The following is a 114,256-nucleotide window of genomic DNA, read 5'->3' as shown; positions in this document are numbered from 1 at the left end:
AGCAACGACCTGAGCGATTCGCTGACGGGTTGCCTCTGACATGTGACTATAATTCCCGTTTAGAAAGCGGGACAGGGTAGTTTTTGAGACGCCAGCAGCTTTTGCCACGTCAGAAATGGTTAATGACTTCATGCCGCTCGCTCCTTGAAGGTTAGTATTTATTCAGCTGTGAAATTCGCTCCAACAGGGCTGAATAGGAAAGGTGGGATAACGTTTCATCATTGTTATCCGCTGAGTTAAAACTTTTGTTCTCGAGGTTATTGAAGTCCTCGATGAGGTAGTAGGCGGACAGGTAGGCCGCTAATCGCTGCTTGGCTAGCTGCTCGATATCTCCGTGAGGGGCTTCCTTCTGTAGTGAATCAAGGAAATGAAACGCAAATTTTTCTGGATCAATGTGGGTCCGGTTGATTTGATTGTCAGTCATGATCGTCAACACTCCTTTAATTGTTATGGAAACCGATTTACATGGCACGGCCCCATTTTAAGGCTCAGGACCTTGCTTGGTCAAGCTGATACCACAAATTGGCTAAATTGGTGAGCATACAGTAGCCGGATTCATTTAGCTGGACTTATAATGGGAATAACGTAAAGGGGTGAAGTTTATGAAGCATGGGATCCAAAAGATCGGCGGCCGACTAGTTCATTTTGACCGGTGGCTTCAAACTCGGACTTTATTTCGGGCATTGCGTGCTGCTCTGGGGATTGCGTACCCGATTATTCTAATTGTCTCATATTTTGACCTAATTTATGCAACCTGTTTAACCCAAAATGGATTTTTAAATCAGATTTACCGGATCTCTGAATGGTTGCCCCTGTGGACAACGTGGCAAAACCTGTTTAACCTAGTTCAAATTACGGTTAACGGCCTCATTGCCGTGGTGATTGCCTTTACAACAGCTAACTTTATGGCACGTGAACACCGGCGCGATGACTTATTGGCCGGGATTTTAAGTGCCTTCGCCTTCTTAATTTTGAACTTTAATTTTGCGGGGGTCAAAAGTGACGCTCAAGGATCGGTCCGATCATCGCCAGTAAGCTACTTTGTCTACAGCAACCTCGGGGCGCAGGGGATCTTTTTAGCGATTGCCTGTGGCTTTACCGTTGGCTACATTGTCAGTCGATTTTCACGGGGGTCCCACACGCACATGGAAACGGAAACGGCCTCCCATCTCTTGCGACGGACGCATAATATTATTCGCCCGTTTGTCATCGTCATTATTCTCGCAACGGGAATTAGTTATGGGATTAGCCTGGTTTCACCCCAGGGATTAACGGCGGTTATCTATAACTGGGTGGCCCAACTCTTTTCTAACCCGGGCCATCAATTACTTAATATCTTGGGAACCTCAGCCTTAAATAACTTACTGTGGACGGTTGGAATTATTGGTCCGATTGCGATTAGCGGAAATAGTTCGATTGAATCCATTCAGAACTTGGAAGCAGCGTTACGCAAGGGATCCACCTGGAATTTACCCAATCCGATTTCCTTTCATACGCTATCGGATGCTTACGCCAACTTTGGCGGGGCCGGAATGACGTTAGGGCTGATCATTGCGATTCTGCTGGTCTCAACTAACCATAACTTTCGGTCGATTGGCAAACAGAGTCTGCTACCCGGAATTTTTAACTTGAACGAGCCCATTTTATTTGGGCTGCCTATTTTGTTTAACCCCATTTTGTTAATTCCGTTTATCCTGAGCCCGCTAGCCGGAATTTGTTTAGCCTGGGTTGGGATCAAACTGCAGCTGATGCCGCCGGTGGCTTACCCACTCCCCAAAACGACCCCTGGAATCCTCATTGGATTTATGGGAACGGATGGGAATTGGGTCGCCTTCCTGTTTAGTCTGCTGGACTTAATTATTTCCGTGCTAATTTACATTCCGTTTGTTAAACTGTGCAATCGAGCTGAAACGGACATTGATATTTACGAAGGGGTTCAAAATATGGTTGAACGGCAGAGAAAGGAGTAGGCCATTGAAGCGAATAAAACCGTGGTTGAGAAGTCTCATGATTGTGATTGCAACCCTCGTGGTGGTCATTCCGAGTGTCTTTTGGATGCGCAGCAACGTGGCTTCGCTTAAGGAAACACATAAGTCAGCGTTAGATCCCATTATTATGGTCCCTGGTTCAAGTGCTTCTCAGAACCGGTTTGATTCATTGATTACCGCTTTGAAGTCAACCCAGAGGACCACACCGAGCGTCCTAAAAGTTTACGTTCACTCCGATGGTCAACTTTCCTATACGGGGAGTATCCGGCAGGGGGATAATCATCCTTACATCGTGATTGCCTTTCAAAATAATAAGGACGGATATAGTAACGTCAATTTGCAGGCCAAGTGGCTGAGTACCGCCTTTGCCGCTCTGGTTGAAAGTTATCATTTCAATCATTTTGCGGCAATGGGCCACTCAAACGGCGGGTTGATCTGGACCTTATTTTTGGAACGCTACTTCCGGGATAATAAGGACGTTAATATTGACCGGTTAATGACCTTAGCAACTCCCTACAACATGGAGTCCACGAGTACCACGTATGAATCGCCGATGCTGAAGGAACTCATTAAATACAGGTCCGGCCTCCCTAAGTCACTGACCGTTTACTCGGTGGCGGGGACGGAAAACTACAGTGACGACGGAATTGTCCCCTATAATTCGGTGAACCAGGGCAAGTATATTTTTCAAAACCAGGTCAAACACTTTACTCAGATTACCGTTACTGGGGTTAATACCCAGCATTCGGATTTACCGCAAAATAAGCAAATCGTTAGTCTGCTGCGTCAGTACCTGCTCCAAGACGGAACTAAGGCAGATGCGGGTAAAGAACAGTCAAGTGACTCAACATCGAAGTAGACCACTAATAAAAACCGGCTTGAAATTTGACAAGGACCCTTGTCAAGTTTCAAGCCGGTTTTTTCAGAGTCGAACGAGGTTCAACTGAGATTAGGTTAGTGTTCTGCACGTTCCTTAGCACTTTCAGCGTTCATAGCTGCCGCGTCCTCACGGGACAGGAAGGCAATTCCATTTACGCCGAGGAGGGCTACGATTACGCAGACAATGGCAATTTCACCGGGGTTATAGGTCATTTGTTCCAATGCCCCGCCGATATAACCAATGACTTCACCGAATAAAGCTGCCCAAAAGGCAACCGTTAAATTTGCAGCAAGAGTTCTCATGCGTATCACCTCTCATTCCTAAATAGTTTAGCACGATTTAATTCCAAACGGTAGTGAAGATTGTTTAATATTTAGTCCCTTCGGTGCCAGACGGTAGTCATAATTTCACTCCCTAAAAACAGGATGAGGCTAACCGCTGAAACTAGTAGGCCCCAGTTAAGCCCCGGTGTTTGGTAACGGAGGACCACCTTATTTTTCCCCGTTGAAAGGGGCAGGGCCATCATACCGTTATAGAACTTTGCCTGTTGCTTGGTTGCTGGTTGAAATTTAGAGGTCAGGGCCGAAGAAATGTGAACGGGCTTACCGTTCACGGTTGCATGCCAACCGGCTAAATCGGGAATGCTAAGGTATAACCACTTGGCTTGTCGGGTGCCAGTCACGGTTCCGGTTAAGCCATTTTGCTGCCGGCTTGTTATAGTGAACGACCGTTGGCGTAACGCCCTTGCAGCCGTTTGAACTTGTTTCTCGTTTAGTGTGGCTAGGGCCAAGTCATGCTTAGCAGCTGACCGAATCGTGTATGAAATAGTCGTTGCCTGGTTCGGCTTTAGATGACCGAGATTTAAAAGGTACCCGCCATTGGCGCTGGCTACGGTGGAAGATCTTGGCGAGTCCGCATCTCGGTCAATGCTGGAATAGGCAACGTTCTTTGAACTTGCGTATCCGTACAGGGTGCCGCCAGTTGGTGATTTAACCGTTAGCGTGACTTGACCGCTGGTTTCTTTGCGATCTAGGACCGTCACCTTCCGGACAGCGTTTGGCTGGTCAAGGGCCGTCATGATTCGTCGGTAATTGGCGAAGATATTATCACTGAATAGTTTAGTCGTCACGAACCCCTTGGGAACGCTGTAACCCATGCCGGCATAAGTGGTAACGGGTTGGATGTCAGCTGGACTTGTGCCTTCGCCTGATAGCCGGTATTTGGTCCCGGTTAACAGGTCGGATAGACTAGTGGCCCCTTCGGAACTCACCCGACGTTCATTCAGATTAAAGAATCCCAAGTCCTTTAAGATGGCTTGATTTTGAGCTTCCAGGGTTGAGCTATAGGCACCGATTCCCGCATAGCCAAACGTAATCGGGTCATTATACGCCGAATAACGTTCTGTGAAGGCGGATTGGAGATTGGTGGGTAAAAAGTCGATTCGGTAGAGATCGGGCGACTTAGGTTTCACTTGGTCAACCGCTTGGCGCTCTGCTTGATAAGCTTTAGCGTAGGTGGATTGGTTGGTCCAAGAGATTCCGTTCATGGCAATGGAGAAGTTAACCCCTAACTCGCTAAACAGAATGAGCGCCATTAGGCTAGCACGGATTGCCGTGTGTTCGCTAATGAATAGCAGCATGACGTTTAAAACAAGCAGGCCAATGGCAATCCAGGTATATCGAGCGCTCGGTTGGGATAAGACGTAGTACGAAGAGAATCGATCGTGAATAAAATGGTTCATGAGACGGGGGTAAATCCGGGCGGAAACCATGCCGATGAGGAGCAGGCCGCCCCCCCACGCTAGGGCTAGAATTTTCTGGGGATCGTTAAGGGTATCCGCCGGGTGAGTCTGCCACGCTTGGTAGGCAATGATAATGCAGACGAACGTAAAGAAAAAGGCATTCCGAAACGGAAATCCTTCGGGCATTTGGAACATGTGCCAAATGGTATTGAGGACGGTAATCCATAGGCTGACAAATAAAATCCCTAGTAACCAGAGCGCCCGATTTTTAGCGGGTGCTGCAATTCGGGGGGAAACAAAGAAGACAATGACCAACAAAAACATGAGGGAGCCCATGTAGAGCGCTGGACCGTGGTAGAGGTGGGTTGTAAACTGTCCGCCACCAATACCAAACTGGGTAAAGATCTCCGGGCCAAAGTTGAGCGTGATGTTGTACGCGTCAAGGTTAAAGGTAGTTTTACCGGTCGCTAGCATTCCTAAACCGGTGGGAATCAAAAGAACGGCACTCAAGCCGACTGCTAATAGTCCGCCCCAGACAAACTGGCGAATGAGCGGCCAACCTTCTCGCCACACCTGCTTAAGGGGGCGGGGCTGGTCAGAATTGCTGATAAGCAGGTAGCCAAAGTAGATGATAGAAAATAGGCCGGTCATATAGCCTAAGTAATAGTTCGAAAAAATGGTAATCGTCAGGGCGATGGTAAAGAGCCCGAAACGCCGTTTTTCAATAATTCGGTAAAGCCCCAGCGTTACAATCGGCAGCCAAATGAGTGCATCCAGCCACATAACATTATAAAAATCTAGGGCCACAAAACCGCAGAGGGCAAACGCCGTGGAGAACAGGGGGATGGAAGATCGCCCCTTAGGAAACAGGTGGGTTAACAGAATGGCCATGGTTAAGCCAATGGTTGAAATTTTTAGAATAATAATCCAGACGATGGCAATGGGAACTTTGACGGCGGGAAAGAAGACCACCAGTAAGTTAAAGGGACTCATTAAGTAATAGGCCGCTAAGGGCAGTGTGCTGCCACCAACGGAAAGCGAAAACGAAAATAAATTGAACGAATGCGTTAAAAGATGGTGACGATAAGCTTGAAACAGCGGCACATATTGGCTTTGCAGGTCGCTGAATTGCAGACTGCGCGGGCCGAATGGTGCAACATGCATGTTAGCGAATACTAGTACCATAATTATAAACGGAATCCAAAATGCGGCTAACCAAGTTAAACCGTGCCGAGATAGCGAACGGGTCATTAAATTTTATCCTCCCAGGAACATGCTGAACATGTTATATTGAAAAACCTCTACGGTTATTTTACACCAGACCGGGGTTGGAATTGATGCAAACGATTGGGGTTTTCGCTAGAATGATAAAAACGGAAAATAAACTTTTTAATTTTAATGGCGGATAATTGAGTTGTTACAACGATTTTTAGGAAAGCGGCAAAGGGAGCACTTATAAAAACAATTGACTTTTAATTTGGGTTAAGGCTATCATTAAATCGCTTACAATAGTGAAACTGCCACTGGAACTTAAACATGGAGGAATGCGACATGAAAAAAGATCAAATTGTTTTGAATACCTTAGTTTACGCAGAACAACATCGTGCTGGGGTGTCACAAGCTGACATGCTGAGTGACGTCAACGATGCAGAAATTAAGACGGCTGAAGTCCGGCGCGAATTCTTTAGCGACTTTGAATCTGACTTAGATCAAACGGCTAAGGCAGCGCAACAATTTGGCATAACGTTATACTACAGTGTTCCGGAGTCGCTCTTCTTGAATGGGGGCCAAGTTAACCCCGATTTAATGACCTACTTTGACGAAGGAAAACGGTTGGGAATTAAAAAGATTAAGTTTAATACGGGTGATTTTGCTCACTACCAGGGCAACTTAGCCACGGATTTTGCTCCATTCCTTGAGACGGGAATTGAAATTAACGTGGAAAATGATCAAACCCAGTTAAGTGGCACGTTTGAACACCTCGTACCCTTCTTAACCGCAGCAAAGGAAGCCAACGTGGATATTAAGAACGTTTACGACCTGGGTAACTGGCGGTTCGTTAGTGAAGACGAATTAGAAGCGGCTAAACAGGTGGCACCTTTCGTTCGCTACATTCATGTGAAAGATGATTATGAGAATGATAGCGGAATGGCCGTTGTCCCACTGGGCGATGGGATCATCGACTGGAAGGCAGCCTTGAATTTACTTCCAACGGATGTTCCAGTTGCGCTCGAATACCCCGCTACAGATGAACAGATTGATGCTGGCATTAAGGATTTAGAAGAATTTACACCGGAAGTTTAAGATGATTCCCTGATATTTACCATTAAAAAAGAGCGTCCGCAGAGTATAACTGCTGCGGGCGCTCTTTTTGATGCTTACTGGCTGAATAATGGTGACCAAAATTAAAGTATAAGATTAGCTATAAAAAAGTTTCATTTGAATATCTTGATCATAGTTCCCGAATCCCCGACCAAAGATCGTACATCCACCCTTGTGGTTGGCATTTTCCTTAATGGCAAATCGAACCGAGACCGTAGGGGAGGTAGCATTTAAATCGGAGAGACAAATTTCGGAGAAGGGTTGTCCATCTAAATAGGAACCATGATTAGTTATCCGAAAGGTCTTAAGGACACCATATTGATTAACGTTATCTGGGACCCATTTGGGGGTGAATTTCCCCCGAATATCTGAAAAATCTCCCGTACTAGTCCAGGTTCCAATTTCTACATTATTAATGGAAGTGGTAATGTCACTGGGCCACACATTATTGGAAAATGGGAATTCGGACCCTAACTCAACCGAAAGATCTAGCATTTCTAATTGATCATCTGGTTTTAAATAGTTAGGAAAGTGATATTCAACAAAACCATCCGTCCACCAAATCATGTGAGCGTTCATACGGTTAGGATCCATAAAATAGGCGGGCGTATCAACTTTACCAATATAGTTGGTGGCCCCAGCCAGACCACATGAGGGGGTCACTGAATAATTAGTGTAGTGACCAACAGGAACCTCAGTGACATAGGTTTGAAACTGGGGATAAATTAAATTAGGAAAATGAACGTTAATTTGATCAACCTTTAGGACGGAAATTTTTTTATGGCCGTGGCGTTTGAACTGAATCAAACCAGCATCTGCTAGTTTATTTAAGTGCATTAATGTGATTGAGTTACTGAGATTTAAATGCTGGGCAATTTCTGAAGCGCTTAATTGGTGTTCTGAAATTAATTGAATGATCTGCAACCGAGTAGAGCTTGCTAGGGCTTTATAGACCTCAAGCGACTCCTTAGAGATATCGACTTCCAAGATTCTTCTCCTTTAAGTTTAATAAAAATATGAATTAACCGTTACAAAGACCGATATATTTCACTTTAACTATAGCTTAAATAGAAAACGTTTTCAATATTTTTAAGAAGATTCATAAAAAGGTATTGATATCGCTTACAAAAGTCGGTATGCTTATTTTGTTAAAATTTATACGTATAAAAATAAAAAGTAAGAAAAGGTGCAATATATGTCAATTTCTAGTTCCCAGTACATTAATCCATTAATCGTTCAACGGGCTGATCCCTACATCTATAAGCATACTGATGGCTACTATTACTTTACGGCATCGGTACCAGCTTATAATTTAATTGAAATTCGACGGGCTAAAACCCTTGCAGGATTAGCACATGCTGCTCCACAGACTATTTGGCGAAAACATGAAAGCGGTGACATGAGTCAGCTGATTTGGGCGCCGGAACTGCATTACATAGACGGGAAATGGTTTGTTTACTTTGCCGCCTCTAAAACAACGGAGTTTGACAGAAACGGGATGTTTCAGCACCGTATGTTTTGTATTGAGTGCGATGTGGCTGATCCAATGGCCAGCGAAGAAAATTGGGTCGAACATGGTCAAATTAAAACACCGATGGATAGTTTTTCACTGGATGCTACTTGTTTTGAAGCCCAAGGAATACTGTATTACGTTTGGGCTCAAAAGGATCCAGATATTAAGGGAAACTCAAATTTATACATTGCTGAAATGGAAAATCCATGGACGTTAAAAACCGATCCCGTTATGTTGTCAAAACCAGAATATGATTGGGAAACGCATATTTTTGCTGTTAACGAAGGGCCGGCTGTTATTCATCGGAATGGGCGTTACTTCTTAACGTATTCAGCAAGTGCGACTGATGAAAATTATTGTATTGGAATGCTGAGTGCCTCAGATAATTCAGATCTGTTGGATCCCGCTAACTGGACGAAGTATGATAAGCCCGTATTTCAAAGCGATCTAGCTACCCATCAATATGGGCCAGGACATAATTCGTTTACCGTTGCCGAGGATAATCAAACGGACATCTTAGTCTACCATTGCCGAAATTATACCGATATTAAGGGGGATCCGCTATATGATCCTAACCGGCATACGAAGATTCAACCGTTTACCTGGAATGCCGATGGCACACCTAACTTTGGTAAACCTGTTCCTTATAACTATCAATAATCAAGGAGTGAAAATCTATGGATACGAATGATCCAAGTACTAATCCTAAAGCTGCTACCATCGAGACCGATCCTAAAAAAATGCATCAAATCGATGAAGAAACTAATAAGAACAGAAAGGAAAGTAAACATTTTTGGGGCTTTCCGTTTACCGATTTTAGCTACTTCTTCATTTGGGCGGTCGTTAACGGATATCTAACCCTGTGGATGGAACAAGTCGGACATTTAAACGGTGCTGAATCTGGTGCGGTATTTTCAATGATGGCCGGAATATCTTTATTCTATCAACCGGTATTTGGGGTGATTTCAGACAAATTATTGTTTAAAAAGAATCTTATTTTACTGATTGCTGCAGCGGGAATTCTAATTGGGCCATACTTTCAATGGGTATTTTTACCCTTGATGAGGATTAATTCTTTTTTAGTTGCAATTGTTACTGGAGCATTTTTAAGCTTTGTTCTTAACGGAGGTGTATCTGTTATTGAACAATATGTTCAACGGGCTAGCTTAGCCAACAAATTTGAATATGCCCACGCACGTGTTGGGGGTTCTGTAGCAGGGGTTGTTGCAGCCCTAGTTGCTGGTCGGCTATTTATTTGGCAGCCAAACTCTATTTTTTGGGCCTGTACTGTTGCTGCGGTTATTCTGGTATTGCTGTTAGTCTTTAGTGATAAAATTGACACGGATAACGCATCAGCTGCAGGAGATACAAATGATTCACTTGATTGGCATACTGTAATATCAGTCTTTAAAATAAAAAATTTATGGGTGCTAGCTATATTTTATATGGGTGCATCAGCGCTATTCGATGTTTTTGACCAACAATTCATCATTTTTTTCAGAACTTTTTTCCATACAACGGCTCAAAGTACGCTTGTTTATAGTTATATGTCATCTGGACAAACTGCAATTGAATTCTTACTTATGTTTCCGATGCCCTGGATTATTAACCGAATTGGTTCTAAGAATGGGTTAATAGCCTACGGTATTGTCACTGCTATCCGAATTTTGGGATCTGCATTAGCACCAAACTGGATTTGGGTTGTGGGATTTCGTTTATTAGCTGGGCTTGAAATGCCCTTACTATTAACTTCCATTATGAAGTATATTGCGGGAGCGTTTGATATCCGACTATACGCCACAATTTATGCGTTAGCCTCTAATTTTGCTAAACAGATTTCCGTATTCGTCTTTTCATCTGTAGCTGGTCACTTATATGATACGATTGGCTATCAACATACGTATATTTACATGGGAATTTTCGTCCTCTTCATTACAATATTTGCGGCATTCTTTTTGAAAAAAGAAAACCCTGTACAAGCTGGTGAACGGGATACCGAGGGGCGACCACTATCTTAACTGATAATTAGCTGAACCGTTTCCAACAAAAAATGGCTTAGATCCTCTCGTGGGATCCAAGCCAATTTTATTAGCACTTTTTTACCAACTTGCTTTATGAACACCAGGGATTTGACCTTGGTGGGCAAGCTGCCGGAACTTAATCCGGGATAGTCCAAATTGACGCATATAAGCGTGTGGACGACCGTCAATTTTATCACGGTTGTGCGCGCGGACTGGGGATGCATTCCGGGGGAGCTTTGCTAAACCAGCGTAATCCTTATTAGCAATCAACTCGGCACGTTTGCCAGCATATCGCTGAATGGTTTCCTCAATTTTGCGTTCCTTGGCAATCTTTGATTTCTTGGCCATTAATGAGCCTCCTTTAAATTAGAGTGAAAAACGAAATTTATTATCTTTTGGGTTAACGAGTTTTAGTTTGTTGGGCCTGCCGTTTGAGGTCGTCTAAGACCTTTTTGGCCCGGTCCCGGGTTTTAGGGTTACTGCTCTTTAACCGCCGGTATGCACTTGCTTTATCCATTTTTTCCATTCGACAAGCCTCCTAAGTTATTGAAAATAGTAATTATTACAATTTAACATCATACTCGCTTAACTATGATTCGTCAAGCCAAAAGTACTAACTATTGGTAAGCCGAAACTTCACTGGATGACGGAATCAGTATAAGCAAAAGTCGCGAACGTATCAAATATAACGTTCGCGACTTTTTTATCCAAGTAATTTAACAGTTACTGCAGGTCTTCATCGGTTCCCTCAACCCGTTCACTTTGGGCGGTTTGGGGGAGAACTAGGTTTAATACGATTCCGAGGATGGTAGCAACCGCAAGGCCAGAGAACTGGTAGGTTCCCAGTTGGAGGTAGGCATTACCGATGCCGATAACTAAGACGCTAGAAGCGATCATGAGGTTGCGTTTGAGATCTAAATTAACGCGGCTTTCAATGAGCACCCGTAGTCCGTTGGCGGCAATGACCCCGAAAAGCAGGAAGGAGATTCCACCGATGACGGGGGTGGGGATGCTTTCGATGAGGGCACTTAACTTTCCCACGAAGGCGAAGAGAATGGCAAAGATGGCGGCACCCACTAGGACGTAGACGCTGTGAACCTTAGTGATGGCCATTACCCCGATGTTTTCACCGTAACTAGTGACGGGCGGGCCTCCAACCAGAGCGGCTGCGATGGAAGCTGCCCCATCCCCAGCTAAGGTCCGGTGGAGTCCAGGATCCTTGAAGAAGTTCCGGTGGGTCAGCCCATTTAAGACCAGAATATGGCCGATGTGTTCGGTCATGGTGACAAAGGCAATCGGAGCGAGCATTAACACCGCTCCCCAGTAAAACTTAGGCTGGTAGGTAACGAAAGGAATTTGAAAGTCCGGCAGGGAAAACCATGCGGCATGGAGTACCGGAGTAAAGTTGACGAGGCCGAAGAAGATGGCAATGATATAACCGCAAACAATCCCCAATAAAATTGGAATTAGGGCCCAAAAACCCTTGAGGTACATGTTAAAACCGATGGTTAAAAGGAGGGTTAGCATGGCGACAATGAAGTACCGGAGGTCATAGTTTCCCGCAGCGTTCAGGGTGGCGTCTTTGGCTGCGGTTCCGGCTAACGATAACCCAATCACCATGACGATGGGGCCCACCACAATTGGTGGTAATAGGTAATCAATCCAACTATCCCCAATGAGGGCGACTAGAATGGCAACAATTAAGTAGACGAGTCCAACTGCCAGAGTTCCCTGTGCAATCCCCGGGTACCCCGTTGTTTTCATCAGGGCCACCATGGGGACGATGAAGGAAAAACTGGATCCCATGTATGCGGGAATTTTTCCCTTCGTAATTAAAATGTGCAACAGGGTTCCTACACCGGAACTAAAGAGGGCAATCCCGGGATTTAACCCCACTAGAATGGGAACGAGGACCGTTGAGCCGAACATGGCGAAGAGGTGCTGAAGGGAGAGACCGACCCAGGCTAAGAACTTTGGGCGGTCATGAATGTCGTAGACCGCATCCGGATTGTGGTAGTCATCTTGAGATTTCATACTGTCACCTTTCTTTTTGACAAATGGGATGGAATAAAAAAACGACCCCTTGCCCGTAAAGGTAAGAGGTCGAAGTTAATGTCCAATCGTAGTCAAAACTAGCCGGTGTGTATGACGGCTGCATTATCATCGTACCTTGTTAGCCTCACGGGACTAAGTTAAAGGTCATATTTAGTTAAGCTCATTTTAAGTGGAAACGGTCGGGGTGTCAATGACTAAAATTCAACGTGGTACGAAATTTCATCGGTCCGGCTTTCACCAGCTGGCAGAACCACATCCCCAAAGCCCTCGTGGCGGGTGGCATCCGGTAGAGTTTGGGCTTCCAAGGCCACCCCTTCGTAAGGTTGGCCCTGACCATTAGACCGAATAAAATTCATTTTCTCCCGGGTGAAGGAGTTGGCGGTAAAGACAACTAACCCATTTCGGCTTGAGCCAACCGTCACTTTTCGGTGGCTTTGTGGATCACTTAACGTTGCAATTGCTTCGCCGGAATTGGTCTCGTTAATCTTCCAAATATCATCGAAGCCTTTTTCGTCGGTCTCGGCTAAGTCATCAATGACGTCGCCCAACCGTTTTTCACTTCTTAAATCGAACGGAGTTGCGCTTACGTCAATTAAGTCGCCGGTTGGGACCTTTTGAGCGTTAAAAGCTAAGTGCGAATCCGCATCTAACCTAAGAAGATGATCGTGAATGGTTGCCGCATGCCCCAAGTTAAAGTAGGTGTGTTGGGTCGGATTGAAAACGGTGGTTTGGTTTAAAGCCGTTCCCGTGTAATAAAGGTGGATGGTATTTGCTTCATCCAGGGTATACGTAATGGAGACGTCTAAGTCGCCCGGGTAACCGTCAACGGATGACTTCTGAACGTGGGTGAACGTAATGGCGGGTTGGCCATCATAGTCCGTAACGCTGCCCTCCCATACTACCGAGTTAAAACCGTTGGGACCGCCGTGAAGGGTGGTCGATCCCTCGTTGGTTGACAGAGGGTAACGCTGGCCATTGAGAAGCAACTCACCGTTGCCGATTCGTCCAGCGGTCCGGCCAATGGCCATATTAACGTAGAAGGGATTAGCCAGGTAATCCGCACTATTTGGGTAGTTTAAAACTAAGTTATCCGTTCCACCGTCCGGGGTCGGAACCAAAATCTCGTAGAGGGTGGCCCCAAGGTTAATGGCAGAAACGGTTAACCCATGTTGGTTTGTGAGTGAGTAACGATGAATGGATGCACCATTATAGGTATCAAAAGGTTCGACGTGTGCCGAAATAAGATTAGTTGTCATAGTGAACTCCTTTTTACATTTGAAATCGGTTTCAATAATTAGTTTAAAATATTTATCTGGATAAATCAATTAAAACCAAAAAATCAGAGCTTAATATAAATTCTATATTTAATCACGTTGGAAGCAATTACATTTAAATAAAAAAATCAAAAAAATTATACGACCCGTAAAACAAGTGGGGATAAGGATTTTAAGGGGCTTTATAAAACTATATTTATACGTACAAATTAAAAATAGTTTGATTTATTCGAATTAATAAGTTAAGATAAATTCCGTTAACAGATGTGAAAGCGCTTCATGATAAAAGACGCACAATTGAGGAGGTTGCAGAATGGCTAACGATAAAAAGATTTCAAGTCGTTTTATCTATTTCTTTGGTTCATTCGGTGGGATTCTATTTGGTTACGATATTGGTGTTATGACGGGAGCCCTCCCGTTCTTACAAACTGATTGGAACTTATCCGGTTCTGCGGGGCTGGTTGGGTGGATTACGTCAGGCGTTATGTTTGGTGCCATCTTTGGGGGTGCCATTGCGGGTTCACTGGGGGATCGGTACGGTCGCCGGAAAATGATTTTGATTTCAGCCCTTATTTTTGCACTTGGTTCATTATTATCAGCAATTGTTCCTAACAACGGCTCATACTTTTTAATTGCTGCCCGGATCTTCCTTGGGTTAGCCGTCGGAGCGGCTTCAGCGTTAGTTCCGGCATATATGTCTGAAATGGCTCCCGCTGATAAGCGGGGGATGTTATCCGGATTAAACCAGACGATGATTGTGTCTGGGATGTTAATTTCCTACATTATGGACTTTATTTTAAAAGATTTACCGGGAGCCTGGGCTTGGCGGGTCATGCTAGCCTTTGCCGCAGTTCCAGCTTTGATCCTCTACTTTGGGGTTCTGAAATTGCCTGAATCACCCCGTTATTTAGCCCAGAATGGTCAACTTGATGCCGCACGGCACGTGCTCTCCATGATTCGGCCGGCTAACGAAGTGAACGCTGAATTAAAGACGATTCAAGAGGTAACCAGTGAAGAAGAGACAGCCACCGAGAATACCTCGTGGGGGTCGCTGTTTAGCGGTAAATACCGGTACCTCGTAATTGCGGGGATTGGGGTTGCTGCGTTCCAACAGTTCCAAGGCGCCAACGCCATTTTCTACTACATTCCATTGATCGTTGAAAAAGCCACCGGTCAAGCAGCAAGTTCAGCACTGCTTTGGCCCATTGTCCAAGGTGTCATCTTAGTCCTTGGTTCGTTAGTTTTCTTGGCCATTGCCGATAAAATTAACCGTCGGACCCTCTTAACAATGGGGGGCACGGTTATGGCCCTGTCTTTCTTGCTTCCATCCATTATGAAGTGGATGATGCCGAACATGAACCCGATTTGGATCGTGGTCTTTCTATCCATCTACGTTGCCTTTTACTCCTTTACGTGGGCGCCCCTGACTTGGGTAATCGTGGGTGAAGTCTTCCCGTTAAATATTCGGGGGAAGGCAAGTGGATTGGCTTCATCCCTTAACTGGATTGGGTCATGGGCGGTTGGTCTATTATTCCCAATCATGACGGCAGTGATGTCACAGGAAGCCGTATTCGCCATCTTTGGTGGAATTTGTTTACTTGGGGTCCTCTTCATACGATTCTGCGTCCCAGAAACCCGGGGCCGGTCACTTGAAGAAATTGAAGACCAAGGCACCAATCGGAACGCCAAGAAGGAACCAACCATTAACTAGGCTAGTCAAGTTAGCCAATAATAAACGGAGGAAACGGTAATGAATTTAATTGAAACCTCGAACGCCATTAAGAGCGGGAACGTCTCCCTTGGAATTGAATTGGGGTCGACCCGGATTAAGGCAGTCTTAATTACGGATGACTTTAAGACGATCGCCTCGGGCAGTTACCTCTGGGAAAATAAGTTTGAAAACGGGGTTTGGACCTACCCGATTGATCAAGTTTGGGAGGGAATCCAGGCTAGTTACGCTCAAGTAGCGGCAGAAGTTCAAAGTACGTATCATGAACCCCTGCAAAAGATTAGTTCAATTGGGGTGAGTGCGATGATGCACGGGTACCTAGCCTTTAATAAGAACGATGAGCTGCTCGTGCCATTTCGGACTTGGCGCAATAATATGACGGAACAGGCGGCGGACGACCTAACGAAGCTGTTTGATTTTAACATTCCGCAACGCTATACCATCGCTCACCTCTATCAGGCCATCTTGAACGATGAACCGCACGTTAAGGAACTCGACTTTGTCACGACCTTAGCAGGGTACGTTCACTGGCAGCTTTCCGGACAAAAAGTTCTCGGTGTTGGGGATGCATCCGGGGTCTTCCCGATTGATCCTAAGACGGGGTCGTATTCTGAACAACGGATGACTGAGTTTAGCGATCTGCCAAAGGTGAAGGCCTATTCTTGGAAGATCGAGGATGTCTTACCTAGTGTTCAAACGGCCGGCACGGTGGCCGGTACGTTGACGGCTGAAGGGGCTAAGCTGCTAGATCCCGCTGGGAACCTTCAGGTGGGAAGCGTTATGGCTCCACCTGAAGGGGATGCCGGAACGGGTATGGTTGGTACCAATAGTGTTCGGAAACGGACCGGAAATATTTCGGTGGGGACCTCCGCTTTTTCGATGGTGGTTTTAGATCAACCGTTAAAGTCGGTTCACCGGGATATTGACATTGTGACCACTCCCGATGGTTCACCCGTTGCAATGGTTCACATTAATAATTGTTCATCGGATATTAACGCTTGGGTGAGCCTTTTTAAACAGTTTGCGGACCGGTTAGGATTGGATATTAGTCCGGACAAACTGTATGGCACGCTATTTTTAGAGGCGACGCGGTCGACGCCTGATGCCGGTGGACTAGTAAACTACAGCTACCTTTCCGGGGAGAATATTACCCGGATTGAAAAGGGCCGCCCGTTATTTGTTCGGACCCCTAACAGTAACTTCAATTTGCCCAACTTTATGCTCACCCAACTCTACGCCGCCTTCGCGCCGCTTCAAATTGGAATGACCATCTTAACTGATGAAGAACATATTCAAACCGATGTGATGGTCGCTCAGGGAGGATTATTTAAAACCCCTGTGGTGGGACAACAAGTCTTGGCCAATGCGTTAGATACGCCAATTACCATCATGAATAATGCTGGGGAAGGTGGTCCGTGGGGGATGGCTGTCTTAGCCGTTTACGCTAAGGTTGGCAATCAAACCGAGAGTTTGGAAGACTTCCTTGATAAAGAGGTCTTCGCCGATCCCGATAGCATGACCCTTAGCCCTGAACCAGCGGGAGTTGCGGGTTACCAGCAGTTTATCAACCGCTATCAAGCGGCCCTGCCTGTTGAGGCGGAAGCGGGTAAGACACTGGCAGATGAAGAAAGGGGTTAATTGAATGTTAGAAGATTTAAAACAGGAAGTTTATGAAGCCAACATGCAGCTGCCCAAGCTGGATTTGGTGACCTTTACTTGGGGCAATGTCTCAGGAATCGATCGTGAAAAAGGGTTGTTTGTTATTAAGCCCTCTGGCGTGGCCTACGAGGACATGCAGCCATCCGATATGGTGGTGGTGAACCTGAAGGGGGAGGTCGTGGAAGGCGACATGAATCCGTCATCCGATACGCCAACTCATACCTACCTCTATAACCACTTCAAAACGATTGGCGGAATTACCCACACCCATTCTCCGTGGGCGGTATCCTTTGCGGCGGCTAAGTTAGACATCCCGGCCGTTAGCACCACCCACGCCGATACGTTCTTTGGTGACGTCCCATGTGCCCCTGCACTAACGGATGAACAGATCAAGGAAGGCTATGAATTGAACACGGGCAAGGTGATTGTTGATGAGTTTGACAAACGGCACCTCGATCCCGATGCCGTTCCAGCCGTCTTAGTGAGCCAGCACGGGCCGTTTTCTTGGGGACCCACCCCAGACAAGTCCGTCTACAACGCTAAGGTGCTTGAAGTGTCCGCTGAGATTGCCTACCACGGACTGCAAATGACCCGGGACGAAATCCACGTGCCCCAATATTTGTTAGATAAGCATTACTACCGTAAGCACGGTAAAAACGCCTACTACGGCCAAGATAATGCGAAGTCGAAGGATCATGCAGCACACGAATAACTTTGTGTTTAACCCTTAAAAAAACTGAACTCAAAAAGGAGCGTTTATTATGTTATCTGTACCTGATTATGAATTTTGGTTTGTGACTGGAAGTCAATTTCTTTACGGTGATGACCAACTAAAAGAAGTTTCTAACGATGCTGAAGACATGGTCAATAAGCTGAATGCCAGCGGAAAGATGCCCTATAAAATTGTCTACAAGGGAGTTATGACTACGGCCGAAGGAATCACCCAGTTCATGAAGGACGCTAACTACAACGAAAAGGTTGCCGGCGTGATGACCTGGATGCACACCTTCTCACCAGCTAAGAACTGGATTCGTGGGACTAAGCTGCTGCAAAAACCACTGCTTCACTTGGCAACACAATACTTGAACAATATTCCCTACGACACCATTGATTTTGATTACATGAACTTAAACCAAAGCGCCCACGGTGACCGGGAATACGGCTACATTAACGCTCGCTTAGGCCTCAATAACAAGGTGGTTTACGGTTTCTGGGGGGATGACGATACCCAGACTGAAATTGCGAAGTGGGAAGACGTTGCTGTAGCTTACAACGAAAGCTACAAGATCAAGGTGGTTCGGTTCGGTGATACCATGAGAAACGTAGCGGTGACTGAAGGGGACAAGGTTGAAGCCCAAATTGACCTCGGCTGGACCGTTGATTACTGGCCAGTTGGTGACTTAGTGGATGTAATTAATAACGTTTCGGATGCTGACATTGACGCTCAATACCAGGAGCTAGAAGCAAAGTACGATATGGTTGAGGGTGATAACGACCACGATGCCTACGTGAAGGCCGTTCGTTACCAGCTTCGGGAATACATTGCCCTGAAGAAGTTCATGGATGATAAGGGCTACACCGCCTTCACCACTAACTTTGAGGACCTGCACGGAATGGATCAATTACCTGGGTTAGCCGCTCAACTCTTAATGCGCGATGGCTACGGGTTTGGGGCTGAAGGGGACTGGAAGACCGCTGCTTTGGGTCGATTGATGAAGATCATGGCCCACAACGAAAAGACTGCCTTTATGGAAGATTACACGCTAGACCTACGGAAGGGCCACGAAGCCATCCTGGGTTCTCACATGCTTGAAGTTGATCCATCAATCGCCAGCGATAAACCACGGGTTGAAGTTCATCCGTTGGATATTGGCGGCAAGGCCGACCCAGCCCGACTAGTCTTTACTGGATCTGAAGGCGAAGCCATTGATGTGACCGTGTCCGACTTCCGCGACGGCTTTAAGTTCATTAGCTACCCCGTGGACGCCCACAAACCAGAAGCTGAAACGCCAAACCTGCCCGTTGCTAAACAACTATGGACGCCTAAAGTTGGTTTGAAGGCTGGGGCAACCGCATGGATTCACGCCGGTGGTGGTCACCACACCGTCTTCTCATTTGCCTTAACCGAAGAACAAATTAATGATTTAGCGACAATGCTTGGTATTGAATCGATTGATATTGAATAATTGTTTAAAAGGTTAGGACGTCAAACGTTTTGACCACGTTAAATAGGACAGTGACCGGGTTCGATGATGTTTTAATCGGATTGGGGCATTGCCCTATTTAACTGTGTTCCGTTTTGATATTCTCGCCTTTTTTGCGTTAAGAAATCGGATAAGAATGCCTGCTAGGCCTAACTGTGCTAAGATATGACGTGAGAAACCGAGAACTGTTCGGAGCAAAGCAGGTAGAAAACATGACAACAAAGTACGAAACAATTAAAAAGGGATTAAAGGAGGATATTCTTGCTGGTAAGTACTCCATTAACCAAAAGCTGCCCACGGAGACGGAATTAATGAACCAGTACAAGGTCAGCCGGTACACCGTTCGTCGGGCGGTCGGCGACCTTGAAAACGAACACTTCATTTACCGGATTCAGGGTGGCGGCATGTTCGTGGATGACTGGGAACACCAGGAAGCGGCCCAGTCAACGGACAATAAAATGGTAGGGATTTTATCCACCCACGTTGCAAACTATATTTTTCCGAATATTATTAGTGGGGCGGACCGGGTCCTGTCCGATAATGGTTATATGATGACCCTAAGCAACACCCATAACGATCCGGAACGAGAACGCAGGTCGTTGTTAGCCCTGTTGGATAACCGGGTTTCCGGCTTGATCGTAGAACCCACCCAGAGTGCCCTGGCATCGAACAACCTTGACCTTTACCATAAGATCTATGAAATAGGGTTGCCGACCGTTTTTATCAACGCCATTTACCCCCAGTTAGAGGGGATGTTTCCCACGGTCACGGTGGATGATGCGTTAGGGGTTGCAAAACTAACGAATTACCTCATTGATAACGGCCACGAACGGATTCTGGGGGTCTTTCAGGTGGATGATTTACAGGGGGTTCACCGGATGGAGGGGTTCCTAAACACCTATCGGCAGCACCCGCAGATTTCATTAAACGCCGAAGCGATAATGTACCAGTCTTCCGATGATCTCAGTCAGGTTTTGAATAAAATTGAAACCCGGTTGGGGTCGGATCAGAAGCCCACGGCCATTATTTGCTATAACGATCAATTAGCCCTGCAAGTCATTGATTTGATTCGGTCACTTGATTTATCGGTGCCAAAGGATGTTTCAGTGGCGGGATTTGATAATTATCAGCTGGGTCAGTACATGGACCCCCGGCTCACTACCCTGATGCACGAAAAAGAAAAGATGGGGCATGATGCGGCCGACCTGTTAATGAAGGAAATCAAGCACGAAAAAGTGGCCTCCATCCAGTATGATCCGCAGCTTATCGTGCGAGGTTCAACCCGGAAAGTCTGATTAGTTGCTAATTTACCTCAGGAACCCGATAATTGACTGAAGAGTTTTGAACGAAAGGTCGGGACGAGGATGAAAGTGATGGCGACGTTAGGTAAGTTGGCGGTGCTCGTAGTGAGTGGCGCCGCGTTGTATCACTATGTTGGCGATTTATCGGTACCAACGACGCACGTTGCAAAGGTAACCCCCGCTAAGGGTGTCACTTACTCTAATACCCCCACGCTATTTATTCCGGGGTGGGGTGGCAACGCTTTTGCGTATAATAAAATGATTGGTAATTATCAACAGCAGCATTACGGTGAAAAGGTGTTAACGATTAAGGTCGGCTGGAGCGGCAAACTGAATTTCTCGGGAGATTGGGATCACCGTCCGGTTAACCCCATGATTCAGGTCCTGTTTATGCATAATTTAACCCTTGATTACTCCCAGCAGACGGAGTGGGTACGGCATATTCTGGAAGTTTTAAAGAGTCGCTACGGGGTCCAAACGTATAACATCGTGGCACATTCCTGGGGTGGGAGTGCGGCAGTCAATGCCCTCATCCTGCACGGGGATGCGAAAGCCCAACCCCGGTTGAATAAAATGGTGCTACTGGGCGCACCTGTGAATGAAGCCCTAGGGGAAAAGGATTCCATTGTCGGCCGGTTCCTACCCAGCAAGCGGGATGAAGCCTATAATGCTTTGGTTGCGGCAAAGGGGTCGCTAACTTCAAATCGAAACGCGCAGATTTATAATTTTTACGGCTCGATTAACCACCGGCAGTCAGACGGTCAAACGGCGTTTTCTCAGGCCCAGTCCCTGAGGGCTTTGGTTGCCCACACGGGAATTGGGTACCATGAAAAACAGATTAACGGCGTATCCCATTACCAATTGCATTCTTCCCCTAAGATGTGGGCGCTCATCGCTAAAACCTTATGGATGTCGGACTAGGGGGCAACCTACAAAACAAGCAGTTAATAAAAGAGGGAGACCCGAATTCGGGTCTCCCTCTTTTCATTTAGATTTAAGTTTTGGCAGACTCAATCTAGATTAGTGAATGGTTCCGTTGGCGAGTAATTCATCGATGAGTTTTAGTTCCCCATCATGGTTATTATCCGCCAGGGTCACCTGATTCGCAATTTCCTTGGTAGCCAAGGTACCATTTTGCATGGCCACCCCTAGACCGACCGATGCTAACATCTCCAGGTCATTGCCGTTATCCCCGAAAGCCATCATTTGATCGGGTATCAGATGCCAGTAGGCGGCCAACTGCTGAAGTCCGGTGGCCTTGTTGATCCCTTTGCTAACAATATCCATACTACCAAACCCACTTGGCATGGCGTGAATTTGGTTGGGAAATTGGGCGTTCAATTGGGTGGCTAGGTTAGCAACGTCAATTCCCGCCCATTCAGCGTTCACCTTGTAGAAGGAATCCGTCACCGAGCTTAAGTGGTCCACGGGGACAATGTTATTAAAGTAGTACTGTTCCGTTGTCCGGTCCACGGGCCGACTCGTTTTTTCAATGTAGGTCCCGTGGTACCCGGATAATCGAATGGTTGTGGGGGTAAATGCGGGATCGTTCCGCAAGGTTTCAACGACCTGATGAACCACGGTCCGGGGCAGGGGTTTAGCGAATATTGTTTGTTGGTTAACCATGACTTGGGCGCCGTTTTCAGCAATAAAGGCATCAACGGGTTCCCCCTCAAAGACCTTGAGCAGGTGCCCCATATGATTGCCACTGGCAATTACAAAGTGGTCGCCCCTTTTGTGAAGCTCATCGAGGACGGCCCGGAAGTGATTCTGGTTGTAGTGGTGCCGACTATCCATGAGGGTACCGTCAACGTCAGTTGCAATAAGTTGAATGGACATTTTTTCTCTCCTCTATCTGTCAATGCCCTTATGGTAGGGGAGTTAGCAAGAAAACACAAGCTATCAATTTATAAATGTGAAAAGAACGCTTGCTGTTAGAAACGTCTGGGCAAAAGTTAACGTTCCTTTTTCCTGGTGAGCACCCATCCCTCTGCTAAACCAACAAGGGTGATCAAGCTTAAGATTCCGAGGTACAACCGCTTTGAGGTAGCAGGACCAATGTAGTTTTTCCATATGGAGAACCGTAAGTAGGTTTCTTTAAACCCGTTCAACGGTTTAGGCTGTAACGGATATCGAGCTAGACCAACGCAAACGTCGAGGGGGCGTTTGGTCCGGTTCGTAATGGTTAATTGGTAGTGGCCTGCGGGTTGCGGGGTATCCAAATGGATTTTTTGGCCGGGAGCGTTTAGTCGCCATAGAGGTTTCCCCTGAGCATTTTTGAGGGTTACCCGCATTTTTTTTGAATTTGCGTTGCTATTACCCAATTTCACGAGGTTATAACGCACCGGTGCGTAGAACTGCTGGGTAATGGAATGGCCCGGTTTTAACTTGGTATAGTGGTGGCGGTAATACTGGCCCACGCTCTGGCTGACTACGAGACGCTGGTGCAAAATGGGTGTGGTAAAGGCCGGTCGATCCCAGACGTAACAGATTCCTGCGATGATGACGCAGCCAATTAGGGCAGCGGGTCGACTCCACTTAGGTAGGTGGGCGAGGCTGATAACGGGTTGAGGGCTTGTAAGACCCAGCGTCCCGCTTAATAACCAGATGGCCAGCAGGGGCAGGGTGTAACGCTCTTCCGTTTCCCAAATCACGATGTGGAAGAAACTGAGCCCAAAAAGAAAGAGGATAGCAATCATCACTATGGGCGAACTTACTTGGCGGCGCTTTAAAACGGCCCACCCAAAGAGAAGGGTGGCCATTAACAGCCCAACGTAGAGAACCTGGGTCCACTGACCGAGGTTCCATTCGATACTATCCTTGTGGGATAGATACCAGGACGGGGACTTATAGAAGGGCCCGTACAGCCTAAAAATATCAAAATCACCGGTGGCTAAGAAAAGGCGCGTTTTCCGGTAGAGGTGCTTAATAATGCCCTTGGGTCCCATTTTATGGATTCGGGACTTAAACTCCTTGGTTTCCACCGCCGTCTTTTTTGCCTTGGAGTGGTACTGGCCCATATACTTCGTGTCAAGGTCCGAATAATTTCCAAACATGTCGGGATTCCAACTCATATCAATCCAGTGGACGATGGGCATCACCTGGCTATCTTTGACTTCATAGTGGTTAGCCGATTTAATGACGCCGTCTCCGGCAAACCCAATGAGGGTAATCGCCGCTAGGGTTAAGACGACCCGGGTTTTAATCCGCCAGTTCGCGTGATTATGCCACTTTGTGAGGCATAGACCCAGAATAACGGCTACCAGTAAAATTAAGAAGTTCATTTTAACTAACGTGGCAAAGGTGATGACGACTCCAAGTAGGATGGTCCAACCAAGGCGTGCCCACCATGTTTTGGCCGTTGTCAGTTTCATCACAATAGCTAAACTTATCAGGGTGACCGGAAAGACCACCATGTCCGTGTAGATGTAGAGGGCGTAATAGTATAGGGGTGCCGATACCGTACAGAGGATAATAAAAATGACGCTGCCCGCCAAGCCCCTTAGTTTATTGACAATCCAAGCACTGCACGCCAATCCAACGTCCAACCATAAAAACTGTGCTAGGTAGATTGAGGCACCGTAGATGGGTAGCCCCACCGCACTGGTAAATCGGTTCCACCAGCTAAGTAAAATGGCAAAGTTAACGTTGTTGCTGTACATATAAAAATAAGAAATCCATTTTGTTTGACCGTGAAGCATATTTAAGGCTTGTTCGCGAACGTAATAGAGGTCGGCCCGTTCACTAACTTCGAAGTGGGTGGCAACCCAAATTTGACAAGCTAGCATGACGACGGAAACAATCCCTAAGATGACCCAGAGCTGTTTTTTGGTACGTTGGCTAAGCCACCACCAGACCCCCCGAATGAGAAGGATTAAGACGACGCCCCCAAATAACAGGGTTAATGGTGATAACCACTGTCTAATGGTCAAAAAGTTGATGGGTTTAAAAAGTGCTAATAATAAAATGCCCCCGGTAAAGCCGAGACCTAACCAAGCCAAACAGGTAACCAGTGCACGATTGACCTTTTCCATAATCCATACTTCCCCCAAATGTAAACTTAATATAATAAGTATAAATTGAATTTAGAAGGGGGACAAATGTGACGACTTGGTAAAAAAATGTAAGCGGAACCGGTAATGTTGAGGTGACTAAAAGTATCCCCATAAAAAAAGCTCCCGAAAATTACCGTTTGGTAGTTTTCGGGAGCCAGTTTAGTTGTTGTTCATTAGGTGGAGCTAAATTCATTTTTTTCGGGTAAGTCGCCATCCTAAGGCTAACCCGACGAGTGTGAATAACCCCAGTAAAAGGGTATATAGTTGCCGAGACACGGCAGTTCGTTTCATACTTTCCCAAGCTGAGAAACGTAAATAGGTTGTTTTAAAACCATTTAGCGGATGAGTAATCAGCGGGAATTTACCAATCCCAACGCTCACAAGGAGTGGTTTTTTTGACCGATTAGTTAACGTCAATTGGTAACTTCCGGCTGGCAGCGACTTTTTAAAGTGAATTTTTTGTCCCTGACCATTTCGCTGATAGAGGCGCTTATGGGCACCATTATAAACGGTGAATCGCATCTGCTTAGCACTCTCATCATTATTTCCCAACTTAATAACGTTAAAGGCTAACGGGACCTTAAACCGCTGGGTAATTGAATGACCGGGTTTGAGGGTGATGTCATAAGATTTATAGTAGTTACCCACGGTTTGACTGAGAACCCCGCGTTGGTACGGTAACTGGGTAGTAAAAACGGGTCGATCCCAGTCGTAGCACATGGCACTAATTAAGAGACAACCGATTAAAATTCCCGGGCGAAGCCAGCTGGGCTGTTCCAGATGGTCAGACAATGTAACCGGTCGAGTTAGTCCCATGGTTCCGCTGACAAGCCAAACGGCAAGGAGTGGTAAAGCGTAACGTTCTTCCGTTTCCCAAATGAAGATGTGGAAGATTCCCATCCCGATGAGAAATAAGACAGCCACGATTGCAATGGGGTGATTAACTTGGTGGCGCTTTAAGGCAGTAAGGCCAAATAGCAATGTGGCAAAGAGCATCACGAGATAGAGCACTTGACACCATTGAGCTAGTACCCAGTTAAGGGTGCCTTGCCGTGAGAGGTACCAAGTCGGCGCCTTTTGAAAGGGTCCGTAAAGTCTGAAAATATCAAAATCGCCGGTAGCTAAGAATAAACGAGTTTTTCGGTAAAGGTGTTTAATCACACCCTTTGATCCCATTTTATGAATTCGAGTTTTGAGTTGATTAGATTCAATGGCAACCTTCTGCTCTTTAGAGGGATAACGGGTTAAAAAGGCGGTATCCGCACGACTATAATTTCCGAATTGTTCAGGATTCCAACTCATATCAATCCAGTGAATGAGGGGCATAACTTGGTGTTCATCAAGTTGGTAGTGGTTGGCCGTTTTAATTGCACCATCAGCCCTGAATCCGATCCCCATGATTGCGACGAGGACAACAATTACTAACGTTTTCATTTGCCAGTTTGCGTGACTAGGCCATACCGTTAATGCCAATCCAATGATGATTGCAATTAATAGGATTAGAAAATTCATTTTAACAAGGGTAGCAAAGGTCACGATGAGCCCAAGTAAAATGGTCCAAAATAACCGAGGCTGCCATCGCTTAGCTGAGGTTAACTTCATTATAATGGCCAAGCTAATTAAAGTGGTTGGAAAAACAACTGTATCCGTGTAAATGTAAAGGGCGTAGTAATAAAGTGGAACCGAAACGAGGCATAAAAGCAGGAAGATAATGCTGCCAGCTAAGCCCCGGACTCGTTTTAGCATCCACGCTGCGCAGGCAAGCCCAACGTCTAACCAAAGAAACTGTGCTACATAAATCGAAGTCCCATAAATGGGCAGCCCAATCCAATGAGCTAGCCGGTTCCACCAACTGAGGAAGATTGCGGCGTTAACATTGTTACTGTATACGTAGAAGTAAGAGAGCCATTTGGTGTGGCCCTGAAATAAATTAATGGCTTGCTCCCGAACGTAATAGAGATCGGCCCGTTCGCTGACTTCAAAGTGGGTCGCAACCCAAAGCTGGCAAAGTAAAAGGAGTCCGGTGACGATGATCATGTTGATGCGAAGCTGCTTTGGCGACAAATGATTTAACCCTAACCATATGCCCCGGAGTAAGATAAATAAAATCACACTACAAAATAGTAGGGTGAGGGGGGATACCCACTGATGAATTGCCAAAAAATTAATTGGTTTAAACAGAGCAAGTATTCCAGCTATTCCCACCAAAATAAGACCGATTCCAAATAAAGCGGTCACTAAAAAAATACGACTAATTCTCCCCATTATGTCTCCCCTAGTACTAAAATAATAATTCTTTCTCAGTATAAGATAAAAATCTAAGCTCGACAATATTATTAATGAACTCTTTAAATGTAAGCGGAACCGTTTGTTTCTAAACTTTTTGTAAAAGAAGTTGACAAGGGTGGTGGATATCTGTAAGATGAGAGCCAATCATAACGGGTGACGAATGTTTGACCTTTTGATTAATCGATGGAGAAAAAAGTGATTAAATTGGGGTTTTAGGGTTTAACCTTTATGAATTATGGTGTACAATAATAGTTGTTGTTAGCAGAGAATTAAAATAGTGCTAATGACGAGTTGATCGCATAACGTTCCAAATTGGAGGGTTTAATAGATGATTAAAATGTTTTATCACACAAAGACAACGGCCGTTACTAAGGCAATGAAATGGTTAAAGAGTCATGGCGCCGCATTTGAAGGCCAAGACATTAAAAAGCAGCCTTTAGATCGTGAAACGATCCTGCACATGTTATCCCTTACGGAAGAGGGAACTGATGACTTGATCTCTAAACGTTCCAAAGCTTATAAGAATTTACCTGAATCAATCGATAACATGGGGTTGAACGAATTGGTCGACCTGTTGCAAACTAATCCGAATATCTTGAAGAATCCGATTATCGTAGATGACCACAAGCTCGCTACTGGGTTTGACCTTGAAACGATTCGTGAATTTGTTCCCGCCGAGTACCGGAAAAAGGAATTGGCCGGATTCTTCAAAATCTTGAATGGATCATCTAAGGAAGCTAACGCAATGTAATTAATCAGTGGCTGGAACACAAGACGTTTAGGCCATATTAAATAGGGGACGGTATCCAGATTCGATTGTAATCGAATTTGGGTACCGTCCCTTTAGTTATGGTCTGGCTTTAATCGGGTTCCATTTCTCGGTTTCCTATGGTTAATCAAGCTGCAGGAGTTGTGGCATCTAAGCGGAATTAGTCACCCATTGTTCAAAACACTTTCTTTTCTAATTGAAAATTTGACATAAAAAAACCTTAGCAGGATTGCTAAGGTTTTTTGGTTACTGCAAGTTTGCTGGACGAGAAGCCCCAACTAGGTTCCACCATGAAGCATGAATGTTTTCGGTGATAACCCCACGGTTCTGGGCATCGATCATTTTGTTGCTACCAACGTAGATCCCCGTATGAGAGATGTTACCTGCGTTAGAACCAAAGAAGACAAGGTCACCCTTCTTCAAGTTGTTGGTGCTAACGTGAGAGTAAGAATTGTATTGACTTTGAGCAGTCCGAGGAAGCTGCTTATTAATTGCCTGCTTGTAAACGTACTGGGTTAAACCAGAACAGTCAAATGAGTTTGCGCCTGCAGCTCCCCATGCATATGGTTTTCCAAGTTGAGCCTTAGCTTTATTGTAGACGGCTGCGTAGGAAGCGGCCTTAGCTACTGGCTTTGGTTTTGGTGTTAAGTAGCCGTGCCAGATCCAACCAGAAACATCGCCATGACCATTTGTGACATAGTAGTAAAGGGAGGTCGTGTTCGTATTGTGCTTAACGATGTAGGCCTTTTTAGTAACGATCCAAGTTGTGTGCGGGTAGTTCTTTAAGTTATGGGTCCGGCCACTAAAAGTAAAGTTGGTGTTACCTGACATGTTAAAGTTGTAGGTTGCTCCGCTGGCGCTTTTCCGAAGGTACTGAGTTTTATTAACGCTTGACGTACTTGTAATTCGGTCGTAAGCAACCGCTGGCTTTGGCTTAACCTTTAAGTAGCCGTGCCAGATCCAGCCGGAAACATCGCCGTGACCATTTGTAACATAGTAGTAAAGGGAAGTGGTATTTGTATTACCCTTAACGATGTAGGCTTTTTTAGTAACGACCCAAGTCGTGTTAGGGTAGTTCTTTAAATTATGGGTCCGACCACTAAACTTAAAGTTCGTATTGCTTGTCATATTAAAGTTATAAGTTGCGCCACTAGCACTTTTCCGGATGTAAGCAACTTTGTTAACACTCGAAGTACTTGTGATGCGGTTAGTATTGGTAGCGGCGTGGGCCTGGCTACCTAAGAAAGGTGTGAGGACTAGCGCAGTTGCAACAGCTAATCCAACTTTCAAACTGGTTTTCATATGTAATAGTCCTCTTTTCTCTATTTCTTAATATATTCATAATAACCTATTTAAATTACGGAAAAGAATCAGGGACTTTACATCATTATTACCCTTATGTTACAAAGCGCAAAAAAACAGCCGCTCGAGTTTTATTTGTTCGAGCGGCTGGCCACGGTTTTCAGTTCCCTGAAGTGGTGATTTAAATTTGAATTATTTCAACCAACTGTTGATGATTGACGAGTTAAGGGTAAGGTCCATATCAACGTCACCGTCAATTCCATTAACGGAGCCGGAATCATTATATTGCCATAGGTCTACCTGAGTGGTTGGGTGAATCGAATAGTTGGCAATCCAGTTACCATTAAAATCGCTAAAATCAATTTTGTTATCCCGGGCAAAGTTATCACCTGAGTAGTAAACAATTGGCTTATTCGTTAATTTTCGCATTTGTTTAGCCCAGGCTTTAACGAAATCACGTTCGTTGCCATCTGAAGTTGCCCGGGATTCATTATCCAGAACTAAGAACTTAGCGTTTTTATCTGAATTTTTATAGAAACTTTTGGCTTCGGTTTTAGCATCTTCAACGCTGGTAAATTCAGAATATTCGTATTGACCAAACGGTAAGTTATTGGCTTTGGCGCCCGTCGCATTTTGTGATGATTTTGTATCAAAATGGTAGTCGTCATCACCTGGATTTCCGGCTTGAACCCGGGTGATCACAAAGTCAAGGTCCTTTGCAGCCTTACTCCAGTCAATATCCCCCTGAAACTCCGATACGTCCGCAGACTTTTTGTAGGTGGCAGCTGAAGCAGATTGTGAGGTGGCGGAAAAACCAACGGCAGTCATGGATAACGCAGCAGCGATGCCTACGAATGTTTTACGGATTGATAAAGTCATATAGATAAAGTCCCCCTAGACAGTGTCATTTGTTTGATTTACGTTATAAATAGAAAGTCAATGTTTTGTATATTAACAGGGCCGTGTGTCAGCAAACTAACAGCCACATTACGGGTTGGTCACAATTAGTCTAACCAACTTGCGACTGTCTTGTTGTTAACGGCAGTGTCCATGTCGACATCCCCATCGATTCCCTTAACGGAACCGCTTTGGGAATACTGCCAAAGATCAGTCTTTTCAGGCTTGGATGAGTAGTTGGCAATCCATGATCCGCTAAATTGCGACGTGTCAATGTTGTTTTCCTTAGCAAAGTTCTCGCTTGAGTAGTAAACGAGCGGTTTGTTGGTTAACTTCTTCATTTGTTTAACCCAGGCTTTAACGTAGTCCGATTCACTTCCATCGGATGTGGCCCGGGTTTCGTTATCCAGAACTAAAAACTTAGCGCTTTTATCAGAGTGTTGATAGAAACTTTTAGCTTCATTTTGAGCGTCTTTAACGCTGGTAAACTGAGAGTATTCATATTGACCGAAACTTAAGTGGTTCGATTTGGCTCCCTGAGCGTTGGTTTTGGCCTTTGTATCGTAGTGGTAGCCGTCATCGCCTGGGTTACCCGCTTGGACCCGTGTAATAACGGCGTCTAAGTGTTTGGAAGCTTCCTTCCAGTTAATGTCTCCTTGGAATTCTGACACATCCGCAATGCGTTTCGTTGCGACATCAGCCTTTGCACTTGCAGCAACGTTCGTTTGAGGTGCTTTAGTTTGCGAGACAAGACTAACACTGGTTAAGGTAAAGGCAGCGGCAACGGTCGTTAATGTTGTACGGATTGATAATGTCATAAAAATAAAACTCCTCCTCGAAATAACTGATTTACTCTGTGAATCACAACGAGGGATAGTATGCCACCAGAACATCACAGATAAATAACGCGTGAATTACAGAAGCGTATCAATTCAGCTGGAATCTGTCACGTGTCTGTAAATGAGAGTGAAAGCGACTGGTAAGTTTGAAGTTTCAGCAAGCGACCAAAGTCGAATTTGATTTTAAGGTCATCAAAAATCCCGATCCCAAACGGTTTTAAACGTCTGGAATCGGGATTTTTAGTTGAGTTAGTGTTTGGCTTGCCAGACTTTAATGGCAAGTTGAGCCCGGGCTTTATCGGTGGCGGTCACCGGATTATAACCTCTCAGGCCCCGTTTAACATCGAAGTAATTGTAAATGTTCTTGTTGCCGCTTTGGTAATACATGAGATCTAATTTATTAGGGGAGTGGTTGAGGCCAATAATATGACCCATTTCATGGGCTAATGTTGACGCATACTCGTACATGACTCCCTGGGTTGCCACGGATTGATTAATATTTTTGACCGCCTTTTTGGCGTTCTTTTGTTCCGTACCTTGATGCTTGACGGCGTATGAGTAAAATTCCTGACTGTATTTGGGATCCGTCGTTGCAATCCCTCGGTTGGCCAAGTAGTTGGTGGTTTTAACGGCGACCTGATTTTGGTAGTAGCTGTTCACGTAGCTGGTCATTCCGGATTGAACGTCTTTGTGGCTTTTACTATAGTAGGAAAGTTGAACTTTTAGTGACTTGAGGGAGGGCGTCCACCAGGCATCTGAGTTCCCGTTTTTTTGGTTAGTGGCCGTAAAGGTTACCGTATGGTGGGATTTGGTACCGATATTGAATTCCTTTTTACCCAACCGGCTGTTCCAATAGTTAGCGGCTACCTTGAGACTAGATTTTAGCGTCTTGCTCGATGTTTTAGCGTAGATCCAAACCCGACCCTTTTTATCAAAGCCCCTTTGAGCGCCGTAGGCTAACTTGTACTTTGAAGCCAGTCCCTTAGCGTTGGCCCGGGTCTTTTTAGCGCTTGCCTTTAAGACGGCCTGAGTGGGTTTGACGGATTTAGATTTAGCCGCTGCCGTTGAAACCGGCAGGATAACTGAAACTAAAAGCATGGTTGTCGCTGATAAGGTAAACCAGCGATTGTTGTTATGAGCCATAACGATAACCTCCCTTGATTGCTACCTTTATTATAGGCTCCAGTTTTTTAATTTTGCAAGGTGGAAGAGGAACTGTTTGACGGACTTCTATGGATAGGAAGAAAATTATTGGTTGACGACAGTGAAAAGTCATGCGAACATACATTTGACACTAAATTAAGGGAGCGATAGACGTGCGGTTTTTACATACAGCCGATTGGCATATCGGTAAACAGCTTCACGGGTTCAGCCTGCTGGAGGAACAGCAGGATGCTTACCAACAATTACGACAAATTGCCCAGGAAGAAAACGTGGACGCAATGGTCATTGCTGGGGATCTATACGATCGTAAGGTTCCCAGCGAGGACGCCGTCAATTGTTTAAACGGCATGCTAGTCGATTTGAATCGACAACTGAAAATGCCCGTCTTAGCAATTAGCGGAAATCATGATAGTGCCACCCGGTTAAGTACGGGCCAGGAATGGTTTTCGGCGACCGATTTTTACCTGAATACAACCATAAAGCAGAGTTTAACACCCGTTGTTATGGGGAATACCCAGTTCTTTTTGCTGCCCTATTTTGAACCCCATCAAGTTCGCGAAACCTTTCATGATGAAAGCATTCGGACGGTCCAGGATGGAATGACAAGCATCTTAAGTGAAATGACCCAGCGGTTTGATGCGGACAAACGCCACGTTTTGGTGGCACACTTTTTTGCGGCGGGGAGTACTCACACGGATTCTGAAACCTTGGTTGAGGTGGGGGGATTGAACGCCATTCCGGTTGATCAGTTATCAGCGTTTGACTACGTTGCACTGGGGCATCTGCACCGAAAAGAGGCCCTGAATGAAGCAACGGTTAAATACAGTGGGTCTCCCCTGAAATTTTCGACTAGTGAGGCCGAAGACGTTAAGGGATGCTGGATTGTGGATACGGAAACCAATCCAGTGACGGTCACTTTTCGGGCGATAACGCCCCTGCACGATCTTGTCATTTTAAAGAATAGTTACGACCAACTAATGGATCCAAACCAAACGTTTAACGTCCGGCCAACGGATTACGTGGCCATTCAGCTAACGGATTCGGCACCAATCCCGAACGTCATGGAAGATTTGAAGCGCCGGTTTCCACAAATTATTGAGCTGACCCGGGTAAATCCCAGGCAGTTAACGACTCCAAGTCAGACCGTTGAGCAAATCAAACAGAACCCAACGGAGTTGTTGTCTGATTTTTACCACCAAGTCACGGGCGAAAAACTATCGGTTAATCAAAAGGACTGGGCGGCCAGTGCCCTCGTTAAAGCGGAAGGGGAACTTGGTAATGCGACCTATTAAATTAACCTTAGACTGGTTTGGACCCTATGAACACGCTGAGATTGATTTCACCAAACTGGCGGATGCGCCGCTATTTTTGATCAGCGGGAAGACGGGGAGTGGGAAGACAACCATTTTTGATGGTATGAGTTACGCCCTGTTTGACCAAACTTCCGGCCAGGAACGGGACGCGACGAGCATGCGATCAGATTTTGCATCCCCCGATGATTATACGCAGGTGGCGTTTGAGTTTGAACACCGGCACCGTCACTACCAAGTTATCCGTCAGCCCAAGCAGCTGCACACTAAACGGGGCGGCGGGGTGACCGAAAAGGGGGCGAGTGTTGAACTGACGGTCTTTGATGTGGAAGGGCACGAAGTCGATCAGGTCACCCGAAAAAAACAGGCGGATGACATGATTCTTGAGCTACTAAAGATGAATGCGAACCAGTTTTCACAGATCGTGTTATTGCCCCAGGGTAAATTCAGGCAGTTTTTAGTGGCGCCGAGTGATGATAAGGCGGCCATTTTGCGGCAGCTTTTTCATACGCAGCTTTACGTGGACTGGGCGGAACAATTGCGCACGGCCCAAAAACAGGCCAATCAAGCATTACGGGATCAACAGACGGCGATCCAACGAGATGTCAGTGACTTGATTTGGACGGAACCTAACCAGCAGGCGATTGACACCGGAACGGTTGGGAAAACCACCAGCGAACTGATAGAACTGGCTAACCAGCAGCAAACCGATTGGAAGGGCCAGCAGGCAACGCTCGATCAGAAAATTATTCAGGTCCAGCAACGAGTTAACCAACTGATTCAGCAGACCGAAAGGGAATTGCAGACGACCCGAATGTTTGATCAGCGGGATCAGCAAACGCGGCAATTAGCAGAATTGACCGATCAGGCCGATCAGATGAAAAAACGGCAGCGGTTAGTGGATCAGCTAGATTGGATTCAGCAACGGGCGCCAGAATACACCCAGTTAGTGCAGTTAACGGACGATATGGACCAGATGAAGCAGCAGTTACGACAGATGGATCAGACAAAACGGCAACTCGAACCCGAGTTGCTGCAACTGCGAAATCAGCGGCGTGAACTAACGGACCAGCAGCCGCAAATAGATCAGACAACGGCTAACCGGGTGAGATTAGAGTCACTGGTTGCGTCTTATCAGCGGGTTGATGAATTGAATCAGGAATTGAAAAGTCAGCGGCAACGCGTTGAAACGCTGACTAAAAACCTTAAAGCGTGCCAAGATGAGCAGCAAGCCGTTCAGAATCAATCGGTTAAGGTTCAAGCTCGGCTGGATCAAAGCGATCAACTGCACCACGATCAAACGGTAACTGTGACTCGCCAGCACCAGTTAGAACGGTTAATGGACCAGGCCATGCTGGTTCAGGAGCAGAAAAAAAACCAGCAGCAGCTAACGTTACTGGTTCAGCAAAAACAGGTCGAAGTCGATCAAGCAGATGAGCAATTCCAAGCGGCTAACCAAGCATTTGAAGCGATCAATCAGCGCTGGATTCAAAGTCAGATTGCCGTATTAAGCCAACAGTTAGCTCCAGGGACACCGTGTCCCGTATGCGGATCAACGGAACATCCTTACCCAGCGGTAACAACGGTTCAGTCCGTTACTGAGGCCGAAGTGAAAGTGGCCCGTCAAACTAGCGATCAGGCTAACCAGTTGTTGACAACGGCGAAGGCTCAGCTTCAAGATTACCAGGCGCAGTGCCAACAGATCCAAACCAAGTTAACCAGTGATCAGGACCAATTGGCGGACCAGTTAACGATGGTGACTTTGGAGTCGGTTGCCCCTGAACTTGTGATCAAGCGACTAACGGAGGAGCAAAATCAGGTTCAAGCAACGTTGAGTCACCTTACCCAACAGCTGGATCAGTTAGACCAAGATCGTCAGGTGAAACAGCAGTTGCAGGTGAAGGTTACTGAATTGACAACGACCATTAATCAGCTGCAAGAACAACTCCAAAAAGCCGAACAGTTGCAATCCGCCACTCAAGCGACCCTAACAACCGTCCAGGAAAAACTGCCAGCTGAGTTTCAAACTGCCGGTGATTTACAGGTGGAAATTCAACGGTTAAAGGCGGTAGTAGCTGGCCATGATGCCAAGTTAGAGTCTGTCACGGAGCAGGGAAATAAACTACAAATGCAATTAACCGAGCTGACATCCCAAATCAAACTAACGCAGAACCAGTTAACGGATAACCAGAAAAAGGCCGATGACTTAAGAAACCAACTGCATGCAGCCGTGGTTGCCACCTTTAACGTCACCGATGAGGCGGCCCACGATCAGTTCGTGACGGGATACGAACAGCTTGACCGGTTAGCCGAGCTGAGACAGGCGGTGACGGCCTACCAGCAGCACTGCACCGAAGTTCAGAATCGGTTAACGGAGCTGAACCAGCAGTTAACGGATCGGCAGCGGCCCGATGGGGAAGCCACTAAGCTGGCCCGGCAGGCAGCCGATACCGAACTGACCCAGTTGAGGGCGGAAGAGGGTGACCTTAAAATGCAGATCACCCAAAATGAACGGCGGTTGAATCGAATTGTAGCCGGGATGAATCGGCAGGAAGAGGAGCTGACGCACCAACGGGAGTTAGGCGAATTAGCGGATGTGATGAATGGGAATAGTGATTACAGTAAGCTTGGCTTAGAACGCTACGTTCTTCAAACCTACCTGCAACGAATTTTAGTGGCGGCCAACGATCAGCTGTTAAAGCTGACCAACGGCCGGTATCAGTTTGACTTAGATACTGGCGAAGCCTCATCCAAGAAACGGGCGGGGTTAGAAATTAACGTTTATGATGATAACGTTGGTGAAACCCGGAGCGTTCACACTTTATCCGGCGGCGAAAGTTTTATTGCGGCGCTGGCCTTGGCGTTAGCACTGGGTGAAGTCATTCAGGCTGAGACGGGATCGATTGACGTTGAAGCTCTGTTCATCGATGAGGGATTTGGTTCGCTTGACCAAGATGCGCTAAATACCGCCTTGCACTCCCTTGAAACGGTGGAGGGCCAGCACCGGATGATTGGAATTATTAGCCACGTCAGTGAACTGCAAGATCAGGTCCCTACCCAACTTCAGGTCATCTCGGATGGCGACGGCCGCAGCCGCGTGACGATTCAAACGGAATTTTAAGGGTGTTAATGACGCTTAAATGAGGCCTTGAGACATTTGGACCGCTTCGCTTAGAAAATATGACTCTTGCCGCATGGCCCGAAAGCTCTTCATCCTTAACAGGATGCTTTCGGACCTGTAGTTACGGGATAGGGTGAGGAATTCACTCGGTAGATCTTGAGGCTTAACGGGGTCATCGAAAAATGCTGATCTTGGGCATTATTCGATGACCTGGTTAAACGCAGAGATCTGAGCGATGGAACCCGACTAAAAGGGTGTGGAGATTCTCGCTTACTTTTGAGGATTAACGGAGCTCACAAAAAATACTGGGTTTTAGTATTATTTGTGAGCTTGGTTAACCGCAGAAAGTTGAGAAGCGGAGCCCGACTAAAGACAGACCACAACCAAATAGGGCAAAGGACCAAATCCGATCAAAATGCAATCGAACCTGGTCCTTTGCCCTATTTAGCATGATCTAAACGTCCTATGTCCCTGCCTTGCCTAGTTAATGCCTTAAACTTTCAAAGTCTTCGGACCACAGCAGCGCCATGGTTTTTTCACCGGTATGGACACCGACAACGGGACCAATAAAACTCGTTTCGAACGTCACTTGGGGAAATTCCTGCTTAAGCTCGGTAATCCAATCTGCGGATAGCTTAGGGTTATTGGCATCGATCACCACTGCCCTGACCGGGTAATCAACGTTCGCAATTTTTTCCGCAAACCCGCGTTTAATTTTAGCAAACGCTCGCTTCATGGTGTGTTCCTTATCAATGGCGATAATTTGGCCGGCTTCGTTGAAGGTTAGGATGGGTTTGATTCGGAGAAGGTTCCCCATGAAGCCGGAGGCGTTTGATAACCGGCCGGTCCGAACGAGGTGGGAAAGGTCGTCCACGACGAAGTATTCATCCATGGTAGCTTTTAACCGGTTCAAGGCCATCATAATGTCATCAGCAGAGCGACCATCCATGGCCATTCGAGCGGCCAACCGAACCATCATTCCTTCACCCATTGCGGCAATTTTGGAATCGAAGGGAATGACCTTAATATTAGTGATATTGGGAAGGTAGGCCTCTAAGTTCGGGAGAAAACTGGTGATACCGCTCGACAGGTGAATACTAATGACGGTATCGTATCCTTCGGCAGCGAGTTTGTCATATTCAGCCGTAATCTCGCCGATGGACACCTGAGCGGTACTAGGCAGTTCCCGTTCGGTTTTGAGCTTGTGGTAAAATTCCTCGGTCGTCATATCGACGCCTTCTTTATAGGGGCGGCCGTTAAAGATAATGGTGACGGGGACAACGTGAATGTTATATTTGGCGACTTCTTCGGGCGAAACATAACTCACGCTGTCCGTAACAATGGCAACGTTCAATCTTAGCAACTCCAGTGCAATTTATTATTAGTTATTGTTTGAGTGAGAGAAGAACAATTTCTCCTGTAACTCCTTATTTTATCAGTTTATGAACCGGGAACAAGTAATCACTTTTATTTCCCTGACAGGTTACGTGTTCTTCTTGTCGTAGGGGAGGAAAAGAACGTATAATGAGACCATTCAGTTAAATGGGGGATGACAGTATGCCACAAAAAAAAGGAGCTGCCCGGGAACGGAACTTTCGCTCCATTGCATTGGCACTTTTTATTGCCATTATTATTATTCAAACGATTGTTCCGTTTTTAGGCTACATCACGTTGGGACCAGTTAGTATTACGCTGCTTCAAATTACAACGGCCATTGCGGCAATTACGCTCGGGACCCGATCCGGAGTGATTGTTGGGACGGTATGGGGAGTGATTGAGTTCGTTCGGTCTTGGGCGGCTCCGACCACACCCTTCGCTGCATTAATGATGCATAATCCCTTTGCATCCATATTAGCCCGCTCGTTAGTTGGCCTATTTGCGGGGTTAACGTACGTGTACTTTGCTAAACGCATGAAACACAAGCAGTTCGGGATGGCTGCGGCCGGGTTCATGGCATCGTTTACGAACACCTTTTTTGTTCTGCTGTTTACCTGGCTCGGATTTATGCTCTTTCAGACGGGCTTCGGGGGAATTACCGGTGGGGCTTGGGTACCGTTCCTATTAGGGATTGCGGGAGCCAACGGAATTCCGGAACTTATTGCGTCCACGATTTTGACGCCGTTAATTGCAACACCGCTCGTGATTGCGCTAAAACGAAACGGTCATTTGGACTGATTTTGCCTAGAGTGTGAACATTTCATGATGAAACTATGATGATGTCGGCAAGACTTTTCTAAGATTTGCCAAATGGCCGTTTCAGTAGACCAATTCATTGTACAATGAGCAAAAGTCTTAAAGGAGGTCAATAGATGTTGACAAAATTGCAACAGCGGACCCGAAGAGATATTGTGATTGCAATGATTGATTTAGTGGAAAAACAGTCGTTTGAATCCATTACAATTACGGATATTTGTGAGGAATCCATGCTTCACCGGAGTACGTTTTACCGGTACTTTACCGATAAGTATGATTTACTTTACGGGGTATTCCAATACTTTGCGGATCAGTTGCTAGAAAAGGACGAACAAATATCAGTTGTTGATCAATTGGTAACGTTTGTGAGTTCTCACCGGACGTTCCTAATCCATGCCACCAGTAGTGATAAACACGAGACAGTCTATCATGAAATGATGCAGTTATGTTTGCGGGTAGTTGATGGCCGTCAATATAATCCGGCTTACCAAGAGGATGTGGTTGTTCAAACCATTCATTTGCAGCAAAATCAACCCGGTAAACTCATAATGGGGGCCGTGTGCGGTGCCATTGTGGGAACACTTGATCAGTGGCTAATGCAAGAAAACTTGGGGACGAAGGAATCGATGATTACCTATCTCACCCAACTCATTCAAAAAATGTAAACCGAACCGTTAGGAATCCAGATGTTTGTTCCTGACGGTCTTTTTGTGTATGCTAAGAAAAAAGGGGATGTTAGGATGCTTACGCCAGTACAGAAAAGCTTTGATGAGTTAACGACAATGGAGTTATTTGAGATTTATCGGGTGCGGACGGCCGTATTTGTGGTTGAACAAGATTGTGCTTACCAAGAGGTCGATCTGGATGACTTACGGGCCCAGCATCTTTTTTTCGTCAACGAAGCGGGAAAGATTATCGCCTACGCGCGCTTAATCCCTGAAAGAGATGGCCGGCAAATCCGCTTGGGTCGGGTTTTAGTCACCATTGGATCCCGCCATCACGGATATGCTGAAGCCTTAATCGAGGCCGCATTAGAAGTCGTTCGCTTGACCTATCCGAATGCTGAACAGGTCGTTGCTCAGGCCCAAGCCTACCTTAAAAAATTTTATCAAGGGTTTGGGTTTAAAGCTACGAGCGACGTTTACTTAGAAACGGGGATTCCACACGTTGACATGGTTAAATCATTAACATAGGGGATGGAGAAAGTGGCAACCATATTAACGCCAGAACTAATAACTCAGGCAAAACAGCTAACGGCTCAAAATCCCAAACTGGAGGGTTTCGTTGCGGGCGAAGGATCGCTGACACCCAAGTTTGTGTTAGTCAGCGAGGCCCCCGGCCGAACGGAAATTAAGTTAGGTCACCCCTTCCAGGGTCCGGCGGGGAAAGAATTAAATGAGTGGTGCCAACAGCTTGGCGTCAGCCGGGATGAAATTTACATTGCGGCTGCGGTCAAGAGTCGGCCGTTTAACGAAAAAAAGGGGTTTAAACGGGACCGCAAACCAACTCCCGCCGAAATCGAAGCTTTTGCTCCGTTCTTTGACTTTGAAATTGCTCACTTGGACTGTGACTTACTGGTTCCAATGGGGAACACAGGGCTGGAACGATTATTGGGCCGGGGGCAAAAAATTGGCGAAGTTCACGGTCAATTTTTACACCATGCGATTTTAGAGTGGGATGTGAAACACCAGCAGTGGCACTTTAGTGATAGGGAATATACGATTTTTCCAACGTATCATCCTTCGTATAGCAAACGGTTCAAGAAGATGCGCCCCGTAGTTGATGCCGACCTTAAAAAACTCCGAGCTTATCTGAGTGGGGAGCCCGACTAAAGATAGACTACAAACAAATGGGGATGTGACGTTAGTCCGCTTCGCTCAAAAGCCACAAATCTGCAACTTGGCACGAAGCCCCTCATCCAAAATACGGATGCCTTCGAGCTAGTAGTTACGTAACATTAGTCAACCCAAATCAAAATAGGGATCATCCCAAAACACGAACAAAGGACGTTCGTATTACGGGATGATCCCTATTTTGCCAGGCTTAAACGACTAATGTCATTAAATCCAGAGAGTGCTACTCCCTATTGTTAGCGTGCCGAATGAAGGTTTGAATAAGTTGGTTAGGTAAACCCTGAGCAACTAGGGCCCTTAGCGGCATATTCGTAAACAGTGGATTCTGTAAAATGGCGACCTTACCGTTCTGATCCACCGTAAATAACTGTTGCTCCGTAGTTGAACCGTGGTCAGAAAATGGCGTCACGACGTCCTTCATGAAGAGAGCCATCAACGTCGGGTCGCTAATGATTTCGTTAAGGTAGGTATTTTCGGAAATTTCGTGGGGTTCGTTTTCAAAGGTGAGGGTAATTCGCTGTTGAAGCCGGGTATCCCGGGATGACGCCCCAATCATTAATTCATAATCACCTGAGTCAGCCTCCCACATGTGTTTGCCAGTCCGGTACCAGCTGAAATCACGCCGGGTTAAGGTAAAGGTGACGGTCTTCGTTTCGCCAGCTTTCAGGGCCACCTTAGCAAAGTTGCGGAGTTCGGTGGCGGGAACTGGGCGATGAGTTGCGTGATTGGCAACGTAGAGTTGTGGGACCGCTTGGCCGGTTCTTTCTCCCGTATTGGTCACGTTAAACGTCACTTGAACCTTTTCGTCATCAATTTCGGTCTGCAAGTGAGTGTATTCAAAGGCGGTATAGCTAAGCCCGTAGCCGAACGGGTAGAGAACCCGCATTTCGTGACTGTTATAGAACCGGTACCCCATAAAGATGCCCTCAGAATAAATTTCGTGGTTCGGATCTTGATCAAACGTCATCGACATTGGGGTATCTGAAAGGAGGACGGGGAAGGTTTCGGCTAGGTGGCCCGATGGGTTGACGGCCCCGGTGAGAATATCCCAGGTCGCTTCACCCACAGCTTCCCCCGCAAGGTAGGTCTCCACAATGGCATTGACGTCATGGACCCACGGCATTTCAACCGGGGCACCGGTTTCTAAGACCACGGTGATGTGGTCATTGACGTCGGTTAAGTCACTCAGCAGTTCGCTTTGGTTATCGGGGAGTTGGAGACTCGTTTTGTCAAACCCCTCTGATTCCCAAGATTCGGGGTAGCCCAGAAAAACGACAACGTGATCAGCCTGTTTAGCGGCTTCAAGCGCGGCTGCCTCGAGGGTCGGCTCTGTGTCTAACTGATCAAGGTCGTAACCGGGCTGGTAGATGACGTGATCCGATAACTGGTTCGCCGCGTCGAGTGGCGTAACAAGATGCACGGGGTTCACGTGGGAACTACCCCCACCTTGAAACCGGGGTTTATCAGCTAACTGCCCAATAATTGCGGTCGTTCCCTTTGCGAGGTCTAATGGTAATTCGTTATGGGTGTTTCGTAACAAAACGATACTTTCATCCGCCATTTTACGGGCTGCCTCATGGTGTTTTGACTGGTCATAAGGTTCGGGATTAGCATCTGGTTGGCGCCGATCGATGATGGTAAGAAGCCGGCGAATGGCGTTGTCGAGTGCACCTTCGTCTAACTTCCCGGTTTTCACCGCGAGGACGATTTCATCAGTGGAAGGCTGCCCCTTTCCGGGCATTTCAAGGTCTAGTCCGGCCCGAATGGCCGCAGTATGATCCGCAACACCGCCCCAATCTGACATGGTCGCGCCTTGGTAGCCCCATTCGTCCCGTAAGACATCGGTGATCAGATGGTAATTTTGGGTGTTAAGGGTCCCATTAATTTTATTGTAGGAAATCATGAGGGTATCCGGGTTGGCGGTTTTGACAATAATTTCAAATGCCCGTAAATACAGCTCCCGGAGGGTTCGCTCGGAAACGTCAGAGGAGACGGTAAACCGCTGATTTTCCCGGTTATTAGCCGCAAAGTGTTTTACGGCCACCCCAACGTTTTGGCTTTGAACACCCTTAACGTACTCGGCACCTAAAACGCCCGTTAATAGGGGATCTTCGGAGAGGTACTCAAAGTTTCTGCCGCCAGCCGGAGTCCGTTTCATATTAACTCCGGGGCCTAAGACTAAGCTTACCCGTTCGGACCGGGCTTCTTCCCCGATTAAGGCGCCGAGTTGGAAAAATAGATCCCTGTTAAAGGAGTTCGCGGTGAGGGAAGCCGCTGGAAAACAAACGGCAGGAACGGAATCGTTAATATCAGAGATTCCCTTGCCAGGTTCGACCTTACGTAGTCCCGACGGCCCATCCGTCATCATCAACGGGTGAATTCCAAGACGGTCAATTTTGGCGGTGTACCAATTGTTCTTACCGGAAACGAGTGCCGCTTTTTCGGTCAACGTCAGTTCAGAAAGCGTTTTGTTGATGTCCATAGTTATACCCCTTTTGTTAGATTAGCTTCAGTATACAGCTGAAATTTCACGAAGTATAGCGCTACCATTTTTTATTATGGTGGTTGAAGAGTCACTTTTTCTGTAAACTAACTGTAGACGAGGTGAGCAAATGATTGGTCCAAACGATGGAAACGATTTTAGTAGTCAAGGAGTGGCGGACTATGACCGCTACTTTGGAACGCCGACCTATGATGATCACGTGCTTTTTGAACTTTTAACGGTTGGCGTTTTTCAGGTTGGCCTGAGTTGGCAGGCCGCGGCAAGTAAACTGCCGGTTTTGCGGCGGGATTTTAAGGGGATGGCGATTGAAGCCGTTGCTCAGATGGGGGAACCGGACGTGGAACGAATTGCTGCGGATCCGGATATGATTAGAAACCCCCGCAAAATCGCAGCGACGATCACGAACGCTCAGGCAATTTTAACCTTAAAATCGGAGTTTTCACATTTTTCCGATTACCTGTGGCAGTTTGTTGATGAGGTTCCCTTAACGATGCAAGTGGTGGATCGAACCGAGGTGGAAAATCAATGGCCCTTAGGTGCCCTGGTGGCTAAAGATATGAAACGTCGGGGATTCAAGTTTGTGGGGCCCGTGGTAACCACCATGTTTTTGAAGGCGGCGGGAATTTTTAAAGATGAGGTGCTTGACTGATCGATGAGTCGAGACCAAAATTTATAAAATTATTTATTAGATTCGAATGAGATAAAAATTAAAAAAGATGAGAATTTGGGTTGACAAGATTTAGTCGCTAGCATACACTTACACTAATTTGAAACGACAAACATGATCGGGTGAGTACCTAAGCGCAAACGTTCAAAGAGACCCCGCACTTGCTGAAAGCGGGGAACGAGAGCCTTAGTGAAGATGGCCTGAAAGACAATGGCGTTGCTGAATCCAGTGGATGAAGTAGCGATGACTGGCACTCATTATCGTGCACGCACTTACAGTCCTTCGGGATGAGAGTGTTAATGAGGGGTCAGTCGGAAGATTGACTTGAAGGTAGAATGGTACCGCGACAAAGCTCGCTTCTAACGTAACGTTAGGGGCGGGCTTTTTTATTTGATCGGGCCGTTTCAAAATTGAATTAAAGGGAGAGAGCAAGATGAAAAAACAAGTGAAAAAGTTATTACTCGGGGTATTGTTACTTCTGCCCATTCTAATTATTGCGGGCTGTGGGAAGGGGAGCTCAGCGGACCAAACCGTTAAGATCGGCATTATGAGTACCGATAAACCGATATGGGAACCCATTGTGAAGCAAGTTGCCAAAGAGGGGGTTACCCTGAAGTTAATCACTTTTACGGATTATAATCAGCCGAATGCGGCCCTGACGAATCATGAACTGGACCTAAATTCGTTTCAGCATACCTATTTCATGGATCAATGGAATAAGGCCCATCATACGGACATCGTTTCCATTGGGGCGACCTACCTGGCGCCATCCCGGCTCTACTCGGATAAAATTAAAGGAATTGACGATATTAAGAAGAATGATGAAATTGTGATTCCGAATGATGCCACCAATGAGGGCCGAGCTTTGAACCTCCTTCAATCGGCTAAGTTAATTACCCTCAAAAAGGGGGTCGCATTGCCTACTCCAAAAAATATAAAGACGAACCGGTTAAACCTGAAAATTACGCCGCTTGATGCAGCCCAGACTCCGCGTTCACTTAAGGACGTTGCGGCGGCCGTGGTTCCAAATGATATGGCAGCAAACGCCAATCTACCGCTCTCAAAGGTTATTTTTACCGAAAAAATCAACCGGAGTTCAAAGCCGTACGTTAATGTTATTGCGGCGAACGCTAAGGATAAGAATAAGGCAGCCTATAAAAAGGTCGTGAAGGCTTACCAGTCGGAGGCAAATAAGAAGAACATTCAAAAGTATTATCACGGAAACGCCATTCCGGCATGGGATCACAAGTTTTAGTGGAGAAATGGGTGAACGAAAATGAAATTAGACGCCATGATTAAGCTGCAACACGTTGACGTCACCTTTAACCAGCAGCATCGGACGGTGAAAGCCGTTCGGGATGTTTCGTTAACGGTTAACCGGGGGGATATTTACGGAATCGTAGGGTATTCCGGAGCCGGAAAAAGTACGTTGGTGCGGGTAATTAACCGACTGCAAGAACCCACGGCGGGGCAGGTTGAGGTAAACGGTCAAAACATGCTGGCATTAACGAACAAACAACTCCGGCACGCTAGAACGAAGATCGGGATGATCTTTCAGCACTTTAATTTAATGAACCAACGCACCATTGCCGATAACGTCGCTTATCCGCTGAAGGGATCCGGATTGGATAAGGCAGCCCGTGAAGCAAAGGTGGCCCACTTGTTGGAGTTAGTGGGGTTAGCGGATCAGGCCCAGGGTTATCCGGCCCAGCTTTCTGGGGGTCAAAAGCAACGGGTGGCCATTGCTCGGGCGTTAGCCAACGATCCGGAAGTCTTAATTAGCGACGAAGCCACTAGCGCATTAGATCCTAAGACGACTGGTGCCATTCTTGCGCTCCTAAAGGAGTTGAATGAACAATTGGGGGTGACCATCGTCCTAATTACCCACGAAATGGATGCGGTTAAGGAAATTTGCAACAAGGTGGCGGTAATGGAGGACGGTCAGATTATTGAACGGGGCAGCCTGCTCCAGATCTTTAGTCAGCCAAAACAACCGCTTACAAAGGACTTCATTAATACCTCTACGCAGGTGAACCAAGCGATAGAAAAGATTAGTCAGCAGGCGTTAACCCTCAGCGACACCCAGCGGTTAATCCATTTGGAATACGTGGGAACTGCTGCGGATGCCCCGCTGATTACGGAATTGTACAAACGGTACGGGGTGGTTTCGAATATTTTATACGGCAACGTTGAAATTTTGCAGGGGACGCCGTTAGGGAACTTAATCGTGGTAATGACAGGGGACCAGGCCAACTTAGATGACGCCTTGAACTACTGTCAGCAGCAACAAATTCACGTGAGTCCCGTTAAGCTTAAACAGGAGGTGGCGCAATGAATTGGTTTGCCCATTATTTTCCCAACGTTGTGACGATGAAAGCCGACTTTGTGACGGCGACCGGTGAAACCTTGTATATGGTTGCCATTACCGCTATTGTGGCGGGAGTTATCGGAATGGCAATGGGAATTACCTTGGTGGTGACGGCACCGGGGGGCATCTTGGCTAATCGGTTAGTGTATAACCTGCTTGATAAGCTGGTTAATCTGTTTCGCTCCATTCCGTTCGTAATTTTACTTGCGGTGATTGCACCGGTGACCAGGTTGATTGTAGGCACTGCGATTGGGACGACTGCAGCGATCGTCCCCTTAATCGTGGGGGCTGCGCCGTTCTATGCTCGGCAAGTTCAGAATGCCTTGGTGGAGGTGGACCGAGGAATTATTGAAGCCGCTCAAGCCGTCGGATCGGGACCGGTCGCGCTCGTTTTTCGGGTATATTTACGGGAAAGCTGTTCAGAATTGATCCGGGTTTCCGTTGTCACGTTAATTAGTATTATTGATTTAACGGCAATGGCTGGTGCCGTTGGTGGTGGTGGGTTAGGTAACCTGGCCATTATCATCGGTTACGATCGCTTTGAAACGGATGTGACTGTGATGGCGCTGATTATCATTTTAGCCTTAGTCTTTCTAGTTCAAATGATCGGCGATTGGTTAGCTCGGCGAACGAATCACGCGTAAAACGGGGTTAATGGTAAAATCATGTAAAAAGATCTAACATGAGTCCTCAGGTTAGCTAAAACCTGTTATAATGTTTAAGAACGAATTAGTTTACATGCTTAAACAGAGAAGGGAAGAAACATTTTGGCTGATCAAACACAATCAAGGACGTCCAAAAACCGGGTCATGCAAGGGATTTTTTGGGCGGCCATTGCCTCTACCATGTGGGGGATCTCAGGGACGGTCCTGCAAGTTATTTCTCAGGGAGAAAAAATACCTGCCGACTGGTACCTATCCGTACGGATGCTTGGTGCGGGAATCGTGGTTTTACTTATAAGTCTTTGTCTCTACGGCAAAAAAACGTTTAACGTTTTTCGATCGGGCCGTTCCATTGCGTGGCTGTTTGCGTACGCCATCTTTGGGTTGTCAGCCAATCTGCTGACGTTTTACTATGCCATTCAGTATGGTAACTCGGCGTCAGCCACTATTCTGCAGTATTTAAGCCCACTTTTTATTGTGTTAGGCGCCCTAGTTTTTAAGCACCAAAAACCATTACGAAGTGATATGATCGCCTTTGTGGTTGCCCTAGTGGGGGTGTTCCTTGCGATTACCAAGGGGAACATTTTTACGCTTAGTATTCCACTTCCCGCCCTCCTGTTTGGGATCGCATCTGGAATTACCTGTGCGTTCTACGTGGTTTTGCCCCGGCCCCTAGTGGAGGAGGGAAATAACCCCTCCATGGCCATCATGGGGTGGGGATCACTAATTGGTGGGATTGGGTTTAACTTGTATCACCCATTCTGGGTTGCCACCCCACCCATTACGCATACGTTGATTATTAGTATGAGTACGGTGATTATTATTGGGACCATTTTGCCGTTTTCACTCCTGCTTTACGCTTCCCAATTTGCACCTTCGGACGTGGTTAGCATTGTGGACGCCTTTCAACCCGTAGTGACGTTCATTCTCTCCATTATCTTTTTGGGGTTAAAGATGAGCTGGGTGGAGGTTTTAGGGTCAATCTTGGTTATTCTAGCCATATACCTTCTCCAACGCGGTCGCCGAGACGTTCAAGAACAAATGTTAGAGTAACGATTAATGTCAATCAAGAAGCTAAAGGGCAACGCCGGTCTTGGCGTTGCCCTTTTTGGGTGCTATTCTGGTATAAAAGGGGATGACGAAGATGACCGAATTTTATTTTGTCCGGCACGGCCAGACGCAGGCCAACGTTGCCGGGATAAAACAGGGCAACTTAGACGGCCCATTGATGCAGTTGACGGAACAGGGCAGGGGGCAGGCTCAGTAGCTGCATGATCAATTTGATATCAGGTTTGCTGATCAATTGGTCGTTAGCCCGTTAGGCCGAGCCAAACAAACGGCCGAAATTTTAAACTCGGGTCGGGGGGTTCCAATTGTGGAGGATAACCGACTACGTGAAATTTCATACGGGGATTGGGATGGTCGTCCCCACCAGGAAGCCGGGGGTGCCCACCCGGACCTCGTTGATTTGCACACGGGTGAGGTGCTACCAGAATATGCGGGAGTCGCCCACGGGGAAACAATTTTGCACGTGGCCCAACGAATGGGAAACTTTATGTCGGATTACGTGGTCAATGCGCCAAAGGATCGGATTATTGTGGTCACCCACGGTTTTTCGATTAAGGCGGCCATCCTAGCGGCAGTTGACGCCCCGGATTCCCGGCTATTACCAGCCCCGGGAAATGTCAGTGTGACTAAACTTGAAATTGTGGGTGAAACAGGGCACCGGTATCTGTGGTACTACAACCGGGGGCTTACTTACTGAGATTGATTGAAAGCGATGAAATCTAAGGACTCATCGCTAAGGAAGGAAAGAGGACTTATTTTACAGGGTCAAAAACATAGCCGCTACTTAACGTTAGGCTTAATTATGGTAGCAGCCAACATGCGGTTACCCATTACGATGATGCCGGGATTGTTACCGATGCTAAAACGATCGTTAGGGATGCCCAGTTCAATGGCGGGGTTGTTAACCACAATTCCACTCCTGACGTTTGCGGTGGTTTCACCGCTTCTAGCCCGGCTTGGGCGCCGCTACGGGAACGAATTCATTATTTATGTAACGCTAATCATCTTAGCCCTCGGGAGTTACCTGCGAATTATACCCTCGATGGCATGGCTGTTCTTTGGAACTCTTTTGGTGGGGATTGGAATTGATGGCGGTAACGTTTTGATTCCGGCCGTGATTAAGGATTGCTACCCGAACCGAATGTCCGTCAAGACCTCGGAGTATACGCTCACTATGGTACTAGTCGGGGCGGTGGGGACGGGCTTATCCGGAGTGCTAGCTACCCGCTGGTCCCTCCAGATTAGTTTGGCCTTATTGTCGGTGATCGGACTGATAAACTTAGTGGTTTGGCTGCCTAATTTACGGTTCAATCACCGGGATCTTACCTTAACCAGTCCGACAATGGAACGGCCGCAGCACCGGTCTGTTTGGGGGGTAAAGCTGGCGTGGGTGGTCACCGCGTTCTTCGGGCTGCAGGCCTTTGTCTACTACTCCTTACTAACGTGGCTCCCCACCATTTTTACTAGCCGGGGATTATCCACGGTGGCGGCCGCTAACCTAGTTACTCTGCTTCAATTAAGCGGATTGCCAATGACGTTTAGTACGCCGCTGGTGGCAGAACGTCAAAATGGTACCCCAATCATTTTAAGCATTATCGGAGTTGGTTTCATTGGTGGAACCCTGGGAATTTTACTACCGATCAACGCACTCTGGTGGTGGATTATTTGCTGTATTTTAATGGGGCTTGGGTCCGCCGCGGCCTTTAGTTTGGCCGTTGTCTTTTTTACGCAGAAGACAACGAACGGATTTGAAACGGCCGATTTATCGGGCATGGCACAGTCAGCGGGCTATTTGTTAGCTGCGGTCGGGCCCGTTTTATTTGGTTACGTTGGGGGCCTAATCGGCTGGAACGCCGTCTTGATTTTAGCCGCAATTTTTTCGGTGTTACTCGTTATTTCGGGAGTTGTAGTGGCCAAACGGCGGTCAATTTTTGGGTAAAATAAAGAACGATTCCCAACTTGAGTTGAGAATCGCTTTTTATTGGCAGCTGAATACTTAATGATTCAACTTTCGTTAATTAGCCTATTTCTTAAGATTTTCGTTGATGAAAGCTTCGATTTCGGCGTCGGTCTTGGCATCCATTTCTTGCATGTCTGCTTCAGTCTTGTCGGTATCATGACCATCATTTTCCATGAAGTAGTCCCAGAGGGCATCCCGAACGGGGGTGCTATCATCGGACCAGTCAAATACTTCACTCATCGTACGATCCATAAACATAGTTGGTTCAATATCTTCAGCCATAATAAAATCCCTCCAAGTAATTTAGTCAATTACAAAGCTGTAATCGTCTTCATCTATCATCATAGCCGTTTATATCAAATCTGTTAAGCAATTTGACTCGTAAAAGGAGCAAGCAAAAAATGAAAGCAAAATATGTGGTGCAACAGTACATTGGGGTGCCCGTCGAACCAGATTCTTCCGGCAACTATCAGATTAAGCGCGAACCCGGGGGTGATTTTAAACTCCATTCGTGGCGTACCGGTAGGCATACCCGGGGCAAATATCGGGGGATAGGCCAAGTCTTTATGACCGAAAACAACCTCATGGTTGCGGTGGTAGCAGCCAAGTCCGTGGCCTATAAAGATCGGCATGACTTTACCCCCATGCAGCGGTTTACCTCGGAGTTTGTGGCTCAGGAAGTTCTTGACGTTGCAATTAGGAAGTTGTTAGATAATTAACACTATTAACTAGTTGGACGCAAAAAAATTAAGAACTTTCAGTGTCTAGAATTGCCATCCCGAATAGGCCAATGTGGTTCGTGATTAAAAAATCTTCAAACCGGTGCATATTTTGGGCGTAGTTCAGTTCCTGAATCCAATGAAAGCCAACGATCCGTTTTTCCTCTTCTAACTTATGGATTTTGGGTGTAATAGCATCGTATAGAACCGCCGCATTTTTATCCGTAGAGTTAGCGGGCAATTGTGAGACAGGCCGGATATGCATAATCCCGTGGAACCAGTGGGCAATAATGTCACTCGAGGTATTGGTTAGTTCTGGGGTGGTATAAAATGTTACTCCCCATCCTGACTGGTTATAGAGGGCCACCAGTTGGGCTAACACACCCTGCCATAGGAGCTCTGCCCGTTTGGTGACGGGGCGCTTATAGATTCGTTCAATAATTGGGAGACTGGTCTCAACCTCCAGTTTATCCTCTACCGTTGGTTCCTCCTGGTTATAAATGTCACTTTCAATGGGCGGAAGTTCTTCAAACAGAAGAATGTATAACCCCAGCGCTAGGAGGCGCCGCTGAAAGTGCTGCAGGGTTAACTCCTTAGAGATAGAACCGAACGGCATGGCCGCCAGGAATTCCGCCGCTTCCGTCATATCCAGCCCTAAAGCGGCGTAGTAATGGTTAATTCCGAGGTCGGTCAAGTAGGAAATGCCCCGCATGGAATTTGTAATGATGTAGTCTAAAAATTTAGCCTGAGTTAGTGCCGTTTCAGGTGAAAGATCTAGCGTTTTGCTGATTAGTTTGGCGGACGCCGAAACATCGGTCAGGTAGACGGGTTCGCAGAACGTGGGCTCGTAAACGTGACCGTTTTTAGCTCGGAGTAGCCAAATCTGCATGAGATGGCGCCAACGTAAGTGGAGGCTATCTGAATGCTGTAAATCGGGTGATTCAATAAAGGGTTCAAGCAGCAGAGTAAGAAATTGATTTTCTGAGTCGCTAAATTCATCGTTAATTGACGTGTTCGTAAGGTGTAAAAATCGGAGGTAGAAAATCTGCAGGATCTGTTCAGTTCCCGTAAATTTGAACTTGGGAAACGAAAAATGAATCCCCACTTCTTTGAGGTCAGCAAAAAGTTGTCGGGTTTTACGGTACAGGGTTGCCTGACTAATATCGGCATCGGCTAGAAACTCATCTAAGGTGGTTTTAGGCGGCAGTAAAGTCGCAAGAACTAATTGGTAGGCGACACTATTGTAGTATGCCCAACGTCGGTAGAGATCGATCGGAACCGTCTTAATGAGTTTTTGCGGGTCAGCATTTGGCTGCTTGCTAATCTCCCTTAATTCATCCGTTAATTCAGTGTAGTAATTATAAACGGTGGCATAGGAAAAATGGACTTTCTCCCCGTATTCCTTCAAGTTGCCTTGATCTTCTTGCAGGTAAACTAATAGCTTGATTTTTTGTAATTTTTTCTTGCTGAGTAGTGCACTAACAAGTTCCATAGCACGCCAACTTTCATCAGATTTCAGGTTATTGAATAAAGTAGGCACCTTTATAGTCTGTGGATGCGCCCGTAGTATTCTTAATCAGTCCCTTTAAACGACTGTTTGTTAAGTAGGAGGTAGCCGGTTGGAAGATAGGCGTTACTCCCTGGTCGGCCATCAGCCGGTTGTTGGCCTGCAGCATTAATTGCCAGCGATCCTGATAGCTGAATGTCGTTTCAAGACTAATCTTTTGGTACTCTTGATTATACGTTTTATTTTCCCACTGACCATAATTATAGCTGTTATTAGACGTAAATACTTGTAACATTGCTGAAGGATCAGCATAATCGGCTCCCCAACCCAGGTAATAGAGATCGAACTTTCCCTGTTGCAAGGCGCGGGTTAGGGGTTTGACGGTCATCGGGACCAGCTTGATTTTTAATCCCGGTAGATTTTTTTGCAACCGTTGCGTGACGGCCTGAACCACCATTTGACTCGTGGGATCACGCCGGTAAAGCAGGTTGACGGTAATGGTTGATAGGTGGGTTTGCTCCCGGGCCTTTTGCCACTCACGCTGCGCCTGCTTTAAATTATAGGTAACGGGTTCTTCATTTTGCTGATCGGCAAAGTCCGTCCCGGTCTCGGTATTGTAGCTTAACCCGGCGGGAACGATTCCCTTAGATGGCAGGGAAGAATCTCCCAGGGCTTCGTTAATAATAGCCTGACGGTTTAAGGCGTGGGAAATGGCGAGACGGGTATTGCGATTGTTTAGGATGCGATTGGCGGTTGTATTTTGGTCGTGAAAATTATAGCCAATGTAATTAGTCTGGGAGTAAGGCCGAGCGTTATACGTACTGTGGATGGTTTCGGCGTGTTTGACCAGTCCGCTTAGTTTAACTTCGTCTACGTCACCACGTTTATAGGCGGCTAAAGCTTCGTTAGGGTGCCGGTAAACAATCGTTTTAACCTGGGTCAGATAGACGTTATCGCGATCCCAGTACGTTTTATTCCGGGTGGCTGTCCAACCAGTCTTCGTCCATTTCGTCAGTTGGAAGGGACCATTATAGACCTGGGTTGAAGCTGATGTGGCGTATTGGCTGCCCTGTTTTTCCGCAAACGCTTCGTCCTGGGGTGAAAACAGCGGGTAGGCTAATAAACTTTTAAGGTAGGTTACCCGGTGATCTAAAGTCACCTCTAAGTGGCGGTCATCCACCGCTTTGACCCCTAATTGATCGGGACTTTTTCGCCCGCTTCTCACAGCGCTTCCATTTTTTAAGATATCAAATAGGAAGGCGTATGATGAATGGTTGGCGGGATTAATGGTCTGCCGCCATGAGTAAACAAAATCGCTTGCGGTAAGGGGATCTCCGTTACTCCACTTGAGGTTGGGGCGGAGGGTAAACACGATCCGTTTGCCATTTTCAGTTTCTCGTGTTTTAATGGCTAAAGCGTTGGTCGCATGGCCATCACCGTCTAACCGGTAAAGGCCTTCGTAGAGGTCAGTTAGGCGACCAAACCCAGTAGCCTCTGAGACGTTAATGGTGCTTAGGGGTTGCGTGGTACTAAGATTTAAGACTTGGTGGGTACTCATGACGCCCTGACTGTTGCTCTTATGGACGGCAGGTGTGTGATTTGTACACCCAACAAGCAGAAGACAACAGGCAATGAGGACGAGTAGACCGGTATGGGGATGCTTCATATTAGTTCCTCCCAGGAAAACTGGTTATAGTCGTTAAGATATTAGGATGAGTGGAGGCAGATCAATGACCGTCACGTGGTCGAACCAACAAATTAAAGAATTTCGCAAAACCCTGCTGGATTGGTACGATGAAGAACGGCGCGACCTACCGTGGCGGCAAGATCATGATCCGTACCACGTGTGGATTTCCGAAATTATGCTCCAACAAACTCAGGTTAATACTGTTATTCCCTATTATACCCGCTTTATGAAACTTTTTCCTACTGTTTCCGACTTAGCGAACGCAGATGAGGCAGTTTTGTTAAAAGCGTGGGAGGGATTAGGGTATTATTCACGGGCTAAGAACTTAAAGCGGGCGGCCCAACAGATCATGGCGGATTACCAGGGTGTTTTTCCGGAGACCCCTGAGGCTTTAGAAGATTTGGCCGGAATCGGACCCTATACAGCGGGGGCAATTGCCAGTATTGCCTTTAACGTGCCGGTACCGGCCGTTGATGGGAATGCCTTTCGGGTGTTTTCCCGGTTAATGGAGATTGAGGCGGACATCGCTAAGCCCCAGACCCGTAAAATTTTTACGGATATTATTGCAAAGGTCATCGATCCTGATCGCCCCGGAGATTTCAACCAGGCCATTATGGACCTGGGATCTAGCTACATGACGGCAAAAAATCCCGATCCTGAACACTCCCCCGTGAAGGCGTTTGACCAAGCCTACTTAGACGGGAAAGAACTAGACTTCCCGGTTAAGTCGAAGAAGCCGAAACCAGTCGATGTCCCGTATGTCGGACTGATCATTAGGTCGGAACGGGGTTATCTGATGCAGCACCGGGGAACTACGGGAATGCTGGCCGGTTTTTGGACCTTCCCGCTGATCAAAATTGCGGATCTCGACCTTGGCGATGATGTCGTTATGGCGACCGAACTTGCCCAGCACGTCACGGAGTATTTGCACCGGGAAACGGGAATTACGGCGGAACTCACCCCAATGGGCGGCCGAGCCATTACCCAGGTGTACACCCATCAAAAATGGCAGGTGAATTTATTTGGCGCTGAGGTCTTAGCGCAGGACCTCTCCCATTTTCCGGGGGAGTGGGTGCCGCAATCGAACCTTGCCAAGTTGGCACTGCCAAAGGTCCAGATTAAAATGATGAACCGGTTGGGGATGGATCCCACAAAATAAAAACGGCAGCTAAGCCGATGACTGGTTCATCGGCTTAGCTGTCATTCTCATTCAGTATATTGGAGTGTCATGGGGACACCTGGAGCTAACGTTTTATGGACGGTACACTTAGTAACGACTTCATCGTAATAGGCGTGAAGCTGATCACCCGACCAATTGCAGTCCGCGGTGAGGGTAATTGTGATATCGATGACGTTTGAGCTGCCGTCAGGGTAACCCTTGGTTCGGCCGGAAACGTCGGCAGAAAAGTGGGCGAGGGTTAAGTCTTCGTGCAGACTGGCAACGTAGCGTGCGGTAATTGACATGCAGGCGCCGATAGAGCTCAATAGGTATTGAACTGGAGTTGGGCCGGCATCCGTGCCGCCCTTGCGAACGGGTTCGTCCGCTAAGTAAGTATGCTCACCGGCTTGGATTTGAACCTGGTCGCCAGCAGGGCGCAGTGCGGCTTTAACTTCAACAAGTGCCATAAAAGGACCTCCCATTTAATCGATTGGCTTTACTGTACTGAAATCGATTTCAGTTGTCAATTAAAGGAGTGCAGAGAATGAACCTTGAATATTTTCCGGGCGCCGCGGATCAACGGACGTTAATTCTATTTCACGGGACCAACGGAACGACTGAGGAAATGATTGATTTTGGTAAGCGGTTATCCCCAAAAAGTCCGCTCCTAGCAGTTGGAACAGATCACCAGACCTCGATGGGGACCCAATATTTTGCCCAAACTTGGACGGAGCAGCCGGATGCAACGGAAATTGAGAGGGCACTAAATGAACTCGTTGCGGAGTTGAAGTCAATAACTATTGCGCACCAAACGTTGGCAGAGGCCGTTGGTGTCGGGTACTCCAATGGAGCTTCCTTCCTACTAGGGGGAATTTACGCCCAGGTCCTGCCCTTTCACCGTCACCTGCTGTTCCATCCGTTGCCCGTTCCCACTTCGGCGGCTGAAACGCTTCTGACCGACCGAGTTTGGCTGTCGCACGGTCAAAGGGAACCCCATCCAACCATGGCACAATTTCATATGATGGTGAGCAGCCTGTGGGAGCGCAAGGCTGATGTAACAAGCCTAATTAGTGGGGGCAGCCATATGATTGCACCTGCTGAGGTCAACGCCGCTGTGCAATGGCTCTCAAACTGAGGTTCACAACAAGATTAAAAAAACTATTATTTAAAATTTATTATTTTATTAACCGAGCAAATCGCTTTCAGGGCTTGACATTGGCAATCGAATTCTCAAAAAAATTGGGATTTTCAGGAGTTCTTGATTGATATTCCAATTACTTACTGTTAAACTATGTTTAGTGTTTTGATAGTTCGGAAGGTTTAAGGGTGTCAAGTTCTCATAAGAAGTGATTCCTTTTTAATCCCAGCTTCAAATGCAAAATATATTATTGCGCTATGCGCACGGAGGTTTCACTTATGGAACAAGGTACTGTTAAATGGTTCAACGCTGACAAGGGTTACGGTTTTATCACTTTAGACAACGGCAGCGATGTTTTCGTTCACTTCTCAGCTATCAACGCTGACGGCTTCAAGACTCTTGAAGAAGGCCAAAAGGTTTCTCTTGATGTTGAAGACGGCGATCGTGGCCCACAAGCTGCTAACGTTTCAGTTGTTGAAGACTAATTATAACCTTTAACAAAACCCTCACAACTTAGTTGTGAGGGTTTTTTTCTGTAAAAAACTGGCCCCCTCACTATCTGACGTCATTGCGAGAAGTCCAAAAAGTGCGTAACCCGAAAACTTACAATTCTTCACCACGATGATGCGTGAATTTGTCATGTTTGGCAAGGTGCTTGCTTTGGTGGAGCGACTCAGACTGCTGATTAAAGTACTGCCATAACCCCGCAACTGTGAAAATTCCAATAATTGCAAAAACGTAACCCATTTCAAATTCCCCCATTCATCGGTTGTTAGTTCCATTATCTAATAGTTGGATATAAATTCAAGGAAAACGAAAAGAATTAAATGAATTTTTACCCCACAGGTGGGAATGTCGCGTTGACTTGTGGCAGGTGCTATTCTATAATTACTACTTGTACTTATTAACTTGTCGCAATAGCTCAGCTGGATAGAGCAACGGTCTTCTAAACCGTAGGTCGAGGGTTCGAATCTCTCTTGCGACACTAATTTGGGGTCTGGAACGCATTGTTCTGGACTCTATTTTGTATGATTGCAACTAGCCATTTACGATAAAATGGGCGTGCAATTGTTGAGCATCATAGGTGAAAGACACTTATGATTCAGTGAGATAAAGTCTAAAGCGGAAAGGAGTTTTTTTGATGAAAACGCTAGTGATTGTGGCCCATCCTGAGATTACCTCTTCTGCTACCCAATCCTTTTTGAGGGAGGGGGTCAAAGATCTGCCGGATGTCCTGTGGCACCGGGTGGATGAGTTAACCGAGGATGATGTCCAAAACGAACGCCAGTTATTAATGACTGCAGACCGAATTGTCTTTCAATTTCCGTTGTACTGGTACGCAGCCCCAGCTAGCTTGAAACATTGGGCCGATTTAGTTTTTAGTCAAAAACTATTTAAACGGGGCGATCAATATCCGCTGCAGGACAAAGAGGTAGCGGTAGTCGTCACCACCGGCAAACCCCTCAATCAATTTCAAGCGGGCGGGTCCGTTGGCTTTACCTTGGATGAACTGCTGTCCTCTATGCGTGCAATTACCCACGAAGCTCACGCCACTTGGCTGCAAACCTTCTCTGTTACTCAGTTTTCCTACATGAGCGAGGACCAAAAAATGACGTTATTGATCAATTATCAGCGCTACCTGACTCAGCCGGCGCCGGATAACTTTAGTCACCGAGAAAAGTGGTATGCCCAGCGGCTTCAACAGTACCTTAAGCTCGCGCCAGAATCTGAAAGTCGGGTCTTGGAAATGATTCAAACGGAAATTTTGGCCAATCACGATAAAATTCAAGAACTTCAGTCAACGTTGGCAATGATTAAAGAGGGCGAAGAAGAATGAATCAGCGGGAAAACTGGTTGCTGGAACAGATTAGCGGCTTAGAAAAGCAGGCAACGGACTTTAAGACGCGGGCCTATTTTCACCAACTAAAGGATCTGGTGGATGAGCAGTACCGGCGGATTGAACAGACGGAAGATGAAATCGATGGTCGGGCATGGAATCCATCTGAATGGTGAACTGAAGGCCAATTCAGCACACAACTGACAACCATAAAATATTCTATAAAAATTTGATGAAACAGAAAAAAACGGTCCTGTACTTGAGCCAAGCGTGCTCAAATTCAGGACCGTTTTTTTGGTAGGCTGTGCTTAGTCAGGCATCTGATCCATTGGGGCCCAGTGGTTAATGGGCCCAACTTTATGGCCAACGTCAATTGGATTGCCGATGGCGACGTTGACAAATTGTTTGGCGGTTCGAATGGCGGCTTCCACGGGACGGCCCTTAGCCAATTCGGCGGTGATGCAAGCTGAGAGGGAATCACCGGTACCGTTTAACCGTTCCGTTTGGTGGTAGGGGGCGGAAAGCCAAAAATCCTTGCCCGAAGCAAGCAACACGTAATCTCGGACTTCCGTTTGGGTTGGATCTGCGTGGTTCCCTTTGATGACTACATTTGGGACCCCGAGATTCTGTAATTTATGGGCCGCGTTTACCATATCTGCATCGGATTGAATGGGTAAGTCCGTCAGCTTTTGGGCTTCGTAAAAATTAGGGGTGATGACGGTGGCTAGTGGAAGTAACTTCGACTTTAAGGTTTCAAAGGCGCTGTCTTCCAGGAGCTGGGCGCCATGCTTGGTCATAATTACGGGGTCCACCACGAGCGGACCGAAGTCATACCGTTGAACGTTATCCACCACGGTTTCAATCAGCTGGGAATCGGCTAGCATTCCGGTTTTAGCAGCCCGGACCTTAAAATCGGCCGCAATGTCACTAAATTCCTGGTTAATAAAGTCGGTTGGCATTGCTTGGGCCGCATGGATTCCGTATGAATTTCCGGCGACGCAAGCTGTGATGACGGACATGCCGTAAACTCGGCGGGCAAAAAAAGTGTGAAGATCAGCCTGCATCCCAGCACTCCCGTCGCTATCGGATCCGGCAATGGTCATTGCCTGCGGAAAATCATTAATCATAAAAAAATCCCTCCGTTTCGTTCGGTTATTGTCACTAAGGATACCATTATTTTAGAAAATCGGGGGCCGTTTTCATTTTTTTACGTCAGGTGAGTTGAAATATGATAAAGTTATTTGAGAAAACTAAATATCGAATTGTTTTGGTCACCTTGAGGAGGAAAATGCAAGACATGTTAATTCAACAAGTTTTGATTGAAAACGCCACGGAACCGAGCGACATTCGCATTGAAGACGGTAAATTTACCGCAATTGCTGAACAATTAATACCTCAGCCAGGAGAGCAGGTGATTGATGGGCAAGGAAAGCTAGTTTTACCTCCCTTTGTCGATCCTCACGTGCACCTTGACTCAACTATGACTGCGGGTGACCCGGAATGGAATCAATCCGGAACCCTATTTGACGGTATTCGAATTTGGTCAGAGCGGAAAAAGACGCTATCACATGACGATGTGAAGGAACGGGCCAAGGCTGCGCTCCGGTTAATGGCCTCGCATGGGATTCAGTATGTTCGATCCCACGTAGACGTCACCGACCCTAACCTAACGGCCCTAAAAGCTTTGATTGAAGTGCGGGATGAGGTTAAGGATGATATTGAATTACAACTCGTTGCGTTTCCGCAGGAGGGGATTTTATCCTTTCCCCACGGCAAGGAGTTGATGGAAGAGGCCGCTAAGTTAGGGGTAGACGCCTTAGGAGCGATTCCGCACTTTGAGTTTACGCGGGAATATAGTGTCGAATCCCTAAACTTTGTGGTCGAACTCGCCCAGAAATATAACCTGCTCGTGGATGCTCACTGTGATGAAATCGATGATCCGGCTGCCCGGGGACTTGAAACGTTAGCCACTCGGGCTCTGGAATCTGGAATGCGTGATAAAGTGACGGCCAGTCATACCACGGCCATGGGATCGTACAATAATGCCTATGCCTATAAGTTAATGCGGTTGTTAAAGATGTCGGGAATTAATATGATTAGCAATCCGTTAATTAATACTCACTTAGGGGGCCGGTTCGATACCTATCCTAAACGTAGGGGACTTACCCGGGTGAAGGAATTGCATGAAAATGGCATTAACGTTGCCTTTGGTGAAGATGATATTAAGGACCCATGGTACCCCATGGGGGACGGCAACATGTTAGACGTTGTTTCCATGGGGCTGCACGTTGCTCAGGTAATGGGATTTGACGATATTATGGATTCCTACCAGTTCATTACCACTAACGGGGCCAAGTGCCTTCATATTCTTGATCATTACGGCATTGAAGTTGGCAAAACGGCTAGCCTTGTGATGATGAATGCCGATAATTTTTACCATGCCTTAACCGAACGGGCTGAGGTATTATATTCCATTCATGGCGGGAAATTGATTGAAAAGACAACACCGCGGGATGTAGAAATGAAAATTAATTTTTAACTGGATTAAAATAACGGAGCCACCATTTAATGAATGGACTCCGTTATTTTAATGCAGTTAAACAATGTGTTGGAGTTGTCTAAATATCTAAAATCAAAGAATTTCTGTTGCCTATTTAGTCTATAATTGGAACTAACATGAACTAAACGGAGGTGACAGCATCGTAACGACGACGTTAATCATGGAGGATTTATCGGCGGTTGGCGGAATTTCTATGGCCGCGGCCTTACCGATTTTAACGGCCTTTGGACACCAAACCTATCCGGTTCCCACCCAACTACTTTCTACTCAAACGGAAGGCTTTGGGGTCCCTGCCAAAGTTGCAACCACGCCTTGGTTAGACCAGACCATTCAGCAGTGGCAGACGATCACTGATTTTCGCATTAATACAGCACTGATTGGTTACGTTGGGGAGTTAGCGGCAATTGACCAGGTTGAACAATTTCTGAGCCGTTGGCAACCGAAGACCGTCCTAATTGATCCCGTGCTGGGCGATGAGGGGCGGCTTTATCCCGGCCTTGATGCTGCTTACGTGGACCGGCTAATCGGGTTACTGCCCATGGCAACGCTGATAACGCCAAACGTAACGGAGCTGGGGCTGCTGACAAATGACCGGCTGGCATCCTTAACCGATATTCAACGTGCCATTACCAAGCTCGAGCATCAGTATCACGGGGCGCAAGTGGTGGTGACAGGGATTCAAGTGGCGGATCAAATTGGCTGTGGTTGGTTAGTGAATGATCAGTTAGTGACACGGCTATCGCAACGTGTTTCGCAACACTTGAGTGGTGCTGGGGATACGTGGGCAGCTTTGTTATTAGGCTATTTCATTCAAACGGATTCCCTGGATGAGGCGATTTCTAAAGCAGCTGCTACTTTTCAACTCGCCGCTACCTGTTCGACTAACCAACGGTCTGGCATTAACTTAGTCCCAATTTTACGAGAAATAACGAAACGGGGGATTCACAGTGACAAATGAACAAATTAAGCGTGATATTAGCCAGGTCATGGATAACTACCTGGAACTCGTCGATTTTCCTACCGGAGGATTATTCGTAGTGGGATGCAGTACGAGCATGATTCAGGGCGAATGGATGAGTACCGGATCGAGTCTGGAAGTGGGGCAAGCTGTATTTGAAACGTTAAACGATTACGCCCAAGCCAACCACTTTGACTTAGCCATTCAGGGATGCGAACACATTAACCGGGCCTTGTTGATGGAAAAAAGGACGATGGATCGGCATCACTTTGACCAGGTTGAAGTGGTTCCCGCCATGCATGCGGGTGGGGCCACTCAAGTTGCGGCCTACCAAGAAATGTCGGAACCAGTGGAAGTGGAACACATTGTTGCGGACGGTGGAATTGACATTGGTGGAACGGAAATTGGGATGCACGTCCGATTTGTTCAGGTTCCCGTTCATTTGACGACCCATCAGATTGGTGCCGCTAACGTCGTCGCCTTGAAGACTCGACCGAAATTAATTGGAGGGGCTCGGGCACAGTATGACTTTACCGAAGCTAACTTAAGGTCATGACCCAGTCTACCAACCAAATTCATCAAATGGTTTTTGCGGCCACTTTGGTCGCCGTTAACGTTGTGATTAGTCGAATTTTTATCATTCCCGTCCCGATGACCCACGGCTACATTAATTTATGCGACGCCCTTATTTTAGTGGCCGCTATGTTGATGGGTTCCCGGTGGGGAGCTGCGATTGGCGGATTTAGCGGCCTGCTGCTTGATTTACTGGGTGGGTATGGTCAATACATGTTCTTTTCGCTGATCGTCCACGGCCTAGAGGGGTGGTGCGCCGGGTATGCGAAACAATCCCTGAGACGGACCTCGCGCACCTTGATCCTATTGGGTAGCGGACTGTTAATGGTGCTCGGCTACTTCGTGACGGATTGGCTATTGTACAGTTGGCCGGCCGGGGTAGCTGGGATTTTGCCCAATATGATCCAGGGACTGGTCGGGGTAGTTTTAGCCATGGGACTATTGCCACGGCTAGAGCGGCTGATTCATTAGTAGCGTTGAAAATAATGTTAGCCAAAAAAATAGATAGAATCAAAAAATCACGGCATGAGCCCAATNNATTGGGCTCATGCCGTGATTTAGCAGGGGTAATCGGTTGACTTACCGGCTGCAGATTTTAAACCGAATGGTGAAGGTTACTTATGAACCTTCTTTTTCTTTTTAACGGGCTTCTGAGCGGCCTGCTTAACCGGGGACTTATTGCCCTCCGGCTTTTTGGCTGCCTTCTTTGACGTTTTTTTGTGCGCTTCTCGAAGTTGATCCTTTAAGGCCTCAATTTCGTCATGGTGGGTGACTTTCCAACTCGAGTAGGATTCAAAGGTATCCGTATCGGTTGGCTTTAACCCCGTGTTTAACCAGAAACACGCTTCCGAAAGACTTGAAAAGTTGTGCATCCACAAAGTTTGCCCGTTGTCAGAATCAAAGGCAACGTATGAACGCGCCTGTTTCTTCAAGAACGTATGCTTACGGATCTTGAAGGCCTCGCGTTTTCGCGTTAACCGATAATCTGGCAAAATAAACTGACCGGCTTGAGCAAGCTTTGGGAAAGTCTTCTTGCGCTGTTCAACATTATCTTTCAGCAAGGCGTGTGCCTGCTCGACATTAATCAGTACCGCTTGTAGTTGTTGGCTCATCGACTGAACTCCTCCTTATGTAGATCAAAACAATTTCCGGTCAGTCCTTACATTAACGATACCATAAGTTAAAACAGTTTTACATTATTCTGATTATCAGAATTGACTAAAATTAGAATCAAACACTTTGAAATTGGGAAAACATGCTACACTAAAGATTATAAATTTAATGGTGAAAAGAGGAATTTAGATGGGTAAGAAGAAGGTGTATGCCGTTAAGGCGGGCCGACAGACGGGGATTTTTAAAACCTGGACTGAAACCGAGTCTCAGGTTAAGGGGTATCCAGGGGCCCAGTATAAAAGCTTTGCTACCTTAGCTGAGGCAAATGCCTACTTGGCTGGTTCAACGGCAAGCTCAGCTAGTCGGCCCAAGTCTTCAAAGGATAGTCGAATGACACCTCCAGCCGGCCCAGTTGACATTACCGTCTATACGGACGGTGGCTCACGGAACACCGGAAACGTGGCTAACGGGCACGTTAAGTCCACGGATAAAGCAGCGTGGGCCTACCGAATTGAACTGCCAGATCAGGTTATTTCTGACTCGGCCGGTGAGTTTGGTGCCACGAATAACCGGATGGAAATTATGGCGGTTGTTGAGGCCTTAAAAAAACTGACCGCGCTGGGAAAGAGTGATGCCGCTATCCAGTTAGTCATGGACTCCCGGTACGTCTTAAATGCCCTGACAAAGGGGTGGCTAGCAGGCTGGAAGAAACGGGGTTGGAAACGGTCAAGCGGACCGTTAATTAACGCCGAACTTTGGCAGGAGTTAGACGCTCAGCTCCTGCAGTTCCCACATCTAAGTTACCAGTGGACGAAGGGCCATGCTACAAATCGGGGTAACGTCTACGTGGATGAGTTATTAAACCAGACGATGGATCAAATGGGTGTCTCTAAACCTGTTCCGCCCAAGCCAACCGTTGAAGCACCTGCATCTTCACCGGCCAACCAAAAGTCGGTTGAGGATGTTAAAGCCGCGTTAAAAAAGATGGGGTTTTAAAATTAAGGGCCGCTTCGCTCAGAAAACTTGACTTTTGCAACGTGGTCCGAAAGCCCTTCAACCTTAACAGGATGCTTTCGGACTGGTAGTTACGGGACAGGGTGTGGAACCCGACTAAAGACAGACCACAACCAAAATAAAGTCCAGGACCAAATTCGATCAAAATACAATCGAACCTGATCCTGGACTTTATTTGGCATGGTCTAAACGTTTTATGTTCCGGCCCTTTTAATTTTTAAGCGAAGTCCCATGATCCTGGTTCTTAGCGTTCTTAAACCGTTTGCTGACTTCCTTACTCCAGAAACCACCGGAGAGTTCCGTTGGTTCGTTTACCATAATAAAGGCGTTTGGCGAAAGGTTCTTAATCTGTGACATGAGTTTCTTACTTGCGGATCGGGGGGCCAAAATGCTTAGAATTAACCGGGCCCCCGAGTGGCCGTAACCCCATGTTTCAGTTACCCCATAACCGGAGTTCCGGAGTGTTTCAGGGAGACCCCGATTCTTGTCGTAGTCCGGACTGTCCTGATTAATGGGAATCGTAACCTGAAAGTTCACGTAACCTAAGGCAATCCGGTCTTCAATCAGAATTCCAAGGTAGATTCCAAGGCCGAATCCTAAACAGTAAGCCGCGATGTTAACCGGGTTGCTAATGTTTTTCAGGGCGATGGCTAAGGCCATAACGTAAACTAACTCTTCAACGACCGCTAATACGGGCGCCCAAAATTTTTGACGGCGAACCACTAACATGGTCCGGAATGTATTCAGTGTGATGTAACACGTGTTCAGTAAAAAAATTGTTAGAGCGAGTGACATCATTAATCCCTCCAATTCCACAAAGTTTGCGTTTGTTTCTCGTACAAATTAATTCTAACACCGAATCACCAATGAGGGGATGAAGACACCTCGACCGATAAAAATAACTGATAGCGCTTCCTGGTTGGGGTATAATAAAACCAAGGTTAAACGTTAAGCATGACAGGAGGAAATTGTTCAATGGACAGTGAAACCAACAGCATAGATCAGCCACTCGTTTTTAAGCGGATTTTATTAACAGTTGACGTTGATGACCAGGATTCAACGGCTAAGGCCTTTCGCTTTGCGGTAACCCAGGCTAAGGTCAATCAGGCGAGCTTGGGAATTGTATCGGTGATGGAGAGTGACGATCTGAGTGTTTTTGATTCATTAACCCCCGCAAAGGTGGATGAAAAACGGGACGCCCTTCATGAGGTGGTTAATGATTATATTAATCATGCCCAAGCCGATGGCGTAGTGGACGTTAAAGGATACGTTGCGGAGGATGGCGACGTCGATGATATCATTGTCGAAGATGTCATCCCAAGGTTTAACCCGGATCTCATTGTTTGCGGAGCAGATTCAAATCCTGAGCGGCGGGGGCATAAGGCCGCCATTAGCGTTCAGTTGTCTAAAAAGGCGCCCGTGTCGGTAATCGTGGTAAGATAGGGAAAACTAACCAAAGGGGGGAGAGCCATGTCATTTAACGACATGCACGGCTTTTTATTCGATCTCCATGGGGTGATCGCTGATTCGTGGCGGTATCACCTAGATTCTTGGCATGAAATTGCCAATCAGTTAGAAATTCCTTGGACGTCACAGCTGGAAAGGACGTTACCCGGCATGAGTCGGTCAGATTCCTTAGAGGCAATATTAGCTTCGGTGGACCGCTCAGCCGAGTTTGACACGGCTAGACGCGCGGAGTTAACCGATGAAGAAAACCGGGTGTACCAACAACGGATCTTAGAGATGTCGCCGGCCAATATTCTACCGGGAATCGCTGATTTTTTGGCGAGTATTCGGGCCGCTGGGTACCGGATGGCATTGGCATCGGCGTCAACAAATGCGGCCGCGGAAATTGACCAGCTACAGCTGACCCGTTACTTTCCCACAATTATTAACGCCGGGAAACTCGCTCATAGTAAACCGCAGCCGGATATTTACTTAGCGGCGGCCCGGGAAATTGGGTTATCACCGGTTAACTGCTTTGGGGTGGAAGATACGGTCACGGGGTTAGAGGCGGTTAATGCTTCAGGGGCCACTCCCATCGCGATTGGTTACCAAGCCAACCACCAGCTCGCTAAGATTCAGTTTGAAAATTCGGCTGAACTCAGCTTGGCCGCCATAAAACAGCAGTATAACCAGTATTATTAGTCGTAAGATATGAATTAAACCAAAAGAAATAAGACGATNNATCGTCTTATTTCTTTTGGTTAGGACTCACTTTCATTCGTTTCCAGAAAGTCCTTCAACACTTGAGCTTGATTATCTTGTTCATCCTTAGCCCCAAATAACAGAATGACATCTTTGTGGACCAACTGATCCTTAACCAGCGTCACAAAGGCCGGGGTAGCTGGATTGGCCTTTAATTCGTCCAGATAGCGCTGCTTAAACTCCGGGTATTTTTCGGGATCGTGATTAAACCATTTGCGAAGTTCCGTCGTCGGGGCCACATCCTTTTCCCACTGGTTAAGGTGGGCAACCTCCTTGGAGATCCCGCGGGGCCAAACGCGGTCAACTAGAATCCGGTAGCCAGATAAATCTTCTGGCTTTGTGTAGATTCGTTCAACTTTAATGGTGGTCATTTCATCGCCTCCAAACTAAAAATCCGGTGCGCTAGACTTCTGATTATAATAGGTATTTAGCGTCAAATTCGGGATCTTGGGAGGTTAAAATTTTCGGTCCCGCTTTGGTGATCGCTAAGGTGTGTTCGTACTGGGAGGAAAGGCTGCCATCAGCGGTAACGTAGTATTCCCAGTCGTCCTTAGCATCGTAACGGGACTTCATTTTCCACGAACCTAAGTTAACCATGGGCTCGATGGTAATGGTCATCCCTTCACGTAGCCGCAATCCGCGACCGGCCTGACCGTATCCTGGAACGTTCGGCTGTTCGTGAATGGAAGGCTGAATACCGTGACCAATTAAGTCGCGGACGTCCCCCATGTGATTTTCGGATTCAATATAGCGCTGCATGGCGTTACCAATATCACCAATCCGGTTACCGACTTTAGCTTGATCAATCCCAAGGTAGAGGGCCGTTTTAGTGACGTCCATCAAATGGGTTGCTTCGTCACTTAGATCACCGACAGCGTAAGTCCAACAGGAGTCACTTTCAAAGCCGTCAAGGTTAACGCAAAGGTCAACCTTGAGGACGTCACCATTCTTTAATTTAAGGCCCTTACGGGGAATTCCATGGGCGATTTCATCGTTAATACTGATACACGTGGCAAATTTATAGCCGTCAAATCCCATTTCGGATGGGTAACCGCCCTTTGATTTAATGTAGTCCCGGGCGAATTCTTCGATCTCCCAGGTGTCTAAACCGGGTTTGATTAAATCACGCAAACCAAGGTGAACGCCCGCCAAGACGTGGCCTGAGTCACCCATCTTTTCAATTTCACGTGGTGATTTAATTGTAATCAAGTCGATTTCCTCCTATTTAATAATTCCACCTAAGCCTACACCACATTAGGCGAAAGCACAAAGAGTTTAGACAAACAAACCCGATGCGGCACAAGGAGTTTGGCCGAACCGGGTTTGTTGATGATTAGAGGGTGGTGATTTGTCCTGAATGAATGGCTTCTAAGATATGAGCTGCTTCATCGCGACGGGATTCAGTCATTACCCGCATCATTTCGTTGTTCTGTTTTTTAGCATCGTTAACTTGCTCGGTGAGAAAGTTAATTTGATCTTCTAAATAGGTGATCATGTTCATCTGGCCTGGCACCCCGTTTCGTTATTGTTGATAGCTTGATTATAACCTAAATGGGGTGGGACGTTAATTGTCATCGCGATTATTTCCGAACAGCAAAATCAAGCGGAGGAGTTGGAGAAACGTTGCTAACGCGGCTGCAACGTAGGTTAAAGCCGCCGCCGTTAAAACGTGACGAACCATTGGAACCTCTTCTGGCGTGAGTAAACCGCCGCTAGAAAGAATCGAAAGGGCCCGGTGTGAAGCATTAAATTCAACGGGCAGGGTCACCAGCTGAAAGAGCAGGGCTAACGAGAACAACAGGATCCCAATATGAATGAGGGTCTGATTCCAGCTCATTAATACCCCCGCAATAATAATTGGAAACGATAGGGTGGATCCGATGTTGGCGGCGGGCACTAACGCCGTTCGGAGCCGCATGGGCCAGTACCCCTTAGCGTCCTGAACGGCATGTCCGCATTCATGGGCAGCAACGCCAATCGCAGCTACGGAGGTAGAATTGGCGGTCGACTGCGATAGGTTGAGGGTTTTATCACTCCCGTTATAATTATCCGTTAACTCTCCGGGAATTGACGTAATCCGAACGTCAGTAATGCCAGACTGTTGAAGAATGTAGGCCGCCGCTTCCGTTCCAGTAAGTCGTCTTTCTGACGGAACCTGATCGTACCGGCGAAAGGTGGTATTCACATAAGCCGAGGCGGCCATGGAAATAAGCATTCCCGCAATCACGAGAACGTAGGTGGGGTCAAAAAAGAATCCCAAATTAAAGCCTCCCTTGTGTATTTTCCATCATTCTATCAAATTCATCCTAAAAGTCGAGTCATTTTAATTTACATTTTGGGGGCTTTCTTGCTATGGTGAAGGAACAATCGAGGAGGCTGATTAATGATGATGTATTCAAAGTGGTTTAGTGTCATTCTATTCATCTTTTACATAATTTTATTAATTGAAGTGATCCAAGACCATAATATGATTGCGATGTACATGATGGCCATCGGGATGCTGGCGGAAGCCGCCGTCTGTATGGTGCAAGCCTTTCGGAAAAAGTAACCGCATTGCATGTTTAGATGAGTCATGATACAATAACTCGAATAATGAATTCGACGTGTAGCCAGCACATATGATGCCGGCTTTTTTCATGCACAGAAAGAACGAGGTAATGCTTTGCTGAAGGTAAATAATGTTGAAATGCGTTTCTCCGATCGGACTTTGTATTCCGACGTTAACTTAACGTTTACTCCCGGAAACTGTTATGGCTTGATCGGGGCGAATGGGGCGGGAAAATCCACCTTCCTTAAGATTCTTGAGGGTCAGTTGAAACCCAGTACGGGAACGGTAACGTTAGACCCTAACGAACGGATGTCCAGTTTGAACCAGGATCACTTTGCGTTTGAAGACCAAGTAGTTTTGGATACGGTGATTCAGGGACACACGAAGTTATATGACATTATGACGGAAAAAAATGCCATCTACATGAAACCAGATTTTAGTGATGCAGATGGGTTGCGGGCCGCCGAACTGGAAGCCGAGTTTGCCGAACTTGATGGTTGGAACGCGGAAGCTGAAGCCAGTCAAATGCTCCAGAGCCTGGGAATCGACGAAAAGATGCAGCAGGAAAAGATGAGTGAACTTACCGAACCTCAAAAGGTGAAGGTCTTGCTGGGTCAGGCTTTGTTTGGCCATCCTGATCTCCTGCTTTTGGACGAACCAACCAACGGGTTAGACGTTCAGACGATTGACTGGTTGGAAAACTTTCTGGCGGACTACGAACAAACCGTCATTGTGGTTTCCCATGACCGACACTTTTTAAATCAGGTTTGTACGCATATTTGTGACGTGGACTACGGTAAAATTACGCTCTTCGTTGGTAACTATGACTTCTGGATGAAATCTAGTGAGTTAGCCGCTAAGTTAAAGGCGGATGCGAACGCCAAGAAGACCGATCAAATTAAAGAACTGCAGGAGTTTATTGCCCGGTTTAGTGCGAACGCGTCTAAATCCAAGCAGGCCACTTCTAGAAAGAAGCAGCTTGATAAGATTACGTTGGAAGATATCAAACCCTCATCCCGGCAGTACCCGTTCATTAAGTTTACTCCCGAACGGGAACTGGGTAACGACCTTGTCCGCGTCGATGGCGTTTCGAAAACGATTGACGGCGTGAAGATTTTGGACAATATTTCATTCACGCTCCGGCCCGGTGAAAAGACGGCGTTAATTAGTCGAAATGACTTGGCCACGACGGCGTTAATGGAAATTATTGCGGGCCGAATGGAACCCGATACCGGAACGGTGACGTGGGGCCAAACCACCAGCCAAACCTATCTGCCTAAGGATTTAACGGCTGAATTTACGCAGGACCTCCCCCTGATTGAGTGGTTGCGACAGTTTGCTTCAAAGGCGGAAAGCGACAACACCTTCCTCCGGGGCTTTCTCGGAAAGATGCTCTTCTCAGGCGATGACGTGAACAAACAGGTTGGCGTCATGTCCGGGGGCGAAAAGGTTCGGGGAATGCTCTCTAAGATGATGTTAAGTCGGGCGAACGTCCTTCTAATGGACGACCCTACCAACCACTTAGACCTGGAATCGATCACGGCATTAAATGATGCCCTGGTGTCATTTAATAGTTCCATTATCTTTACCTCCCATGACCGAGAGTTTATCCAAACGATTGCCGATCACATTGTTGAAGTAAGCGGGAACGGCATGGTTGAACGGGCGGATACCACTTACGAGGAATTTTTGGGTCATCCGCAGGTTCAAGAACAACTGAAAAAATTATATGCATAAGGACTCAACCAGGTAAAATAACGCCTGATTTTTCCGACTAATAACGGCATACCCCTTCTTCGAGTGAAATTCTCTCAAGGAGAGGGGATGCCGTTATTTGGCAGCAATTGTTTGAAACCGCTAACTATTTTCACCGCTTTCAGATAAAAAATGCCGTGATTCCGGCCTTTCATTGGTAAACTAAGGTATAATAAGCCTAATGAACCTTAGGAGGTGCTTTTTTTGAAAACGACACAGTCAACCTACCGAAATGCTCACGGTGAAACGTGTACCCGCTACGTTTTAACGAACGATAAGGGCACATCGATTATTATTTTGAGTTACGGGGCAACTTTTCAAAGCTTTATCGTTACCGAGGGGGACGAACAACATGATTTGTTAGTTTCCGAACCCAATCCCGATGTCTACACGGATAACGTCTGGAACCTGAGTAAGGCGGTCGGACCCGTTGCAGGACGGATATCGAACGCTGCCTTTACGATTGGTCAAACTCCCTATCAGTTAGAGGCGAATGAGGGCCAAAACCTCCTTCATGGCGGACCCCATGGGTTTGCGTTTGTGAACTGGGACGGAACCGTTGAGGAATCTACGGATCAGGTCTCCGTGACCTTAACCCACCGGTTTACGGAAGAAGATGATGGGTTTCCGGGGCCGTTAGAGGCAACCATTACATATGAACTAACGAATGATAACCGGGTTAACGTTAACCTAACGGGTCACAGTGACATGGACACGCTGTTTAATCCGACGATTCACGTGTACTGGAACGTGACGGATAGTGGCTATACCATTAATAACCAGTGGCTTAAAATTAACGGTGATCAGCGTGTTGTCACTAACGCCGAGAAGATCCCAACGGGTGAAATCGTTTCGGTGGCGGATACAGCGTATGATTTTCGGGAAGGGCCCGATATGAAGACCGCGTTGGATGCCCTCAGCGCTGAAACGGGCGGGATTGAGTTTGATGACGCCTACGAAGTATCCCCAAGCAGCCAGGTGCCAGTCGCCCAAGTAGGTGATAACGATGGCCACCGTCAAGTGTCGATTTATTCGGATCGAAACGGACTTGTTATTTTTACGGCCAACCCGCAATCAACCGCCCGGCAAAATTTACACGATTATGATGCACTGGCGACGGAAGCTCAAACCCTGCCGGATGCGATCAATCACGATGGCTTTGGTAATATTGTGTTACCTAAGAATGAAACGGTGACGCATACAATTAGTTACCAATACGAACGCTTATAATGGCGTAACGAGAGAATAGAGGAGTGACAAGGATTTATGACTTGGCAAGAAACTTATCAACTGTGGCAGGACCAAAAGGATATGATTCCCTACATTAAATCAGAGTTGAACCAAATGGAAAGCGATCCAGATGCTTTAAAGGAAGCTTTCTCTGAACCCATGACGTTTGGGACCGCTGGGATGCGGGGGTTAATGGGGCCTGGAATTGGTCGGATGAACGTATATACGATCCGGCAAGCCACTGAAGGGGTCGCGCGGTTCATGGATACCCTAAGTGCCGATGAGAAAAAACGGGGAGTCGCCATCAGCTTTGATTCCCGCTACCACTCTGAGGAATTTGCGCATGAAGCGGCTATGGTTTTAGGTGCCCATGGTATTCAGTCCTTCGTGTTTGATGATTTACGACCTACCCCTGAATTATCCTTTGCCGTACGGCACTTAAACACGTACGCGGGAATTATGATTACTGCTAGCCATAATCCTAAGCAATACAACGGGTTTAAGATCTATGGTCCGGATGGGGGCCAGATGCCGCCCGTTGAATCCGATAAAATTACGGAATACGTTCAGAGTGCCACTGACCTGTTTGCCATTCAAACGGTGGCCGAACCCCAACTCCGTGAGGACGGGATAATGCATATTATTGGGGAAGATGTTGATCTGCCCTACCTGCAAAACGTTGAATCCGTGACGATTAACCATGAGTTATTAGCCGAAGTGGCCCCAACGATGAAGTTGGTATATACGCCACTCCACGGAACAGGGAAGGTCATCGGAGAGCGGGCGCTTCGTGGGGCCGGGTTTAAGGACTTCACCATGGTTCCCGAACAAGCCATTGCGGACCCTGAATTTCCAACCGTTCCGTTCCCTAACCCTGAATTTCCGGAAGCCTTTGACTTAGCTATTCAGATGGGGAAACAGGAGGGAGCTGATCTCCTGGTGGCGACTGATCCGGATGCTGACCGTCTTGGCGCAGCCGTTCGATTACCAAACGGGGATTATCAACTCATGTCTGGTAATCAAATCGCTTCCGTTCTGTTAAATTACATCTTGACCGCCCGTCAGGAAGCCCATGATCTGCCCGCAAACGGCCGCGTGGTAAAATCAATTGTCTCAACGGATTTAGCAACTAAGATTGCCGCTAGTTTTGGAATTGAAACGGTGGACGTTTTAACCGGGTTTAAGTTTATTGCCGAACAGATTAAAAACTACGAGGAGACGGGGGATCACACCTTCCTCTTTGGATTTGAAGAAAGTTACGGCTACTTGATCAAACCATTTGTCCGCGATAAGGATGCCATTCAATCAACCGTCCTGCTAGCTGAGGTAGCTGCTTACTATGCAAAACGGGGGATGACCCTGTACGATGGGATTCAGGAACTTTACCAAAAGTACGGTTACTACGACGAAAAGACGATCTCACAGGATTTTCCGGGGTTAGACGGTAAGGTTAAAATGAGTGCGCTCATGACCTCGTTTAGGGATCACAAACCCACTGCATTCAACGGGGTAAAGGTCGTATCCACGGAAGACTTTGAAACCCAAGTGAAGACTAATGACGTCACTGGTGAAACCAGTAACATCGAGTTGCCACAGTCAAACGTCCTGAAGTTCTGGTTAGAAGATGGCAGTTGGATCTGTATCCGACCATCCGGAACGGAACCAAAGATCAAATTCTACGTTGGGACCCACGCCGCTGATGCTCAAACGGCTGCTGCTCAACTAGAAGGATACGAACAAGCACTAAAGGATTACGTCGAACAAGAAGAAAACTAAGTCGACTAAGTATAAAAGCTAAGCCACGCCGAGTTCGGTATGGCTTAGCTTTTTTTCAATTACGTGAATCCTCGTTATCAACCCGGTTGAAGTCGCACTCTATTTTACAAGTCAATCTTTCCCACCAACTTTAGGGAACGGCCTATAATGTAATCACTAATTGATAACTTAGCATATAGGGAATGGAGTGTGACATCGGATGGAAAAGGTTTTGATTCTAGGAGCATCAGGAACCATTGGGGGAGTCGTCCGCGAACGCTTATTGGAGGATACGGACGCTCAGTTAACGTTATTTTGTCGGCACGCATCGGGGATTCTTCACCAGGACCCTGACCGGGAAACGGCCTTTGACGGGGATGCCGAAAAGTTAGCTGACTTAGAGGCTGTCATGGCCGGTCAAGACGTTGTTTTCGTTGCTTTGCGGGGGCGGAACCTAGATCTCATGGCCCAAAATATTACGCAGTCCATGACGGATGCGGGCGTTAAACGGTTGGTCTTTATTACTTCAATGGGTATTTATAACGAAGTTCCCGCTCGTTACGGGGAGTCGAAGAATTTAGACCATAATCCTTCACTGCACGTCTACCGGAAGGCTGCCGACATCGTTGAGTCGTCAAACACCGATTATACGGTAATTCGTCCCGCCTGGTATGACTTTGGGGCAACGGTATATGAACTTACCAAGAAGGGGGAACAGCCCGGCGGTAACTGTGTTTCAGTTGATGCCGTGGGCCACTACGTTCTACAGTTAGTGAAGGACCCCGCACAGGATGTTCGGGCTAGCGTTGGGATTAACCGGCCCCAGTAATGGTTAGAAAGTTAACCGAAAATAAACCAAAGAAAACCACTGCTTCGAAATCGAGGCGGTGGTTTTCTTTGGTTCAAAATAAAATGAAAATCAAATTAGGTAAAATTTTTTTAGAAGGGTGGCTCAAGACTTAAAGAACGCTATGTCGGCACTCCAACCGGTTGCAGAAAAAATATTTTTACGAAAATTTTTACTGAATTTTACTTCGGCCCTTGCAATATGGTACGATAACCTTTAGTATATGTATCGTAAAGCGCTTACATTAATATTTTTATTATAAAAGTGGATCCCGAGAGGTCACTTGTGAAGGTATTTTATCGAAGGGAGAATTCATGATGGCAGCAAAAAAGAGTAAAAAGGTCACGATTAACGATCAACAATTTGCGAGTGCGGTTTTGGCGGGGAACCCCCAGAAGCCGGGTGAACAAAACAAGACGTACATTAAGCGTCAACTAACGCTTTACCTTGAAGCACTCTTGCTAGTTGATGATTTTAATGAACTTGAGGAAACTCAGTTTGACGTCGCAAAGGAAGATCAACGGAACCAAATCCTCGAGAAAATCGTTGAACGCCGTTATCACTAAAAAATTTATCTCGCGTTTTACTTTGAATGGCGAGATAATGGAAGTCTATGAATTGATTGAGAGGCTAAGAAGATGAAACAAATTAATCAGTATTTTTCGTACGCATTTGGTGCGTTTGGGCATGATGCCTTTTACGCCACATTGAGCACGTACTTTATGATGTTTGTGACAAGTCAACTATTCGATGGCGACAGCGCCGCCCAGAACGCTAAAATGATTGGGTACGTGACCACGATGATTGTGGTGATTCGGTTAGTTGAAATTATGTTTGATCCGCTGATCGGTGGGTTAGTGGATAACACCGAAACAAAATGGGGAAAGTTTAAGCCCTGGCTTTTCGTAGGGGCGTTAATTTCCGGCCTCATGCTTATGCTGATCTTTACGAATTTCGGGGGCCTTACGGTATCTAACCCGATGCTTTACTTGATTTTATTTGCAATTGCGTTTGTTATTTTAGATATTTTCTATTCATTTAAAGATATTTCGTTTTGGTCAATGCTGCCCGCACTGAGTTTGGACTCTAAGACTCGGACTAAGTTTGGGACCATTGCTCGGTTTGGTTCAACTTTAGGCGCCCAAGGGGTTGCCATTATCATTGTCCCATTAGTTGTGTACTTCTCGCACATCTTCTCTGGTACGACGGGGCAAACGCAGACGCGGACCGGTTGGTTCTGGTTTGCCGTTGTGATTGCCGTAGTCTCCTTCTTAGGGGCTTTGGCCACTTGCTTAGGAACCAAGGAACAAACCAACGCCATCCGGGAACAAACGGAGCACACACGTTTCCGAGACGTCTTCAAGGTAATCGGTGAAAACGACCAGTTAATGTGGTTAGCCTTCTCCTACTTTCTGTTTGCATTAAGCTACGTAGTGACCAACTCACTTCTGATTTACTACTTCCGTTACATTATGGGCAAACCAACTGAATTTAGTCTGGTTGGGGTTGAAACCGCCATTCTTGGTGTGATTTCCGTTGCCATCTTCCCGTTAGTTGAATCTTGGATTAAACGGCGGGCCATTTACATGGGCGGAATTGCTGTGATGCTGCTAGGTTACGTGACCTTCCTCTTTGCAGGAACAAATCTAACCATCGTCTTAATCGGGGTTGCACTTTTCTTTTTCCCATACCCAATGGTGTTCCTGGCGACCTTAATGACCATTACGGATTCCGTGGAATACGGCCAGTTAAAGAACGGGACCCGGAATGAATCCGTGACCTTATCCGTGCGGCCGTTAATTGATAAGTTAGCGGGTGCGTTTGCCAACGGAATCGTTGCCTTCGCTGCCATCGCGGCTGGGATGACGGGTTCGGCTAAGGCGTCCAGTATTTCAGCTAGCGGCATCTTACAGTTCAAGACCTACATGTTTTATGCCCCAATGATCTTGTTAGTCATCGCCGCCATTATCTTCGCTCGCCACGTCAAACTGAGTGAGGCGGAACACGCTAAGATCGTTGCCCAATTAGAGAATAATTTAGATAATCAAGACTAGTTAAAAGTGAGGGATACCACTATGGATTACGCAAGTTTAACGACTGAATTCAAGGAACATTTTGATGTTGAACCCGAACGAGTTTTCTTTTCACCCGGTCGAATTAACTTAATCGGTGAACACACGGATTATAACGGCGGTCACGTTTTCCCGTGTGCGATTAGCTTGGGAACCTACGGCGTCTATTCGGCTCGGACGGATGATAAGGTGCGGATGTATTCCGCCAACATTCCGGATAAGGGAATAGTTGAGTTCTCCATTAATGACCTTGATTACAATAAGGATCACGGTTGGGTTAACTATCCGGCTGGGATGATGTATGAACTGACTAAGCACGGTTATCGGTTTGACCACGGATTTGACCTGTTTGTTCACGGTAATTTACCTGACGGTGCTGGATTATCGTCATCAGCATCCATCGAATTATTAATGGGTGAAATTTTACGGGCGGTCTTTAACTTAGACGTTGACCAATTAACCCTTGTGAAGGCCGGCCAGGAAGTTGAAAATGACTACATCGGGCTGAACTCCGGGATTATGGATCAGTTCGCCGTTGGAATGGGGAAGGCCGACGAGGCGGTACTATTGGATACGAACTCCATGGACTACCACTACGTTCCCGTTGAATTAGGCGACTACGTGATCGTTATTATGAATACGAATAAACGGCGTGAACTCACGGATTCCAAGTACAATGAACGCCGCTCGGAATGTGAGGAAGCTTTAAAACGGCTGCAAGTGGGACTCGACATTAACTCGCTGGGTGATTTAACGGAGGATCTGTTTGATCAATATACCTACCTCATTAATGATGGGACCCTAATTGCCCGGGCCCGCCATGCCGTTTTTGAAAACCAACGGTGTATTAAGGCTGAACCGGCCTTACGCGACCATGATTTAAAGAGTTTTGGCAAACTAATTAATGCTTCCCATGAATCATTGCACTATGACTATGATGTCACAGGGGTCGAACTTGATACCCTAGCTGAAACCGCTTGGGCTCAACCAGGCGTTTTAGGCGCCCGGATGGTCGGTGCTGGGTTTGGGGGTTGCGCAATTGCGATCGTCAAGAAGGATGAAACCGAAAACTTTAAGCAGAACGTTGGTCAAACGTATCGCGACAAGATTGGGTACAACGCAGACTTCTACGTTGCTGAAATTGCTGATGGTCCCCGTGAACTTTCAGCTGACTAATATTTAGACAATGGATTGCCATATTGATGAGGAGGATTTTTGATGACTGTTTTGGTTTTAGGTGGAGCGGGATACATTGGCTCCCACGCTGTTGATCGGCTAATTGAAAAGGGTGAAGACGTTGCCGTAGTTGATAACTTGGTAACGGGTCACGCTAAGGCGATAAATGAGAACGCCCGGTTCTACGAAGGTGATATTCGGGACAAGGCTTTCATGGCCGACGTCTTTGACAGGGAAAATGTTGATGCTGTGATTCACTTTGCGGCCTTTTCGATTGTCCCAGAATCCATGAAGGACCCGTTGAAGTACTTTGACAACAATACGGGTGGGGTGATTGCCCTTCTTGAAGTGATGCGGGATCACAACGTCAATAAGATTGTCTTTTCTAGTACGGCAGCTACCTATGGCGAGCCAAAACAGATTCCCATCAAGGAAACGGATCCTCAAGACCCGACAAACCCTTACGGTCAGAGCAAGTTAGGGATGGAAAAAATTATGAAGTGGTGCGACATTGCGTACGGCATTAAGTTCGTTGCCTTACGCTACTTCAACGTTGCTGGTGCTAAGCCAGACGGCAGTATTGGCGAAGACCACCACCCCGAAACCCACTTAGTTCCGATCATTCTTCAAGTGGCAGCTGGTGAACGGGATCAACTCCAAATCTTTGGGGACGATTACCCGACGAAGGACGGCACCTGTGTTCGGGATTACGTCCACGTTGTTGATCTGGCGGATGCCCACATCTTGGCCATGGAATATCTGAATAACGGTGGCGAAAGTACGGCCTTTAACTTGGGTTCATCCACCGGTTTCTCAAACATGGAAATGCTGCAGGCCGCCCGCGACGTTACTGGTCAGGAAATTCCTGCCGAAATGGCACCCCGGCGGCCTGGTGATCCCAGTACTTTAATTGCGGCGTCCGATAAGGCCCGCGATGTTCTGGGCTGGGACCCCCAGTTTGATGACGTACATGAAATTATTAAAACGGCCTGGAATTGGAAGCAAAAGCATCCGAATGGCTATAACGATCGGTAGAAGGGAGCAATCAGCATGTTAACAAGTGTTGATGCATTTGTGAATGACATCGTTGAATCCGGTGCCAGCTATGACGATATGGACCGAATTTACGTTCAAAACAAAATCTTAGCTTTGGTCGGGGATGAAAACCCCGTTGAAGCTGCCGATCAGTCACGGTTGGCCGTTGTGGATGCGTTAATTGAAACCGCCATTAACAACGGTAAAATCGAAGATACGCAATCGGCTAAGGATATTTTAAACGCCCAGCTGATGGATTTGGTTACACCAATCCCATCGGTCGTTAACGAGCGGTTTTGGAGCCGGTATCAGGTAGCACCTGAGAAGGCCACGGATTGGTTCTACGATCTAAGCCAGAGGAACGACTACATTAAGACCCGGGCGATTGCTAAAAACGTCGTCTTTGATACAGCGACGGACTATGGGGACATCGAAATTACGATTAACCTGTCCAAGCCCGAAAAGGACCCTAAGGACATTGCGGCCGCCCGGAATCAGCCGCAGACCGGCTACCCAATGTGTGCCCTCTGTATGGAAAACGAGGGCTACCTTGGCCGGCCTAACTCCGCCGCCCGCTCGAGCCACCGGATTATTCGGTTTCAAATCGGTGGCGAAACGTGGGGGTTCCAGTATTCGCCGTACGCTTACTTCACGGAGCATGCGATCTTTTTAAACAAGATGCATACCCCCATGGTGATTAATACCCAAACGTTTAGCAACCTGCTGGAGATCGTCACGATGTTTCCGAGCTACTTCGTCGGCAGTAATGCCGACCTGCCGATTGTCGGTGGATCAGTGCTTACCCACGAACACTATCAGGGTGGGCGGCACCAGTTTCCGATGATGAAGGCCAAGATTGCTAAGCAGTTGAACCTGAACCTGCCGGACGTTCAAGCGGGGATTGTTAAGTGGCCAATGTCAACCATTCGGTTACGAAGTCAAAATCGATCCGCCCTCGTTAGTGCCGCCAGTGTTATTCATAACGCTTGGGTGTCCTACTCCGACGAGTCCGTGAATGTTCGGGCATTGACTAATGGAGAACGGCATCACACCACAACGCCCATTGCTTACCGGGACGGGAAGGATTACATTTTGGATATTGTCTTGCGGGATAACCAAACCTCGAAGGAATATCCGGACGGAATTTTTCATCCCCACCAGGATGTTCAGCACATTAAAAAGGAAAACATTGGGTTGATTGAAGTCATGGGGCGGGCAATTTTGCCAGCCCGGTTAAAGACGGAAATGGTCGAAGTTCAAAAGTACGTACTGGGGCAGCCCAACAACATGGCACCCATTCACCAAGAATGGGCCGACCAGTTGAAGGACCGACACCAGTTTACGGTCGAGAACGTTACGGAAATTCTGGATCAAGAAATTGGGGCCGTTTTTGCCCGGGTATTAGAGGATGCCGGCGTCTTTAAGCAGAATGCCGAGGGTCAACAAGCGTTTAGCCGGTTTATTAAGACCATTTAGCCGTTATATTAGGAAGGAAGTGTCAATATGTCAGCAACGTTAAAGGATATTGCCAAACGGGCACACGTCTCGCTAGCAACCGTTTCCCGGGTGCTAAACTATGACTATTCGTTATCCGTTGGTGATGAGACACGTCAGCGAATCTTTACGGCGGCTGAAGAACTGAATTACACCAAGACCAAGCGGCGGTCGGTGAACGCTAACCCAACGGGGAAACTGGCGGTGATTCAATGGTACAGTGAATCCCGGGAACTGGATGACCTTTACTATATGGCGATTCGAATGGGAATTGAAAAGCGGGCGCAACAGTTACATTACGATGTTTCGACAGCGTTTGAGGTGAGTTTAAACGATGTGACCGACGTCGATGGCATCATTGCCATCGGGAAGTTCAGCCGGTCTCAGGAACAAGCCTTCGCCCGGATTACACCCAACGTCATCTTTGTTGATCACGACCACTTTGCCCACGGATACGATTCCATATTAACGGACTTTCACTTTGCCGTTGATTCAGTCGTTGAAACGTTCTGGCAACAGCAGATTCATGACATTGGCCTGATTTACGGGAAGGAAGAAACCACGGATAACGAGTTAAACGTGGTGGATCCCCGTTGGATCGCATTTAAAGAAGCGATGGAAAAGCGGGGTGCCTACCGGAAGGATTGGACCTTTGCGGGGGACTATACTAACCAATCCGGTTATGAGGTCATGAAGAATGTGATTGCTAAATTAGGGGATAAACTTCCCCATGCGTTCTTTGTCGCCAATGATCCGATGGCGGCCGGGGCCTTGAGAGCCCTCGCTGAAGCTAAAATTTCGGTGCCGGATCGGGTGAGTGTCTTTAGCTATAACGATACTTCGATTGCCAGCTACGTCTTTCCGAGGCTGAGCTCCGTTAAAGTATCGACTGAGTTAATGGGTGAAACGGCAGTTAACTTAATGCATAACCGGTTAACGACCCACCGGACTATACCCCAACGAATTGAACTGGGAACGGAATTAGTGCTAAGGGACAGTACGCCAAAGTTAAATTAAAAGTTAGGTTTTAGTAGAGATAACGAAAGGATCCCCATTTGAGCTACGTAGCTCAAATGGGGATCCTTTCGTTATGTTAGGCTGATCAATTGATATCCTCCTGGGATGAAACAGCCGGAAAATTACCAGATGTGAACTCGCTTGTCGGGAGCTAAATACATCGGATCACCGGTTACAACGCCGAAAGTTGAGTAAAAATCATCCAGATTTTTCACTTGAACGTCGGCCCGCAGCTTAGCTGGTGCGTGAACGTCGATGTTTAAGAGTAGCTGTTCGATTTGCTTGGTGGCCTTGGTGCGCCAAATGGTGGCCCAGTTAATAAAGAAGGCGGCTAAGTCTACGTCTGGTTCACCTTTCGCGGCCTCTAGGGCACAGCTTAAGCCACCGGCATCAGCGATGTTTTCGGACACGGTGAGCTTTCCATTGACGTGGCCACCGGCAAACGGCAACCCATCAAATTCAGCGATCATCTTTTGGGCGAGGGCGTCAAAGTGGTCGAGATCTTCCGCGGTCCACCAGTTGTGTAGGTTCCCGTATTCATCAAACTTGGCCCCGTTATTATCAAAGGCGTGGGAAATTTCGTGGGCGATGACGGCGCCAATACCCCCGTAATTTTGGCTTGAAGATTGATCAAGACTGTAAAACGGGGCCTGAAGTATGGCGGCGGGGAAGACAATAATGTTGTGGAGGGGTTCGTAGTAAGCATTCACGGTGTCCGCACTCATTTCCCAGCGGGTCCGATCGGTGGGCTTATTCCACTTGCTAAAGTGGTATTCGGTCCATTGCCGGCTGAACTGATCGAGATTACTTAAGACGGTTCCGCCCTCCGATGCTGGGGTAACGTGAAGCTGACTGTACATTGGGTCTAATTTATCAGGGTAGCCAACCTGAATTTCCAGTTTTGAGAGCTTAGTAACCGCCTTTTCGCGGGTTTCCTTACTTAACCAGGTATTGGTTTTAAGTCGGTTTTGGTAAACGGCAATCATGGCTTTAACCATATTTTGAACGTCTACCTTAGCCTTTTCACCAAAGTATTTTTGGCCGTAATATAACCCGGTTACCTGAGAAAAGGCGGCCTTTGCTTGATAGTAGGCGGCCTTTTCGACGGAGCGAAGTTCCTTTTGACCGCTCAACGTTCGGCTATAGGTCCCCGCCGTTTGCCGGAATTCGTCGTTCATCAAATTGCTGTAGTTAAAGAGAACCTTAACCAGCATCCAAGCCTTGATCTGATCAAAACTAATGGTGGTTAAAAGTTGGTTAACACTCTGGTAGAAGACGGGTTCGGTAACGATGATGGTGTCGGGATCCCCGTCAACGAGGGTGTGGACCGCAGATTTAAGGTCTAGGGCGGGCACAAACTGGAGAAAGTCCGCAAACTGCTCGGGGTTATAGTTTTTGGCGTAGTCAGCTGATTCTTCGGCCGACTTAACGTTGGGTGCAATCGCGCGGTCGTATTCCTTGGCCAGAGCCGTGATTTTTTCGGCGTCTGCTTTGGTGTACCCCACTTGTTCAAGTAATCCTACAGCAGCGGTGGTAAAGGCGGACATTAAGGTTTCGGCCGCTCGGTTGCCTTCGTCGTAGTAAGTCTTATCAGGCATGAACAGGCTCGGAGCATTTGCGTACAAGGCGTACGTTTCAGTGTGCTTCATGTCTGCTTCAACGCTCAGACTCACAGGGAGCGGGAGGTCGCTTAGAATCCAGTCGCTCAGTTGGGCATTGAGATCAGCCAGACTATTTAACGCTGTAATCCGATCTAAAATTGGCTGCAATGGCTTGGTACCGTCAGCCTCCCGCTGGTTAAAATCACTGGTTAATTGATAAAATTTTGTGAATTCAGCCATTTCAGAACTATCTGGCTGGGCTTTGCCGTCCCTTAACTCATCAAAGTCATGCATGAGTGTTTTTTCAATCTCGTCCATTAGTTCAACAAAGCCGCCAGTCTGTGAGTGGTCAGCTGGAATCTCAGCCTGGCTTAACCAGGCGTCATTAACGGCATCGTAGAGGTCGTCTTTAATTTTTGCAGTCTCGACTGGATATTGTTTCATCAAAAAAGCCTCCCAAAGGATATAAGATAATTTCATTATACCGTCATTCACATTAAAACGCCCTTAACTCGACGGGTGAGTCATTATTTTCTCATTTTTTGAGAAGTCGTGCTAAGGTAGATTCGAGGACGATTAGTTTTGATCATTTTGATAATAGGGGGAATCAATTATGGATCAGAGTCAATCACAGAATCAAAGTCAGCAAAAGTCGCCCAATGTCAATGCTTGGTGGTTTAAGACTGCCATATTGTCTATTGCGTTATTAGTACAAGCGGCTCCTGCCGTGGCAGGAACATTACCGTTAATGAGAAAGACGTTCTCATCGCAGCCGCTGTCTGCCGTTGAAACGTTGTCGACGGTTCCCAACCTCGGGATCATGTTGTTTGTGATTTTAAGTAGTGGGGTTGCCAAGGTGATTGGTAACAAAAAGACCGTTATGTTAGGGTTAATCATCGCGCTAATCGGTGGGATGACACCAATCTTCACCGATAACTACACCTTAGTCCTCGTATCACGGTTTGCGTTAGGTGCAGGGATCGGGCTGTTTAATCCGTTAGTTTACACGTTTATTTCGTACTACTACTCAGGGGAAGAATTATCGAAGATGTACGGGTACGAAAATGCGGTAGCGAACTTCGGGTCGGCAGCGCTAACCTTCCTAGCGGGGTTCCTGTTAGCTTACGGTTGGCACATGGCTTACTGGATTTATTTGGTAGCGCTATTTTGTATTTTAGCCTTTGGACTGGTCGTTCCGAACACCAAGAAAAAGAGTACGACGAGTTCATCCACTAAAATTTCAACCAACAAAAGCGTCATTGGTTACGCCATCTACATTTTAATGATTTATGCAGCCTTTTACATTGTGATTGTCAAGCTGGCATCGGTCTTAATGCAGAAGAATTACGGGAATGGATCAACTGCTAGTTTGCTCATTAGCATTATGACCATCTTCGGGGTGATTGCGAGTGCCATGTACGGTAAAATTTATAAGGCGCTTGGCCGGTTTATCCTACCCGTCTGCTTACTGGTAATGGGAATTGCCATGGGCGTGATTGCCTGGTCAAGTAATATCTGGATTACGGGAATTGCGCTCTGTGTGATGGGGGGCTGCTTGATTCTTAATCCTTACCTGTTCCAGCAGGCCAACACCAAGGGCCCCGCTGGTGCCAACACCGTTTCAAGTTCGTTCCTCATTATGGGGATGAACTTAGGCTGCTTCCTATCTCCAATCGCCATTGACTTTGTGTCCGGGCTATTTGGAAATACCCAACCCGACTTTACGTTGGGAGTTGCAGCGGTAATTTTGCTAATTTTATCCGTTGTGAACGGCTTCTTGGACATGGGGCACCACTCAGATAAATCGCAATCTAATTAATCAAACATTTAACTGGTGACAACAAAAAGGCGGCATGGTTAGCTTCGATTACACTCTAATCGAAGCTAACTATGCCGCCCGTTTTGTCGGGTTGAACCGTTGGATGGTTTAAACCCGCCGTCGTTTTTATACTTATTCTACCGGTTCGGTTACTTTTGGTTCCGTGTGACAGGATTCTGTCCCGGTCAGGAGTGACTTCCATGCGGTCACTTGGTGCTCGTAGCGAGCAAAAAAATTGTTGATTTCCGTGATGGAAGGGCGATCGGGAATGCTATTCCATTGGTGGCACCGGGTAAGAAAGTCCCGGCGAATGGACTTTTCCGTTGAAAGGCCCTGTCGGGTGAGTACCAGTCCCTTGACGCGTCGGTCATCCGACTTAGTATTCTGGGTAACAAATTTATTCATCAGTAAGGTACGCAACTTCCGGGCAGCTGCCGAACGAGTGGTGTGGGTTTCATCCGCTAATTCACTTAAAGTAATATTAGCGTGTTCACGAATCCGCTTAAGAAGTAAATACTGTTCGAAACTAATCCCGTGGGCGGACGTAATCATCTGGGCATCGCCCTCCATTACCCGGAAAACTTCGCGATATTGCCATAGAAAAGATTCAAAGAACATTTCATCATCAACCATAATTTACCCCCATAACAAATTGTTAGACTCCGTGTGGTGCAGGATACTGCGGCGAAAAAGTTACCGTAATTGGTAATCCCCACTTTTTCTTAGCCACAAGGTTCAGTCTAACATGCTTTGAGGGGTGAAACATTAAATATCCGTAATTTACGGGGGCGTGACGGGCACAAGGAAACGAAATGAATTTTGGCCTAGTTGAACAGTTTTGAACAAAATTAGCTTGCGGACAATCTAAAATCCCACTGCATCGGCCATGCTGGTTTGAGTGTTAATTCGACAAGGTGGGTGATAGGGGAACGATTCCCTAAATGGTTCATCCTGTGAATAATTGTTAATTTTTTATTAACGGCAGCTTGCGATGCAAAAACAGCCATTCACCTGGAATTAGGCGGAATGGCTGTTGGTTTACTTATTCATGTAAATGTATAGGTGAGAGGCTGAAAAACCAGTATTAAACCGAATATGGTTGGAGTAAATGGTTTTGGTGGTTGTGGAGGAACTAGAATTCTTAGCATCCTTCATCACCGTTTCAAACTTCTTCATGACGGTCTTAGGTTTAGCATCTAAGGCGTTACCCAGTAGGGCGAAGGTCGTTCCAAACTCCGACTTGCCAGACTTGGTTTTAAGGGCTTCGTTCGGCGTAATGAGTGTGATCCCCATGAGTTTAGTTCCGTTAACGTTAAGCCGTACGGTAGCGTTCTTTTGGGTAATGGCATTGTGAATCCCCTGCTGAGGGGTTACGGGCAAAAGTTCGCCGTTCGCCTTTTTCTTAGCGTTATTAAAGGCCTGTTGCATGGTAGCAGCCGCCTGCTTTTGTTCCTGAGCGGCCTGAGCTGCGGCTGCAGGATCGGTCTTAGCTAGGGCCTGAAGTTTAGCCTTCGTCTTGGCACCGTTCTTTTGGGCGTCCATAAGCTGATTCCGGGTCTTTTCCGGCATCTTCATGGCAATGACAGCGTTGTTATACTTATTGGCAATGGTTTTGTAGTTTCCCAGGGCCTTCGCCTTTTTGACGGTGACCGTCTTTTCCGCGGAGTTAGCGGTAATTTTAACCGTCTGGTCCTTTGTCGTGGCAGGAACCTGGAAGAAGAAGGTGCCTCCTGATACCGTTACTTTATGCGACTGACCGTTATCAACGGTGTAACGAATGGTTTTGGCTTTAGTTGTTCCCTTGACCATCGCATTCATTTCTTCGGGTGCATAACTTGTCTTAGTGGTGCTAATTTTGGTGCTGCTGCAGCCGGCAAGTAGGAGGGTTAGACTCGCTAATCCAAATAGGTAGCCAATGGCTTTTTTCATGGTTTTTCCTCCAATAGTTGATGGTAAGAGACAAATAAAAAAAGAGACCGCACCATACTGGCCCAGTCCCACGTAAGTTGAAGTAAGTGGCTTACTTCTTGTTTTTGAGCCAACGTTGTAACTCAGCGGTGGCATCGCGACGCTTACGATCGTTTTTGGCGTTGATCTTACGACGACCTTGTACGCCATTTGGATGTGCTTTTCTCATAATTAAACCCTCGCTTATTCCAAAAATAACAATTCGCTCTTCATTTTACGATGATTTACTATAAAAATCAAGGGTCAGCTGAGAAGAGAACTAAAAGTTCGGTTAAAATTTAATTGAAAGGAGTGGATTTAAGGCTGACGTGGTAGGCTATTAGTAGAAAAGAAATGGGTGATAAAGGATGAAAAAAAGAAACGCCGTTCATCGATTAGTCTGGTGGCAAAGTCTGGGACTTTTACTGCTTGGTCTGCTGGTTATTTGGGGAACGGCCCACGATGCTAGACTTTACCGGGAACCCGTCATGAAGGTGCAGACGGCCACAACGATAGGCGTCCGACACGAAAAAGATGACTTTGACAATCGGGATCAACAGGTTACCCAACGATTAACGGGAGTGATCCTGAATGGAGCAGACCGGGGTCAGACCGTTACGGTTAGCAATACATATTCAATGTCGCAGGCGTTGGACCGCGATTATCGGCCAGGCAGCCAGCTTTTTTTGACGCTGCACCGTCAGGACGGAAAGTTACATGCTACCGTCAAGGATAGCAAACGGGACGTTAGTTTAGCTTTCTTAGTCTGGTTAACATTTGTCCTTCTGATCTTGCTCATGCGGTTTAGCGGGTTAATGGCGTTCTTGAGCGTTGTGATTAATGCGCTCCTTTTTATTGCGGCTATTCGGCTAAATGGTAGTACGCAGGGAGCGGGCGTCCTATGGATCTTTGGCAGCCTTGCCGTTATTTTTGCCGGGGTGGCCCTGTGGATCGTCATTGGCTTGAACCGGCAAATGCTCATGACCTGGGTTGCGACCCTAGGGGGAACGGTGTTATCGGTTGTCGTGGCGTTAGTCGTATTCAAACTGACGAAGGAACGCGGGATGTACTACGAGTCGATGCAGTACGTGACGCAGCTGCCCCGACCGTTATTCTTAGCGGAAACCATGGTGGGGTCGTTAGGGGCCGTGATGGATGAATCAACGGATATCATTTCATCCCTGTACGGATTAAAACGGGAACGGCCGGACCTTTCCGCGCGCCAGATTTTTCTCTCGGGCCGGAACATTGGAAAATCGATCATGGGTCCCTTAATTAACGTGCTCTTCTTTATCTTTGTTGCGGACACGTTTGCCATGGCCCTTTTGTACTTAAAAAACGGGAACTCCTGGCAGTATACGTACCAAATGAATATGTCATTAGGGGTTATCCAGAGTCTCATTAGCGGGATCGGCATTGTTTTAGCCGTTCCGATCGCAAGCTGGTTAGCCAGCCGGTTCATAAAGGAGCGTGATTAAGATGACTACAACGATGGCCCTTGGAATAGTGTTGTTCGTTTTAATGATGTTAGTGGGCGGCCGAGCGGGGGTTCGGGCCTTTATCGGACTGCTGCTTAATTTCGGGGTACTCTTTTTTGCGATTGTTCTGGTGGCTTTTCACTTTCCCCCTCTTACGGTAACCTTGGTGACGGCAGTCATTGTATTGGCGTTAACCATCTTTTTGAGTGCGGACGATGATTTATCCAGTACGGTGGCCTTTCTGGCGTCGCTGGCTGTCCTGGCAATTTTGGTGCTCCTCATCATTCCGGTCGAACAATGGGCCCAGGTTCAGGGGTTCGGACCGGAAGACAGTGAGGACTTAGAGGGGATGTCACTCTTAATTGGAATTCCCTTCATCAAGGTCGCCATGGCAACGGCCATTTTAAGTACCCTAGGAGCAATTGCAGAGGCGGCCATGGCAATTTCCAGCGGGTTAAACGAAATCCTGGAACAGCACCCTAAGGTAAGCGAACAGGGCCTGATGAGGGAGGGGATGGCCATTGGCCGCCAAATTATGGGGACCACGTTTAATACCCTGTTTTTTGGCTTCTTTGGCGGATTTTTAGCCCTGTTTGTCTGGTTCTCAAGCGTTCACTACACATTTGGTGAAATTTTAAACGATAAAATTTTTGTGGCGCAGGTGTTAATGGTTCTATTTGCCATGGTTAGCGTTATCTTAGTGGTCCCAGCGACGACCTGGATTATGGCTCGGTTCGTTCGTTACCGGCGCAGACATGATCTGCCCGTTTCGGGTGATTTGACGCAGGCCGATCATGAACGGCTGCAGCAAGAAGCACTGGCCAACCGGAAAAAATAATGGGGCGGCAGATTGGAAGACAAGACGTTTAGGCCATGCTAAATAGGGACGATAACCAGGTTCGATTTTTTGATCGAATTGGGTTATCGTCCCTATTGGTTGGGTTCTACCGCTCAGATCCCTGCGGTTAACCAAGCTCCCCAATAATACTAAACCCCAGTATTTTTGGGGAGCTCCGTTAATCCTCAAAAGTAAGCGAGAAGTGCCACACCCTTTTAGTTTAGCTTTGCTTGACAGTCTGGGCACAGGCCGTAGACTTCCACGTGGCTACCGGAAATTTCATAACCTGTTTCTCTGGCAGCCTCCTCTTCAAGGTCCCGTTCAATTTCGGGAAAGCGCGGGGAAAACACATCGGTGATCTTCCCGCAATTTTCGCAAATCACGTGGTAGTGGGGGCGGCCAAAGTAATCGTAATGCACGCCATTGTCGCTTGGCAGTTCAATGACAATTCCCAGGTCAACAAATAGGTTAAGGGTATTGTATAGAGTGGCGACACTGAGGTTCAGTCCGGCCCGTTGAAAGTCAGTCGCTATCATTTCAACGGACGGGTGATTGTGGTGGGTCATCAAGTAGTTCAAAATCACCCGCCGCTGAGCGGTAACTCGAACATGGTTGTCTTGCAGAATTTTGGTTGCAGCCTGCATATCAGGATCGCTCATCTAAAAACCTTCCCTTCTCATTTTTCCTCTATTAAACCATGAATTTAGAACTTTTCCAAATAACCAGACACATTTGCTGGAAACTAATGGTTTACAGATTCGAATCGATTGAGTAAAATAGAGTCGTTATAACTTTAGAATCATTATAAATAAGGAACGAGAGAAGAGGAAACCAGGTGCCAAAGAAAAAGAAAACGTTAGCCCAACGAATTAATATTATGCGGGCTGCCGTAATGGGTGCTAACGACGGGATTGTTTCGGTTGCGGGAATTGTAGTCGGGGTTGCAGCAGCGTCAACGAGCAGTTTTGCCATTTTACTTTCTGGGTTTGCTGGAATGATTGCAGGAACCGTATCCATGGCAATGGGAGAATATGTGTCCGTGAACGCCGAGAAGGATGCCCAAAGAAACGCTGTTAATAAGCAGCAATTGGCGCTTGATAATCAGTATGACGATGAGTTTAAGTTTGTGCAGCAAAAGTACGAAAATACGGGGATTAACCCCCAGCTAGCTCGACAAGCAACGTCAGAAATGATGGCCAAGGATCCGCTAACAACCACGGTTCGGGAACGGTTTGGCTTTAACGTTAACGAGTACACGAACCCGTACGACGCTGCCATTGCTTCCATGGTATCGTTTCCGTTAGGGTCCTGCCTACCGATGATGGCCGTCTGGCTGTTCCCGAGCGCCATTAAAATTCCGGCGACGTTTATGGCCGTACTAATTGCCTTGGCAATTACGGGGTACGCTGCGGCAGCCCTAGGTCACTCTAACCGGTGGAAGGGCATGTGGCGTAACATTGTGGCGGGGATTTTAACGATGGCGGTGACCTTCTTAATTGGTCATTTGATTGGGGGCTAATGATATGATATCGGATGTTAAAAAAGTTGAGGTTAAGGAAAAACGGCACTCCACCATGCAGGAACGGTTAAATACTATCCGGGCCGGGGTTTTGGGGTCAAACGATGGCATCCTGACCGTGGTAGGAGTCTTAGTGAGTGTTGCGGCAGCCACTACGGACAACTTCACCATCTTTATTGCGGGTCTATCTGACCTATTAGCCTGTGCGTTTTCAATGGCTTGTGGCGAATACGCCTCCGTTAGCACCCAAAAGGATACGGAAGAATCGGCGGTGCGAAATGAAGCCATGCTGCTGAAGACCGATTTTGAGGGGGAACTTCAGTCCGTGCAGGAGTACTACATGGCGCGGGGCGTCTCAGAAAAAACGGCGTTAGCCATTGCAAAAGACTTACTGAGTAAAAAGCCGTTAGAAACGGTCGTGAACGTTAAGGATGATATTCAACTCGGCCAGTACATGAATCCCTGGGCCGCCGCCTTTTCATCCCTGTTTTCTGCGGCTGCCGGCGGAGCATTTCCACTGTTAGCAATGACACTTTCTCCGGTCCAGTTTCAGTGGCCGGCAACCATTTTAGCGGTCATTGTTTCAGTAGCGATTACCGGGTTTTTAAGTGCAAAGTTAGGGGACGGTCTCGTTAAGACGGCCGTCATTCGAAACATTATTGTTGGAATTCTGACCATGATCATTCACTATGCGGTGGGAGTTCTGATGTAACCATAAAAAGCCATTTAGTCAGGTTCAACTTAAGGTTGACCGGAACTAAATGGCTTTTTGGTTATGATTATGGTAGTTTTTTTAAAGTGAAGCGATCATTATCCTTGATGAATCCACAGGCTAGCAGCAGCCGCTGGCCCAGTAAAGTTGTCTGGTTGGCGTCAGCGGTTAGGTTAATGAGGCCCAGCTGGTGAAAGGCGAGGTCGATTACCCGGGTAATAATTTCTTGGTGCTGATCGATTTCAGATTCGTTAAATAGCATAAACCGAAGTTCGGCACTGGTTTTGGTAATTGCCATGAGTGAAACCATCCCGACGAAAAAGTTATCGGACCGGGTTTTAATTCCCCAGGTGAGCTCCTTTTCGGTCATGATGTCATGCATGGTTTGGTTAACGAAATTTGCCGTCTGCTGGATGGTTGGTTCGGTCAGCCCGCTTGCTGCGTAATGGTTTAAGCCGAGTCGTGCTTGATGCACCTTCATGAGGTCAAATTCGGTCAGCCAGTCTAGGGTATAGTGTGGGGTAAGTATGGGATGATACTGTTCAAAAAGTACCATTGAAGCACGTCCTTTCGTCAAGTGGGAGTGATTTTCCCTTAGTATAACGAATTTAACGGGGTTATGGGAATATTGACACTGAAAGTGAAAAAATCATGCTATAATGAAAGCGTTAACCCAGAAGGTTTGGAGGACGGAAAGTATGCTAGAAAAATTCTACATTGGTACCTATACCCATAAGACAAGTCAGGGGGTTTACTCAGTCGAGCTAAATCCCGAAGCGGGCCGGTTACAAAATACCCAGTTCGTTGCGGCAGCAGGTAGTCCAACCTACTTAGCGCAATCCAAGGATAATATTCTTTACGCCGTGGATAAGGAAACGACAGATCACGAAACTACCGGCGGCCTCTTAGTCTATGATTTGAACCGGACTCCGGCCGTTAAGGTTCAATCAACCCTAGACAAAGGTTCTTCGCCCGCGTACGTGGGGGTGGATAATGATCGGGACCTCGTCTTTACCGCTAACTACCATACGGGAGCCGTGAGTGTCTATCAAATTGCTGCGGATGGCACCCTTCAGTTAGCCCACCGGGTATTTGATGAAGGAGAGGTAGGACCAAAACCTGAGCAGCAAGACGGCCCCCACCCCCATTACGCTGATTTAACCCCGGAACGCCGGCTGGTGGTTTGTGACCTAGGGTTAGATCTCGTGTACATTTACGATGTTTTAAATGAGGGCCAGCTCACGGAGGTTAGTCGGTTACAGATGCCCGCTGGATTTGGGCCCCGGCATATTTCGTTTGATCCCGTCAAAAACGTCGCGTACTTGGTTGGCGAATTGAGCAGTAACGTCGCCACCTTAAACTACGATCAAGTGGCGGGAGTTCTGAGCATTCGGCAAATTACCCATACCATTCCGAGTGACTGGCCAACCCATAACGGGGCTGCCGCAATTCGGTTAACTCGTGACGGAGAATTTCTGTATGTCTCTAACCGGGGTCATAATTCAATTGCAGTTTTTAAAACACACCGGCACGGGGAACTCGAGTTGGTTCAGCTAATTAGTACGGAGGGGGACTTCCCCCGGGACTTCAACTTTAACGGGGACCAAACTTATTTAATTGCTGCCAATCAGAATACGGATAACCTAACGCTTTACAAACGGGATCCTGAAACAGGAAAACTGACCATGCTTCAGAAGGACTATGAGGTTCCAGAAGGGGTTAGCGTCTTAAGATCGGATGCCGATGATTAAACGAGACGAGAAAAATAATAAAATGCATCACTAAATAACGATCACCATCCGGTTAGGGTTCTAACGGGGTGGTGATCGTTATTTAGTGGGACTTAGACTGATCTAATAACCTGGAAAAAATGATTAACTGATGCTCAATCATTAATTTTTTGACGGTCCCCAGACCCGGAAACTTGTGACTGTCCTGGTAGGCTAACAGGGTCTGCAAGGGTTTAGTTTGATTAATGGTCGCTTGCTTGGCATCCCACTGGGATAACTTTGCGAGGGCCTCAAAAAACTTTTGCTTGGGGTTTGTGAAGGTGGCGTTACTGTCCGATACGAAATGGTGGATGCGCGTACCACCATCAGGGTGGGCGTAGACGATGTGGAGGGCGATGGCCCGGGAGGCATGGCCCCGTTCAAAGTAGTGGTGCCCCATGATACTGTAATCGCTAAAACCAGTGTACCCCATCATCTCGGCGAACGTTAAGTCATCGGAAAAGAATTCATCCGCTAACTCAGCGTAATCCGACGTGTGGTCACGGAGCGGAAAATGATCGACTAACCGAATTTTAGGTTGTTGGATGCTTCGCCGAATTCGGGCCTCCGGGGGAATAATGATCTGATCTGCGAGCGCAAGGTAGTTATGTTCCTGGGCGACCCGGAGCGCCCTTGCTGAATCGACTAGCATCATAGTGGACTGACGCGGCGAATGGCGAAGCAGATCGGGGACGAACTGAGGCGTAAGGATGGCCGTTGGAATGACCTGCGACTGGTCCATTAGTGGGGTTAGGGGGAACCGTTTTTTGGTGGTAAAGAGGTAGCGGCTAACCTGGGGATTCACAATGATGGCAATCGGGTGATCCCGCTTAATAAAGGCCCGTACCGTTTTCAGTAGGCCGCTCGAGTCCTTAACGGGTTCCAGAATGGGAATTAGGTGGGGAGATAGGTCCCCACTTTCTACCGCTTCCCTCAGAGCGATTAAGTCGTACTGGCGTCCCCGAAAATAAGGGTAGTAATTAAGCACCGGCATCACGTGCTTTCTTGAGGGCCAGTTTGAGCTGGAAAACGTCTTCGTTTAGGGCGTCAATCTCCTCTTGCAGTGCCGTTACTGCGCTGGATTGCATATCATCAATAAATCGGTCGTAGAGGTTTGCTTCGGGATCGTAAATTTGGTAGTGCTGGTTTCGGCGCTTGAGGGCTTTATAGAGCTTTTCGGTGGAAAACTGGTCGATTCCGGTCGCCATCCGTTTCGCCTTATTCACCTCACGACCCATTGAAGCAATAAAGGCCGAGATTAACTCGTCTTCCGGAACTTGCAGGTCCCTTCGCCGGGCCGTTTTTTCAATGGTCAGGTAACCGGGAGCTAACGGTGGGTACTCGGCGTCAGCGGCTAACTCAGCGTCGTAGGGACGGTAGGTCAGGACACCAACGTTAGCGGGAATTTCATCCTGCACCTCCTGGTATAGTTCAGGGGTCAGGACGAAGTAGTTAAAGTGGCCAACAAAGGAGAGTTTTGCGGTGGAGTGAAAATCATTCTTGGTGACCTTCAGTTCGTAACAGCGCCACTCAATGTTGCCAGGCGCTAATTCTTTATAGCTGAGGGTATCAACAATTCCTTGATCATCGGGCATACTGACTTCCTCAACGGCGTAGGCGTCATTATCCAAACAGTATTGGTAAAGGGTACTTTCAAGATCAAGCGTGAGTTTCGTTTTCATTAGGATTTGGGTCCTCCGTAAATGATGGTTGCCAGAAATCAGTGACGACTCGGGTCAACTGATCCGGGCGGTACAGGTTCTGGTAGTGGCGCCAATGCTGGGGAAAAAGGGTGGTGTACCGGGATTGGGTAAACCGCTGGTCCATGAGTAACACGATTCCATGATCATGGACGCCCCGAATTAAGCGGCCGGCAGCCTGAAAAACGTTGTTTAGACCGGGAAGCTGGTAAGCGTAAGCAAAACCATTCCCGTTTTGCTTATCGAAGTAGTCTTTGAGCAAGTCGGTTTCCGGATTCATTCCCGGGAGTCCGACACTAACAATCCCCACCCCGATTAATCGGTCTGCCTTCAGGTCAATTCCCTCGGAAAAGCTGCCCCCAAGAACCGCAAACCCCACTAAGGTTTGCTCGGGTTCGGCCTTAAACTCATTGAGAAACCGTTCCCGGTCTGCCTCGGTCATGGTGGCTTGTTGAGTCAGCATAGAAACATCCGGAAAGGCATCGTGAAAAGCCTCACTCACCGTCAATAAATAAGTGTAGGACGGTAAAAAAATCAGGTAGTTTCCTAGTTTGCCGTCGGTGAGCGATTTAATGGCCCGAATAATGCGGCCTTGATTGGCGTCACGCTGTTTATAGGTGGTTTGAATGTAGTTGGTGATGTACAATGCCTGATGGGCTGGGGGAAAGGGTGAGGGTAATTGGTAGCTAAGGGCCTCCTTAGTTCCGCCTAACACCGTTTCATAGTAGTCAACGGGTGATAGAGTGGCAGAAAAAAGAACGGCCCCATGGCCTAATTTAAGCGACTCTGACAGGTACTGGCTTGGATCAAGGCAGACTTGCTTAATGATGACGTTATGATCACTTAATGTGAGGTGCATCCGGTACGTCTCATTGTAGTAGTCACTAATTTTGACGTAGGTGTTGGCGGCAAAAAAATAGGTTAAAACCGCCTGTGTAAAGTCATCGTTCGGCTGATCGGGTAGCCACTCAGAAACCGTATCGGTAAATCGACCGAGGGCGTGATCAAAATCTGGGGGCTGGGTTTCACCCGTCCATTCAGTGCGGTGCTCCCGCTTTAAGGGCGCCGCTACTTGATCAAACGCCTTCTTGAGTTTTGTCATTGCCGTCTTCAGTTTGCGACTAGCGGTAGCTGATTTTTTTGCGAGGGTGATGAGGTCGACTAACGGGGCCTTGTCGATGGCTGCGGAGTACATATCACGCGACCGACTGACTAAGTTATGGGCTTCATCGATTAAGAAAAAGTTCCGGTCATCCGGTTCAGAAAAAAAGCGTTCTAGGTGGACCCGGGGATCAAAGAGGTAGTTATAATCACAAATAATCACGTCGCATAGCAGACTAGCGTCGAGAGAAAACTCAAAGGGGTCCAGCATGTGTTTGCGCGCGAAGTGCTCGATCACGGGCCGGGTTAACTGGTACTGGTTACGCAGCATATCCTGCAACCCGTCTTGCAACCGGTCGTAGTACCCAATCATGTACGGATTCTCCTCAGGCAAAAGATCCACTTCTTCCGGAAAGGTAATTTTATCCTTAGCGGTGAGGGTGATACTCTTGATCTTTAACCCCCGGCTTACCATAAGGTCAACGGCATCTTCCGCAACTTGGCGTGTACTCTGCTTAGCTGTGAGGTAAAAGAGCCGGTCGATTTCCCCCTCCCCAATGGCCTTAATCGTGGGAAAGAGGGTGGAAATTGTTTTTCCAGTTCCCGTTGGGGCCTCAACAAACAGGCGCTTCCGGGTAAGGATGGTTTTATAGACGGCCGCTGCAAGTTCGTGCTGCCCCGGTCGGTAGTGACCGAACGGAAACTGCAAGGCTTGAATCGACGGGGTCCGGTCGGCAATGATTTCCGCCCGGAACTTTAACCAGCCCTCAAAGATGCCGATAACCTGGTTGAAGAAGCTTTCGGCTTCGGTTTGGGTAATGGTCTGGTGGGTCGTTGTCGTTTCATTCGTATTCGTTTGGTAGTAGGTCAGTGCAAGGGTGACCTGAGTCATTCCCTCGGCGGCCATCAATAGGTAAGCGTAGACCTTTGCCTGAGCCCAATAGAGGGTTAAAGTGGCCGGCGCAATTTGGTCAAACGGCACATCGGAGGTTTTGATTTCTTCAATTTCGGAATTATTGCCCGCAAGAGTGACACCATCGGCCCGGCCGTTGATGAGGTACTCAACGCCGTTTAGGGTGACCGCTTCTTCTAGGTAGTATTCTTTTTGGTAGGCATCGGATCGATTTCGTTGCAGCATTCGGTGGATTTGTGCGCCCCGCTGTGCTGTGTTTTGGCTACCCGTGTGGCTATTTAAATCTCCCGACCGCAACGTTAATTCAACCAGCTCGCGGACCCCAATCTTAGTCATCAAATTCCCTCCATTTCAAAACAATATTATAGCTTATCTGACGAAAAAGCAAACGTGTGTTCGAAATTAGAGTGCGACCCCAATCGGTTGATCCTGAGGATGAACGTCAATTTGACACTATGCCTGGTTCTTGGGCATAGTGTCAAATTGTGGTTGACCGCAGGGATCAGATTGGGGTCGCACGTTTCCGAAGCTATTGACGGTAAGCTGGAAAGCAAGGGCTCGCAGAAAAGTGATGATCGACAATGTCGGATGAATTCCGTATAATGGGCTGGCTAAACGTGGAAGAAGAGATTGTTGATCGTGATTAAACGCGTAGTGCCGTACAACCTAATGTGTCTCGGGGGAGGATAAAAAATAATGATAGCAAAGTCGAACAAGGATAGGGTAATCTCAGGGGTTTGTGGTGGTTTAGCAACGGTCTGGGGGATTTCATCAACTTTAGTGCGGATCAACTTTTTGGTGGCCGGCTGGTTTGGTCTTTACCTTATTTTATGGTGTGTTATGCCACGAGATCAGTATTTAAATTAACAGATGGCCCATTAAACTGTTAAACAGGGACCAGCGAATTCGCCGGTCCCTGTTTAACATAATGTTACTAATCAATTTTGATTTACATAACTTGCCACGTTGGGCGCATCAAAATTTCGTTGATGCTGGTTCCAGCTGGTGAATCAATGGCGTACGCAACGGCGTCAGCCACGTCCTCGGCAGGAATTCCCTTGGCCTCGCTCTTTTGGGTGGCCTGTCGGGTTTTATCGTCTGAGATGGTTTGGTAGAGGTTGGTATTAACGACACCGGGTGAAATCATGGTGGTCTGGATATTGAAGGCTGCTTCTTCCTGACGTAGGCCGTCCATAATGGCTTGGACTGCAAACTTGGTGCCCGCATAAACGGCGGTTCCTTCGTGAACGATGTGACCAGCGACGGAATCGGTTGTGATGATTTGACCCGACCGCTGTTTTTCCATGGTTGGCAAGACCGAGGCGATCCCGTTTAGGACTCCCTTAATATTCGTGTCCACCATGTCGTTCCATTCGTTAGTCTTAAACTCATCTAACCGGGAAACGGGCATGATGCCGGCATTATTAAAGATCACATCGATCCGGCCAAATTGGCTCAGTGCCAGTGCTGCAAGGGCTTCAACGTCCTTACGAACCCGTACATCAGTGACGCGGGTCACGATTTCTGCTGGGATGAGTTGTTGGGCTAAGTCTTCCAGTTTGTCTTCAGAGCGTGCGCCAATCACTAGTCGGGCCCCTTCTTGAGCCAATTTACGTACGGTGGCTTCGCCAATGCCACTGGATGCACCGGTAACGATAACGACTTTATCTTTAATGGTCATGTTGTGTTTCCCCCTTAACTTTTTTAAATCTAGTTTTAAGTTAGCGTTTTTTAACAGGGGGGTCAAGGATGGGGACTTTTGTGGTACATTAAATAAAAATATTAGTGGAGATGACTCACTTTGTCGGAAGTTCAAGTTCAAAAATTAGTTCAGGTGGCGGCTCAATTTGGGGTTCAACTCAAGGTAGCAGGGACCCGGATTATTAAGATTAATCATCAGGATGCGGAATTAGATGCGGCAACTTACATGCCCGATCAAATGATTGAGTTAATCATGAAAATCGTAGGGGTACAGATGCAGGCTGCCTATATCAGGGCGTGAAACTTTTAGCAGTTTAATCCCCTAACGGTACCGACACTAACCCATAAAATAAATAGGATGATGACTCAGTCCGATCGTACAATCGAACGTGGTCATCATCCTATTTGGCGTGGTTGTAATGGGTTATGTTTCGGCCTGGGACTGAGTTAGTCATCTTCCCACCGATCAAAATCAGTGGTATGACCCCCTAAGTAGGCCATGGCTTCTTCTGCTAGGGCCTGGGAACGATCACGAATATTATCATCCGTTAATGGCTGGCTATCAACGCCATTTCTTTCGTCATTCATATTGCGTACGTTACCGGCCGCAATTTCGAGGTACTTGGTTCGACGGCCGACCCCGTCATCTTCAAAAAGGGTATCCAATCCCGTAAGATCATTCTTACCCGCATCGTATACACGCTGGGCCAAGCCGGGAGTCCGACCGAACTTGCGCCCGGCATAATCCATTAAGAAATCATTCATATCCACGATTACTTTATCGCGCTCTTGTCGTTCGTTTTTACTCACGTTAATCACCTCAACCTTATTTTAGCGCAATCCCCGGGAATGACCTAGTGGTGCATCTTGAACTCAAGGTAGAGGTCGTTATATTCGCCAACCTTATCCGGTGAGAGGTCCTGATAGACCTCCAGGTGGGAGAGCGTTTTTTGGTCGGGGTAGAACTGGCGGTCATCCCGGATGGACTTAGGCAGTAAGGCCTTAGCCTTTTGGTTGGGGGTGGCATAACCAATGTATTCCGCGTTTTGGGCAGCGTTCTTAGGTTCCATCATAAAGTTGAGGAAGGCGTAGATCGCATCATAGTGCTTTGCCGTTTTAGGAATGACCAGGTTATCAAACCACAAATTACTGCCCTCTTCCGGTACCACGTAATGAAGGTGATCGTTCTTGGCGAGCATTTCAGAGGCTTCACCAGACCAATCAACGGCTAGGGGGGCTTCATCGTCAACCATGTACATTTTAATTTCATCCGCAACGATGGCTTTCACGTTCGGGGATAGTCGATCCAGCTTGTTCTTGGCTGCTTCCAACTTTGCGGAGTTAGTGGTGTTAACGGATTGACCCTGGGAGATTAATGAAAATCCCATGACGTCCCTGGCGGAATCGATTAGCATAATATCGTCGCGGTACTTCGATTGCCAAAGTTGGTTCCAGTGGGTGACACTGCCGGGCTTGATTTTCTGATCATTGTAAATAATACCTAGCGTTCCCCAAAAGTAGGGGATGGAGTACGTATTATGCCGATCAAACGATTGGTTGAGAAAGCGGGGGTCAAAGTTAGCCATCCCGTGCAGCCGGGACTGATCTAACGGAACTAACAGGTGACTGGCCTTCATCTTTTCAATCATGTATTCGGAGGGTACCGTTAGGTCATAGTTGGTGCCCCCCTGCTTAATTTTCGTAAACATGGCTTCGTTGCTATCGAAGGTTTCGACGTTGACGTGGTATCCCGTTTGCTTTTCAAACTTGGTGATAAGCGTGGGATCAATGTAGTCCCCCCAGTTGTAAAGGTTGAGGACTTTAGCCCCGGACTCGCCCGAGCTCGCTTGGAGTCGGTTGCCAGAAAAGGCAAGGAGACCGCACGTCACTAATATGGCAATGATCGTCATCGTTAATTTTTTCATTTAAACCGCCCCCGATTTTTGGTGCTTTTGGAGCCGATGCTGATTGGCCTGCTGGATGAAGTAGTAACCCACAATCAGACCCAGGGCAAAAATAAACATTAACCCGGATAAGGCGTTAATCTCTAGGCTGATTCCCTGCCGGGCCCGACTATAAATTTCAACGGAAAGGGTTGAAAATCCATTCCCCGTTACGAAGAAGGTGACGGCAAAGTCATCTAACGAGTAGGTTAAGGCCATAAAGAATCCGGCAAAAATCCCCGGTGAAATAAAGGGCAGAATAACCCGGGAAAGCATCTGCCAATTAGTGGCCCCTAAATCCTCTGCTGCATCGAGCATGGTACCGCTCATTTCGGATAGGCGGGGTAAAACCATGAGAACGACGATCGGAATTTCAAACGCAATGTGGCTGAGTAAAACGGTCCAAAATCCTAACCCAATGTGAAACCGGGTGAAGAAAATCAGAAAACTCGCTCCGATAATCACGTCGGGAGAAACCATCAAAATATTGTTGAGGGATAAAATCGTTCCCCGCGTGAGCTTATTTGTCGTTTTGTCAATCTGCAGGGCGCCGAGGGTCCCAATTAAGGTTGAAATCAGGGCGGATAATAGGGCAATCAGCATGGTGTTAATGACAATGACAATCATCCGTCGATCGTCAAAGAGTTCCTGGTAGTGCTGCAACGTAAATCCGTGAAAATGATCCATGGAATTTCCCTGACTAAAGGAGTACACAATTAAAAATAAAATGGGCGCATACAAAACGGCAAAAACCAGAACGAGGTAGAGGTGGGACCAGGAAAAACGGTGTTTTTTCATGATGGACGATCTCCCTTCGTTGGTTTGTCGGAATTGGTAAAAATCATAATAATGACCATTGCAATAATGAGGACGACCCCAATTGTCGACCCCATCCCCCAATTCATGGTGGTCAGGAAGTGTTCCTCAATCGCGGTTCCTAAGGTAATGATCTTATTTCCACCGATGAGCCGGGTCAGCATAAAGAGTGACAGGGAGGGAATAAAGACCGCTTGAATCCCGGATTTTACGCCGGGTAGGGTAAGCGGCCAAATGACCCGCCAAAACGTTTGCCAGTTTGTTGCACCAAGGTCCCGACTGGCGTTGACGTATGATGGGCTGAGGTCAAGAATGGCGTTATAGATGGGAAGAATCATGAACGGAATTTGGATGTAGGTGGCCACGAAGAGAAAGCTCGATTTAGTGAAGAGCAGCTGTCTAGGGCCAATGCCAATCAGGGTTAAGAACTGGTTGGCAATGCCGGCCTGACTAAAGATGCCGATAAAGGCGTAGGCCTTGAGCAAAATATTGATCCAGGTGGGCAGAATGATGAGGAGCAACCAGAGATCCCGGTGCTTGAGGTGGCTCATAATGTAGGCCGCTGGATAGCTGATTAATAGGGTGAAAAAGGTGACTAATAGGGCGTACCAAACGGAATTAACCGTCATTTGCAGGTACGTTCCAGAATGGAAGTAAGTGGCATAGTTGTTTAACGTAAAGTGAGAATCAATGTTAAAAAATGACTGGTAAATAATTAGCGCAACGGGTGCAATGACAAACAGGCCGATCCACAGCCAGTATGGAATTCCGTAGAGCCAATTCGTGTGACGATGCGGCATGACAAATCCCCCCTAATCTTCGTAAGCATCTAGCCGGGCCTCAAATTCAGCCTCCTTTTCACCGTAGCGCATGACGTGAATATCATCGGGGTCAAAGGTTAACCCCACCCGTTCGCCATCCTTAGGTGAATGGATGGAATGAATTAACCATTCATGGTGATCGTCATCGTAACCAACGATTTCATAGTAATCCCCGCGGAATAGCTGAGTTTCAATGGTCACCACCAGTTTGCCATTTTCTGGGGTGGTGATTGTTAGGTCTTCAGGCCGCAAGACCACTTCAACGGGCTCGTTTGGTTTCATTCCGGCATCGGAACAGGTGAACTTTTGGCCACCGAATTCGACTTCGTAGTCCTTAATCATATGTCCCGGCAAGATGTTGCTTTCCCCAATGAAATCCGCCACAAAATGGTTCACGGGTTCATCATAGATATCAACCGGCGACCCACTCTGCAAAATCTCTCCGTTATTCATCACGAAGATGTCGTCACTCATCGCTAAGGCCTCTTCTTGATCGTGAGTCACAAATAGAAAGGTAATCCCTAACCGTTGTTGCAGGTTGCGAAGCTCAACTTGCATGGCGCGCCGTAACTTAGCGTCAAGGGCAGACAGGGGCTCGTCTAAGAGTAGGACCCGGGGTTTCATTACAATAGCCCTGGCAATGGCAACCCGCTGTTGCTGGCCCCCGGATAATTCAGCAATCCCCCGGTTTGTATACCCCTCAAGTTGGACTAGGGTGAGGGCGGCTTGCACCCGCTGCTTAATTTCGGCTTTATCGAGTTTATGGATGGCAAGTCCAAAGGCCACGTTATCAAAGACTGACATGTGCGGAAATAGGGCGTAATCCTGAAAAACTGTATTGACCTTACGCTTATTCGCGGGAACGTCATTTATCTTTTGCCCGTCAAACCGGATTTCCCCGGTGGTGGCGTCCGTAAAACCCGCAATAGTACGTAAAATGGTGGTTTTTCCACAACCAGAGGGGCCCAGCAGAGTATAAAACTTGCCCTCTTCGAGCTCTAAATTAATGTGCTTTAAAATGGTGGTCTCCCCGTAACTCTTTGAGACATTTTTAAGTTCTACAATTGTTTTCGCCAATGGCTCTCTCCTCCGTGACTGGTTATAAATAGGATGCAGTTGCAACCAGAATAAATTGACTGGTGGTCTTTGATTGGTTTTTAATTTGGTGCTGCCGGTCAGCGTAAAAATAAAGGCTGTCCCCGACGGCAGCGTCATAAGTATTGGGTCCGAGTCTCAGTTGAATCTTACCCTTCGTCACTAAAATAAAGGTTTCGGATGCTGATGGTTCAAACGTTTTAAAGGCGCCGTCTGCGGCTAAGGTAATGTGGACGGGTTCCATACTATTATCATTGGATTCCTTCACCAACCATTTTTCTATGTAGCCCTTAGTTGAATTTTTAAATTCTGCTTGTTCATCGGGGTGAAAAACCACCTTTGGTTCAGCTGTTTGGTTGGCAAAAAAATCGGCGGGGCGTTCACCCAAAACGTTTAATAGGGTTAGAAAGGTCTCCATGGACGGGGATGATTGATTATGTTCAAGTTGGGAAATGTATCCCTTAGTTAAGTCAGTTCGTTCACCTAACTCTTCCTGCGTTAAGTTTTTCTGTAGCCGCAAGTTGCGGAGTTGCTGTCCCAAATCCAAAATAAAGGTCTCCAATCCGAGGTTATGCAAAACTAAACTTTAAGTTTACCTCAGACTACATTATAGCGCGCTCAATTGGGGGTGCAAAGCAAAAAACTCGGCAATTATCCGGTGCCGGTCAAGTTTGATACAGTATCGAGAAGTTGACTAATAATTTAACGGGATGAACAGAGAAACTTTCGGTATCCCCGTCGAATTATTTTGGAATTTTAACGTTGGCAGCCCTTGCATATTCATTGCGAAGCGTCAAAATTCTTGTCATACTATGGGTAATCAAACTAAGGAGGGATTTTATATGACTTTAGATAAACGGATTGATGGCGCAAAGGACCAACTTAGTGGCAAAGCCAAGGAAGTCGAGGGTAAGGTGACGAATGATAAAGCCCGCGAAGGCCAAGGCAAAGCGGAAAAATCCAAGGGTAAACTCAAAGAAAAGTTAGAGGATGCAAAGGATCGGGTCGAAGAAACCCTAGACGATGTTAAAGACAAGGTTCGAAATGATAAATAATTAACCAAAAAAGATCCCCGTCCAAACCAATTGGTTTGAACGGGGATCTTTTTTGGTTAACCACCGTGCCGGCTAGCCCGATGGTTGCTTGTTCCGCGATTTTTAATCACCTTTCGTTTGAACGCCGGGGCGGTAGAGTCGGCAACAAACTTAAAGTGACGCAGTCGGCCGCCAAAGGGCTGTCCCGAGGCTCGTATTCGTAGCCAGGTCCGCATGGCGGAGGCCATTGTCTTAGCGGCCTGCGTTAAATCAGTTCGATGCTCGGCTTCCGCGGCCTGTTGGAGATCGGTGTCTAATCGATGAATCAAATTATTATGGTAATCAACTAATTCCTGAGTTAGTGGGGCACTCCGATAGCTGTTAAATAAGCTCTCAACTTTTTTTAGGGCGCCTTCGGCATCACTAGGTTGATAAAACCGCTCGTTTGAACTCATGAGCTCACTTCCTGACTAAGTTTTCGTTCCCCATCATAGCCAAGATTGGGCGAAAATGCAATTTAGTTCGGTCAAAGAAATTGGCGGGCCGTTTGGCTAAGAAAATCAAAGCTTTATGGGGTCGTCCCCATTTAACGAGGCGTAGTTGCCTGATAACCCATAATTGTTATTTTGACTTAGACTCCACGGCTTGCGATTGAACTTGGGCTTCCACAACTGCTGGCTTTGCCCGCCGGTTAAGGAGAATGTTGAGCAGTAAAGCTGAAAAGCTACCGATAACAACACCGTTATCTAAAATGATTTGGACTGAAGTGGGGAGATCCTGAAAGACTTGGGGGTAAACCGTAACGCCCATCCCTAAACCAATGGAGATCGCTGCCACTAATAAGTTATTGTTATTTTGAAAGTCAACGTCTTGAAGCATCCGAATGCCTTGAACCCCGACCATTCCGAACAGAACAATCATGGCGCCCCCAAGGACGGGAGTTGGAACGGCGGTGGCTAAAGCTCCCACCTTAGGGAGTAACCCTAAGAGCATGAGGAAAACAGCTGAATAGTAAACGGGCTGCCGAGTTTTGACCCCGGATAGTTGAACAATTCCTACGTTTTCAGAGAAGGTGGAGTAGGGGAACGTATTGAAAATTCCGCCGAGAATGACGGCCAATCCTTCAGCCCGATACCCGCGCTTAAGGTCGTCACTGTTGACTTCCTTGCCGGTAATGTTGCCGAGGGCGAAGAAGACGCCCGTTGATTCAATCATGGTAGTGAGGGAAACTAAAATCATCGTTACGATTGAAGACCACTCAAATTTCGGGGTGGCAAACCGAAATGGTTGGGGGAGCTGAAGCCAGGAAGCCTGACCAACGGATTTTAAGGATACCATTCCCATGGCTTCGGCAAGCAGGGTACCTGCCAGAATCCCCACAAGGATCGAAATGGACTTCAGAAACCCTTTTGCATATGCATTTAAGAGCAAGATGACAACCATTGTAAAAAATCCAACCAGCAGGGCGCTGGGAGCACCAAATGATTTAGAGGCTAAATCACCGCCGCCAAGATCTTGGAATCCCACGGGAACTAAGGAAAATCCAATGATCGTAATTAATGACCCCGTGACCACAGGTGGGAAAAATGACTTTAACTTTGCAAACCATCCGCTAATTAGAAAAACAAAGATTCCTGCGGCAATGATGGACCCGTACATGACCCCAAGTCCGTATTGGGCCCCGATAGTTTTTAGGGGTCCAACGGCTTGAACGGCACAGCCTAGTACAACGGGGAGCGCAATCCCGGTTAGCGGGGTCCGCTTCAGTTGAAGTAAGGTGGCGATTCCACACATAAAGATGTCGGCACATATTAAGGCCGCCATTTGTGCGGCTGAAAAATGCAGGGCGCCCCCAATCATAAGGGGAACGATGACATCTCCGGCATACATTGCTAGGAGGTGTTGAAAACCGAGAATGGCGGCTTTACCGTTAGACAAATGGGATTCAGATTTTGGGGTTGATTGCAAGATAAGCTCCTCCTATTTGGTTGGGTGTGATAAGGCCAATCAATGGATACAAAAAAGGACCCCAGCAAATGGAGTCCTACAAAAGTTCGTAGATTTAAGAACAGTCTGCCAACGAACTCGTTGGCAAAAAGAGTTCGAGGCTCAATTTGCTTATAGTCCAGAATTTACGGTTCTGGGTAGAAACTCGTCATCCATATCATGACATTATATAGGCAATGAAAAATATATTAGTGTTTTGATGTGTTCTTACTTTAGCATGCCACTTGTGAAAAAACAACCCCCGTTTTCATAAACGGGAAAATATAAAACACTGGCTAACCCCCTTAAAATTGCGTATACTTTTAATACTGTAATCAAATTGAGAGGGGGTCTGCTAAATGAGCTACCGTGATTTGTTTTTTGACTTAGATGATACAATTTTAGACTTTGATATGGCGGAGGCCAATGCGTTAATTCGAATTTTTGCTGAAGAACATTTACCGTTAACGGGGGATAATTACCGGACATATCAACAGCTGAATCAAATTCTCTGGCAAAAATATCAGGATAACCTAATTAGTAGTGAAGTGGTCTTTAACGAGGGGATTACAAAGGTGTTTGCCAGCTTGGGGCTGCCCCACCCAGAAGAGGATAAAGAAAAGTTTCGGACGTACTTGGATGGGGGCCACGACTTAATTCCGCACGCCAAAGAAACGTTGGAGGTCCTTAAACCCGATCACCGGTTGTTTGCCGTGACGAACGGAAACCCAACGACTCAGCGCCAGCGCCTAACGGATTCTGGCTTAACGAATCTGTTTGACGGCATCTTTATTTCGGGTGAATTGGGCGAGCAAAAACCGAACCCCGCTTTTTATGAGGCTGTCAGAATGTCAGTTTCGGATTATAATGGATCAGAAGCCCTGTATATTGGTGATTCTTTATCCGCTGATATTGTGGGTGCAATTCGAATCGGTAGTGACTCGGCGTGGTTCAATCCCCGTCACTTGCCTAATCGAACGGTTATTACACCGACCTATATTTTTTCGGACGTCCGGGATCTGTTGACCATTACGGGAAACTACGGGGCGGCCGATTAGCTGTCGGTGACTAGGAGGAATACTGCGTGAAAACAATACTTGCTATTCATACGGGCGGAACGATTTCAATGTCAAAGAATTCGGACGGGGAAATTGTGCCAAACGCTGAAAATCCAATTGCTAATCAGACCACGGCTTTGCGTGGCGGGATTAACTTAGTGACGGACGAACTTTTCAATCTGCCATCGCCACACGTGACACCAGATGTCATGTTACAGATTAAGGACCGGATTGTTCGGGCCGTTGATGAAGGAATCGACGGTGTCGTTGTGACACACGGAACGGATACGTTAGAAGAAACAGCGTATTTCTTGGACTTAACGCTGCCAAACCGAATTCCGGTAGTCGTTACCGGGGCAATGCGTTCTTCCAATGAGGTTGGGTCAGACGGGCTTTATAACTTCCAAAACGCCATTAGTGTGGCGGCGGACGATGCCTCAAGGGACCGGGGCGTCCTCGTTGTCATGAACGATGAAATTCATACCGCCCGTTACGTCACAAAGACGCATACAACCAACGTCGCAACGTTTAGGACCCCGACGTTTGGACCGATTGGAATTGTGGTAAAACATGAACCCCATTACTTCCAAGAATTAATTGGGTCCACCGTCTGTGATATTGACCACGTGATTGACCACGTCTATCTATTGAAGGCCTACGCTGGAATGACGGGCGACCTATTTGAAATGCTTGATAATGATGCCACCCAGGGACTAGTCATTGAAGGCTTGGGAGCGGGGAACGTTCCACCTGCAACGTTAACGGCGATTCAACGGTTACTCGATCGAAACATTCCAATTGTGTTGGTATCGCGTTGCCCTAACGGCGTTGCCCAGGATATCTACGACTATGAAGGTGGCGGAATTCAGCTGAAGGAAATGGGCTTAACACTCTGCCAAGGACTAAACGGGCAAAAGGCTCGAATTAAGTTATTGGTTGGTTTAAGTGGTGGACTTCGAGGCGACGACCTCGTTCAATACATGAGTAATGCCATCTCATAATTCAAAATCTAAGACGATTCTCTGGTTCGGCTGGCTGTCGGACGTGGGAATCGTTTTTACGTTTGCCCCGGTTGATTCACTTATGCGGACTAAGGAATACTAGGCCGTTAACGTCACTGATACAACGACCGTTTATTCGCAGTTTTGTCTGCAGCAATAGTCGATTTTCGGGGAGCTTTTATGGTATGATGGCCCCACAACAAAGGGATTGAGGTGAAGAACATGGATGAAATTAGTGAGGATCTAAATCACGCTTATAACGATCAATTACTGATTGATGTCTTTCCTAAAAATCAGAGTATCGTATATACGGGGCGGGTATTGGCTTTAGACTATACCGGGGTCGTTTTACGAACTTATGATGACTATGGATTAACGGATGGGGCGGTCTACCTTAGCCTAGATGTCATTGATTGGATTGACTTCGACAGTGATGATTTGGACCGAATGAATTTTCGGATACGGGTAGCAAAAAGTGATTTAGTGGAACCGGTCCAAATTGAGATTCCCTTTGATTCAATGAGCGGTTTAATGACTCAAATCACTAGTTGGTCCATGGCAAATCAACAGGTCATTATGCTGATGCAAAATGATGATCCGGCTTACTACGAAGGAATTGTAACGGACGTTATGCTGGATGAAGCGATCTTACAAACCGTTAATAAGTTTGACTTTTTAAACCAGCCCAGTCTGGTCATTCCGTTTGACTCGATTTCAGTCATTGAATTTTCCGGTAAGGAACTCACGATGGAATCAACGGCCAACGATACCATTGCTAAAAAGGACCACGTTGACAAGCTGGTGTTTGAATCCCGATCTGGAATTGCGGATTCCCTGGCGGATCACGTGGATAGTGAACAACTCTTAATGATTACGCCCCAACAACATACGGATATGTCATACGTGGGGACCGTGGCTGCTTTAAATCAGGAAGCGGTTTTGTTGAAACTGGTGGATATGGTGGGGCAATTTGGCGGGTACGTTCTAATTGCCCGACGGAATATTGCGTCCGTTACAACAGCGTCTGATTACCTAACCAGTATGCAAGTTTACGTTATGATAAATGAGGTATTGGGCACGGCGTCCCAGCCCGTGTTGAACGATGAACGGCTCTTTGATTCAACGGACGACCTGTTTTTGGAATTAATTAGCCAGGCGGTTCACTTTAACCGGTTAGTCCGAATTCGGATGCACGATGGTCAAAACGAACTCATTTATCCGTTATCTCTGCAAAATGATCAGTTAGACTATGCGGTTGTTGACGGTTCAGAAATTTTGTCGATGCGGAATAAACCGGTTTCGATTCGTGAGATTGATGAATTAGCGTTTGATTATTTGGACGTTTATTTAGTCACTAAGGAAAATCAAAGCAACGGGCTGTAAGCGAGGGTTAACGATCAGATGAACAAAATTCAAATTATTCAAGGCGATATTACGGCGGGACGAGTCGATGCCATAGTTAATGCGGCTAACACGACCCTGTTAGGTGGTGGAGGTGTTGACGGCGCCATTCACCGTGCGGCCGGTCCAGAGCTGTTTCGGGCTTGTCTGAAATTTAACGGCTGTCCGACCGGCGAAGCTCGGATAACACCCGGATTTCAGTTGCCGGCCAACTACGTGATTCATACGCCGGGGCCAATTTGGCGGGGTGGCCAATTTCAAGAGGCCCCGTTATTAGCAGCGTGTTACCGAAATAGTTTGAGGCTTGCAGATCAGTCGCAATGTCAAACCGTGGATTTTCCGTCCATCAGTACGGGGGTCTACGCTTTTCCGTTGGAACAAGCCGCTCAGATTGCCTTGCAAACACTTGAAACTGAATTACAAATGACCCTGTTTGTCCACCGGGTGAGGATCGTCGGCTATGATGCCCACACGACTGAAGTGTATCAAACGTGCCTCAACAGGATGATTTCATCGGACAGGTAGCCACGATAGGGGGCGTCCCCGACTGAAAATAAGACACAAAAAATAGGGATGAGGATCACATTCGATCTTCGTCCCTATTTGACGTGGTTTAACTTGTTCCAATCCCCAGCTAACGTAAACTTACTTACTTACTTAAGACCCGTTCCAGGGCGGCTAACTCATCAGGAGTTGGTTTAGCTTCCCCTGATTTAATGGTATGGTATTTTTCAACTGATAACCGAGAATCGAATGCCATTTGGGCATCGGTTTTATCGTGTTTCTTTTGGTAGGCAATGATTTGTTCTGCAATATCGGTTAAACCTTCACTCATAAATATTCCCTCCGCGTACATTAGTAAACTCTATACCTCTATTATAGCGAAGTTCGTTAAAAGTGACATGAATTATTCCTTTTGACGTTAAGCGTTTGGGGTAAAACAGCTTTCTGTAACAGTTTGTTAAACATTTATTACCCGACTGTCACGATTTTGATATATTTTTTCGGTAAAGTAGGAAGCATACAAAACGGACGGATTTTATCAACGAGGTGACTGAATGAATTTAAAGGCGACGATATTAGCATTAATTGCCGCAGTGGTTTTTGCGGGAGTTCCGTTAGCAACGGTGGATGCTCACGCCCCAAGCCAGCCAGGCCAAACCCAAACTCCCCACACGGAGCAGGTGGCCCCAACTGGTTCACACTCAGAACCATCAAACGGATCCCGTGTTTAATGCACGGCTTGTTTGTGGGGGTTCATCATTAACTCCAAGGTAGTAAAAGAGGACGGTCCGCCAGGTCAATCGACTTGGTGGACCGTCCTTTTATGACTGAACTAGGGGCCATTGTTCATGATCTAAGGCCATCTGCCAAAAATCTAGTTCGTATAAACTGCTTATTTTAAAGGCCTGAAGCATATGCTGGTACGTGAGTTGATCGGCTTGATCTGCTAATCGGTTTACCAACTGGAGCTGGCTGGTCATGCTGCTGGTATAGTCCTCACTGGTATAGTCATCAATCCACTGCTGATAAAGGGGATTCGGGGATCCCGTGCTTTTAAGAGTTTGGCCAACTTCGGCGTAAAGCCAATAGCACGGAAGCAGGCAAGCAACGGCACCTGAAACACCATCTAACAGGAGGGCGCGGTACATATGCGAGGTGTAATTGTAGGCGGTAGGGGCAACCGGAGTTTGTTCAACTTCTTTGGCAGTGATCCCTAGTTGACTAAAGTAGGTTTTACGGGTCGCAATCTCACCTTCCCTGAGTCCCTCGGCACCCTTTGAAAGCAGTTGGGCAACCTCGGGAACCCGGGCCTGATGGGCAGCTTGCTCGTGGATGTTGGCGAACTGTTCAAGGTAGTAGCGGTCCTGGAGAAGGTAAAAACGAAAGGTTTCAATGGGAAGGGTTCCCGCCTGGAGCTGCTTGATAAAGGGATGATCCTTAGATGCTTGCCAGATCGCTTCGGTAGCTTTATGGGCTTGAACTGTAAACAACATGGTGATTTCTCCAATCATATATATTACGGAACGGGTAGAAAAAGAATTCCTTGGAGGAGAATGAATAGACTCACGGCGGTAACGTAATCACAGCGAGAAATTGAAATAGTGATTACGTGACTCCGGGGAGTATCCTCAACGTATCCGTGTGAGGTCATGGCCTCGGCGGTATTTTCCGACCATTTTAAAGCGGCCAGAATAGCTTTAAAGTAGAGGACGGGGGACCAAAAGTGGAGGGTAACGCCACGCATTTGGGCGGCCGACCGAATGGTGGCGACCTCGCGGCGAATCCGTGGCAGCATGTTAACCGCCGCTAAAATGCCGTACACAAATTTGGTTGGTAAATGGGCATTTTGCTCCAGGGACTGTGCTAACTGGTAAGGTGTCGTAGTTAATGAGAAGGCGCCCCCTAAAAAAACGTAGGCGTACATCCGTGAGAAAATAACGCCGGCAAAGTGGTTAGTGGCGGTTCCTTGGTAAAGCAGTGACCAAACTAAGGCCGCAGCAAAAAGTCCCGGAATGGTTAGAAAATAGAACAGTGTTTGCCAGCGAATCCGATGAATCAGTAAGTATATTAACCCCAAAAGGGTGAGGATGACGTTCATCGTAATGGATTGGGTAAATGAGATTTCTAAGGCTAGGACCATTATTAAGGTTAACTTCACCGTTGGGTTCATCCTAATGCCTCCTGATAGCTGAATTGGCCGTCCCTTAGTTGAAGGTGGTAATTGAAGAGTCCATCAAGCCCGTTTAATTGGTGACTGATAACGATGAGGGTCTGACCGAGTTCGGTCATTGCCGATTTAAGCAGTTGGGCCACCACTTGAAGGGACTGATAGTCTAATCCTTTAAAGGGTTCATCGAGTAATAAAACCGGAGCCCCCATAATTAGCATGCAGACTAGCTGAACCTTCTTTTTTTGACCCTCACTTAAACTATACAAAACTTGATTGCGGTGCTCGGTCAAGTTTAAATCGGCTAGCATACTGTCGATTCGGTGCTGAGTATAAAAATTGGTTTGACTGTGTTTGATCGAGAGCGCTAACTCTTCGTTAACGGTGACGTTAACAAACTGGGTTTCAGCATCTTGAAACATAAGGTTAACGGTGGTGGCATATCGGGACCGGCGGATTTTTTGAATGTTTTTTTGTTGGTAGGTGATGAGCCCCGTATAGTTAGTTAGTCGGGTGAGTGCCGAAAAAAAGGTGGATTTTCCCGTCCCGTTGGCTCCCGTAATTAAGGTTGCGCGGTGGGCCATTAGGGCAAAGGTGCTAGGTCCAAGCAGCAGCCGGCCGTTTTGAACGAGTTTTAAATCTTGAACGGACATCATTTCTGGTTGTTGTTGAGGCAATGAAAACTGCTGGCTTAGGGGCCTAGTAAAGGGTTGAAATAGCTGGTACCGTTCATCCCGATCCAATTCCTTAATCTGGCGAGAAGCAGAATCTAATGCAAACACGTTATCAGCGATGGTCTCGTACTCCGTTAGGTCATGATCAGCTAAAATGACGGTTTTTCCTTGGTTGACCAGCCGTTTTAGATTGAGGAGCAAGCTATGTCGAGCCTCGGGATCAACGCTGGCAAACGGTTCATCTAACAGAATAACCTGGCTGTTCATGGCCACAATAATGGCTAGCGCCACCTTTTGTTTCTCCCCCCCGGAAAGTTGCGTTAGGGTTCGGTGCTTCAGCTGGGAAATCCCAATAAATGCGAGGGCTTTATCTAGCCGATCATTAATTTCATTTGCGGGAACCTGTAAATTTTCTAGTGCAAAGACTAATTCATGCTCAACGGTGTCCATCGCAAATTGTTGGTTTGGATCTTGAAATAAAAGGGTGACTAGTGAGGATCGCTGACTGGCCGCAATATCAGAAACGGCATGTTCACCAAGTGTAATGGTTCCCGATAATTGGTGGCCGCTAAACTCAGGGTATAATCCGGCAATACTTTTCAGCAGTGTAGATTTACCAGTTCCCGATGGCCCTGATAGTAAGGAAAAGCGGTGATCCGGGAAGGTCACGTTAACGTGGTTTAACGTGGGGCGGGGAGCATGGTCATATTGAAAGGTAAAATCATGAACGGTCACATTAACCAAGTTAACCATCCTTTCTCATCAGTTAATTTTGGGGTGTTGCTCCGGTTCCCAGGACGTGGGCCCGGTCGAGAAGGTTAACGATTGCCTTTGTTAGTACGCCGCCAAAGAAAAAGTTAGATAAAAATCGGACGGCTAGCAGACCTAACAATAGGGGCAGATGGTAGGATCCATAACCATTTTTGATCATGTCCCAGCCAAAGGTGACAAGGGTAACGGTTACGGCACTTAATAATAGCGTGCCCCAGTTATACCGTTTGTAACCAGTTAGGGTGAACCCCAGTTCTGAGCCAACCCCTTGAATGGCGCCCGCAATTAAATCACTGGCGCCCCACTGACTGCCGAGTAGCATTTCAACGGCGGCCCCAATAAATTCACCAAGAAAGGCGGCGACAGGGATTCTTAACAGGTATCCCGCTACGGGACCCGCCATGCACCACACCCCAATGAGAATTTCATTGGCAAATGGGGCGAGCCCCATGGGGGTTAAGATTGCCGTTAAGACATCATACAGGGGACTAATTACCCAAAAAATAACCCCGAAGAATAAACTAATGAGTGCTAATAAAATGATGGAACGAAGATGCCATGAACTTGAATGTGACATGGTAAAGCCTCCAAAAAAATTTTTTCGAAACGGCTAGTGTACGCCCCGCTAAATGCACGAAAAAAGACCCCACTTATCCAGTGGGGTCCTGTCCATAGCAGGTTATGATGTGATCGCATCTCCCTTCGCTGGTATTAACCAGATCAGGTTCAATGGGTTTGATCTCAGCCAAATGGCACCCCAGATAATTTCGATACCCAT

The 114,256-nt window shown here is 47.0% G+C and carries 115 protein-coding genes, 1 tRNA gene, 1 pseudogene and 2 riboswitches (1 of these 119 running past the window's edge); of the genes and pseudogenes, 64 read left to right on the top strand and 53 right to left on the bottom strand.

Annotated features, from left to right (window positions below):
- Positions 1 to 132, bottom strand: partial view of a LacI family DNA-binding transcriptional regulator gene (locus DCM90_RS04385; RefSeq protein WP_109250124.1) — the beginning only. It extends 852 nt beyond the left edge of the window; the window shows 132 of its 984 coding nt (coding positions 1-132); it begins with the start codon at positions 130 to 132; its stop codon lies off the left edge, out of view.
- A gap of 19 nt (positions 133 to 151) precedes the next feature.
- Positions 152 to 424 carry a hypothetical protein gene (locus DCM90_RS04380; RefSeq protein WP_109250123.1) on the bottom strand — a complete coding sequence of 91 codons (273 nt, stop codon included), beginning with the start codon at positions 422 to 424 and terminating at the stop codon, positions 152 to 154.
- A 178-nt stretch (positions 425 to 602) separates the two neighbouring features.
- On the opposite strand from DCM90_RS04380, the gene DCM90_RS04375 reads away from it, so the two are divergent.
- Both DCM90_RS04375 and DCM90_RS04370 read left to right on the top strand, forming a co-directional pair.
- A complete protein-coding gene (locus DCM90_RS04375) occupies positions 603 to 1,970 on the top strand; it encodes a PTS transporter subunit EIIC (protein WP_109250122.1) in 1,368 nt (455 codons plus the stop codon).
- Between the two features lie 37 nt (positions 1,971 to 2,007).
- Positions 2,008 to 2,847 carry an alpha/beta hydrolase gene (locus DCM90_RS04370; protein WP_109250121.1) on the top strand — a complete coding sequence of 280 codons (840 nt, stop codon included), beginning with the start codon at positions 2,008 to 2,010 and terminating at the stop codon, positions 2,845 to 2,847.
- Positions 2,848 to 2,942: 95 nt separating this feature from the next.
- Here the strand turns inward: DCM90_RS04370 and DCM90_RS04365 are convergent, their stop codons facing one another.
- Both DCM90_RS04365 and DCM90_RS04360 read right to left on the bottom strand, forming a co-directional pair.
- On the bottom strand, positions 2,943 to 3,170 hold the full coding sequence (locus DCM90_RS04365) for a YjzD family protein (protein WP_109250120.1): 228 nt from the start codon (positions 3,168 to 3,170) through the stop codon (positions 2,943 to 2,945).
- Between the two features lie 71 nt (positions 3,171 to 3,241).
- On the bottom strand, positions 3,242 to 5,860 hold the full coding sequence (locus tag DCM90_RS04360) for a YfhO family protein (RefSeq protein ID WP_109250119.1): 2,619 nt from the start codon (positions 5,858 to 5,860) through the stop codon (positions 3,242 to 3,244).
- Positions 5,861 to 6,160: 300 nt separating this feature from the next.
- On the opposite strand from DCM90_RS04360, the gene DCM90_RS04355 reads away from it, so the two are divergent.
- Positions 6,161 to 6,913, top strand: a complete 753-nt coding sequence (locus DCM90_RS04355; RefSeq protein ID WP_109250118.1) for a sugar phosphate isomerase/epimerase family protein — start codon at positions 6,161 to 6,163, stop codon at positions 6,911 to 6,913.
- A gap of 114 nt (positions 6,914 to 7,027) precedes the next feature.
- Here DCM90_RS04355 and DCM90_RS04350 read toward each other — a convergent pair whose 3' ends face one another.
- The gene (locus DCM90_RS04350; RefSeq protein WP_109250117.1) at positions 7,028 to 7,918 is read right to left on the bottom strand and encodes an ArsR/SmtB family transcription factor; all 891 of its coding nucleotides are present in this window, start codon (positions 7,916 to 7,918) and stop codon (positions 7,028 to 7,030) included.
- 208 nt (positions 7,919 to 8,126) lie between these two features.
- Between DCM90_RS04350 and DCM90_RS04345 the strand changes: the two genes are divergently transcribed.
- Both DCM90_RS04345 and DCM90_RS04340 read left to right on the top strand, forming a co-directional pair.
- On the top strand, positions 8,127 to 9,104 hold the full coding sequence (locus DCM90_RS04345) for a glycoside hydrolase family 43 protein (protein ID WP_109250116.1): 978 nt from the start codon (positions 8,127 to 8,129) through the stop codon (positions 9,102 to 9,104).
- 80 nt (positions 9,105 to 9,184) lie between these two features.
- Positions 9,185 to 10,462: an oligosaccharide MFS transporter gene (locus tag DCM90_RS04340; protein WP_109250533.1), complete on the top strand. Its 1,278-nt coding sequence runs from the start codon at positions 9,185 to 9,187 to the stop codon at positions 10,460 to 10,462.
- A gap of 81 nt (positions 10,463 to 10,543) precedes the next feature.
- On the opposite strand, the gene rpsN is transcribed toward DCM90_RS04340, so the two are convergent.
- From rpsN to DCM90_RS04325, 4 genes are all read right to left on the bottom strand, one after another.
- The gene (rpsN, locus tag DCM90_RS04335; protein WP_109250115.1) at positions 10,544 to 10,813 is read right to left on the bottom strand and encodes a 30S ribosomal protein S14; all 270 of its coding nucleotides are present in this window, start codon (positions 10,811 to 10,813) and stop codon (positions 10,544 to 10,546) included.
- Positions 10,814 to 10,865: 52 nt separating this feature from the next.
- On the bottom strand, positions 10,866 to 10,991 hold the full coding sequence (locus tag DCM90_RS09975) for a putative metal homeostasis protein (RefSeq protein ID WP_165815205.1): 126 nt from the start codon (positions 10,989 to 10,991) through the stop codon (positions 10,866 to 10,868).
- A gap of 197 nt (positions 10,992 to 11,188) precedes the next feature.
- Entirely contained in the window at positions 11,189 to 12,499 is a 1,311-nt protein-coding gene (locus tag DCM90_RS04330) for a uracil-xanthine permease family protein (RefSeq protein WP_109250114.1), read from the bottom strand.
- A gap of 215 nt (positions 12,500 to 12,714) precedes the next feature.
- Positions 12,715 to 13,776: an aldose epimerase family protein gene (locus tag DCM90_RS04325; protein ID WP_109250113.1), complete on the bottom strand. Its 1,062-nt coding sequence runs from the start codon at positions 13,774 to 13,776 to the stop codon at positions 12,715 to 12,717.
- Between the two features lie 331 nt (positions 13,777 to 14,107).
- Here DCM90_RS04325 and DCM90_RS04320 point away from each other — a divergent pair, with 331 nt between their 5' ends.
- From DCM90_RS04320 to DCM90_RS04295, 6 genes are all read left to right on the top strand, one after another.
- Positions 14,108 to 15,505 (top strand): sugar porter family MFS transporter, encoded by a 1,398-nt coding sequence (locus DCM90_RS04320; protein WP_109250112.1) that lies wholly within the window; start codon positions 14,108 to 14,110, stop codon positions 15,503 to 15,505.
- A gap of 39 nt (positions 15,506 to 15,544) precedes the next feature.
- A complete protein-coding gene (locus DCM90_RS04315; RefSeq protein ID WP_109250111.1) occupies positions 15,545 to 17,161 on the top strand; it encodes a xylulokinase in 1,617 nt (538 codons plus the stop codon).
- Between the two features lie 4 nt (positions 17,162 to 17,165).
- Complete coding sequence (locus tag DCM90_RS04310) at positions 17,166 to 17,894, top strand: L-ribulose-5-phosphate 4-epimerase (protein ID WP_109250110.1); 729 nt, start codon at positions 17,166 to 17,168, stop codon at positions 17,892 to 17,894.
- A 49-nt stretch (positions 17,895 to 17,943) separates the two neighbouring features.
- Positions 17,944 to 19,368 (top strand): L-arabinose isomerase, encoded by a 1,425-nt coding sequence (gene araA / locus DCM90_RS04305; RefSeq protein ID WP_109250109.1) that lies wholly within the window; start codon positions 17,944 to 17,946, stop codon positions 19,366 to 19,368.
- A gap of 230 nt (positions 19,369 to 19,598) precedes the next feature.
- Positions 19,599 to 20,681, top strand: a complete 1,083-nt coding sequence (locus tag DCM90_RS04300; protein ID WP_109250108.1) for a GntR family transcriptional regulator — start codon at positions 19,599 to 19,601, stop codon at positions 20,679 to 20,681.
- A gap of 78 nt (positions 20,682 to 20,759) precedes the next feature.
- Positions 20,760 to 21,608 (top strand): alpha/beta fold hydrolase, encoded by an 849-nt coding sequence (locus DCM90_RS04295; protein ID WP_165815204.1) that lies wholly within the window; start codon positions 20,760 to 20,762, stop codon positions 21,606 to 21,608.
- A gap of 99 nt (positions 21,609 to 21,707) precedes the next feature.
- Here the strand turns inward: DCM90_RS04295 and DCM90_RS04290 are convergent, their stop codons facing one another.
- The 3 genes from DCM90_RS04290 to DCM90_RS04280 all read right to left on the bottom strand — a co-directional run bounded on the left by DCM90_RS04290 (position 21,708) and on the right by DCM90_RS04280 (position 27,007).
- Complete coding sequence (locus DCM90_RS04290) at positions 21,708 to 22,526, bottom strand: Cof-type HAD-IIB family hydrolase (RefSeq protein ID WP_109250106.1); 819 nt, start codon at positions 22,524 to 22,526, stop codon at positions 21,708 to 21,710.
- Positions 22,527 to 22,642: 116 nt separating this feature from the next.
- Positions 22,643 to 24,721 carry a glycosyltransferase-like membrane protein gene (locus DCM90_RS04285; protein WP_109250105.1) on the bottom strand — a complete coding sequence of 693 codons (2,079 nt, stop codon included), beginning with the start codon at positions 24,719 to 24,721 and terminating at the stop codon, positions 22,643 to 22,645.
- Between the two features lie 210 nt (positions 24,722 to 24,931).
- Positions 24,932 to 27,007: a glycosyltransferase-like membrane protein gene (locus DCM90_RS04280; RefSeq protein WP_109250104.1), complete on the bottom strand. Its 2,076-nt coding sequence runs from the start codon at positions 27,005 to 27,007 to the stop codon at positions 24,932 to 24,934.
- Between the two features lie 352 nt (positions 27,008 to 27,359).
- On the opposite strand from DCM90_RS04280, the gene DCM90_RS04275 reads away from it, so the two are divergent.
- Entirely contained in the window at positions 27,360 to 27,782 is a 423-nt protein-coding gene (locus DCM90_RS04275; RefSeq protein WP_109250103.1) for a Spx/MgsR family RNA polymerase-binding regulatory protein, read from the top strand.
- A 264-nt stretch (positions 27,783 to 28,046) separates the two neighbouring features.
- Here the strand turns inward: DCM90_RS04275 and DCM90_RS10085 are convergent, their stop codons facing one another.
- From DCM90_RS10085 to DCM90_RS04255, 4 genes are all read right to left on the bottom strand, one after another.
- Complete coding sequence (locus DCM90_RS10085; protein WP_225365965.1) at positions 28,047 to 29,102, bottom strand: C40 family peptidase; 1,056 nt, start codon at positions 29,100 to 29,102, stop codon at positions 28,047 to 28,049.
- Between the two features lie 192 nt (positions 29,103 to 29,294).
- Positions 29,295 to 29,981: a GH25 family lysozyme gene (locus DCM90_RS04265; RefSeq protein ID WP_109250102.1), complete on the bottom strand. Its 687-nt coding sequence runs from the start codon at positions 29,979 to 29,981 to the stop codon at positions 29,295 to 29,297.
- Between the two features lie 125 nt (positions 29,982 to 30,106).
- On the bottom strand, positions 30,107 to 30,817 hold the full coding sequence (locus DCM90_RS04260) for a GH25 family lysozyme (protein WP_165815203.1): 711 nt from the start codon (positions 30,815 to 30,817) through the stop codon (positions 30,107 to 30,109).
- A gap of 270 nt (positions 30,818 to 31,087) precedes the next feature.
- The gene (locus DCM90_RS04255) at positions 31,088 to 31,981 is read right to left on the bottom strand and encodes a matrixin family metalloprotease (protein WP_109250100.1); all 894 of its coding nucleotides are present in this window, start codon (positions 31,979 to 31,981) and stop codon (positions 31,088 to 31,090) included.
- A gap of 173 nt (positions 31,982 to 32,154) precedes the next feature.
- Between DCM90_RS04255 and DCM90_RS04250 the strand changes: the two genes are divergently transcribed.
- Both DCM90_RS04250 and DCM90_RS04245 read left to right on the top strand, forming a co-directional pair.
- Complete coding sequence (locus tag DCM90_RS04250; protein WP_109250099.1) at positions 32,155 to 33,294, top strand: exonuclease SbcCD subunit D; 1,140 nt, start codon at positions 32,155 to 32,157, stop codon at positions 33,292 to 33,294.
- A complete protein-coding gene (locus DCM90_RS04245) occupies positions 33,281 to 36,433 on the top strand; it encodes an AAA family ATPase (protein WP_109250098.1) in 3,153 nt (1,050 codons plus the stop codon). The genes DCM90_RS04250 and DCM90_RS04245 overlap by 14 nt, the downstream gene beginning before the upstream one ends.
- Before the next feature lie 484 nt (positions 36,434 to 36,917).
- Here DCM90_RS04245 and DCM90_RS04240 read toward each other — a convergent pair whose 3' ends face one another.
- Complete coding sequence (locus tag DCM90_RS04240; RefSeq protein ID WP_109250097.1) at positions 36,918 to 37,787, bottom strand: DegV family protein; 870 nt, start codon at positions 37,785 to 37,787, stop codon at positions 36,918 to 36,920.
- A gap of 203 nt (positions 37,788 to 37,990) precedes the next feature.
- On the opposite strand from DCM90_RS04240, the gene DCM90_RS04235 reads away from it, so the two are divergent.
- The 4 genes from DCM90_RS04235 (at position 37,991) to DCM90_RS04220 (ending at position 40,458) form a co-directional block, all read left to right on the top strand.
- Positions 37,991 to 38,608: an ECF transporter S component gene (locus DCM90_RS04235; RefSeq protein WP_165815202.1), complete on the top strand. Its 618-nt coding sequence runs from the start codon at positions 37,991 to 37,993 to the stop codon at positions 38,606 to 38,608.
- A gap of 134 nt (positions 38,609 to 38,742) precedes the next feature.
- Positions 38,743 to 39,291: a TetR/AcrR family transcriptional regulator gene (locus DCM90_RS04230; protein WP_109250095.1), complete on the top strand. Its 549-nt coding sequence runs from the start codon at positions 38,743 to 38,745 to the stop codon at positions 39,289 to 39,291.
- Positions 39,292 to 39,366: 75 nt separating this feature from the next.
- A complete protein-coding gene (locus tag DCM90_RS04225) occupies positions 39,367 to 39,819 on the top strand; it encodes a GNAT family N-acetyltransferase (RefSeq protein WP_109250094.1) in 453 nt (150 codons plus the stop codon).
- Positions 39,820 to 39,822: 3 nt separating this feature from the next.
- Positions 39,823 to 40,458 (top strand): uracil-DNA glycosylase, encoded by a 636-nt coding sequence (locus DCM90_RS04220; RefSeq protein ID WP_109250093.1) that lies wholly within the window; start codon positions 39,823 to 39,825, stop codon positions 40,456 to 40,458.
- 244 nt (positions 40,459 to 40,702) lie between these two features.
- Here the strand turns inward: DCM90_RS04220 and DCM90_RS04215 are convergent, their stop codons facing one another.
- Positions 40,703 to 42,961 carry a beta-glucosidase gene (locus tag DCM90_RS04215; RefSeq protein WP_109250092.1) on the bottom strand — a complete coding sequence of 753 codons (2,259 nt, stop codon included), beginning with the start codon at positions 42,959 to 42,961 and terminating at the stop codon, positions 40,703 to 40,705.
- A gap of 130 nt (positions 42,962 to 43,091) precedes the next feature.
- Here DCM90_RS04215 and DCM90_RS04210 point away from each other — a divergent pair, with 130 nt between their 5' ends.
- On the top strand, positions 43,092 to 43,631 hold the full coding sequence (locus DCM90_RS04210) for a DNA-3-methyladenine glycosylase I (RefSeq protein ID WP_109250091.1): 540 nt from the start codon (positions 43,092 to 43,094) through the stop codon (positions 43,629 to 43,631).
- Between the two features lie 113 nt (positions 43,632 to 43,744).
- On the opposite strand, the gene DCM90_RS09970 is transcribed toward DCM90_RS04210, so the two are convergent.
- A complete protein-coding gene (locus DCM90_RS09970; RefSeq protein WP_165815201.1) occupies positions 43,745 to 43,903 on the bottom strand; it encodes a hypothetical protein in 159 nt (52 codons plus the stop codon).
- Positions 43,904 to 44,082: 179 nt separating this feature from the next.
- Here DCM90_RS09970 and DCM90_RS04205 point away from each other — a divergent pair, with 179 nt between their 5' ends.
- From DCM90_RS04205 to DCM90_RS04180, 6 genes and pseudogenes are all read left to right on the top strand, one after another.
- Positions 44,083 to 44,904, top strand: coding sequence for a MetQ/NlpA family ABC transporter substrate-binding protein (locus tag DCM90_RS04205; RefSeq protein ID WP_109250090.1), 822 nt, complete (start codon positions 44,083 to 44,085; stop codon positions 44,902 to 44,904).
- Between the two features lie 21 nt (positions 44,905 to 44,925).
- Entirely contained in the window at positions 44,926 to 45,984 is a 1,059-nt protein-coding gene (locus DCM90_RS04200) for a methionine ABC transporter ATP-binding protein (RefSeq protein WP_109250089.1), read from the top strand.
- Entirely contained in the window at positions 45,981 to 46,661 is a 681-nt protein-coding gene (locus DCM90_RS04195; protein WP_109250088.1) for a methionine ABC transporter permease, read from the top strand. The genes DCM90_RS04200 and DCM90_RS04195 overlap by 4 nt, the downstream gene beginning before the upstream one ends.
- Positions 46,662 to 46,826: 165 nt before the next feature.
- A complete protein-coding gene (locus DCM90_RS04190) occupies positions 46,827 to 47,732 on the top strand; it encodes a DMT family transporter (RefSeq protein WP_109250531.1) in 906 nt (301 codons plus the stop codon).
- Between the two features lie 82 nt (positions 47,733 to 47,814).
- Positions 47,815 to 48,444 (top strand): annotated as a pseudogene (locus DCM90_RS04185) (histidine phosphatase family protein).
- 15 nt (positions 48,445 to 48,459) lie between these two features.
- Positions 48,460 to 49,686: a CynX/NimT family MFS transporter gene (locus DCM90_RS04180; protein ID WP_109250087.1), complete on the top strand. Its 1,227-nt coding sequence runs from the start codon at positions 48,460 to 48,462 to the stop codon at positions 49,684 to 49,686.
- A gap of 84 nt (positions 49,687 to 49,770) precedes the next feature.
- Here the strand turns inward: DCM90_RS04180 and DCM90_RS04175 are convergent, their stop codons facing one another.
- A complete protein-coding gene (locus DCM90_RS04175; RefSeq protein ID WP_109250086.1) occupies positions 49,771 to 49,989 on the bottom strand; it encodes a P8 family protein in 219 nt (72 codons plus the stop codon).
- 119 nt (positions 49,990 to 50,108) lie between these two features.
- Between DCM90_RS04175 and DCM90_RS04170 the strand changes: the two genes are divergently transcribed.
- Positions 50,109 to 50,426, top strand: a complete 318-nt coding sequence (locus DCM90_RS04170) for a DUF7671 family protein (protein ID WP_109250085.1) — start codon at positions 50,109 to 50,111, stop codon at positions 50,424 to 50,426.
- 28 nt (positions 50,427 to 50,454) lie between these two features.
- Here DCM90_RS04170 and DCM90_RS04165 read toward each other — a convergent pair whose 3' ends face one another.
- Together DCM90_RS04165 and DCM90_RS04160 are read right to left on the bottom strand one after the other, a co-directional pair.
- A complete protein-coding gene (locus DCM90_RS04165) occupies positions 50,455 to 51,918 on the bottom strand; it encodes a helix-turn-helix domain-containing protein (protein WP_109250084.1) in 1,464 nt (487 codons plus the stop codon).
- 28 nt (positions 51,919 to 51,946) lie between these two features.
- Positions 51,947 to 53,599 (bottom strand): peptide ABC transporter substrate-binding protein, encoded by a 1,653-nt coding sequence (locus DCM90_RS04160; RefSeq protein ID WP_109250083.1) that lies wholly within the window; start codon positions 53,597 to 53,599, stop codon positions 51,947 to 51,949.
- Between the two features lie 64 nt (positions 53,600 to 53,663).
- Here DCM90_RS04160 and mutY point away from each other — a divergent pair, with 64 nt between their 5' ends.
- Positions 53,664 to 54,779, top strand: coding sequence for an A/G-specific adenine glycosylase (gene mutY, locus DCM90_RS04155; RefSeq protein WP_109250082.1), 1,116 nt, complete (start codon positions 53,664 to 53,666; stop codon positions 54,777 to 54,779).
- A gap of 47 nt (positions 54,780 to 54,826) precedes the next feature.
- On the opposite strand, the gene DCM90_RS04150 is transcribed toward mutY, so the two are convergent.
- Complete coding sequence (locus DCM90_RS04150) at positions 54,827 to 55,246, bottom strand: OsmC family protein (RefSeq protein WP_165815200.1); 420 nt, start codon at positions 55,244 to 55,246, stop codon at positions 54,827 to 54,829.
- A 77-nt stretch (positions 55,247 to 55,323) separates the two neighbouring features.
- On the opposite strand from DCM90_RS04150, the gene DCM90_RS04145 reads away from it, so the two are divergent.
- Positions 55,324 to 55,914 carry an alpha/beta hydrolase gene (locus DCM90_RS04145; protein WP_109250080.1) on the top strand — a complete coding sequence of 197 codons (591 nt, stop codon included), beginning with the start codon at positions 55,324 to 55,326 and terminating at the stop codon, positions 55,912 to 55,914.
- A 281-nt stretch (positions 55,915 to 56,195) separates the two neighbouring features.
- Entirely contained in the window at positions 56,196 to 56,402 is a 207-nt protein-coding gene (locus DCM90_RS04140; RefSeq protein ID WP_109250079.1) for a cold-shock protein, read from the top strand.
- 118 nt (positions 56,403 to 56,520) lie between these two features.
- Here DCM90_RS04140 and DCM90_RS09965 read toward each other — a convergent pair whose 3' ends face one another.
- Positions 56,521 to 56,664, bottom strand: a complete 144-nt coding sequence (locus DCM90_RS09965) for a hypothetical protein (RefSeq protein ID WP_165815199.1) — start codon at positions 56,662 to 56,664, stop codon at positions 56,521 to 56,523.
- A gap of 164 nt (positions 56,665 to 56,828) precedes the next feature.
- Here DCM90_RS09965 and DCM90_RS04135 point away from each other — a divergent pair.
- From DCM90_RS04135 to DCM90_RS04125, 3 genes are all read left to right on the top strand, one after another.
- A tRNA-Arg gene (locus tag DCM90_RS04135) sits at positions 56,829 to 56,902 on the top strand.
- A gap of 156 nt (positions 56,903 to 57,058) precedes the next feature.
- Entirely contained in the window at positions 57,059 to 57,754 is a 696-nt protein-coding gene (locus tag DCM90_RS04130) for an NAD(P)H-dependent oxidoreductase (protein ID WP_109250078.1), read from the top strand.
- Complete coding sequence (locus DCM90_RS04125) at positions 57,751 to 57,930, top strand: hypothetical protein (RefSeq protein ID WP_109250077.1); 180 nt, start codon at positions 57,751 to 57,753, stop codon at positions 57,928 to 57,930. Before DCM90_RS04130 ends, DCM90_RS04125 begins: the two co-directional genes overlap by 4 nt.
- Positions 57,931 to 58,062: 132 nt before the next feature.
- On the opposite strand, the gene thiD is transcribed toward DCM90_RS04125, so the two are convergent.
- Positions 58,063 to 58,881, bottom strand: a complete 819-nt coding sequence (gene thiD / locus DCM90_RS04120; protein WP_109250076.1) for a bifunctional hydroxymethylpyrimidine kinase/phosphomethylpyrimidine kinase — start codon at positions 58,879 to 58,881, stop codon at positions 58,063 to 58,065.
- A gap of 170 nt (positions 58,882 to 59,051) precedes the next feature.
- Between thiD and codA the strand changes: the two genes are divergently transcribed.
- The 4 genes from codA (at position 59,052) to DCM90_RS04100 (ending at position 62,316) form a co-directional block, all read left to right on the top strand.
- Positions 59,052 to 60,293 (top strand): cytosine deaminase, encoded by a 1,242-nt coding sequence (gene codA / locus DCM90_RS04115; RefSeq protein WP_109250075.1) that lies wholly within the window; start codon positions 59,052 to 59,054, stop codon positions 60,291 to 60,293.
- Positions 60,294 to 60,474: 181 nt separating this feature from the next.
- Complete coding sequence (locus tag DCM90_RS04110) at positions 60,475 to 61,272, top strand: PfkB family carbohydrate kinase (protein WP_109250074.1); 798 nt, start codon at positions 60,475 to 60,477, stop codon at positions 61,270 to 61,272.
- A complete protein-coding gene (locus DCM90_RS04105) occupies positions 61,262 to 61,828 on the top strand; it encodes a TIGR01440 family protein (protein WP_109250073.1) in 567 nt (188 codons plus the stop codon). The genes DCM90_RS04110 and DCM90_RS04105 overlap by 11 nt, the downstream gene beginning before the upstream one ends.
- On the top strand, positions 61,825 to 62,316 hold the full coding sequence (locus tag DCM90_RS04100) for an ECF transporter S component (protein ID WP_109250072.1): 492 nt from the start codon (positions 61,825 to 61,827) through the stop codon (positions 62,314 to 62,316). The genes DCM90_RS04105 and DCM90_RS04100 overlap by 4 nt, the downstream gene beginning before the upstream one ends.
- A 143-nt stretch (positions 62,317 to 62,459) precedes the next feature.
- Here the strand turns inward: DCM90_RS04100 and DCM90_RS04095 are convergent, their stop codons facing one another.
- On the bottom strand, positions 62,460 to 62,957 hold the full coding sequence (locus DCM90_RS04095; protein WP_109250071.1) for a hypothetical protein: 498 nt from the start codon (positions 62,955 to 62,957) through the stop codon (positions 62,460 to 62,462).
- A 190-nt stretch (positions 62,958 to 63,147) separates the two neighbouring features.
- Between DCM90_RS04095 and DCM90_RS04090 the strand changes: the two genes are divergently transcribed.
- Positions 63,148 to 63,954 carry a ribonuclease H family protein gene (locus DCM90_RS04090; RefSeq protein WP_109250070.1) on the top strand — a complete coding sequence of 269 codons (807 nt, stop codon included), beginning with the start codon at positions 63,148 to 63,150 and terminating at the stop codon, positions 63,952 to 63,954.
- 228 nt (positions 63,955 to 64,182) lie between these two features.
- On the opposite strand, the gene DCM90_RS04085 is transcribed toward DCM90_RS04090, so the two are convergent.
- Entirely contained in the window at positions 64,183 to 64,770 is a 588-nt protein-coding gene (locus tag DCM90_RS04085) for a DUF2179 domain-containing protein (protein ID WP_225365964.1), read from the bottom strand.
- Positions 64,771 to 64,947: 177 nt separating this feature from the next.
- Here DCM90_RS04085 and DCM90_RS04080 point away from each other — a divergent pair, with 177 nt between their 5' ends.
- Both DCM90_RS04080 and DCM90_RS04075 read left to right on the top strand, forming a co-directional pair.
- Complete coding sequence (locus DCM90_RS04080; protein ID WP_109250068.1) at positions 64,948 to 65,415, top strand: universal stress protein; 468 nt, start codon at positions 64,948 to 64,950, stop codon at positions 65,413 to 65,415.
- 27 nt (positions 65,416 to 65,442) lie between these two features.
- Positions 65,443 to 66,120, top strand: coding sequence for an HAD-IA family hydrolase (locus DCM90_RS04075; protein ID WP_109250067.1), 678 nt, complete (start codon positions 65,443 to 65,445; stop codon positions 66,118 to 66,120).
- A 59-nt stretch (positions 66,121 to 66,179) separates the two neighbouring features.
- Here the strand turns inward: DCM90_RS04075 and DCM90_RS04070 are convergent, their stop codons facing one another.
- The 4 genes from DCM90_RS04070 to DCM90_RS04060 form a co-directional block, all read right to left on the bottom strand.
- Positions 66,180 to 66,551, bottom strand: a complete 372-nt coding sequence (locus tag DCM90_RS04070) for a DUF488 domain-containing protein (protein WP_109250066.1) — start codon at positions 66,549 to 66,551, stop codon at positions 66,180 to 66,182.
- A gap of 43 nt (positions 66,552 to 66,594) precedes the next feature.
- A complete protein-coding gene (gene map, locus DCM90_RS04065) occupies positions 66,595 to 67,389 on the bottom strand; it encodes a type I methionyl aminopeptidase (RefSeq protein WP_109250065.1) in 795 nt (264 codons plus the stop codon).
- Between the two features lie 124 nt (positions 67,390 to 67,513).
- On the bottom strand, positions 67,514 to 67,681 hold the full coding sequence (locus tag DCM90_RS09960; protein WP_165815198.1) for a hypothetical protein: 168 nt from the start codon (positions 67,679 to 67,681) through the stop codon (positions 67,514 to 67,516).
- A gap of 63 nt (positions 67,682 to 67,744) precedes the next feature.
- Positions 67,745 to 68,440 carry a zinc metallopeptidase gene (locus DCM90_RS04060; RefSeq protein WP_109250064.1) on the bottom strand — a complete coding sequence of 232 codons (696 nt, stop codon included), beginning with the start codon at positions 68,438 to 68,440 and terminating at the stop codon, positions 67,745 to 67,747.
- 123 nt (positions 68,441 to 68,563) lie between these two features.
- Between DCM90_RS04060 and DCM90_RS09955 the strand changes: the two genes are divergently transcribed.
- From DCM90_RS09955 to DCM90_RS04010, 11 genes are all read left to right on the top strand, one after another.
- Positions 68,564 to 68,728 carry a hypothetical protein gene (locus DCM90_RS09955; RefSeq protein ID WP_165815197.1) on the top strand — a complete coding sequence of 55 codons (165 nt, stop codon included), beginning with the start codon at positions 68,564 to 68,566 and terminating at the stop codon, positions 68,726 to 68,728.
- Between the two features lie 114 nt (positions 68,729 to 68,842).
- Complete coding sequence (locus DCM90_RS04055; RefSeq protein ID WP_109250063.1) at positions 68,843 to 70,465, top strand: ABC-F family ATP-binding cassette domain-containing protein; 1,623 nt, start codon at positions 68,843 to 68,845, stop codon at positions 70,463 to 70,465.
- Between the two features lie 222 nt (positions 70,466 to 70,687).
- Positions 70,688 to 71,713 (top strand): aldose epimerase family protein, encoded by a 1,026-nt coding sequence (locus DCM90_RS04050; protein ID WP_109250062.1) that lies wholly within the window; start codon positions 70,688 to 70,690, stop codon positions 71,711 to 71,713.
- Positions 71,714 to 71,749: 36 nt separating this feature from the next.
- Positions 71,750 to 73,489, top strand: a complete 1,740-nt coding sequence (locus DCM90_RS04045) for a phospho-sugar mutase (RefSeq protein ID WP_109250061.1) — start codon at positions 71,750 to 71,752, stop codon at positions 73,487 to 73,489.
- Between the two features lie 199 nt (positions 73,490 to 73,688).
- Positions 73,689 to 74,297, top strand: a complete 609-nt coding sequence (locus DCM90_RS04040) for an NAD(P)H-binding protein (protein ID WP_109250060.1) — start codon at positions 73,689 to 73,691, stop codon at positions 74,295 to 74,297.
- 335 nt (positions 74,298 to 74,632) lie between these two features.
- Positions 74,633 to 74,881, top strand: coding sequence for a hypothetical protein (locus tag DCM90_RS04035; RefSeq protein WP_109250059.1), 249 nt, complete (start codon positions 74,633 to 74,635; stop codon positions 74,879 to 74,881).
- A gap of 72 nt (positions 74,882 to 74,953) precedes the next feature.
- Complete coding sequence (locus tag DCM90_RS04030) at positions 74,954 to 76,369, top strand: glycoside-pentoside-hexuronide (GPH):cation symporter (RefSeq protein WP_109250058.1); 1,416 nt, start codon at positions 74,954 to 74,956, stop codon at positions 76,367 to 76,369.
- A gap of 21 nt (positions 76,370 to 76,390) precedes the next feature.
- Complete coding sequence (locus DCM90_RS04025; protein ID WP_109250057.1) at positions 76,391 to 77,563, top strand: galactokinase; 1,173 nt, start codon at positions 76,391 to 76,393, stop codon at positions 77,561 to 77,563.
- A 42-nt stretch (positions 77,564 to 77,605) separates the two neighbouring features.
- Positions 77,606 to 78,598 carry a UDP-glucose 4-epimerase GalE gene (gene galE, locus DCM90_RS04020; RefSeq protein ID WP_109250056.1) on the top strand — a complete coding sequence of 331 codons (993 nt, stop codon included), beginning with the start codon at positions 77,606 to 77,608 and terminating at the stop codon, positions 78,596 to 78,598.
- A gap of 15 nt (positions 78,599 to 78,613) precedes the next feature.
- On the top strand, positions 78,614 to 80,074 hold the full coding sequence (locus DCM90_RS04015) for a UDP-glucose--hexose-1-phosphate uridylyltransferase (RefSeq protein WP_109250055.1): 1,461 nt from the start codon (positions 78,614 to 78,616) through the stop codon (positions 80,072 to 80,074).
- 27 nt (positions 80,075 to 80,101) lie between these two features.
- Complete coding sequence (locus DCM90_RS04010) at positions 80,102 to 81,109, top strand: LacI family DNA-binding transcriptional regulator (RefSeq protein WP_109250054.1); 1,008 nt, start codon at positions 80,102 to 80,104, stop codon at positions 81,107 to 81,109.
- A 122-nt stretch (positions 81,110 to 81,231) separates the two neighbouring features.
- Here the strand turns inward: DCM90_RS04010 and DCM90_RS04005 are convergent, their stop codons facing one another.
- Positions 81,232 to 83,154 (bottom strand): M13 family metallopeptidase, encoded by a 1,923-nt coding sequence (locus DCM90_RS04005; RefSeq protein ID WP_225365963.1) that lies wholly within the window; start codon positions 83,152 to 83,154, stop codon positions 81,232 to 81,234.
- 169 nt (positions 83,155 to 83,323) lie between these two features.
- Between DCM90_RS04005 and DCM90_RS04000 the strand changes: the two genes are divergently transcribed.
- Complete coding sequence (locus DCM90_RS04000) at positions 83,324 to 84,529, top strand: MFS transporter (protein ID WP_109250052.1); 1,206 nt, start codon at positions 83,324 to 83,326, stop codon at positions 84,527 to 84,529.
- A gap of 132 nt (positions 84,530 to 84,661) precedes the next feature.
- On the opposite strand, the gene DCM90_RS03995 is transcribed toward DCM90_RS04000, so the two are convergent.
- Together DCM90_RS03995 and DCM90_RS03990 are read right to left on the bottom strand one after the other, a co-directional pair.
- Positions 84,662 to 85,162, bottom strand: coding sequence for a MarR family transcriptional regulator (locus DCM90_RS03995; protein ID WP_109250051.1), 501 nt, complete (start codon positions 85,160 to 85,162; stop codon positions 84,662 to 84,664).
- A 405-nt stretch (positions 85,163 to 85,567) separates the two neighbouring features.
- The gene (locus DCM90_RS03990; RefSeq protein ID WP_109250050.1) at positions 85,568 to 86,458 is read right to left on the bottom strand and encodes a hypothetical protein; all 891 of its coding nucleotides are present in this window, start codon (positions 86,456 to 86,458) and stop codon (positions 85,568 to 85,570) included.
- 386 nt (positions 86,459 to 86,844) lie between these two features.
- Between DCM90_RS03990 and DCM90_RS03985 the strand changes: the two genes are divergently transcribed.
- Positions 86,845 to 87,954 carry a YibE/F family protein gene (locus tag DCM90_RS03985; RefSeq protein ID WP_109250049.1) on the top strand — a complete coding sequence of 370 codons (1,110 nt, stop codon included), beginning with the start codon at positions 86,845 to 86,847 and terminating at the stop codon, positions 87,952 to 87,954.
- Position 87,955: 1 nt separating this feature from the next.
- Positions 87,956 to 88,792, top strand: coding sequence for a YibE/F family protein (locus DCM90_RS03980; protein WP_109250048.1), 837 nt, complete (start codon positions 87,956 to 87,958; stop codon positions 88,790 to 88,792).
- A 215-nt stretch (positions 88,793 to 89,007) separates the two neighbouring features.
- Here the strand turns inward: DCM90_RS03980 and DCM90_RS03975 are convergent, their stop codons facing one another.
- On the bottom strand, positions 89,008 to 89,451 hold the full coding sequence (locus DCM90_RS03975) for a Fur family transcriptional regulator (protein ID WP_109250047.1): 444 nt from the start codon (positions 89,449 to 89,451) through the stop codon (positions 89,008 to 89,010).
- Positions 89,452 to 89,669: 218 nt separating this feature from the next.
- Here DCM90_RS03975 and DCM90_RS03970 point away from each other — a divergent pair, with 218 nt between their 5' ends.
- Complete coding sequence (locus tag DCM90_RS03970) at positions 89,670 to 90,311, top strand: VIT1/CCC1 transporter family protein (protein WP_109250530.1); 642 nt, start codon at positions 89,670 to 89,672, stop codon at positions 90,309 to 90,311.
- A 4-nt stretch (positions 90,312 to 90,315) separates the two neighbouring features.
- Complete coding sequence (locus DCM90_RS03965) at positions 90,316 to 91,023, top strand: VIT1/CCC1 transporter family protein (RefSeq protein WP_225365962.1); 708 nt, start codon at positions 90,316 to 90,318, stop codon at positions 91,021 to 91,023.
- A 67-nt stretch (positions 91,024 to 91,090) separates the two neighbouring features.
- Here the strand turns inward: DCM90_RS03965 and DCM90_RS03960 are convergent, their stop codons facing one another.
- Positions 91,091 to 91,579, bottom strand: a complete 489-nt coding sequence (locus tag DCM90_RS03960; protein WP_109250046.1) for a GNAT family N-acetyltransferase — start codon at positions 91,577 to 91,579, stop codon at positions 91,091 to 91,093.
- A 142-nt stretch (positions 91,580 to 91,721) separates the two neighbouring features.
- Here DCM90_RS03960 and DCM90_RS03955 point away from each other — a divergent pair, with 142 nt between their 5' ends.
- A complete protein-coding gene (locus DCM90_RS03955; RefSeq protein WP_109250045.1) occupies positions 91,722 to 92,774 on the top strand; it encodes a lactonase family protein in 1,053 nt (350 codons plus the stop codon).
- A gap of 82 nt (positions 92,775 to 92,856) precedes the next feature.
- On the opposite strand, the gene DCM90_RS03950 is transcribed toward DCM90_RS03955, so the two are convergent.
- From DCM90_RS03950 to DCM90_RS03940, 3 genes are read right to left on the bottom strand one after another with little or no spacing between them, the layout of a single operon-like run.
- On the bottom strand, positions 92,857 to 93,786 hold the full coding sequence (locus DCM90_RS03950; RefSeq protein WP_109250044.1) for a sce7725 family protein: 930 nt from the start codon (positions 93,784 to 93,786) through the stop codon (positions 92,857 to 92,859).
- Positions 93,773 to 94,474 carry a hypothetical protein gene (locus DCM90_RS03945; protein WP_109250043.1) on the bottom strand — a complete coding sequence of 234 codons (702 nt, stop codon included), beginning with the start codon at positions 94,472 to 94,474 and terminating at the stop codon, positions 93,773 to 93,775. Before DCM90_RS03945 ends, DCM90_RS03950 begins: the two co-directional genes overlap by 14 nt.
- The gene (locus DCM90_RS03940) at positions 94,452 to 96,845 is read right to left on the bottom strand and encodes an ATP-dependent DNA helicase (RefSeq protein ID WP_109250042.1); all 2,394 of its coding nucleotides are present in this window, start codon (positions 96,843 to 96,845) and stop codon (positions 94,452 to 94,454) included. The genes DCM90_RS03945 and DCM90_RS03940 overlap by 23 nt, the downstream gene beginning before the upstream one ends.
- A 357-nt stretch (positions 96,846 to 97,202) precedes the next feature.
- Here DCM90_RS03940 and DCM90_RS03935 point away from each other — a divergent pair, with 357 nt between their 5' ends.
- A complete protein-coding gene (locus tag DCM90_RS03935; protein ID WP_109250041.1) occupies positions 97,203 to 97,373 on the top strand; it encodes a PspC domain-containing protein in 171 nt (56 codons plus the stop codon).
- Positions 97,374 to 97,455: 82 nt separating this feature from the next.
- Here the strand turns inward: DCM90_RS03935 and DCM90_RS03930 are convergent, their stop codons facing one another.
- The gene (locus DCM90_RS03930; RefSeq protein WP_109250040.1) at positions 97,456 to 98,187 is read right to left on the bottom strand and encodes an SDR family oxidoreductase; all 732 of its coding nucleotides are present in this window, start codon (positions 98,185 to 98,187) and stop codon (positions 97,456 to 97,458) included.
- A gap of 120 nt (positions 98,188 to 98,307) precedes the next feature.
- Between DCM90_RS03930 and DCM90_RS03925 the strand changes: the two genes are divergently transcribed.
- Positions 98,308 to 98,508, top strand: a complete 201-nt coding sequence (locus DCM90_RS03925) for a hypothetical protein (RefSeq protein ID WP_109250039.1) — start codon at positions 98,308 to 98,310, stop codon at positions 98,506 to 98,508.
- Positions 98,509 to 98,654: 146 nt separating this feature from the next.
- On the opposite strand, the gene DCM90_RS03920 is transcribed toward DCM90_RS03925, so the two are convergent.
- From DCM90_RS03920 to DCM90_RS03895, 6 genes are read right to left on the bottom strand one after another with little or no spacing between them, the layout of a single operon-like run.
- Positions 98,655 to 99,017 carry a hypothetical protein gene (locus DCM90_RS03920; protein WP_225365960.1) on the bottom strand — a complete coding sequence of 121 codons (363 nt, stop codon included), beginning with the start codon at positions 99,015 to 99,017 and terminating at the stop codon, positions 98,655 to 98,657.
- 44 nt (positions 99,018 to 99,061) lie between these two features.
- Positions 99,062 to 100,132, bottom strand: a complete 1,071-nt coding sequence (locus DCM90_RS03915) for an ABC transporter substrate-binding protein (RefSeq protein ID WP_109250038.1) — start codon at positions 100,130 to 100,132, stop codon at positions 99,062 to 99,064.
- The gene (locus DCM90_RS03910) at positions 100,133 to 100,948 is read right to left on the bottom strand and encodes an ABC transporter permease (protein ID WP_109250037.1); all 816 of its coding nucleotides are present in this window, start codon (positions 100,946 to 100,948) and stop codon (positions 100,133 to 100,135) included.
- A complete protein-coding gene (locus tag DCM90_RS03905) occupies positions 100,945 to 101,766 on the bottom strand; it encodes an ABC transporter permease (protein WP_109250036.1) in 822 nt (273 codons plus the stop codon). The genes DCM90_RS03910 and DCM90_RS03905 overlap by 4 nt, the downstream gene beginning before the upstream one ends.
- A 12-nt stretch (positions 101,767 to 101,778) precedes the next feature.
- On the bottom strand, positions 101,779 to 102,864 hold the full coding sequence (locus DCM90_RS03900; RefSeq protein ID WP_109250035.1) for an ABC transporter ATP-binding protein: 1,086 nt from the start codon (positions 102,862 to 102,864) through the stop codon (positions 101,779 to 101,781).
- Between the two features lie 22 nt (positions 102,865 to 102,886).
- Positions 102,887 to 103,429: a helix-turn-helix domain-containing protein gene (locus DCM90_RS03895; protein ID WP_109250034.1), complete on the bottom strand. Its 543-nt coding sequence runs from the start codon at positions 103,427 to 103,429 to the stop codon at positions 102,887 to 102,889.
- Positions 103,430 to 103,724: 295 nt separating this feature from the next.
- On the opposite strand from DCM90_RS03895, the gene DCM90_RS03890 reads away from it, so the two are divergent.
- The gene (locus tag DCM90_RS03890; RefSeq protein ID WP_109250033.1) at positions 103,725 to 103,937 is read left to right on the top strand and encodes a CsbD family protein; all 213 of its coding nucleotides are present in this window, start codon (positions 103,725 to 103,727) and stop codon (positions 103,935 to 103,937) included.
- Between the two features lie 56 nt (positions 103,938 to 103,993).
- Here DCM90_RS03890 and DCM90_RS03885 read toward each other — a convergent pair whose 3' ends face one another.
- Both DCM90_RS03885 and DCM90_RS03880 read right to left on the bottom strand, forming a co-directional pair.
- Complete coding sequence (locus DCM90_RS03885; RefSeq protein ID WP_109250032.1) at positions 103,994 to 104,371, bottom strand: hypothetical protein; 378 nt, start codon at positions 104,369 to 104,371, stop codon at positions 103,994 to 103,996.
- 166 nt (positions 104,372 to 104,537) lie between these two features.
- Positions 104,538 to 105,884 carry a nucleobase:cation symporter-2 family protein gene (locus DCM90_RS03880; protein ID WP_225365959.1) on the bottom strand — a complete coding sequence of 449 codons (1,347 nt, stop codon included), beginning with the start codon at positions 105,882 to 105,884 and terminating at the stop codon, positions 104,538 to 104,540.
- Positions 105,885 to 106,017: 133 nt separating this feature from the next.
- Positions 106,018 to 106,116: riboswitch (purine riboswitch) on the bottom strand.
- A gap of 145 nt (positions 106,117 to 106,261) precedes the next feature.
- Here DCM90_RS03880 and DCM90_RS03875 point away from each other — a divergent pair.
- The 4 genes from DCM90_RS03875 (at position 106,262) to DCM90_RS03860 (ending at position 109,887) form a co-directional block, all read left to right on the top strand.
- Entirely contained in the window at positions 106,262 to 106,960 is a 699-nt protein-coding gene (locus DCM90_RS03875; protein WP_109250031.1) for a YjjG family noncanonical pyrimidine nucleotidase, read from the top strand.
- A gap of 26 nt (positions 106,961 to 106,986) precedes the next feature.
- Positions 106,987 to 107,961: an asparaginase gene (locus DCM90_RS03870; RefSeq protein ID WP_109250030.1), complete on the top strand. Its 975-nt coding sequence runs from the start codon at positions 106,987 to 106,989 to the stop codon at positions 107,959 to 107,961.
- 222 nt (positions 107,962 to 108,183) lie between these two features.
- The gene (locus DCM90_RS03865; RefSeq protein WP_109250029.1) at positions 108,184 to 109,344 is read left to right on the top strand and encodes a hypothetical protein; all 1,161 of its coding nucleotides are present in this window, start codon (positions 108,184 to 108,186) and stop codon (positions 109,342 to 109,344) included.
- A gap of 18 nt (positions 109,345 to 109,362) precedes the next feature.
- Positions 109,363 to 109,887 (top strand): O-acetyl-ADP-ribose deacetylase, encoded by a 525-nt coding sequence (locus tag DCM90_RS03860; protein ID WP_109250028.1) that lies wholly within the window; start codon positions 109,363 to 109,365, stop codon positions 109,885 to 109,887.
- Positions 109,888 to 110,011: 124 nt separating this feature from the next.
- Here the strand turns inward: DCM90_RS03860 and DCM90_RS03855 are convergent, their stop codons facing one another.
- Complete coding sequence (locus DCM90_RS03855; protein WP_109250027.1) at positions 110,012 to 110,197, bottom strand: LBP_cg2779 family protein; 186 nt, start codon at positions 110,195 to 110,197, stop codon at positions 110,012 to 110,014.
- Positions 110,198 to 110,420: 223 nt separating this feature from the next.
- Here DCM90_RS03855 and DCM90_RS09950 point away from each other — a divergent pair, with 223 nt between their 5' ends.
- Positions 110,421 to 110,597, top strand: a complete 177-nt coding sequence (locus tag DCM90_RS09950; protein ID WP_165815195.1) for a hypothetical protein — start codon at positions 110,421 to 110,423, stop codon at positions 110,595 to 110,597.
- A 90-nt stretch (positions 110,598 to 110,687) separates the two neighbouring features.
- On the opposite strand, the gene tenA is transcribed toward DCM90_RS09950, so the two are convergent.
- Genes tenA through DCM90_RS03835 form a run of 4 tightly spaced genes read right to left on the bottom strand, consistent with a single transcriptional unit; the run spans position 110,688 to position 114,055 of the window.
- Positions 110,688 to 111,359 (bottom strand): thiaminase II, encoded by a 672-nt coding sequence (gene tenA, locus DCM90_RS03850; RefSeq protein ID WP_109250026.1) that lies wholly within the window; start codon positions 111,357 to 111,359, stop codon positions 110,688 to 110,690.
- 23 nt (positions 111,360 to 111,382) lie between these two features.
- Positions 111,383 to 112,036: an energy-coupling factor transporter transmembrane component T family protein gene (locus DCM90_RS03845; RefSeq protein ID WP_109250025.1), complete on the bottom strand. Its 654-nt coding sequence runs from the start codon at positions 112,034 to 112,036 to the stop codon at positions 111,383 to 111,385.
- Positions 112,033 to 113,451: an ABC transporter ATP-binding protein gene (locus tag DCM90_RS03840; RefSeq protein WP_109250526.1), complete on the bottom strand. Its 1,419-nt coding sequence runs from the start codon at positions 113,449 to 113,451 to the stop codon at positions 112,033 to 112,035. The genes DCM90_RS03845 and DCM90_RS03840 overlap by 4 nt, the downstream gene beginning before the upstream one ends.
- Positions 113,452 to 113,473: 22 nt before the next feature.
- The gene (locus DCM90_RS03835; protein ID WP_109250024.1) at positions 113,474 to 114,055 is read right to left on the bottom strand and encodes an ECF transporter S component; all 582 of its coding nucleotides are present in this window, start codon (positions 114,053 to 114,055) and stop codon (positions 113,474 to 113,476) included.
- Positions 114,056 to 114,158: 103 nt separating this feature from the next.
- A riboswitch (TPP riboswitch) is annotated at positions 114,159 to 114,248 on the bottom strand.
- Positions 114,249 to 114,256 lie beyond the last annotated feature (8 nt).

Origin of the sequence: Levilactobacillus bambusae, from assembly GCF_003124125.1 — a bacterium.
GTDB lineage: Bacteria > Bacillota > Bacilli > Lactobacillales > Lactobacillaceae > Levilactobacillus > Levilactobacillus bambusae.
Note: the sequence above shows the minus strand (reverse complement) of the source record. Positions and strands in the feature narration are given on the sequence as shown.

Bases quoted from the DNA above. Each gene is read 5' to 3' on its own strand.
- DCM90_RS04380 (WP_109250123.1), bottom strand. From the start codon at position 424: ATGACTGACAATCAAATCAACCGGACCCACATTGATCCAGAAAAATTT.
- DCM90_RS04375 (WP_109250122.1), top strand. From the start codon at position 603: ATGAAGCATGGGATCCAAAAGATCGGCGGCCGACTAGTTCATTTTGAC.
- DCM90_RS04370 (WP_109250121.1), top strand. From the start codon at position 2,008: ATGATTGTGATTGCAACCCTCGTGGTGGTCATTCCGAGTGTCTTTTGG.
- DCM90_RS04365 (WP_109250120.1), bottom strand. From the start codon at position 3,170: ATGAGAACTCTTGCTGCAAATTTAACGGTTGCCTTTTGGGCAGCTTTA.
- DCM90_RS04360 (WP_109250119.1), bottom strand. From the start codon at position 5,860: ATGACCCGTTCGCTATCTCGGCACGGTTTAACTTGGTTAGCCGCATTT.
- DCM90_RS04355 (WP_109250118.1), top strand. From the start codon at position 6,161: ATGAAAAAAGATCAAATTGTTTTGAATACCTTAGTTTACGCAGAACAA.
- DCM90_RS04345 (WP_109250116.1), top strand. From the start codon at position 8,127: ATGTCAATTTCTAGTTCCCAGTACATTAATCCATTAATCGTTCAACGG.
- DCM90_RS04340 (WP_109250533.1), top strand. From the start codon at position 9,185: ATGCATCAAATCGATGAAGAAACTAATAAGAACAGAAAGGAAAGTAAA.
- rpsN (WP_109250115.1), bottom strand. From the start codon at position 10,813: ATGGCCAAGAAATCAAAGATTGCCAAGGAACGCAAAATTGAGGAAACC.
- DCM90_RS09975 (WP_165815205.1), bottom strand. From the start codon at position 10,991: ATGGAAAAAATGGATAAAGCAAGTGCATACCGGCGGTTAAAGAGCAGT.
- DCM90_RS04330 (WP_109250114.1), bottom strand. From the start codon at position 12,499: ATGAAATCTCAAGATGACTACCACAATCCGGATGCGGTCTACGACATT.
- DCM90_RS04325 (WP_109250113.1), bottom strand. From the start codon at position 13,776: ATGACAACTAATCTTATTTCGGCACACGTCGAACCTTTTGATACCTAT.
- DCM90_RS04320 (WP_109250112.1), top strand. From the start codon at position 14,108: ATGGCTAACGATAAAAAGATTTCAAGTCGTTTTATCTATTTCTTTGGT.
- DCM90_RS04315 (WP_109250111.1), top strand. From the start codon at position 15,545: ATGAATTTAATTGAAACCTCGAACGCCATTAAGAGCGGGAACGTCTCC.
- DCM90_RS04310 (WP_109250110.1), top strand. From the start codon at position 17,166: ATGTTAGAAGATTTAAAACAGGAAGTTTATGAAGCCAACATGCAGCTG.
- araA (WP_109250109.1), top strand. From the start codon at position 17,944: ATGTTATCTGTACCTGATTATGAATTTTGGTTTGTGACTGGAAGTCAA.
- DCM90_RS04300 (WP_109250108.1), top strand. From the start codon at position 19,599: ATGACAACAAAGTACGAAACAATTAAAAAGGGATTAAAGGAGGATATT.
- DCM90_RS04295 (WP_165815204.1), top strand. From the start codon at position 20,760: ATGGCGACGTTAGGTAAGTTGGCGGTGCTCGTAGTGAGTGGCGCCGCG.
- DCM90_RS04290 (WP_109250106.1), bottom strand. From the start codon at position 22,526: ATGTCCATTCAACTTATTGCAACTGACGTTGACGGTACCCTCATGGAT.
- DCM90_RS04285 (WP_109250105.1), bottom strand. From the start codon at position 24,721: ATGGAAAAGGTCAATCGTGCACTGGTTACCTGTTTGGCTTGGTTAGGT.
- DCM90_RS04280 (WP_109250104.1), bottom strand. From the start codon at position 27,007: ATGGGGAGAATTAGTCGTATTTTTTTAGTGACCGCTTTATTTGGAATC.
- DCM90_RS04275 (WP_109250103.1), top strand. From the start codon at position 27,360: ATGATTAAAATGTTTTATCACACAAAGACAACGGCCGTTACTAAGGCA.
- DCM90_RS10085 (WP_225365965.1), bottom strand. From the start codon at position 29,102: ATGAAAACCAGTTTGAAAGTTGGATTAGCTGTTGCAACTGCGCTAGTC.
- DCM90_RS04265 (WP_109250102.1), bottom strand. From the start codon at position 29,981: ATGACTTTATCAATCCGTAAAACATTCGTAGGCATCGCTGCTGCGTTA.
- DCM90_RS04260 (WP_165815203.1), bottom strand. From the start codon at position 30,817: ATGACATTATCAATCCGTACAACATTAACGACCGTTGCCGCTGCCTTT.
- DCM90_RS04255 (WP_109250100.1), bottom strand. From the start codon at position 31,981: ATGGCTCATAACAACAATCGCTGGTTTACCTTATCAGCGACAACCATG.
- DCM90_RS04245 (WP_109250098.1), top strand. From the start codon at position 33,281: ATGCGACCTATTAAATTAACCTTAGACTGGTTTGGACCCTATGAACAC.
- DCM90_RS04235 (WP_165815202.1), top strand. From the start codon at position 37,991: ATGCCACAAAAAAAAGGAGCTGCCCGGGAACGGAACTTTCGCTCCATT.
- DCM90_RS04230 (WP_109250095.1), top strand. From the start codon at position 38,743: ATGTTGACAAAATTGCAACAGCGGACCCGAAGAGATATTGTGATTGCA.
- DCM90_RS04225 (WP_109250094.1), top strand. From the start codon at position 39,367: ATGCTTACGCCAGTACAGAAAAGCTTTGATGAGTTAACGACAATGGAG.
- DCM90_RS04220 (WP_109250093.1), top strand. From the start codon at position 39,823: ATGGAGAAAGTGGCAACCATATTAACGCCAGAACTAATAACTCAGGCA.
- DCM90_RS04215 (WP_109250092.1), bottom strand. From the start codon at position 42,961: ATGGACATCAACAAAACGCTTTCTGAACTGACGTTGACCGAAAAAGCG.
- DCM90_RS04210 (WP_109250091.1), top strand. From the start codon at position 43,092: ATGATTGGTCCAAACGATGGAAACGATTTTAGTAGTCAAGGAGTGGCG.
- DCM90_RS04205 (WP_109250090.1), top strand. From the start codon at position 44,083: ATGAAAAAACAAGTGAAAAAGTTATTACTCGGGGTATTGTTACTTCTG.
- DCM90_RS04200 (WP_109250089.1), top strand. From the start codon at position 44,926: ATGAAATTAGACGCCATGATTAAGCTGCAACACGTTGACGTCACCTTT.
- DCM90_RS04195 (WP_109250088.1), top strand. From the start codon at position 45,981: ATGAATTGGTTTGCCCATTATTTTCCCAACGTTGTGACGATGAAAGCC.
- DCM90_RS04190 (WP_109250531.1), top strand. From the start codon at position 46,827: ATGCAAGGGATTTTTTGGGCGGCCATTGCCTCTACCATGTGGGGGATC.
- DCM90_RS04180 (WP_109250087.1), top strand. From the start codon at position 48,460: ATGAAATCTAAGGACTCATCGCTAAGGAAGGAAAGAGGACTTATTTTA.
- DCM90_RS04175 (WP_109250086.1), bottom strand. From the start codon at position 49,989: ATGGCTGAAGATATTGAACCAACTATGTTTATGGATCGTACGATGAGT.
- DCM90_RS04170 (WP_109250085.1), top strand. From the start codon at position 50,109: ATGAAAGCAAAATATGTGGTGCAACAGTACATTGGGGTGCCCGTCGAA.
- DCM90_RS04165 (WP_109250084.1), bottom strand. From the start codon at position 51,918: ATGGAACTTGTTAGTGCACTACTCAGCAAGAAAAAATTACAAAAAATC.
- DCM90_RS04160 (WP_109250083.1), bottom strand. From the start codon at position 53,599: ATGAAGCATCCCCATACCGGTCTACTCGTCCTCATTGCCTGTTGTCTT.
- mutY (WP_109250082.1), top strand. From the start codon at position 53,664: ATGACCGTCACGTGGTCGAACCAACAAATTAAAGAATTTCGCAAAACC.
- DCM90_RS04150 (WP_165815200.1), bottom strand. From the start codon at position 55,246: ATGGCACTTGTTGAAGTTAAAGCCGCACTGCGCCCTGCTGGCGACCAG.
- DCM90_RS04145 (WP_109250080.1), top strand. From the start codon at position 55,324: ATGAACCTTGAATATTTTCCGGGCGCCGCGGATCAACGGACGTTAATT.
- DCM90_RS04140 (WP_109250079.1), top strand. From the start codon at position 56,196: ATGGAACAAGGTACTGTTAAATGGTTCAACGCTGACAAGGGTTACGGT.
- DCM90_RS09965 (WP_165815199.1), bottom strand. From the start codon at position 56,664: ATGGGTTACGTTTTTGCAATTATTGGAATTTTCACAGTTGCGGGGTTA.
- DCM90_RS04130 (WP_109250078.1), top strand. From the start codon at position 57,059: ATGAAAACGCTAGTGATTGTGGCCCATCCTGAGATTACCTCTTCTGCT.
- DCM90_RS04125 (WP_109250077.1), top strand. From the start codon at position 57,751: ATGAATCAGCGGGAAAACTGGTTGCTGGAACAGATTAGCGGCTTAGAA.
- thiD (WP_109250076.1), bottom strand. From the start codon at position 58,881: ATGATTAATGATTTTCCGCAGGCAATGACCATTGCCGGATCCGATAGC.
- codA (WP_109250075.1), top strand. From the start codon at position 59,052: ATGTTAATTCAACAAGTTTTGATTGAAAACGCCACGGAACCGAGCGAC.
- DCM90_RS04110 (WP_109250074.1), top strand. From the start codon at position 60,475: ATGGAGGATTTATCGGCGGTTGGCGGAATTTCTATGGCCGCGGCCTTA.
- DCM90_RS04100 (WP_109250072.1), top strand. From the start codon at position 61,825: ATGACCCAGTCTACCAACCAAATTCATCAAATGGTTTTTGCGGCCACT.
- DCM90_RS04095 (WP_109250071.1), bottom strand. From the start codon at position 62,957: ATGAGCCAACAACTACAAGCGGTACTGATTAATGTCGAGCAGGCACAC.
- DCM90_RS04090 (WP_109250070.1), top strand. From the start codon at position 63,148: ATGGGTAAGAAGAAGGTGTATGCCGTTAAGGCGGGCCGACAGACGGGG.
- DCM90_RS04085 (WP_225365964.1), bottom strand. From the start codon at position 64,770: ATGATGTCACTCGCTCTAACAATTTTTTTACTGAACACGTGTTACATC.
- DCM90_RS04080 (WP_109250068.1), top strand. From the start codon at position 64,948: ATGGACAGTGAAACCAACAGCATAGATCAGCCACTCGTTTTTAAGCGG.
- DCM90_RS04075 (WP_109250067.1), top strand. From the start codon at position 65,443: ATGTCATTTAACGACATGCACGGCTTTTTATTCGATCTCCATGGGGTG.
- DCM90_RS04070 (WP_109250066.1), bottom strand. From the start codon at position 66,551: ATGACCACCATTAAAGTTGAACGAATCTACACAAAGCCAGAAGATTTA.
- DCM90_RS09960 (WP_165815198.1), bottom strand. From the start codon at position 67,681: ATGAACATGATCACCTATTTAGAAGATCAAATTAACTTTCTCACCGAG.
- DCM90_RS09955 (WP_165815197.1), top strand. From the start codon at position 68,564: ATGATGATGTATTCAAAGTGGTTTAGTGTCATTCTATTCATCTTTTAC.
- DCM90_RS04045 (WP_109250061.1), top strand. From the start codon at position 71,750: ATGACTTGGCAAGAAACTTATCAACTGTGGCAGGACCAAAAGGATATG.
- DCM90_RS04040 (WP_109250060.1), top strand. From the start codon at position 73,689: ATGGAAAAGGTTTTGATTCTAGGAGCATCAGGAACCATTGGGGGAGTC.
- DCM90_RS04035 (WP_109250059.1), top strand. From the start codon at position 74,633: ATGGCAGCAAAAAAGAGTAAAAAGGTCACGATTAACGATCAACAATTT.
- DCM90_RS04030 (WP_109250058.1), top strand. From the start codon at position 74,954: ATGAAACAAATTAATCAGTATTTTTCGTACGCATTTGGTGCGTTTGGG.
- DCM90_RS04025 (WP_109250057.1), top strand. From the start codon at position 76,391: ATGGATTACGCAAGTTTAACGACTGAATTCAAGGAACATTTTGATGTT.
- galE (WP_109250056.1), top strand. From the start codon at position 77,606: ATGACTGTTTTGGTTTTAGGTGGAGCGGGATACATTGGCTCCCACGCT.
- DCM90_RS04015 (WP_109250055.1), top strand. From the start codon at position 78,614: ATGTTAACAAGTGTTGATGCATTTGTGAATGACATCGTTGAATCCGGT.
- DCM90_RS04010 (WP_109250054.1), top strand. From the start codon at position 80,102: ATGTCAGCAACGTTAAAGGATATTGCCAAACGGGCACACGTCTCGCTA.
- DCM90_RS04005 (WP_225365963.1), bottom strand. From the start codon at position 83,154: ATGAAACAATATCCAGTCGAGACTGCAAAAATTAAAGACGACCTCTAC.
- DCM90_RS04000 (WP_109250052.1), top strand. From the start codon at position 83,324: ATGGATCAGAGTCAATCACAGAATCAAAGTCAGCAAAAGTCGCCCAAT.
- DCM90_RS03995 (WP_109250051.1), bottom strand. From the start codon at position 85,162: ATGGTTGATGATGAAATGTTCTTTGAATCTTTTCTATGGCAATATCGC.
- DCM90_RS03990 (WP_109250050.1), bottom strand. From the start codon at position 86,458: ATGAAAAAAGCCATTGGCTACCTATTTGGATTAGCGAGTCTAACCCTC.
- DCM90_RS03985 (WP_109250049.1), top strand. From the start codon at position 86,845: ATGAAAAAAAGAAACGCCGTTCATCGATTAGTCTGGTGGCAAAGTCTG.
- DCM90_RS03980 (WP_109250048.1), top strand. From the start codon at position 87,956: ATGACTACAACGATGGCCCTTGGAATAGTGTTGTTCGTTTTAATGATG.
- DCM90_RS03975 (WP_109250047.1), bottom strand. From the start codon at position 89,451: ATGAGCGATCCTGATATGCAGGCTGCAACCAAAATTCTGCAAGACAAC.
- DCM90_RS03970 (WP_109250530.1), top strand. From the start codon at position 89,670: ATGCGGGCTGCCGTAATGGGTGCTAACGACGGGATTGTTTCGGTTGCG.
- DCM90_RS03965 (WP_225365962.1), top strand. From the start codon at position 90,316: ATGATATCGGATGTTAAAAAAGTTGAGGTTAAGGAAAAACGGCACTCC.
- DCM90_RS03960 (WP_109250046.1), bottom strand. From the start codon at position 91,579: ATGGTACTTTTTGAACAGTATCATCCCATACTTACCCCACACTATACC.
- DCM90_RS03955 (WP_109250045.1), top strand. From the start codon at position 91,722: ATGCTAGAAAAATTCTACATTGGTACCTATACCCATAAGACAAGTCAG.
- DCM90_RS03950 (WP_109250044.1), bottom strand. From the start codon at position 93,786: ATGCCGGTGCTTAATTACTACCCTTATTTTCGGGGACGCCAGTACGAC.
- DCM90_RS03945 (WP_109250043.1), bottom strand. From the start codon at position 94,474: ATGAAAACGAAACTCACGCTTGATCTTGAAAGTACCCTTTACCAATAC.
- DCM90_RS03935 (WP_109250041.1), top strand. From the start codon at position 97,203: ATGATAGCAAAGTCGAACAAGGATAGGGTAATCTCAGGGGTTTGTGGT.
- DCM90_RS03930 (WP_109250040.1), bottom strand. From the start codon at position 98,187: ATGACCATTAAAGATAAAGTCGTTATCGTTACCGGTGCATCCAGTGGC.
- DCM90_RS03915 (WP_109250038.1), bottom strand. From the start codon at position 100,132: ATGAAAAAATTAACGATGACGATCATTGCCATATTAGTGACGTGCGGT.
- DCM90_RS03910 (WP_109250037.1), bottom strand. From the start codon at position 100,948: ATGAAAAAACACCGTTTTTCCTGGTCCCACCTCTACCTCGTTCTGGTT.
- DCM90_RS03905 (WP_109250036.1), bottom strand. From the start codon at position 101,766: ATGCCGCATCGTCACACGAATTGGCTCTACGGAATTCCATACTGGCTG.
- DCM90_RS03890 (WP_109250033.1), top strand. From the start codon at position 103,725: ATGACTTTAGATAAACGGATTGATGGCGCAAAGGACCAACTTAGTGGC.
- DCM90_RS03885 (WP_109250032.1), bottom strand. From the start codon at position 104,371: ATGAGTTCAAACGAGCGGTTTTATCAACCTAGTGATGCCGAAGGCGCC.
- DCM90_RS03875 (WP_109250031.1), top strand. From the start codon at position 106,262: ATGAGCTACCGTGATTTGTTTTTTGACTTAGATGATACAATTTTAGAC.
- DCM90_RS03865 (WP_109250029.1), top strand. From the start codon at position 108,184: ATGGATGAAATTAGTGAGGATCTAAATCACGCTTATAACGATCAATTA.
- DCM90_RS03860 (WP_109250028.1), top strand. From the start codon at position 109,363: ATGAACAAAATTCAAATTATTCAAGGCGATATTACGGCGGGACGAGTC.
- DCM90_RS03855 (WP_109250027.1), bottom strand. From the start codon at position 110,197: ATGAGTGAAGGTTTAACCGATATTGCAGAACAAATCATTGCCTACCAA.
- DCM90_RS09950 (WP_165815195.1), top strand. From the start codon at position 110,421: ATGAATTTAAAGGCGACGATATTAGCATTAATTGCCGCAGTGGTTTTT.
- tenA (WP_109250026.1), bottom strand. From the start codon at position 111,359: ATGTTGTTTACAGTTCAAGCCCATAAAGCTACCGAAGCGATCTGGCAA.
- DCM90_RS03845 (WP_109250025.1), bottom strand. From the start codon at position 112,036: ATGAACCCAACGGTGAAGTTAACCTTAATAATGGTCCTAGCCTTAGAA.
- DCM90_RS03835 (WP_109250024.1), bottom strand. From the start codon at position 114,055: ATGTCACATTCAAGTTCATGGCATCTTCGTTCCATCATTTTATTAGCA.